We start from the raw sequence: 114,313 nt of genomic DNA on the forward strand, positions 1-114,313 counted from the left end.
AGGTGCCGCCGGACTCCGGCACCACGCCGCGCTTGACGAAGGCCGCCGCGAGCTTTGCCGACTCCGCCATGATGCGGATGTCGCAGCCGAGCGCGGTGTCCATGCCGTAGCCGGCCGCGCCGCCATTGACTGCGCAGATCGTCGGCTTGTCCATCGCTTGCAGCACCGTCGGTGGGGTGTTGCGCAGATCGAGCGACGTCGACGAGGACGCCGCGCTGATCCCGTCCCCGCTGCGCTCCTTGCGCAGATCGAGGCCGGCGCAGAAGGCGCGGCCGTTGCCGGTCAGGATGACGCACCGCACCGCTCTATCCTCGTTGGCCCTGATCAGGAGCCGCGTGAGGTCGTTCAGCATCGGCCCGGAGATCGTATTCATGCGCTCGGGCGCATTGAGCGTGATGACCGCAATGCCGTCATCGACGTCGTACAGGACTTCGCTGGATTCGGTCTGCTCGGCGCGTGCGGGTTGATTCATCGTAAGCGTCTCTTTCAATCGCGAAGGTGGGCGGTGATCGCATTCCGGCGCATGCTGCCTTGCCATCCTGCCTCTTTCAAGCTGTAGTCCACCGGACGCCTATCGTAAACGAAGCCGCACAGCCGGCCTGAGAACAAGACAAAACGGGAAACGCATGAGACCTGCCGGCAAAGGGCCGCTCGATTCGCTCTATTTTCACTATCCGACCTTCCCGGCCCGGCATGTCCCCGAGCTCGACGGCCTCGCGGCGCGTCATCCGGTCGTGATCGTCGGCGCCGGCCCGATCGGCATGACCGCGGCGCTGGTGCTGGTGCGACACGGAATCCGCAGCGTGCTTCTCGACCGCAAGGACACGTTCAACGACGGCAGCCGCGCCATCTGCATCGCGCGGCCGAGCATGCATATCCTGGAGCGCATCGGGGCGGTCAAACCCTTCGTCGAAAAGGCACTGGGCTGGCGCTTCGGCCGCAGCTACTACCGCGGCGAGCAGATCTTCCGGCTGGAGATGCCGTGTCCGCCCGGCGAGAAATACCTGCCGATGTACAATCTGCAGCAGCAATATATCGAAAAGTTCCTGCACGACGCGGTCGCAGCCTGCGACCTCGTCGACATGCGCTGGCAGAGCGAGGTCGCTGGCATCGAATGCCGCAACGACGGCGTGTCGCTCAGTGTTTCGTCCCCCGCCGGCGACTACCGCCTTGATGCAGATTACGTGCTCGCCGCCGACGGCGCGCGCTCGCCGGTTCGCTCACAGCTGGGCCTGCGCCTGAAGGGCGAGAACTACGAAGGCAAATATGTCATCGCGGATATCCGCATGGATCACGACTTTCCGACCGAGCGCCGCGCCTTTTTCGAGCCGAGCGGCAATCCCGGCGGCACCGTGCTGATCCACAAGCAGCCCGATGATATCTGGCGGGTGGACTACCAGCTCCGCGAAGGCGAGAGCGAGGAAGAGGCCTTGCGCGAGGAGAACATCCGCGCCCGCGTCGGCGCCATCCTCAGGGATATCGACCACGACAAGCCGTGGGAACTGGAGTGGTGGAGCATCTATTCCGCCAACACACTGTGTCTCGACGACTACCGCCACGGCCGGGTGTTCTTCATCGGCGACGCCGCCCATATCGTGCCGATCTTCGGAGTGCGCGGTCTCAACAACGGCCTGGCCGACGCCGACAATCTCGGCTGGAAGCTCGCAGCCGTGCTCAAGGGCGAGGCGGACGAAACACTGCTCGACAGCTACTCGCCGGAGCGGCGCGGCGCCACGCTGGATGTGTTCGCCAACGCCACTAAGAGCACCCGTTTCATGACCCCGCCGACCCGCGGCTGGCGGCTGGCGCGGGAAGCGGTGCTCTCGCTCAGCCTGAAGCACGAATTTCCTCGCGGCCTCGCCAATCCCAGGCAGATGCAGCCCTACACCTATTCGGAAAGCCCGCTGACACCCTATACCCGCCGCGATGCGGAGTTTGTGGCCGGACCGGTCAGCGGCAGCGTCTCGCCCAACGCCAGGCTGGCCGACGGCAACTATCTTCTGGATCGCGCCGGCGATGGCCTGACCGCGATCCTGTTCGGCGACGGCGCGGCGAATGCCGAACAGGCCGAACTTCTCAACCAACTTGGCAAGCTCGACCGGCGCTTCGTTGCATTACGGATTCAACGCCAGGGCTCCGCGGCCACGGCGGGAGCGATTGCCGATGCGGATGGCGAAATCGCCCGGCTGTTCGATGCGCAGCCGGGAACGCTCTATCTGCTGCGTCCGGACTTGCACATTGCCGGGCGCTGGAAGACCATCGCTGCCGACGAAGTCCTGCACACTGCGAGCCTTTGTCTGGGGAGAACAGCGCCATGAGCACGATGCCCTCCGAAGACTTCGAAGCCGCCTATGAGACGCTGGCGACGGCGATCGATTCGGCCGGCCCCGGGCGCGAGGCGCTGTTTCTAACGCGGCTGGCGCTGGTGCTCGGCCATGAACTCGGCGACATCGCCGCGTTCAGGAACGCGATCAGGATGGCGCTCGACGGCCTTGAATAAGCGGGCCAATCCGGCGGCCTGAGGGCGCCGATCCCCCTCGCCAGCCACTTCACGGTAATTTATCCCGCACCGCCGTTGCAAATCCCGCGGCGCATCATATGATGACCATAATTCAAATGGCATTGCCTTCGCGCACAAAGAATTTGAGGAGTCCCGCCATGGCCGCAGCTTCCGATCCCGTCGTTATCGTTTCCGCCGCCCGCACTCCGCTCGGCCGGTTCATGGGCGAGTTGTCGCCGTTCAGCGCTCACCAGCTCGGCTCCCACGTGATCGGCGCCGCACTGGAGCGCGCGAAATTGTCGCCGGAGCGGATCGACGAAGTGCTCATGGGCTGCGTGCTGCCGGCCGGTCAGGGCCAGGCCCCGGCGCGGCAGGCCGCGCGCGGCGCCAAGCTGCCGGATGCGACCGGTGCGACCACCATCAACAAGGTCTGCGGTTCCGGCATGAAGGCCACGATGTTGGCGCATGACATCATCCATGCCGGCTCCGCCGACATCGTATTGTCCGGCGGCATGGAAAGTATGACCAACGCGCCCTACCTGCTGGCAAAGGCGCGCGGCGGTTACCGCGCCGGCCATGACCGCATCATCGATCACATGATGATGGACGGGCTGGAGGACGCCTATGAGACCGGCCGCTCGATGGGCGATTTCGGCGAGGCCACGGCGGAAGCCTATCAATTCACCCGCGGAGATCAGGACGCCTACGCCATGGAAACGCTGACCCGCGCCCGCAAGGCGGTCGAAGGCGGCGCGTTCAGGGCCGAGATCGCGCCGATCACGGTCACCGAAAAGACCGGCCCGCGCGTTATCGCCAATGACGAACATCCGCTCAAGGTCGATCCCGCCAAGATTCCCGGGTTGAAGCCGGCATTCCGCGCGGGTGGCACCATTACCCCGGCCGCCTCGTCGGCCAATGCCGACGGCGCTGCCGCGCTGATCCTCGCGAAGCGCTCGCTCGCCGACCGCAACGGCCTCCCGGCACTGGCCGAGATCAAGGGCCACGCCACCCACAGCCAGGAACCGCAATGGTTCACCACTGCGCCGATCCCGGCGATCCGGAAATTGCTCGACAAGCTCGGCTGGAGCGCCGGCGATGTCGATCTGTTCGAGATCAACGAGGCCTTTGCCGTGGTGGCGATGGCCGCGCAGCGCGATCTCGGCATCCCCCGCGACAGACTCAACATCAACGGCGGCGCCTGCGCGCTCGGCCATCCGATCGGCGCCACCGGCGCCCGCCTGATCGTCACGCTGCTGCATGCGCTGGAAGCGCAGAACCTGAAACGCGGCGTCGCCGCGCTCTGCATCGGCGGCGGCGAAGCCACCGCCATCGCCGTGGAGCGCATCGTCCACTGACGCCAGAGCCCTCCGCCCTCTGCGCCGGAGATCATGTGAAAACATTTTTCGCCCGAATAGCTCTGTCGCAGACTGGATAGGGACAGCGCACGGCCTGGCCTAGTCTCCAATTCATCAGTGCCCGACACATATTGGAAATTCCATGATCTCGAACTGGCTATCCGCCGCCCTCGCCCGCCGCAACATTCATTACGGCTGGATGATGGTCGGCGTGACCTTCCTCACTGCGCTGATCAGCGCCGGCACGGTCGGCGCGCCCGGCGTCTTCATCGTGCCGCTGCAACAGGAATTCGGCTGGAGCACCGCGGAGATCTCCTCGGCGCTGTCGATCCGCTTCATCCTGTTCGGACTGATGGCGCCGTTCGCCGCCGCATTGCTCAACCGCTACGGTTTGCGCAACATCACCCTGTCGTCCTTGCTGATCGTGGCATCCGCGCTGGTGATGTCGCTCGCGATGACGGACGTCTGGCAATTGATGCTGCTGTGGGGCGTCGTCATCGGCCTCGGCACCGGCATGACCGCGCTGGTATTGGGCGCCACCATCGCCACGCGCTGGTTCGCCGCGCGGCGCGGCCTTGTCGTTGGCATCCTCACCGCCAGCGTCGCCACCGGACAACTGGTGTTTCTGCCGCTGCTCGCTGCCATCACCGAGCGGCTGGGCTGGCGGATCGCGCTGCTGCTGATCTGCGTCATGCTCGGCGTCGCCGCCTTGGCGGTGTTGCTGCTGATGCGCGACCGCCCGAGCGACCTGGGCTTGCGGCCGTTCGGCGATGTAGGCACCGAGCCGCTGCCGCCGCCGCCGCCCAACACCGCGCCGATCATGGCGGCGGCGCTCGGCACCCTGCGCGATGCGGCGAAGACGAGAGTGTTCTGGATCCTGTTCGCCACCTTCTTCATCTGCGGCGCCAGCACCAACGGCCTGGTCCAGGTCCACCTGATTCCGATGTGCCTCGATTTCGGCATCCCGCAGGTCCAGGCCGCGGGCCTGCTCGCCGCCATGGGGATATTTGATTTCGTCGGCACCATCGCGTCGGGTTGGCTGTCGGACCGCTACGACAATCGCTGGCTGCTGTTCTGGTATTACGGCCTGCGCGGGCTGTCGCTGCTGCTGCTGCCGTTTTCCGATTTCTCGTTCTACGGGCTGTCGCTGTTTGCGATGTTCTACGGCCTCGACTGGATCGCGACGGTGCCGCCGACGGTGCGGCTGACCGCGCAACGCTTCGGGGCGGAGCGCGCCAATCTGGTGTTCGGCTGGATCTTCGCCGGCCATCAATTGGGCGCCGGCGCCGCCGCCTTCGGCGCGGGACTGTCGCGGACGGTGCTGGCGAGCTACCTGCCGGCCTTCTTCGTCGCCGGCGCGCTGTGCATCACAGCGGCGCTGATTATTCTGTCGATCTCGCGGACGGTGAAGCCGGTGGCGGCGTAAGTGGCGAATGGTGAGTGGCGAATAGCGAATAGGGAAAATTCCATTCGCTACTCGCCATTCGCCTCACATCACGGCCTGATCGTGAAATTCTTCGGCGGGCCCGGCGTGCGCAGCGGCTCGGCAAGGCGGGCGAATTCGCACAACAGCGAACGGGTCTTGCGCGGGTCGATGATCTCCTCGACCCAGAATTTCTCCGCCGAACGGAACGGCGAGCGCAGCTTGTTGAGACGGTCCTCGATCTCCTGCAGCTTGGCCTTGGGATCGTCCGATGCGTCGATGTCGGCCCGATAGGCCGCCTCGATGCCGCCTTCCAGCGGCAGCGAACCCCAATAGGCCGACGGCCAAGCATAGCGCATCGAGAACCGGTTGGCCGGCTGATGCACCACGGCGGCGACGCCGAAGGCGTTGCGTACGATGATGGTGCACCAGGGCACCGTGGTCTGGTTGACCGCGGCCATGGCGCGCACGCCGTGGCGGATGGTCGCCGCCTTCTCGGCCTCGAGCCCGATCATGAAGCCCGGACAATCCATCAGATAGACCACTGGCAGATGGAAGGTTTCGGCGAGATCGACGAAGCGCACCACCTTCTGGCACGCCTCTGACGTCCATGACCCGCCGTAGTGGAACGGATCGCTGGCGAGCAGCAACACGGCGCGGCCGTCCAGCCGGGCGAATCCGGTGATGACCGGGCGGCCGAAATTCGCCGCCATCTCGAAGAACGAGCCCTTGTCGACGACGGCGTCGATGATCGGCCGCATCTTGTAGACCTGGCGGCGATTGCGCGGCACCGCCTTCATCAGGGATTCTTCCGCGCGCTCCGGATCGTCGTCGCAGGCAACCGTCGGCGGCAGGTCGTAAACCGACGACGGCAGATAAGAGAGAAAGCGCTTGGCGCAGGCGAAGGCTTCCTCCTCGGTATCGACGGCATGATCGACGCCGCCGGCGCGGGTCTGGATGTCGGCGCCGCCGAGTTCCCACTTGGTGAGATCCTGGCCGAGGCGCTTCACGACAGGCGGACCGGCGACGAACATCGCCGAGGTCTTGGTCATGACCGAATAATGGCTGGCAGCGAGCCGCGCCGCGCCGAGGCCTGCGACCGAGCCGAGCCCGAGGCCGACCACCGGCACCCGGGCCATGTTCGCGATCGTGTACCAGTACCAGCGGGTGCCGCCGACGCCGCCGGGCAGATTGGCCGCGCCCTTGGTCTCGATGGTCTTCACCGAGCCGCCGCCGCCGGAGCCTTCGATCACGCGGATGATCGGCAGGCGGAAATCGTGCGCCATCTCCTCGGCCATCAGGGGCTTGGCGGAAATGGAAGCATCCGCGGAGCCGCCGCGCACGGTGAAATCGTCGCCGACCACCACCACCGGCCGGCCATCGATCTTGCCGCGGCCGAACACGCAGTTCGCCGGCGTCAGGCCGGTGAGTTCGCCGCGCTCGTTATATTCGGCGGTACCGGAGATCGCGCCGATTTCGTGGAAGCTGTTCTGATCGACCAATCCGTCGATGCGATCGCGAACGGTGAGCCGGCCCTGGTCGCGCTGCCGCTTGACCTTGTCAACGCCTCCCATCTCGCGCGCGAACGCTTCGCGCCGGGCGAGGTCGTCGAGTTCCGGCTTCCAGGTCATTCATATCCTCCGTCTTTGTGATTTTATTGTTATGGGTCGTCACTGGAAGCGGTTTTCTGTCCAGCCGATTGCTGAAGATATCTCCCTCGGCGCCCTCGAGCATGCTGCCGACCGCAAAGCCGAGATCGAGCATCTGCGGCGCAACCTCCTTGTGCAGGCGCTTCTCGTCATACATCGCGGACAAAAGGCCGATCGTCACCACGACGAAGGTCTGGTACTGCGGCGACCACATCGGCACCGCGAGACCGTTGATATGCGGGCTCCACAGCCCGCAGGCGACGACATAGCCGTGCTCCCCCAGGAAGCGACGGTTGGGTTCGAGCCGCGGCCGCAGCACCTTGGCGCCTTCGGGGTTCTCACGTTCCATTTCCACGAGCAGCGCGTCGCCGACATCGGCATCGAGCGCCGCCGCGTAGGCGTGCCCCGCCGCGGTCGAGGCGATCGCGATGCGGCTGCCGGTGCTCTCGTGCAGGCCGAGCGCGTTGGCGGCGCGGGCATATTCGAGATAGACGAGATGAAAGCGATCGGGAATCACGAAGCCGACGGTGCCCGGCAATTGTTCGGCGACATCCTGCAGCCGCAGCCTGATCAGGTTGCGAAGCTGCAGTCCCCGCATCATCGAGGTGCTCATCGCCACCGCGCTCGGGCCGATGCGGTATTTCTGGTCGCGCGGCAGATAGACCAGCTGGCCCATCCGGGTCAGCGTGTGGGTCAACCGCGACACCGTCGATCGCGGCAGTCCGCAGCGATTGGAAATTTCCAGGTTGCCGAGCCGCGCCTCGTGGCCCTCGAAACAACGCAATACGTCGAACGCACGCGACACCACCTGAATGACATCGCCCTCGCCCGCCAGATCGCTGGCGAGCATTCCCTGCTTACTGAGCCGTTCCGAGCGTCTTCCCATGTGATTTTTTCCATTCCGTCAGGCGGAATAAAATTCCACTTGCAGATCAAGCTACCTCAGGCAATCTGCGGCCACAACAAAAAGCCGTTCGCGAGGGCATATGTCCGACAGACGGTCGTCCCTGGGAGAACGGAATGCCAGAAATCAAGATTGTGACCGAAGTGGCCGGACGCGTTTGCGCGCTGCCCGTTGAAATCGGCGGCAGCGTCGGCGATGGCGACGATATCGCCTTCGTCGAAGCCATGAAGATGGAAATCCCCGTCGCCTCGCCTGCAGCGGGCAAGCTCAAGCTCATTCTCGTCAGCGTTGACGACGTCGTCGCCGAAGGTCAGGTGCTCGCCGTCATCGAGACGTGAGCACTGCCGGCCGCTTCATCGACTTCGGTCCGATCGAGCTCCGCGACAATCCGTCCGGCTCGACGGATCGTGGACTCAGCGATAACCGCTACGACGTTGCCATCGCCATCGGGCGATGACATGATCCGGCCAACAAACAGTCATTTTTCGCGCAGCGAAAATATTGGAGGGAAGATGATCCGTCGCCTGATGGCACTTACGCCTGTCGTTGTCACGAGTGTTTCGCTGCTGACCTTGCCCGCGGCTCGCGCCCAGGACGTCAAGCTGCCGCCGACCATGACGTTCACGGCCTACGACACCGGCACCGCCGGTTTCAATATTGCTGTCGCCGTCGGCAAGATGATGAAGGACAAATACGGCACCGATCTGCGGGTGCTGCCCGCGGGCAATGACGTTGCGCGCCTCGCGCCGCTGCGTGCCGGCCGGGCGATGTCGTCGGCGATGGGCTCCGGCACCTATTTCGCGCAGGAAGGCGTGTTCGAATTCGGCGCCAAAGAATGGGGACCGCAGGCCCTGCAACTGGTGCTGTCCACGGTCGACTGCAACGGCGCCTCGCTCGGCGTGGCGAAGGACACAGGCGTTAAGGAGGTCAAGGACCTCAAGGGCAAGCGCGTCGGATTCGTCGTCGGCTCGCCGGCCTTGAACCAGAACTCGCTGGCGATCCTGGCGTTCGGCGGTCTCAAGCAAAGCGACGTCAAGTCCGTCGAGTTCTCGAGCTACGGCGCGATGTGGAAAGGCCTGCTCAACAACGACGTCGACGCCGCCTTCGCAACCACGATCACGGGCCCGGCGAAGGAAGCCGAGACCTCGCCGCGCGGCCTGGTCTGGCCGCCGCTGCCGCACAACGACAGCGCCGGCTGGGAGCGGGTGCAGAAGGTAGGATCGTTCTTCTTCCGGCATAACGCGACTTGCGGCGCGGGCATTTCCAAGGAAAAGCCGATCGAAATGGGAACCTATCCGTATCCAATCTTCGTGGTTTACGGATCGCAAGCCCCCGACCAGGTCTACGCCGTCACCAAGGCGATGATCACGGGCTACGACGTCTACAAGGACGCCGCCGCCGGTGCGAGCGGGCTCGCAGCCGACAGGCAGACCAAGAAGTGGGTGGTGCCGGTTCATCCCGGCGCGGTGAAGGCGCTCAAGGAAGCCGGCCAGTGGAGCGACGACCAGGAGGCGCACAATAACGCGCTGTTCAAGCGGCAGGCGGTTCTGGCGGCGGCGTGGGCGGATTTCGGCAAATCCAGCCCGCCTTCCGACGACAAGGAATTCCTGGCGAGCTGGATGAAGGCGCGCGCCGCGGCGCTGAAGAAGGCCAACATGCCGAACGGGTTCGAGGAATAGCGCTGCTTCGAAGACAGCCTCAGCTGCCACGCCCGCGCCGGATCGGCCGGGCCATTTGACGGGATTACTTATGTCGACTGCATCACCGACCGCCGACTCCGAAAAGCCGGCGGCCAAGCGTATCGAGTTCGACGATCCCCACGGCAGCCTCGGCAATTTGCAGGAGGCCGAAGTCACGCGGGTGCGGACCTTGAGCGGCGGCTGGCGCTGGGCGCTGATCGTGGCCACCGCGGCGACGATCCTGCTCTGCATCAACCAGCAATTCTCGCTGCGGTTCTTCATCGGCTACACCCAGCTCAACACCGAATATTTCTATCTGCTGATCGCGCTGATGCTGCCGTTCACCTTCCTGATCTTTCCGGGCTCGGAAAGCTCGCCGCTCGATCGCATCCCCTGGTATGATGTCCTGTTCTTTGTCGTGACTTCCGGCGCCGCCGTCGTGCTGATGCGCAGCGTGCGCAAGGCCGCGGAAGCCGGCTGGGAATTCGGCGGCGCGCCGATGCCGGTGATCGTCGCGGGTCTGGTGATGTGGTTCGTGCTGATGGAGGCGCTGCGTCGCACCGGCGGCTGGAGCTTGCTGCTCAGCGTGCTTCCCTTCACCGTCTATCCGCTGTTTGCCGACGCCAAATGGCTTGGCCCGTTCCGCGGCACCCAGTCGAGCCTCGAACAGGCGACCTCGTATCACGTGCTGTCGGGCGAGAGCCTGCTCGGCATCCCGATCCAGGCGTTCGCCGACACCGTGATCGGCTTTCTGGTGTTCGGCACCGCGCTGATGATGACCGGCGCCGGCAAATTCTTCATCAACCTGGCATTCGCGCTGTGCGGCACGTTCCGTGGCGGCGCCGCCAAGGTCTGCATCTTCGCCAGCGGCCTGCTCGGCATGATGTCCGGCTCGATCATTTCCAACGTGCTGACCGCCGGCACAATGACCATTCCCGTCATGAAGAAGAGCGGCTTCCGCGCCTCCTATGCCGGCGCCATCGAGGCTTGCGCCTCGACCGGCGCCGTACTGGCGCCGCCGGTGATGGGCGCGACCGCCTTCGTGATAGCGCAGTTCCTCAACGTCAGTTACGCCGATGTCGCGATTGCGGCGATCATTCCGGCAGCGCTGTATTATATCGGCCTGTTCATGCAGGTGGATTCCTACGCCGCCCGGCACGGTCTTGCGGGTATTCCGCGATCCGAGCTGCCGCGGGTGTGGGATACCATCAAGGATGGCTGGTACTATATCTTCGTGATCGCGCTGCTGGTCGTCATGCTGCTGTACTTCAAGCGCGAGAGCCATGCGCCGTTCTACGCCACTGCGCTGCTGCTGGTCCTGAATCAGCTGTTTTCCAGGGAAAGCCGCTGGAGGTTTTCGACGATCAACAAGTTCCTCGAGGTCAATGGCCGCACCTTCGTCGAGTTGGTCGGCATTCTCGCCGGCTGCGGCCTTTTGATCGGCGCGTTCTCGATGACCGGCGTGGTCTCCAGCCTCGCCAACGACCTCCTGCGGATCGCCGGCGACAACGCCTTCCTGCTGCTCGTGATGTGCGCCTTCACCAGCCTCGTGCTCGGTCTCGGACTGACGACGACGGCCTGCTACATCTTCCTTGCCATCCTGGTGGCGCCCGCGCTGGAAAAACTCGGCCTCAACAAGATGGCCGTCCACATGTTCATCTTCTACTGGGGCATGCTGTCGTCGATCACCCCACCGGTGGCCATTGCCTCATTCGCCGCGGCCGGCATAGCCGGTTCGCCGGCGATGAAGACCGGATGGGAATCGATGTGGGTCGGCAGCATCATCTACTTCATTCCCTTCTTCTTCGTGCTGAACCCGGCGCTGGTGCTGCAAGGCAACAGCCCCTATTTCGAGGGCCTCGGCCTGATGGCGCTGGCCGCGTTCGGCACCTTGTTCATCTGCGGCGGCATTCAGGGCTATCAGGCGTTCGTCGGCGATCTCCGTCGCGCCGGCGCGATGGAATGGCCGATACGGGTGCTGCTGGTGATCGGCGGCTTCGTGATCGCCACGCCCGGCGGCGGCATCATGCCGATCTCGCAATTCCAGGTCACCAGTCTGGGGCTGGCCATCCTGGTCCCGACGGTCGTGATCGCGCGGCTCCTGATGCGGGGGCAGCCGCTTGTCGCGGGCCAGTTGCGCGTCCCTTGATTGCGCGGCAAGACTAGAGGCGATGAACCCGCGGCGAACTAGGCGTTGGCGGGTCGCTGCCATTCCATCACGACGAACCACGGCGCCCGCCGAAAATTGGCCTGGCGCGACGGCTCACCGGACACCGGTCCAGGCTCGGCGAAGAATGTCAGGTTGAGCCCGTTCGCAAGGAAGGCTGCCATATAGGCGGTCAGCGGCCGGTGCCAATTCTCGATGCGGATATCCGCCCACTCGAACCAGAATGGAAATTCGTCGAGATAGCGGTCAACCGGATAATGCAGGCGCCGTCCCTCGTCGTCCGTCACCCAGCCCTGCTCCGCGCCGGCCGAGGTAAAGCCGGAGAGGTTTGCGATCAGCAGTGTGCCGCCCGGCTTCAATACCCTGGACATTTCGCCGACGGCCGTCCTGAAATCGGCGATGTCGACCAGTGTCAGATAGCTGACCACGAGGTCGAAGCTTGCCGCATCGAATTCAAGCTGCTCGGCGCGGCCGGGCCGATAGTCGCCGGATGGATCGCGTCGTTTCGCCGTCTCCAGCAATTGCAGCGTCGGATCGATCCCCGTCGCGTTGACGCCGGCCGCCTTCAGCATTCGGCAAAAGCGGCCCTCACCGCAACCAACATCAAGCGCGCGCTCAAACCGACCCTTCCCGACGCGGCCGAGCATGACCGGATCGAGCACATGCTCGCGCGCCCAGTCGCCCCGCTCCCCCATGGAGTCGATCCAGGCTTGGGCTGAACGATCCCATCCATTGCCCATCGGAGCGCGGTCCTGATCAGCTCACCACTTCCGTCACCGGCTGCATGTCGATGCCAAAGGTTTCCAGGAACTTCGACGTCATGATGTAGAAACCGACCGAGAGCTGCAACTCGACCAATGCTGCCGGCGTCAGTTTTGACGCGATGGCATTGAAGGTCGCATCGGTCGGCTTCTTCAGCTTGACGATCTCGTCGGCGAAGGCCAGCGCGGCGCGCTGCACGTCGCTGAAACAGGTCGCGGCCTGCCAGCTCTCCAGCGCCTCGTTCTGCTCGTCGGTGACGCCGACATTCTTGCCGATGCGCTTGTGCGCGACGATCTCGTAGGGCGCCTCGCACAGGATTCCGGTGCGCGTGATCGCGAGTTCCCGCACCACCGGATCGAGTTCGCCCTTGTGCCGGATCGCGCCGCCGAGCCGGCAGTACTGTTCGAAATAGCTCGGCGAATGCGCCATCATCCGGAAGATATTGGCGTTGCGGTTCTTGCCGAGAATTTCCTTGGTGCGCTCGTTCGATTTCGATGTGTCGCAATAGTCGATGCGGGCCATGATTCACCTTGGGTTTTTCAGTTCTTGATTGCTTTTTCGGATCGCGGGTTCCATTCCACAGTATCGGGCGGCTGATCACGGAGCAACATAACCGAGTCAAATTGCCGCCGCATTGCTGTTCGATCTTGAGATCGACGTTCGCTGAGTGGGGACTCAATTCAAGCGAATGCTCGTCGCGGGGTGTTCCGAGTAAAAAATATCTGAGCCGTCGAGCCTTCGCGGGCAACGATGACTCATGCCCAAGTCTAGGGTGCCCAAGTCCAGGGAGATCGGCATGAAGGAAGCCAGCAAAAGGGCGGCCTCGGAAGCGTTCGCGCAAATGCTGGCGGTGACGGCCATGCTCGTCATCGCCAGCTTCATCTTTTACGGGTGGTGACGGATTCACCCTTTTGGGTGAAGGCAAGCAACTCACTTCGCCTTCTCGAAATACGGAACCAGGCGCCCGGCAAACGGCGCGAACCGCGCGGTGACCTTGTCGCCGATGGCGAGATCATTGTCGCCGTGGGCCATCATGCGAAAGCCCTCCGCGGTATCGACCAGCACGATGTTGTAAGGCACATGCGCGCGGGTCTCCGGCGTGGCGGCGCGACACACCAGCGAGGTTGCGTAGACCGTCCCCTCGCCGCTCGCGGCTTTCTCCGCCGGGTCCGGCGCGCCGCAGGCGCAGCAGAAGCTGCGGCGAAAGTATTGCAGATTCCCGCAGGCCGCACAGGCCTGATAGACGATCGCTTCGGCGCCCGTGGTCCAGTCGGCGAGTTTGTCGCTCATCGCACCCGCTCCAGGAACATGCTGACATGCGACGACAGCACGCCGCCGTCGCCGTGCAGCAGCGCCATCGAGGCATCGCGCACCTGGCGATTGCCGGCTCGCCCCGTCATCTGCAGGTGGGTTTCGACCAGATGCGCCATCGCGCCGCCGACGCCGCAATGGCCGTAGCTGAGCAGACCGCCATGGGTATTGAGCGGCACCGCGCCGTCTTGGCTGAAATGCCCGGAGCGCACCCGCGCCGCCGCCTCACCGCGCTTGGCCAGGCCGAGGTCCTCCAGCAGCATCGCCAGCGTGATCGTAAAACTGTCGTAGACCGCGGCGTAGCGCACATCCGATATCGCGACGCCGGCGGCCTGTTTTGCCTTTGCAATCGCAATCTCGGCGCCGAGTTCGCTCAAGGCGGGCGCTGCCGTGACATGCTGATGGGTATGCGCCTGCGCGCAGCCCCTCACCCGCACGCCGATCCCGCTGGTCGGTTCACGGCTGACCACGAAGGCCGCGCCGCCATCCGACACCGGGCAGCAATCCAGCAGTTTCAGCGGCATCGCCACCGGCTTCGAGGCCATCACGTCCGCGACCGTGATCGGATCATGAAATTGCGCGCCGGGATGGGTCAGCGCATGCTTGCGCATCAGCACCGCGAATTCGGCAAGGTCGCCCTCGGTCACGCCGTATTCGTGCATGTAGCGCGAGGCGACGAGGCCGTAATAGGCCGGGATGGTCGGCCCCAGCGGCACCTCGTATTCGGGATGCCCGACCTGCGCCAGCGCCAGAATCGACGCGTCGCGGCTCTGCCCGGTCAGCCGGTTCTCGCCCGACACGACCAGCACGTGCCTGACTACGCCGGCCTCGACCAGCTGATGCGCCAGCATCGTCATGGCGAGCCCGGTGGCGCCGCCAACTTGCACGGCGTGAGCGTAAGACGGCTTGATGCCGAAATGCTCTGCGAACACGGTTGCAAGCATGATGTGCGGGGCGACCGTGGAGTAGCCGCAGAGAATGCCGTCGATCTCGCTGCGCCGCAGCCCCGCATCGGTAATCGCCAGCTGCGCCGCCTTGCTCATGAGGTCGAGCGAGGATGAGCCCTCATGCCTGCCGTACGCGGTCAGTCCGACGCCGGTGATGAAGCTCATGGACTTACGACTTCGTGCTCTATCCTCGTCATTCCGGGATGCGCTACTTAGCGCAGACCCGGAATCTCGAGATTCTCCGATGTGCAATTGCACATCGTAGTTCGCATCTTCGATGCGCCCCGGAATGACGGTGGAAAATTCCGAGTCATCTCCATCATCTCAATACGACTTCATCTCAATACGATTTGGGCAGGCCCAGCACCTTCTCGGCGATGAAGCTGAGAATGAGCTGCGGGCTGATCGGGGCGATGCGCGGGATCAGGGATTCGCGCAAATAACGCTCGACATGGAATTCCTTGGCATAGCCGAAGCCGCCGTGGGTCATGACCGCCTGCTCGCAGGCGTGGAAGCCGGCTTCGGCGGCGAGGTATTTGGCGGCATTGGCCGCCGGGCCGCACGGCAGGCCCTGGTCGTATTGCCAGCCAGCCGACATCACCATCAGCCACGCCGCTTCCAGCTCCATCCAGTTCCTGGCGAGCGGATGCTGGATCCCCTGGTTCATGCCGATCGGGCGGTTGAACACGATCCGGCTCTTGCCGTAGGCGGCGGCGCGCGCCAGCGCCACCTTGCCCAGGCCCACCGCTTCGGCGGCGATCAGGATGCGCTCCGGATTCATGCCGTGCAGGATATATTCGAAGCCGCGGCCTTCCTCGCCGAGACGGTCCTCGACCGGGATCTCGAAATTCTCGAAGAACAGTTCGTTGGAGTCGACGGGCTTGCGGCCCATCTTCTCGATCTCGTGCACGGCGACGCGCTTCTTGTCGAAATCGGTGTAGAACAGGCTCAGACCGTGGGTCGGGTTCTTCACCTCTTCCAGCGGCGTGGTGCGAGCCAGCAACAATATCTTGTTGGCAACCTGCGCGGTGGAGATCCAGACCTTCTGGCCGTTGACGACGTACTTGTCGCCCTGCCGCACCGCGCGCGTCTTCAACTGCGTGGTGTTCAGCCCGGTATTCGGCTCGGTGACGGCGAAGCAGGATTTGTCACGGCCGTCGACGATCGGCGGCAGCATGCGCTGGCACTGCTCCTTGGCGCCGAACACCACCACCGGATTGAGCCCGAACACGTTCATATGCACGGCGGAGGCGCCGGACATGCCGGCGCCGGATTCCGAAATCGTCCGCATCATGATCGCAGCGTCGGTGATGCCGAGACCCGAGCCGCCATATTCCTCGGGGATGCAGATGCCGAGCCAGCCGGCATCGGCCAGCGCCTTGTGGAAGTCGGCGGGGTAGCCGCCCTCCTTGTCCTTCTTCAGCCAGTAGGCGTCGTCGAAGCGTGCGCATATCTTGCCGACGGCGTCGCGGATCGATTCCTGGTTGGCGGACAGTGCGAAATCCATGGTCTCAATCCTTCTTGGCGCCGGGCGTCGTTCTGGTGACGCCGTCGCGCACCAATGTAGCGATCTCGCCGGCGAAGAAGCCCGCCTCGCGAAGAATTTCCTCGCCGTGTTCGTTGAGACGCGGCGCCAGCCGCGCCGGCTCCGCCGCGGTGTCCGACCAGGTCGCCGACACCTTCATGTTGCGGATCCGGCCTTCGGTCGGATGATCGACGACGGGAAAGAAATTGGTCGCGACCAGATGCGGGTCCTGCAAAATGCTCTCGAGATTGTGCATCGGCATCACGGGCACATCGGCTTTGACCAGGAGCTCCGTCCATTCGGCGGTGGTTCGCGTCTCGAAAATCCGCGCCAGCTCGGCATAAACAGTGTCGATATTGGCGGCACGGCCGGCGAAGGTGGCGAATTTCGGATTCTGGCGCAGATCGTCGCGGCCGGTCGCGTCGAAGAAGGCGTTCCACTGCTTGTCGTTGTAGACGATCACGCAGATATAGCCGTCGGAAGTCTTGTACGGCCTCCGGTCGCGCGACAGGTGCCGCGCATAGCCGCCTCTGTCGAGCGGCGGCTCGTAGGTGAGCCCGCCCATGTGATCGCCCATGACGAAACCCGCCATGGTCTCGAACATCGGAATATCGACGCGCTGGCCGCGCCCGGTGCGGTCGCGATGCACCAGGCTGGCGCAGATCGCGCCGACGGCGGTCAAGCCCACAATGCGGTCGACCAGAGCATTCGGAACATAACGCGGCGTGTCGTCGCCGCCGACCGCCATCAGATGCGCCAGCGCCGAGCCGCCCTGGATCAGGTCGTCATAAGCGGGCTTGGCGGCATAGGGACCGTCCTGGCCGAAGCCGAACACGCCGGCATAGATCAGCCGCGGGTTGAGTTCTGAGACCACGTCGTAGCCGAGTTGCAGTCGCGCCATCGCCTGCGGGCGGACGTTGTAGACCAGCACGTCGGCGGTCTTGATCAGCCGCAGCACCGCGTCGCGTCCCGCCGGCTGCTTGAGGTCGAGGCAGAGGCTGCGCTTGCTGCGATTGGTGTTGAGGAACACCGGCCCCATGCCGGGATGCCGGGTCGGCCCGATCTGCCGCGTCACGTCGCCCTCGAGCGCCTCGATCTTGATGACGTCGGCGCCGTAGTCGCCGAGCATCTGGGTGGCATAGGGCCCCATCAGCACGGTCGTCATGTCGATGACCTTGATGCCCTCGAGCGGTCCCATGGCGTTATTTGCTCCCGATGCGGCGGTTTTCGCCGCGGTTTTTGTTGCTCGGGCCTAGTAACGGCAGCGCGCAGGCAAGATCAAGGGCGTGGCGGGTATGGGCGTATGCGTGGAGGCACCCATCTACGTCGTCCCGGCCAAGCGAAGCGCGAGCCGGGACCCATACTCCGTGAAGTCGCTAATTTGCGCTGGGGTTAGTTGCCTCACACCAACTAAAGCCGGTGGTTGATGGGTCCCCGCGTCCGCGGGGACGACGACAACCTACTTCTTCATCATCGCCCGCAGCTCGGTCTTCAGCACCTTGCCGTAATTGTTCTTCGGCAGGGCATCGAGATAGACGTAGCGCTTCGGCCGCTTGAAGCGCGCGATCGAGGCAAGGCAATGAGCGTCGAGCTTGGCGTCGTCGGGCCTGGCGCCGTCTTCCAGCACCACGCAGGCGACGACGATTTCGCCCCAGTCGGGATCGGGCACGCCGATCGCCGAGACCTCGCGCACATCGGGATGTGTCAGCAGCGCCTCCTCGACCTCGCGCGGATAGATGTTGGTGCCGCCGGAGATGATCACGTCCTTGGAGCGATCCGACAGCGTCAGGAAGCCGCCTTCGTCCAGCCGTCCGACGTCGCCGGTGCGCAGCCAGCCGTCCTTCAGCGTCTCCGCATTGGCTTTCGGGTTGTTCCAGTAACCGAGCATCACCGCGGTGCCCTTGGCCTCGACCTCGCCGGTTTCGCCCGATGGCAGCGGCTGGCCGTCGGCGCCGGTGATGCGGACCTGCATCACGCTCTGCGCGTGCCCGACGGAAGCGAGGCGCTCGAGATAGCGCGGATGGTCGGTACGCTCGTGCCATTCGCGGCTGAGCGCGGTGATCGTCATCGGCGACTCGCCCTGGCCGTAAATCTGCACGAAGCGCTGACCCATGGTGGCGATGGCGTCGCGGATATCGGCGAGATACATCGGCCCGCCGCCATAGATGATGGTTCGGATGCCCTCGCCGTTCTCGCCGCGGCGCTTGGCGGCATCGACCAGCCGCCGCACCATGGTGGGGGCGGCGAACATCACGACGTTGTCGAGCTGCCGGCCGAGATTGAGCACTTCATCCGGATCGAAGCCTTTCGATTCCGGGACGACATGCCGGCCGCCGATGCGAACATGGGGGAAATGATACATCCCCGCGCCGTGCGAAATCGGCGCGGCGTAGAGCGAGGCGTCATCAGGGGTCGCATGATCGACATCGGCGAGATAGCACAGCGACATCGCCACCAGATTGCCATGGCTGATCATCACGCCCTTGGGCCGGCCGGTCGTGCCCGAGGTATAGAACAGCCAGGCGAGATCGTTGACCTCGCGCGGAACCGGCGCCGGCGTCCCCTCGCCATCACGCAGTTTGCGGTAGGCCTCGCTGTCCATCGACAGCGTCATCATTGCGGCGGGCAGATCGCTCCCGGCTTCGGCCAAAGCCTCGATCGTATCGTCGGAGACGAAGGTCAGCTTGGCGCCGCCATCGCTGCAGATCCATGCCGCCTCGCGGCCGTGCAGCTTGGCGTTGATCGGGATCGCGACCGCGCCGATCCAGAAGATGCCATACAAGCACTCCAGATATTGCGTGCAGTTGGTCGCGAACAGGCCGACGCGATCGCCGGGCGCGATGCCGTAATCGCGCGACAGCGCAGCGCCGACGGCCGCCGCACGCCGCGCGAAGGTGGCATAGTCCGCATCGAGATCGAAGCCGGTCAACAGCGCCGGCGAATGCGGGCGGAGACGCGCGGTCGCCGCCAGCCATTCGGCAATGTTCATCGCTTAGGCCTACTTCGCGGGCTCCAGCAGCGAGACGTAGTTCGCGACTGCGGCGCCGCCCATGTTGAAGATGCCCGCGAGCTTTGCATTCTTGATCTGCATGCCCTCGGGCGCCTGGCCAACGAGCTGCATCGCGGTCATCACATGCATGGAAACGCCGGTGGCGCCGATCGGATGGCCCTTGGCCTTCAACCCGCCGGACGGATTGACCGGCAGCTTGCCGTCCTTCTGGGTCCAGCCTTCCTTGATGGCGCGGGCGCCCTGCCCGCGCGGCGTCAGGCCCATCGCCTCATACTCGATCAGCTCGGCGACGGTGAAGCAGTCGTGGGTTTCGACAAAGGACAGATCGGACAGCTGCACGCCGGCCGATTGCAGCGCGCGCTGCCAGGCCACGGTGCAGCCTTCGAACTGCAGAATGTCGCGCTTGGACATCGGCAGGAAATCCTGGGCATGCGCGGTAGCGCGGATGTTGACCGCCTTGCCCATGGTCTTGGCGGTCTCCGCGTCCGTCAGCACCAGCGCGGCCGCGCCGTCCGACACCAGCGAGCAGTCGGTGCGCTTCAAGGGGCCCGCGACGAACGGGTTCTTCTCGCTCTCGGAGCGGCAGAATTCGTAGCCGAAATCCTTGCGCATCTGCGCATAGGGATTGGCGACGCCGTTCTTGTGGTTTTTGGCGGCGATCATCGCCAGCGCATCGGACTGGTCGCCATATTTCTGGAAATAGGCCTGCGCGATCTTGCCGAACACGCCGGCGAAGCCGCCGGGGGTATCGCCGTCTTCGGGCAGATAGGAGGCGCGCAACAGGTTACGGCCGATTTCGGTCGGCGGCGTCCGCGTCATCTGCTCGACGCCGACCACCAGCACGATCTTGGCCGCGCCCGCGGCGATCGCCCGGATGCCCTGATGCACCGCAGCCGAACCGGTGGCGCAGGCGTTCTCGACGCGCGTCGCCGGCTTGAACCGCAAGGCGGGGTCGGCCTGCAGCACCAGGGATGCGGTAAAGTCCTGCGGCGAGAAGCCGGCGTTGAAATGGCCGAGCACGATTTCGTCGACGTCGGCGGCCGTAATCCCGGCATCCGCCATCGCCTCGGTCGCGACCTTCACCACGAGGCTTTCGACGGTCTCGGTATCGAATTTGCCGAACGGCGTGTGCGCCCATCCGACGATGCTGGCTGTCATGGTCGTTCTCCCTGAATTGCTCGGGAGGCGTTGTAGCCTATCGGCAGGAAGACTTCACGCCGGTTTCAATAATTTCATCGCCCGATTGCACATGGCGGTTATGCCGGCCCAGTTGCCGGACCTGACATCTGCAGCCGGACATAGCCAGGAACCGCCCACCGCGACCACATTGGGCTCGGCCAGCCAGGCCGCGGCGTTGGCCTCGCCGATGCCGCCGGTCGGGCAAAACCTCACCTCCGGAAAAGGCCCGGCCAGGGCGCGAAGCGCCTTGATGCCGCCCGACTGTTCGGCCGGGAAGAATTTTACGAGATTGAAGCCATGGGCCAGCGCCAGCATCAGTTCGGAGGCGGTGGCGATCCCCGGCGCCAGCGGCAAGGTGCTCACCGAAGCAGCCTTCAGGAGATCCGGCGTGACGCCGGGGCTGATGCCGAAGCTGGCGCCGAGCGATTCGGCGCGCGAAAGGTCATCGGCGTTGAGGATGGTGCCGATCCCGACCACGGCCTCCGGCACGTTGGCCATGATCGCCTTGGCGGCTTCGATCGCCACCGGCGTGCGCAAGGTGACTTCCAGTACCCGCACGCCGCCCGCGACCAGCGCCTTGGCGAGCGGCACCGCGTCCCCGAGCCGCTCGATGGTCAGGACGGGGATCACCACGGCCGACTTCAACAGAGCGGCGAATTTTTCCCGACGAACGCTCATGCAGATCCCTTGTGTGCTCGTGTCGAACTCATCGTCGCCGGCATCGCCGAACCTGGAATGATCGCGCCGGGATGACAGACGACGATACCGGCCAGAAGGTGCCCGGCGCGTGCGGCTTCGATCGGATCAGCTCCTCGCAGCCGCGCCGCGAGATAAGCCGCCGCAAAACTGTCTCCCGCCGCCGTGGTGTCGACGACCGGCGCGGCGACGGGTTCGGCCGTCACCTCATGCGACGCGCCCTCGAAACGCACGATGCTTGCGGGTTTGGACAACTTCAATACCACCTCGGGACTTAAGATGCGCGCCATCAGGCCCTCATTGCTTTCGCCTGCAAATAGCGGCAGCAAATCCTCGGTCGAGGCCAGCGCAATATCGGCAACCGCAAAGGCGTCGCGATAGACGGCGCGCGCGATCTCCAGATCCGGCCAGCCGCGCACGCGAAAATTGGTATCGAACGCCACGCGCGTGCCGCGCTCGCGTGCGGCTCGAAGCGCCGCGAACAACCGCCCTCGCCCGTCCGCGCTGTAAAGTGACAGCGTGATCGCCGAGAGATAGACGAGATCATAGCTTGCGAGCGAATTCAGGATGTCGCCGGTCTCGGGCAAGTCCAGCAGGCGGCGCGCCGCCGCGTTTTCGCGCCAGTGGAAGAACCGGCGTTCGCCCAATTCGTCGGTTTCGATCAGATAAATTCCCGGCAGCTTGCCGGGCAACCGCATCACCCGCTTCGTTCCAACGCCCTCCGCGGCCCAGCCCGCGATCATCTCGTCGCTGAGGGAATCGTCACCGAGCGCGGTGATGTAATCGACGTCGACGCCGAGGCGGGCGAGATAGACTGAGGTGTTCAGGGTATCGCCGCCATAGCCGCGCGAATACAGGCCGTACTGGGCCTGCTTCAGCTCGATCATGCACTCGCCGATGCTGGCCACCCCCGTCATGACCGCATCCTCAGATTCAGGCCACGAACTTGCCGCCGAGTTCGTCCTCGATGTGAATTTTGATGATGTCGTCGAAGGTCTTTTCGGCGGTCGTGAAGCCGAGCTCGCGGGCGCGCTTGGCCTCGAAATTGCGCGGCCAGCCGTCGACGATACCCATGATGAACGGGTCGGGTTCGCGCTTGATCCGGGCAGCGACCTTGTCGCCCGCCACCCGCTTCAGCGCCGCGATCTGTTCGCCGACGGTGGCCGTAAGGCCGGGCATGGTGAGGTTGCGGCGCGCACCGGCCGCCGCGCTATCCATGGTCGCCGCGTGAATCAAAAAGCCCACGGCCGAGCGCGGCGAAGCGTGCCAGTGACGGACCTCCTCCGACACCGGCAACACCGCTTCCTTGCCGGCCAGCGGTTCGCGCAGGATGTTGGAGAAGAAACCGGAAGCCGCCTTGTTGGGCAGGCCGGGACGGATGCAGATGGTCGGCAGCCGGATGCCGATGCCGTCCATGAAGCCGCGGCGCGAATAATCCGCCAGCAAGAGCTCGTCGATCGCCTTCTGGGTGCCGTAGCTCAACAGCGGCGTATGGAAGAACTCGTCGCCGATCGCATCGGGGAACGGCGCGCCGAACACCGCGATCGACGAGGTGAAGACGACGCGCGGCTTGTAGCCGCCGCCGACCAGCCTGATGGCGTCGAACAGCATCCGGGTGCCGTCGAGGTTGATGCGATAGCCCTTGTCGAAATCGAGCTCGGCCTCGCCGGAGACGATCGCCGCGAGATGGAAGATCACGTCGGGGCGATGCGCCACCAGCGGCGCGGCGGTGCCGGGATCGGCGAAGTCGCTGGTGACGACGGTGATGGGGATTGCCGCGTCAGCGGGCTTGGTCGGAGCCACGACATCGTGCAGCGTCATCCGCGAGATTTCGCGGTTGCCGAGCCGGCCGTCGCGCAACAGCCGCTCGGTCAGCTTGCGGCCGACCATGCCGGCGGCGCCCAGAACCAGAATGTGCAAAGCCCAACTCCTTTTTCTTGAAAACTTATCTGATGCGGGCCTGCAGGCTCACTCTTTGACGGCTCCGGTCATCGCCGACACGTAGTGCTCGACGAAGAACGCGTAGAGGATGACCAGCGGCAGCGACCCCACCAGCGCGCCCGCCATCAGCGATCCCCAGCGATAGACGTCGCCATCGACGAACTCGTTGACGATGGCGACCGGCACCGTCTTGTTCTGAACCGAGGTGAGGAAAGTCAGCGCGTAAATGAACTCGTTCCAGCACAGCGTGAAGCAGAAGATGAACGCCGAAATCAGCCCCGGAATCGCCAGCGGCAGCACGATCTTGGTCAGTATCTGCCAGCGGCTGGCGCCATCGATCAGCGCGCATTCCTCCAGCTCGAACGGGATGGTCTTGAAATAGCCCATCAATAGCCAGGTCGAGAACGGAATCAGGATGGTGGGATAGGTCAGGATCAGCGCGAACGGCGTGTCGAACAGGCCGTACTGATACACAACGGTCGCGAGCGGAATGAACAGGATCGACGGCGGCACCAGATAGGACAGGAAGATCAGCCCGCCGACCCATTGCGCGCCGCGATAGCGCAACCGCACGATGGCATAGGCCGCGAGCACGGAGGCCAGGATCGACAGGATCGTCGAGCAGATCGCCACATACATCGTGTTCCATAGCCACAGCGGGTAGTAGCTCTCGAACAGCAGCTTGTAGATGTGCTTGAACGTCGGATTCCAGGTCCAGAACGGATTGAAGGTGTTTAGATCGAGCAACTGGTCGTCGGGTTTGATGGCAGTAAGCGCCATCCAGTAAAACGGGAACAGCAGGACGATCACGATGAGCGACAACGGCAGATAAAGCGTAACCATCCGGCGCGGCAGCGACTCCAGATAGCTCATGCCCTCGCTGTGATCGTCTCTCGCGACCGTCGGCGAGGTAGCGGTGAGTACAGCCTTGACGTCGACCGGCAGGGTGGGAATCTCAGTCATTGCTCTCTCCCTGCTGCCACTTACGCCGCTGCAGTCCGAACCATGAGATCATGATCGCCGCGAGCAGGAACGGAATCATCGCATTCGATATCGCAGCGCCCTCGCCGAGCACGCCGCCGATGATCGCACGCTGATAGGACAGCGTCGCCATCAGATGGGTCGCGTTGACCGGCCCACCGCGCGTCATCGCCCAGATCAGCTGGAAGTCGGTGAAGGTAAACAGAACCGAGAACGTCATGACGACCGCGATGATCGGCGTCAGCAGCGGATAGGTGATGAACCGGAATCGCTGCCAGCTGGTCGCACCATCGAGCGTCGCGGCTTCGTAGAGCGATGGCGACACCGTCTGCAGGCCCGCCAGCAGCGTGATCGCAACGAAGGGGACGCCGCGCCAGATGTTGGCGAAAATCACGCATGCCCGCGCCCAGGCAACATCGCCGAGGAAATTGATGTTGTCGGTGATCAATCCCATCTGCTTCAGCGACCAGGAAATGATCGAGAATTGCGAATCGAAGATCCACCAGAAAGCCAGCGCCGACAACACGGTGGGTACGATGAAGGGGATCAGCACCAAAGCGCGGAGCATCGCCTTGAACGGCATGTTCTCATTCAACAGCAGCGCCAGATAGAGACCGATCGCAAATTTTATGGCGCTGGCGACCGTCGTGTAGAGCAGCGTGTTGAACACCGACAACCAGAAGATCGAATCGCCCCACAGCCATTCGTAGTTTTCCATGCCGATGAACACGCCGGGCCGCCCGATGCGCGCATCCGTAAACGAAATCCAGACCCCCAAACCCAGCGGATAAGCCAGGAACAGGATCAGGAATGCCATCGCCGGCAGCATGAACCAGAAGCCGAGCCAGTTGCGATTGGCCCTGATCTGGTCCCACGTGGTGGCCTCACGAATCGGCCGCCTGCCGGTCCTGGGTTCGAGTGCGATGTCAGCCATTGCCGAAATCCCTTGGTATTAGCGATGCCGTCTTCACCGATGCGGGCGGTCGAATTTCGCGCAACGTCGTTGATCGGCGGGCTGCAGGCTGCCTGCAGCCCGCCGATTTTGTTCAACGATAAATGCGCTTCAACTGCCGTTCGGCAATTGCGATCGCGCCCTTGGCGGTCTCGCGGCCGGTGCAGTAGTTGGCGAACATGTCGACCACCAGGAAGTCGGCGATCGCGGTTGCCGCCTTCTCGCCGGGCGTACCGATGCCGGAAGCGGGAAGCGAGCGCTTGCTGGCCTGGCTGAATACCTGGTTCTTCGGGTCGGCGGTCCAGACCGGCGAGTTGTCGTAGGCGTTGAGCGTGTGGGTCAGATAGCCGCGCGCGCCGGACAGCCACTTGTCGTAGCTTTCCTTCTCCAGCATGAAGGCGACGAAGGCTTTCGCCGCGTTCGGATACTTGGTGAAGTTGAACGCCAGGATCGGAACCGTGAGTTGCAGTTCGGTCGGCTTGCCGATCGGCCCGACCGGATACAGCGCGTGATAGGTATCCTCAGTAAGTTCCTTCTTGGTCGGATCGTCCTTCGCCGCAACGTAGATCGAGATGCCGTTGGCGGTGCAATAGAGCTCACCCGACAGGAATGCCTTGTTGTTGGAACCGTCGTTCCACGACGCGGTGCCGGGAATGAAAGTGTCGGACAGCGCCTTGGTGTATTCCAGCGCCTTCACGGTCTCCGGCGAATTGATGATGACCTTGTCGTTCTTGTCGACCGTGTAGGCGCCGTGGCCCCACAGCATCCAGTGCAGCCAGCCGTTGGCATCGCCCGAGGCGTGACCGAGCGCCATGCCGGCCGGCGTGTTGTTCTTCTTGAGCGCCTTGCACAATTCGAGGAAGCCCGGGAAGTCCTTCGGGAATTCCTTGAAGCCGGCCTTTTCCATGGCCGATTTGCGGTAGGTCATGTAGCCGCCGATGGTGGCGACGGGAATGCCGAGCCAGTCGTTGCCCTGCTTGCAGGTAACGGCGGCCGCATCGGTCCATCCGCCATACTTCTTGCCGAGATAGTCGGCGACGTCGTTCATCTTCAGCACTTTGGTCGGAAATAACTGCGGCAGCGTGTGCAGGCCCCAGGCGAGATCCAGACCCTGCCCGGTGTTGGCGGCAACGGAAGCCTTCGGCTGCACGTCCTCGAAGGACTCGCTGAAGACGTTCATCTCGGTGCCGGTGGCGGCCTTGAAGGCTGCGACCATGGCGTTGAAGGCGTCGTCCTCGGCCGGCACGAAGCGCTTCCAGCGCATCACGGTGAGCTTGGCGCCCTTCTCCGGCTTCCATGGCGACGCCTGCGCCCAGGCCTTGGCAAAATCAAGAAGAGCCGGCCCGGTCAGTGCGCCGGCCGCGGCAAGCGCGGTGCCGCCCTGAAGTAAAGTGCGGCGGGTAAATTCTTGCATAGTCGATCCTCCCTTTTGAGTTTGATTATGTTTTTTAGGCGTTCAGTCGCTTCCCGGTAGTCTCGTCGAACAGATGCACGAGCGTTGGATCCGGCTTCAACCGGATCTTGTCGCCCGGATTGAATTGATGCCGCTCGCGGAACACGGCGACGACCTGTTCGCCGCCGAGTTTGGCGAAGACCTGGGTTTCCGAGCCGGTCGGCTCGACCACCACGATCTCGGCCTCCGCACCATCGTCCGCGATGGTGAAGTGCTCAGGCCGGATGCCGTATACCGCGGGCCGGCCTTCGGAATTGGCGGGCGCCGAGGCGAGCGGAAGCTTGACCCCGTTTGGCCCCTCGAACCCGGCGGTGCCGTTCGACTTCACTTTGCCTTTGAGGAAATTCATCGCCGGCGAGCCGATGAAGCCCGCGACGAACTGGTTGTCCGGCTTGTCATAGAGCTCAAGCGGTGTGCCCATCTGCTCCACGATGCCGTCGTGCATCACCACGATCTTGTCGGCCATGGTCATGGCCTCGATCTGGTCGTGGGTGACGTAGACCGTCGTGGTCTTCAGCCGCTGATGCAGTTCCTTGATTTCGGTGCGCATCGCGACGCGCAGCTTGGCGTCGAGGTTGGACAAGGGCTCGTCGAACAAGAAGACCTGGGGGTCGCGCACGATGGCGCGGCCCATCGCCACGCGCTGGCGCTGCCCGCCGGACAATTGCCGCGGAAAGCGATCGAGCAGCGGCGTCAGGTCAAGGATTTCCGCGGCGCGCTTGACGCCGGTGGAAATTTCGTTCGCATTCGCACCGCGCAGCTTCAGCGAGAAGCCCATATTGTCGGCGACCGTCATATGCGGATAGAGCGCATAGTTCTGGAACACCATCGCAATGTCCCGCTCCTTGGGTTGGACATTGTTGACGACCTTGTCGCCGATCGAAATCGTACCGGAGGTGATGTTTTCGAGGCCCGCGAGCATCCGCAGCAAGGTCGACTTGCCGCAACCGGAGGGGCCGACCAGAACCACGAAGGCGCCGTCCTCGATCGGGATCGTCACACCGTGCAGGACCTCAAAGCCGCCAAATGACTTCCGCACGTCGCGAATCTGCACCGACGACATGTAATTCCCTCCATGTTTCCCGGCATCGTACGGCGCGAGCCGTCGCTGCTCTGTTCTCAACTTCGACGCGGAAGTCGAACCTGATTGGGCATTGTCTGCAATTCAAATATCATTAGCAATCCGGTGGTAGCGCTGTCAATCTTTGTTCAATTGCCGGAATTGTTGTGATATGAGCGCATCATGGAACGCAAACGGGCGAAGTCTGGCGAAATCCGGCTCACAGAAGTTGCCAAGCTTGCGGGGGTGAGCCCGATCACAGCATCGCGGTTTTTCAGGAACCCGGAAGCGCTGTCGGTCAGCAAGCGGGAACGGGTGGCGAGCGCGGCGAAGGAACTGGGATACGTGCCGAACCTCGCGGCGCGTGCGCTTGCTTCGCAGCGCACCGAAGTCATCGGTGTCCTGATCCCGTCCCTCACCAACAACGTGTTCTCCGACGTGCTGCGCGGCATCTACGACGCCTCGGAGGGCAGCCGCTACAGCATCCAGCTTGCCAATACCCGCTACAGTATCCTGCAGGAGGAAAAGCTGCTGCGGCTGTTCCAGGCGCAGAAGCCGGCCGGATTGATCGTGACCGGCATTGACCAGACCCCGGAGTCCCGCTCGGTCATGGAAGCCATGAACTGCCCGATCGCGCAGATCATGGAAATCGGACCGGACCCGGTCGACATGATGGTTGGATTTTCGCACTATGATGCAGCCTTTGCAGCGGTTGCCCACCTTATTTCGCAAGGCTTTCGGCGCATCGGGTTTCTCGGCGCGCAAATGGATCCGCGTATGCAACGCCGGCTGCAAGGCTATCGCGATGCCATGAAGGCGGCCTCGCTGTTCGACCCGCGCAACATCGTTACCACTCCCGTACCAACCACCGTCACGCTGGGCGGCACGCTGATCGCCGACCTGCTCTTGAGGACGCCCGACATCGAAGGGATTGTCTGCGTCAATGACGACATCGCGCTCGGCGCGCTGTTCGAATGCCAGCGCCGGCATATATCCGTCCCCGAAGACATGGCGATCGTCGGCTTCAACGACCTGGAGTTCATGGCCTCGGCCGTCCCCTCGCTCACCAGCGTCAGAACCAATCGCTACGAGATGGGCCGGCGCGCCGTCACCATGGTGACGGCCGCGATCGACGGTAATCGCCCACCGGAGCCGGTCGTCGACCTCGGCTTCGAACTCATGGTCCGCGAAAGCTCGTCGGCACGGGGCGTTTGAGGGCCGAATAGCACCGTCCTCGATCAAATCAACGTGGCAGTAAGAAAATGGTAGCGCTATCTTTTCAGCGCCGTTAGAGTTGAATCTTCGAAACATCGGTCCGGGAAATGGCCGGCTTTGCAAAAGATGCATCTCGACGCGTGGTGCGAGCCGCTGCCGCGCGTTAGGCTGCATAACAAGAATGCTACTCGCGGAGGAAACAACAATGAACAAGCCGCTCACCGGCGTCGCCAGGCGCAAGCTCCGCTCCAGCGAGTGGTTCAACAACCCGCACAATCCCGGCATGACCGCGCTCTACCTCGAGCGCTATCTCAATTACGGCCTGACCCGGCACGAGCTGCAATCCGGCAAGCCGATCATCGGCATCGCGCAGACCGGCAACGACCTTTCGCCGTGCAACCGCCATCACCTCGAACTGGCGCATCGGGTCCGCGAAGGCATCCGCGCCGCCGGCGGCATCGCCATGGAATTCCCGATGCATCCGATCCAGGAGACCGGCAAGCGCCCGACCGCGGCGCTCGACCGCAACCTCGCTTATCTCGGCCTGGTGGAAGTGCTGTTCGGCTATCCCCTCGACGGCGTGGTGCTGACCACCGGCTGCGACAAGACCACCCCCGCCTGCCTGATGGCGGCGGCAACTGTGAATATCCCGGCGATCGTGCTGTCGGGCGGGCCGATGCTCAACGGCTGGCATAAAGGCCAGCGCACCGGTTCCGGCACCGTGGTCTGGAAAGCGCGCGAGGAGCTTGCCGCGGGGGATATCGACTACGAGGAATTCATGAACATCGTGGCCTCCTCGGCGCCGTCGGTCGGCCACTGCAACACCATGGGCACCGCCTCCACCATGAATTCGCTGGCGGAAGCGCTCGGCATGTCGCTGCCGGGCTGCGCCGCGATCCCCGCCCCCTACCGCGAGCGCGGCCAGATCGCCTACGAGACCGGCATGCGCATCGTCGGGATGGTATGGGAGGATCTGAAGCCGTCCGACATCCTGACCCGCAAGGCGTTCGAGAACTGCATCGTCGTCAATTCGGCGATCGGCGGCTCGACCAACGCGCCGATCCACATCAACGCGCTGGCCCGCCATATCGGCGTCGAGCTTTCGATCGACGACTGGCAGAAACACGGCCACGACGTTCCGCTGCTCGTAAACATGCAGCCGGCCGGCTTCTATCTCGGCGAGGAATATCACCGCGCCGGCGGCGTGCCCTCGGTGGTGCGCGAATTGATGGCGCACAAGCGCATCCATGAAGACGCCATGACCGTCAACGGCCACACCATGGGCGACAATTGCCGCGAGGCGCCGAAGCCCGATGGCGACGTGATCTGGGCTTACGACAAGCCGCTGGTGAAGGACGCCGGCTTCCTGGTGCTGCGCGGCAATCTGTTCGATTCCGCGATCATGAAGACCAGCGTGATATCCAAGGAATTTCGCGACCGCTATCTGGTCAACCCGAAGGACCCGAATGCCTTCGAGGGCCGCGCCATCGTGTTCGAGGGCCCGGAGGACTATCACCACCGCATCGACGACGCTTCGCTCAATATCGACGAGCACTGCATCCTGTTCGTGCGCGGCACCGGTCCGATCGGCTATCCCGGCGGCGCCGAGGTCGTGAACATGCAGCCGCCCGCGGCGCTGATCAAGCGCGGCATCCTGTCCCTGCCCTGCATCGGCGACGGCCGCCAGTCCGGCACCTCCGGCTCGCCCTCGATCCTCAACGCCACGCCCGAAGCCGCCGCCAATGGCGGGCTCGCGATCCTCAGGACCGGCGACAAGGTCCGCATCGATCTGAACAAGGGCAGCGCCAACATCCTGATTTCGGATGAAGAGGTGAAGCAGCGGCATGCCAAGCTCAAGGCCGACGGCGGGTTCAAATATCCGGCCAACCAGACGCCGTGGCAGGAAATCTACCGCTCGACCGTCGGCCAGCAGTCGACCGGCGCCTGCATGGAGCTGGCGACGCGCTACCACGACATCGCCGGCAAGGTCGGAGTGGCGCGGGATAATCATTAGTAACCGCCGTCATTGCGAGGAGCGAAGCGACGAAGCAATCCACGCCTTCTTGCTACGGCAGCCATGGATTGCTTCGCTGCGCTCGCAATGACGGATAGCAACTCAGGCTGAATTCCAGGGAGATTTGAATGTCAGACCGCCTCAAGGGCAAGCGTGCCTTCGTGACCGCCGCCGCGGCCGGCATCGGCCGCGCCAGCGCAATCGCCTTCGCGCGCGAAGGCGCCACGGTGTTCGCTACCGACATCGACGAAAGGGGCCTCGCCGCGCTCAAGGCTGACGGCATTGCGGAGGTCGCAAGACTCGACGCGCGCGACACCGCCGCCGTTACCGCGATGGCAAAACGCGCAGGCCAGGTCGACATCCTGCTCAACGCCGCCGGCTTCGTCCATCACGGCACCGTGCTCGACTGCTCCGACGAGGACTGGGATTTTTCCTTCGACCTCAACGTCAAGTCGATGCACCGCACCATCCGGGCGTTGCTGCCGGGCATGCTGGAACGCGGCCGCGGCTCGATCGTCAACATCTCCTCGGCCGCCGGCGTGTTCAAGGCCGCGCCCAACCGCTACGTCTATGGCGCAACCAAGGCTGCGGTTGCGGCCTTGACCCGTGCGGTCGCGGTCGACTTCATCACCAAGGGCATCCGCTGCAATTGCATTTGCCCCGGCACCATCGAGACACCGTCGATGTTGAACCGCGCCGCCGCCGCAGGTCCGCAAGGCCGCGAAATGTTCATCAGCCGGCAGCCGATGGGCCGGCTCGGCACCGCGGAGGAAATCGCATCGCTCGCCGTCTATCTCGCCAGCGACGAAAGCGCGTTCACCACCGGCGTCGCCCACATCATCGACGGCGGCTGGACGCTATAGAAAACGACAACGTCATTCCGGGGCGCGTCGAAGACGCGAACCCGGAATCTCGAGATTCCGGGTCTGGTCCTTCGGACCATCCCGGAATGACGGGAGGCGGACTAATCCAATCCATACCGGGTCTAGCTAAAGGGAATCCGTCCATGAACAAGATCGATCTCAACGGCCGCTGTGCCGTCGTCACCGGCGGCGCACAGGGTTTCGGACGCGCGATCACAGAGCGCTTCGTCGCCTCCGGCGCCAAAGTGGCAATCTGGGATCATGACCAGCCGTTCGCCGAGAATACCGCGAAGGAGATCGGCCCGGCCGTCACCGCGTTCAAGGTCGACGTGTCCGATCTCGCTGCGGTCGAGAAGGCGCGCGACGCCACGCTGGCCGCATTCGGCAAGATCGACATTCTCGTCAACAATGCCGGGATCGCCGGCATCAACAAGACGGTGTGGGAAACCGACCTCGAGGAATGGCGCAAGGTGCTGCGCATCAATCTCGACGGGCCCTTCATCTGCTGCAAGGCGATCGCACCCGCCATGATCAAGCAAGGCTACGGCCGCATCGTCAACATCGCTTCCATCGCCGGCAAGGAAGGCAACCCCAACGCCGCGCATTACTCGGCCTCGAAGGCCGGTCTGATCGCACTGACAAAGTCGCTCGGCAAGGAACTCGCGGCGCACGACATCCTCGTCAACGCGGTGACGCCTGCCGCCGCCAGGACCGCGATCTTCGACCAGATGACGCAGCAGCACATCGACTTCATGCTGTCGAAGATTCCGAAGGGACGTTTTGTTCTCGTGGAGGAACTCGCGGCGATGGTGGCGTGGCTGGCATCGGAGGATTGCGCCTTCTCCACCGGCGCGGTGTTCGACATTTCCGGCGGCCGCGCGACGTATTAGTCTCACCACCGTCATTGCGAGCCAACGGGTCGCGCGAACGCGCGCCCGATGACAGGCTCCGCGAAGCAATCCATCGGGCAACACACGAAGCCGGATTGCTTCGTCGCTTCGCTCCTCGCAATGACGGTAAGCAGCGGAGCCAACATGACACACCAAGGCGGATGTCTGTGCGGTGCGGTCAGGTTCAGGGCCGAGGGCGAGCCGCTCAACGTCCGCGTCTGCCATTGCCGCAATTGCCAGAAGGCAATGGGCTCGCCATTCTTTGCCCGCGCGCTGTTTCCGCTAGCCGCGCTGTCGGTCAAAGGCGAAACCGCGCGCTACGCCTCGTCGGAAGCGATCGATCGGGTGTTCTGCAGGGTGTGCGGCACGCGGCTGTTTTCCTGGCGCAGCAACGGCACCGGTGCCGGCGTGGCGCTGGCGGCCTTCGACGACCGCAACGCCTTTGCGCCGACCGAACACATCTGGGTGTCCGAAAAAATGGACTGGGTGAAGCTCGACGACGGGTTGCCGCAGTATAAGGGGACGGTTCTCCCGTAGCTCGCCGTGGCAAGACCACCTCACACGGAATTCGTGATAGCCTGATTTCACGAAGCAACACGAGTCGAGGCAAACTGGATTGAACATCTCCCTTTACGACATCTCGGTCTGGGTGCTGCCGCTCCTCATCGCCATCACCTTTCACGAGGCCGCCCATGGCTTTGTCGCGCACCGTCTCGGCGACGACACCGCCTTTCGGCTCGGCCGGGTCAGCTTCAATCCGCTGAAACACATCGATCCCTTCGGCACGGTGGTGTTGCCTGGTATCCTGCTGTTGTCCCACTCCCCGTTCCTGTTCGGCTACGCCAAGCCGGTGCCGGTGAATTTCCGGGCCCTGAAACATCCCCGGCTCGACATGGTCTGGGTGGCGCTGGCAGGCCCCGCGACCAACATCCTCCTCGCTTTGGCCGCGGCGGCGGCATTCCACGCCTTGCCCCTCGCGCCGGCGAATTCGGCGCAGTGGATCGCCGACAACCTCAAGAACTCGCTCGTCATCAATGTCGTGCTGGCGGTGTTCAACATGTTGCCGATCCCGCCGCTGGACGGCGGACGGGTCGCGGTCGGGCTGTTGCCGAACGTACTGGCCTACCCGCTTTCCCGGCTGGAGCCGTACGGAATGCTGATTTTGATCGGGATTCTGATCGTTCTGCCGCTGGCTGGTTCGCAGTTCGGTCTAAATCTTGATGTTATTTCAACGATACTGCGAACATCGACCGACACGATCATACGTTTACTTCTCGTATTAACCGGCAATGTGTAGTCCAATCCGCCAGGGAAAATGCCGACAAGGGCTGAGGCCATTTTGATTAAAGCTGCCGACATGCTGATCGCGCGACGCGCCGATACCAGGGCGCGTGCGGATTTTGCCACCTGGAAGATGCTGGCCAAGTTGAACGGCACCTCCTCCTTGCCCGAGGAAGCCCAGAACTTCCTCGCCGGCTACCGGACCCTGCTGGAGAAGATGGCGGAAGCGGAGGCGACGGAAGTCACCATCCAGCTCATCTACCGCAGCTATTACGCCGAGATGGGCGGGGCCGGCGCGCCGCCCGATGTCAGGCCCCACAAGGACGGTCCGGTGACCGACAACGTGACGGCGTTCAGGCGGCCGGCGCCGAAGCTGGCCAGAGCCGCCGGCGGTCCGCAAGCAAAGCCGCGGCTTCCCGTTGCGCTGATCTTCGCCTGCCTCGTCGTCGTCTATGTCGGCCTGCGATATTTCTGGCGCTGAGACGGACGACGCGCTCGGCTCAGGTCCGGCGATTGCGCGAAGACGATCCCGGGCTGTGCTGCTCGCGCAACGCGTCGGCGGAGAGACGAACCACCTCGGAAATCTGCAGGAGCTGTTTGGTCAGAGGACTTGTCTTGCGCCAGACCATGCCAATGGTTCGCGAGGGTTGCGGGTTCTTGAAGCGCGCGACGGACACCGGCGCCGAGCGTGTCTCCACCGCCACGGCCATTTCCGGGATCAAGGTGACCCCGATCCCGGCGCCGACCATTTGAACAAGTGTAGACAGCGAGCTCGCGTCCAGCACCTCCCGCGACGGCGACGATTGCATGCCGCAGAACGACAGCGCCTGATCGCGAAAACAGTGCCCCTCTTCCAGCAGAAGCAGCCTCAATTCGCGCAGCTTTTCACTGCTGGGCACCGGCGTTCCCTCATCCCCGCCGGGCCGGACCAGCAGAAAATTTTCCGAAAACAAGGCGACCTCGGTCAACGAAGGTTCGGACACCGGCAGAGCAACAATTGCGGTGTCGAGCCGGCCTTCCGCGAGCTCTCGTATCAACTTCTGCGTCAGCGCCTCACGGACGTGAATGTCGAGTTCGGGGTGCGTTCGAGTGAGGTTCCCGATCACCGTCGGCAGCAGGTAGGGTGCAATCGTCGGGATCATGCCGATGCGCAGCCGGCCCACAAGCCGGTCCCGCGACGCACGCGCGAAGTCTCCCAGTTCATCGACGGAGCGCAGGATGTCGCGGACGCGCTGGGCGACGTCTTCTCCGAACTTGGTAAGCCCGACTTGTCGTGCGCCCCGCTCGAGCAGCACGCCGCCCAGATCTTCCTCCAGTTCCTTGATCTGCATCGACAAAGCCGGCTGCGAGATCGCACATGCCTCTGCCGCGCGTCCGAAGTGGCAATGACGTGCCAGCGCATCGAAATAGCGAAGCTGCCTGAGCGTAGCATTATTCATCAGATAATCTTATCGTGGCAATCAATAAAGTCAACTTTACCTGATGGCTTGCGTTGCCTAGAAACACGGAACAGGGTGGACACCATGCAAACCACCACGGGAGAGAATTATGGATGACAAAACCAAGTGCCCGTTCACGGGGACCCGCGCACACACCAATCGTGACTGGTGGCCGAGCCAGCTGAACCTTCAGGTTCTCCACCAGCACTCCCCTTTGTCCGATCCGATGGGCGAAGCGTTCGACTATGCCAAGGAGTTCAAGAGCCTCGACCTGAATGCCGTGATCAAGGACCTTCATGCCCTGATGACGGACTCGCAGGAGTGGTGGCCGGCCGACTTTGGCCACTACGGGCCGTTCTTCATCCGGATGGCATGGCATAGCGCTGGCACCTACCGCGTCGGCGATGGTCGCGGCGGCGCCGGAGCCGGCCAGCAGCGCTTTGCGCCCCTCAACAGTTGGCCGGACAACGTCAACCTCGACAAGGCGCGCCGGCTGCTCTGGCCGATCAAGCAGAAGTACGGCCGGAAACTCTCCTGGGCCGACCTGATGATTCTCGCGGGCAACGTCGCCCTCGAGTCGATGGGATTCAAGACGTTCGGTTTCGGCGGCGGCCGCGCCGACGTCTGGGAGCCCGAGGAGGACATCTACTGGGGCGCCGAAGGCAAGTGGCTGGCGGACGAGCGCTACTCCGGCGACCGTGACCTTCAGAATCCTCTCGCCGCCGTGCAGATGGGTCTGATCTACGTGAATCCGGAAGGGCCGAATGGCAATCCGGATCCGCTCGCTGCGGCGCGCGATATCCGCGAGACGTTTGCGCGCATGGCGATGAACGACGAGGAGACCGTCGCGCTCATCGCCGGCGGACACACGTTCGGCAAAACTCACGGCGCTGCCGATCCGGGGAAGTATGTCGGCCCCGAGCCCGAAGCCGCCTCCATCGAGGACCAGGGTCTTGGCTGGAATAACAGCTTTGGAAGCGGCAAAGGCGGTGACACCATCGGCAGCGGCCTCGAAGTCATCTGGACCACGACGCCAACGAAGTGGGGCAGCAACTTCTTCTGGAACCTGTTCGGCTACGAATGGGAACTGACCAAGAGCCCGGCCGGTGCGCATCAGTGGAAACCGAAACATGGCGCAGGCGCCGGCACCGTCCCGGATGCGCACGACCCGTCGAAGCGTCACGCGCCATCGATGCTGACCACCGACCTCGCCTTGCGGTTCGACCCTGCCTACGAAAAGATCTCGAGGCGCTTCTACGAGAATCCGGATCAGTTCGCGGACGCGTTTGCACGGGCGTGGTTCAAGCTGACCCACCGCGACATGGGCCCGGTCGTGCGTTATCTCGGCCCGCTCGTTCCGAAGGAACAGCTGGCGTGGCAAGACCCGATCCCCGCTGCGGATCATCCCCTGATCGGGGAGCAGGACATTGCGGCTCTGAAGGCGAAGATCCTCGCGTCCGGGCTGTCGGTGTCCCAGCTGGTCTCGACGGCCTGGGCGTCGGCGTCGACGTTCCGCGGCTCTGACAAGCGCGGCGGCGCGAACGGAGCGCGCATCCGTCTCGCACCGCAGAAGGACTGGGGCGTCAACCAGCCGGCTCAGCTGGCGAAGGCGCTCTCGAGCCTCGAAGCGATCCAGAAGGAGTTCAACGCCGGCGGGAAGAAGGTCTCGCTTGCCGACCTGATCGTTCTCGGCGGCTGCGCGGCGATCGAGAAAGCCGCGAAGGGCGCCGGGCACGACGTCAAGGTTCCCTTCACACCGGGACGCATGGACGCGTCGCAGGAGCAGACCGACGCCGATTCCTTCGCGCCGCTCGAACCGACCGCTGACGGGTTCCGCAACTATCTCCACGGCAAGCAACGCTCGTCCGCCGAGGAGCTGTTGGTAGATCGGGCGCAATTGCTGACGCTGACGGCGCCCGAGATGACGGTTCTGGTCGGCGGCCTGCGCGTCCTGGGCGCAAATGCCGGCAAGTCCCCGCACGGCGTCTTCACCAAGCGGCCGGAGACGCTGACCAACGACTTCTTCGTCAACCTGCTCGACATGAGCGCGCAATGGCAGCCGGCCGCCGGCTCCGAAGGCGTGTACGAGGGGCGCGACCGGAAGACCAACGAGGTCAAGTGGACCGCCACCCGGGTCGACCTGATCTTCGGTTCGCACTCGCAGCTGCGCGCACTTGCGGAAGTCTATGCGTGCGCGGACTCGAAGGAGAAGTTTGTGAAAGACTTCGTGGCGGCCTGGAACAAGGTGATGAACCTCGATCGCTTCGATCTTGCCTGATCCCGGCGGGAAGCTCTTCGGGGGCGCAGCCGCGCCCGCTACTGAAGAAAAGCTGAGCTGACGTCACCACGTCACGCGATCAAAATGCCCGGCGAGCGATCGCCGGGCATTCTTGTTTGAAGATGACGGCGACCGCGTTTCGCGCCGGATGCATCGCTTCAACCGAAACGTCCGGACCGGAAACGTGTTATGATTGCAGGTAGCGCAGAAAGGACAGCTGACCTGTCCCACACCGACACCTCCGCCTAGGTGCAGATGCCGCGGCCTTTGAACCTTTGCGCGGTTCCATTGACCACACCTTCAGGGCTGGGGGGAACGGAGGTTCCCATGACGAAGCATCGGACGATCACGGGGTTCGTGGCTATCGCTCTGCCCACTGCCGCCGCCACCATGCGGTCGCGATCGCCTTCGACTGCGCGCTCTGGCGAGCCAACCGGCAGGATGTCGTCTCAAGAACTCACGGCCGCCGCAAATAAGCTCCCGACCGAGGTTCAAGACCATTCGCCGGTCTAATCGACGAACGTCAAGCGAGAGGCCGCCAATCAGTGGCAGCCTCGTTATTCGAGCAACGTGAAGCGTTTGAGTGGAGAATGCCAAAATGGCCCACACTGCAGAATGGTTGCCTGTTTCGATCGAGCCATCCGACGAAGATCTCGAGGTCTGCGTCGTAGACTATGACGGAATCGTTCGCACGCTGATCTACCCCTGTCATAAGGATGGGGACGAATGGTTCGATGCTTCAAACAGGAAGCACCTCCACATTCAGCCGACGCATTGGCGTAAGTGGACCGAGAGCCATTAGATGGAGCGGCTCGAGATGGAGCAGCCTGGCTTCTGCTCTCCCGCGGGAACGCCGGTGGCGAAAGCCAGGCCCAGGTAGACCAGCCCAAGTCGAATTGATTGGTCGCGGTTGACCGTCCTTGGATCCGAAGAAGTCGGCCGCTCGCAACCGAAACTGGACGAACCGGATTGGCTCCTGCGGCTTCATGCCGCCGAGCCCGCTGCTGCACATTCACGCAAACAGGGAGGCAGTACGATGACGATACGACCCGACCCGACGTTTCATGCATCGCCGAAGCTTGCCATGGAAGCTCCGCCAGAGAGCTTCGCCTACACCCTGCTGCTCAGTCCGGACTTCTCAAAGCCCGACGCGCTCGCTGTGATCGACGTCAAGCGCGGCTCCCCGACATTCAGCCGGGTCGTCCATACGGTGGTGATGCCCAACAAGGGCGACGAGTTTCACCATTTCGGCTGGAATGCCTGCTCGTCGGCTCTGTCGCCGCTCGCCGGGCACACTTTTCTCGAGCGGCGTTACCTCATCATCCCCGGCATGCGGTCCTCTCGAATTTACATCGTGGACACGAAACCGGATCCCACCAAAGCGAGGATCCACAAAATCATCGAGCCCGAGGAAATCTTCAAGAAGACCGGTTACTCGCGACCCCACACGGTCCACTGCGGGCCGGAGGGCATTTACGTCAGCACGCTCGGCGGGGGTGGCAAGGACGGCACCGACGGGCCGCCCGGCATCTTCATCATGGACTGCGAGACATTCGACATCCTCGGACGGTGGGAGATCGATCGTGGCCCGCAAAAGCTGCACTACGACTTCTGGTGGAATCTGCCACGCGATTACATGGTGACGAGTGAGTGGGCATTGCCACCGCAGTTCGAGAATGGAATCGTGCCGGAGGACCTCCTCTCGAACAAATACGGCCACCGGATCCACTTCTGGGATCTCCGGGCCCGGCGAAATGTCCAGACCATCGATCTCGGCGCCAATCATCAAATGGCGCTGGAAGTGCGTCCTGCTCATGATCCCGTTCGCGAGTACGGTTTCCTGGGCGTCGTGGTCGACACCACGAATCTCGAGGGCTCGATCTGGACCTGGTGGCGCGAGGGCGGCAAATTCCACATTGAAAAGACGGCGACGATCCCGGCCGAGCCGGCACCGAAGGACCAGCTGCCGCTGCTTCTGCAGGGCTTCGGCGCAGTGCCGCCGCTGGTATCCGACATCGACCTGTCGATGGACGACAAGTTTCTCTACGTCGCCTGCTGGGGCACCGGCGAGATGCGTCAATACGATGTCACCGATCCCCGAAAGCCGAAGCTTGCCGGATCGATCCACATCGGCGGCATCGTGCGCCGTACCCCTCACCCGAACGGCAAGGCATTTGCGGGCGGTCCACAGATGGTTGAGATCAGCCGTGACGGCAGACGAGTATACTGGTCCAACTCGCTCTATTCGACCTGGGACGACCAGTTCTATCCGCAGGGAATTCCGGGCGCCGAGGTGATGGCCAACGCGAATCCGGGCGGCGGTCTCGAACTGGCAAAGGACTATTGGATAAGCTTCCCCGACGGATATCGGGCGCATCAGATACGGCTTGATGGCGGCGACTGTTCGACGGATTCGTTCTGCTATCCGTCGGTCTGAATTTGAGCGGAGCGGATTGGACACCAGCCTGGCTCTGGCTGGCTGTCATCGCGAGCGGCCTCTACCACGGAGTAAATCCAGGAATGGGATGGCCGCTCGCCGTTTCGGCCGGATTGATGGAAAGGAGTTCGCGTGCGCTGGTGGCAGCGCTTTGGCCGCTGACGGCCGGCCATCTGCTCGCGATGCTCCTGGTGCTCTTTCCCTTCGCGCTGCTGGTCGCTCTCGTCGAATGGCAACGCCAGATACAGATCGGCGCCAGCCTCCTGGTCATCGGGTTCGGTATCTTCCGGCTTGCCAGCCGGCGCCATCCCCGCGCATTGGCACGGATACCGCCGACGCAATTGGGGCTTTGGTCCTTCGCCGTGGCCATCGCTCATGGCGCCGGACTGATGCTGGTGCCGATCTATCTCGGGCTCTGCCGGGAAGCCGACCTCGACCAGGCTCACGCGGCCGCCGGGACCCTCATCAACGCCAATCTCGGCATGGCCGTGCTGGTCTCCATCGTCCACGCCACCGCGATGATCGCGGCCGGAGGCTGTACGGCGTGGCTGGTTTACCGCTATCTCGGCCTGAAATTCATATCGCGAAGCTGGTTCAATCTGGATACGTCCTGGGCCGTCAGTCTCATTCTGGTGGGCGCTATCGCACTGGCGCTCGTCCTCGCGAGCTAACGCCGAACCCACGCGCAGCATCACCGCCTCTCGTCGCCGGTTGCATGCGCGGACTCGAAGGAAAAGCTCGTGAAAGACTTCGTGCGGCGTAGGAAAAAGGTGATGAATCTCGATCGCTTCGATCTTGTCTGATCTCGGCGGGAAGGTCTTCGAGGACGCAGCCGCGTCCGCTGCGTAAGAAGAGCTGAGCTGACGTCACCACGTCACGATCAAGATGCCCGGCGAGCGATCGCCGGGCATCCTGTTCTTGCAGACCGCGCGGTCAGCGGTGGGTTGGCTCCCTTATCAGTATCGGCCGGCAGTTCGGCGGCGTTCCCGTCGTACCGCTTGGGCATTGGCGCTCGATCCGCCGGCAGTTCGGCGGTGTGCCGACCATGCCGGGCGGACAGCGGCGCTCAATCGCGCGGCAATTCGGCGGCGTGCCGACCATTCCGGACGGACACCGGCGCTCGATCGCGCGGCAGTTCGGCGGCGTGCCGACCATTCCGGTCGGACACCGGCGCTCGATCGCGCGGCAGTTCGGCGGCGTGCCGATCATTCCCTGCGGGCAGACGCGCGGCGGAGGCTCGTCGCGACCGCAACGCTTGCCGGTCCAGGGCTGTCCGGGCGGGCAGCACATCCCGGCGATCGGCGTCGGAGTCCAGCCGGGCTGGCATCGCCCGGAGGGAGGAGGCTCGTCGCGACCGCAGCGCTTGCCAGTCCAGGGTTGTCCAGGCGGGCAGCACATCCCGGCGATCGGAGTCGGAGTCCACCCCTCCCTGCACAGGGTCGGCGGCGGCGGCAGCGGCCGCTGACCGCATTGCCGACCGGTCCAGGGTTGACCGGGCGGGCAGCAGACACCGGGCACCGGGGCGATCGTCCAGCCGGCCGGACAGGTCGGTTGCCGCGGCTCGCACGTCGAGCCCTTGGCGACGAAACCTGGCGGACACGTCGTCGGCGAAGGCGGCGGCGGTGGTGGTGGCGGCGGCGGCGCCGGGGCGATGATCAGTAGCGGGCAGATGTCCGGCGGCAGGTTCAGCGTCGCCGAAGCCTGGTCATCGCCAGCGTTGCTGTTCTGTACGCTCCCGCCGGCCGCGACGGTAATCCGGGACTCGTTCGTCACCTGGCAGCCCGGGACGTGGGCGGCCGCCGGCAGCGGCATCCGAACATGCACCTGCATGTGCACGACACCGCCCGGCGGTATGTTCACGCCGGGCAGCGTGCAGGTATAGGTCGGCGGCCCGCCGCCGCAAATCCACGGCGGTGAGAAGGTCGCCATCGTTCCAGCCGGCACCGTATCGGTCACGGTGATGTTCCCGGCGTAGGCGCCCGGGCCCTCGTTGTGAACGATCACGACGAAGCTGCAGTCGGCCATGCCGCCGACGGCGGTGCAGACCGATCCCGTCTTCTCCATGCGCAGGTTGGTTCCTCCGCAGTTCGGGCCGGGCACGGCCATGCTGTCGTTGTCGGCATCGTCTCCCGGGTTGATGTCGCCGCCGCCGGGCGGCCACACCAGATTTGCGTTGTTGTTGATCGAACACCCCGGGAAGTTGGCCGGCAGGTGCACCGAGATCAGCAGGTCGATGCTGTCGCCTGGATGCAGCAGCACCGGGGGATGCGTACAGGTTACCCCCCCGGGGCCGGCCGGCACGCAGGCCCATGGCGGCAGGCCATGCACGGCGCCGGGCGGCACCCCCGCCACGGCATCATGAACCGTGACGGGACCGAAATAGTCGCCCGGGCCGGTGTTGGTGACGCGGACCGTGAACAGGCACCAGAAGCCGCCCCCGAAGTGCACGCACGAGTCCGAGTGCGCGCTCTTGTTCAGTCTCAGATTGGTAGGCGGTGGCGGCGGCGGCGGAATCCAATCCGGCGGCAGCACCGGCCAATAGGCCGCGCCGCCCCAGAAGCCGAACATGCCGAGGTCGCCTACGCCTTCGGGGAGACCGGCCGCGCGCTCGCAGGGCTGCCAGATCTCGACATCGCCGATATGGCCGGCGCGCTCGGGATCGCCGAACACACCATCATAATCGGCGAAATAGCTGGCGGCGGGCGGCGCGTTCTGCGGCCGCACCAGCGTGACGGAATTGCCCTGCAATCCGTGCACCTCGAGCGGAGCACCGAGCGTCGGATTGTTGCGTAGATTGTCGCCGGTCGACCACACGAACGACGAACAACTTGCCCGGCGCACGGCGCCGGATGGATCGTGACCATAGCCGAGCGCGACGCCACCGGTCGCGTTGCGAAACGGTTCGGGGAAGCCAATCGCATATTCTTCCGGTACCGGCACCCAGTAGCCCGGCGTCGCCGGATTATCCGGCACTTCGCGGCGAAAACGCTTGACGTCGGTCTGCTGGGTCCGTTCGGCGAATACCGAATAATTGTAGCTGCCGCGCGGCGCGCCGCGCAGCGCGACGAGAAGCCGGCCCTCACCGTCGAAAGCGAGATCTGTGATCAGCGCGCCAGGCGGCACGCCGGGCACGCTGAACTCCCATCGCGCGTCGTTGGCGAACCCGCCCTCGAGGCGGATACCGATCGACCAGATTTCGGAGCCTTCGGCGACCGCGTAGTACAACCGGCCAGCGAACACCGCCATGCCGTAGACCATGCGCTGGCGCTGCGTGAATCCCCAAGTCGCGGTGTCCTCGCTGTTGAACGCGGGGCTCTGGATCATCATCCGCTTGCCATCGTCCGGCACCGGCGCGAGGCCGCGCCCGGGCCGCCCGGCCAGGCCGTGATCGAAGCTGTCGATCAGCGTGCCATCGACGTCAATCCGGTGGATAAGGCCGCTGTCGAGATCCGATGCGAAGAACTGGTGTGTGGCCGGGTCGTAGACGACGTCGCCGAGCCCCGGTCCGGAATTGTCGAGGTTGGCGAACAGCGACGCGGCGCCGGTCTGGCCGTCTATGCGATAGATGCTTCCCGGCCCGCCGCCGAGCGCGGTGCCGAACTGGCCGACCATCCACTGCGCGGCGGGACCGCCGGTGCGAATACGCTGCGGCTGTCCATCCGGTCCTGTTCTCACGATCTGGATGCCGAAGGCGGAGGTGGCGCCGAGATAGATGTCGGGTACGGCTTGCGGCGTGCCGGGTGCGACACTCAAGGGCGGCGCCAGCGTAATCGCGAACACCTGGCCGATCTGACCGGCCTTGATCTGCATGACCGGTGGGGCGGGTATCAATTGACCTTGCGGCGGCCCACCCGGCTGCAGTCTCAGCACCTGCATCGCATTGCCGTCGGTATCGATGAAGAAGCGGGCGAGCGGATCGGGCGGAGCGGCTGGCAGATCCAGCGCCTTAAATCCGGAAAATCCGGTGACGACGGCATCGCCCGGCATCATCGGACCGCCCTGGGCCACCGCCGGAGCGGACGATAGAGATAGAGACGTCGCGAGCAGAGCAACGCCGATCAGTCCGGAGACGACCCCGCCGACGTCGCGAATGGCGCTATGGCTGCGAGATTCGAAACGGCGGGCATGTCCGCGAGACAGGCCGTCGCGACCGATCGGCATCCAAATTTGCCACCTTGATGGAGAGCCTTGCGCCGCCCACTTCGTAGGAGCGCTGAACGTTGTGATGTGTGGCAACATGGGTTGGCTCCTCCACGGCACGCAACATTTGTTTAATACTTTCCTCCCGGATTTCCCGTTGCGCGTTGATCTAGCGCAACCCGATCACGCGTCTTCCCAGAAATGAGTGGAGTTCATTGCCAATTTCGGACATCGAAAGGACAGGCGAATGTCCGCGCTGGAGGCAACTGCGAAAATATTAGTTCAAATAACGCCGCTTCCGCCCATGACTGATACCCGACATCAGCCTGGAGAGCCGCAGTGCGTCGACTGTCCGGCGCATGCGGTGTGGCCGTCGATGTGCCCTGCCCGTCTTCGCCTCAGCTCTTTCCCTTGACGCGAAAGATCACCGGCAGCGTAAAATTCAAACCCTCGTCGGCGACCAGCGGCGGGGGCTGCGGGACGGGATCGGAACGCTTCACCATCGCGAGCGCGGCCTCGTCGAACGCCGCATCGCCCGATCCCTTGACGATGCTGGCCGAGAGCACGTGGCCCATGCGATCGAGCGCGAAGCTGACCAGTATCTCGGCACTCTTCTGCGGACGCTCCGCCGGATAACGCTTGTGCTTGTCGAGATGCGCCACCAGCTCTTTCTGCCAGGTCGCGCGCACCCGGCGGGCAGTCTCGCCGCTGCCGATCGCGGGCGCGACCGAGCGCGGTCCTTCCGGGATCGCTTCGGAGCTGGGCGTCGCAGTCGCCTCGGCGGCCACCGACTCGGTCGAGGCCGAGGTCTGCACCGCGGCGATCTTCGGATCTTCTTCCTTGGGCCTGTTCGACTCGTTCGGCGCCACCACGCGATCGGGATCGTCGGTCTCGGTCGGCGTGTCCTTCGGCAGCTCGCTCTCCTTGAGCTCGGCCTTCTGGTCGGCCAGCGCCGGCGAAGCGACCGACGCGTCGGTATCCGGCCCTGGCGGCAGGTCGGTGGCCTCCCGGCGCAACGACGCGAATTCGAGGCCGACCTCGATCGCATTGGCGCCGAGTTCATTTTCGGCTTCCGCTTCCTGCAGGTGCGCGATCGCCAGCGCGCCGCAGCCGAGATGAAGCACGAGCGCGCCGATCGCGGCCAGGATCCAGAGCCGGCGGGATGGTCTTGGTTCGATTTCGAGGCCGGACATCGCGACGTCGTCCCCGGCTCAGGGTTTCGGGTTGTCGGAAGCTGAAGGCGGAATGGCGTTGGCGGGAACGCCTTCCAGCGCCACCAGCTTGATCTTCGAGTATCCGCCGGCGCGCAGGATTTCCAGCACGTCCATCAGCTCGCCATAGGGCACCGCACGGTCGGCGCGCAGGAAGATGAAGCGCTCCTTGCTGGCATCCGCCATCGCATCGAGCGAATGCACCAGATCGACCCGCCTGACCAGGGTTTCGCCGATCGCCACCGCGAGATCGGGCTTGATGCTGACATAGGTCGGCTTGTCCGGCTTCTTCTGCGGGGTTGCGGTCGACGACGGCAAATCGATCGGCAGGTCGACGGTCGACAGCGGCGCTGCCACCATGAAGATGATCAGGAGAACCAGGATGACGTCGATGAACGGCGTGACGTTGATCTCGTGCGATTCCGCGAAATCGCTGTCGTCGTCGACGTCATGTTCTGCGACCGAGGCGCCCATCGCCTACTCCGCCGCGCGCGCATGCGCGCCACCGACATGGGTGCGGTCGAGATCGCGCGACAGCAACCGGCCGGCAGCGCCAGACGCCCGGCCGACCAGTTCGAGGTAGCCTTTGGTCACGCGCGCGAAATGATTGTAGATGATCACGGCGGGAATCGCGGCGACCAGGCCGAGCGCAGTGGCCAGCAGCGCTTCGGCGATACCGGGCGCGACCACGGCGAGATTGGTGGTCTGCGATTTCGAGATGCCGATGAAGCTGTTCATGATGCCCCACACCGTGCCGAACAGCCCGACAAAGGGCGAGGTCGCGCCGATGGTCGCGAGCAGTCCCATGCCGAGCCTGATCCGGCGCGCTTCGGCGCGCACGATCTCGGCGAAGCTCGAGGCGGCCCGCTCCTTGATGCCGGCGTCGCTGGAAATTCCCGCCGACAACCGCGCCTCGCGCATCGCGGCCGCGAGCAGCGACGACAACACGCTGTCCTTGGCGCCGAGCGCAAACTGCGCTTCCGCCAGCGACCGCGCCTCTCCGATCTTGCCCAGTGCCGCGCGCAAGCGCCGCTGCACGACGGAGAGCTCCACCATTTTCGCGATAAAGATGGTCCAGGTCACCAGCGAGGCAAAGGCGAGCCCGATCATCACGGCCTTGACCAGCACATCCGCCGACTGGAACATCGACCACGGCGACAGCTCGCGCGGCACCGCGGGCGTCGATCTCAGCGATCTGCCCTCGGCGGAAGTCGCGGTGGCGTCGGCCGCCGCTGGCGCCTGCACCGGCGCCGCCGGCGCTTGCGAAAGCGCGGGAGCCGGCTGAGCGGAAGGCGCCGCCTTCTGCTGCGCCAACAATGGCGACGGCAGCGACAACGCAAGTATCACGGCAAATGCGGTTCGGAACGGTGACATCTTCATACTTCGGCCCAGCGGCGGATCAGGTTGTGATAAATACCGGTCAATTTGACCGTTTCGGGGTCATCTCGCCCAAGCCGCTCCACCAGGGCCTGAATCGCCGTGTCGAGATCGAAGATCAGGCTGCGGGCGTGGGCATCTCGTATCATGCTCTGCAGCCAGAAAAAAGACGCAACCCGCCTGCCCCGCGTCACCGGGGTGACCATGTGCAGGCTGGAGGCGGGATAAAGCACGAGATCGCCGGCCGGCAGCTTGACCTCGTGGGAACCGTAGAGGTCCTCTACCACCAGTTCGCCGCCGTCATATTCCTCCGGTTCGGACAGAAACAGCGTCACCGACAGATCGGTCCGGATCCGCACCCCTGTCAGATGATCGCCGCGCACCGCATTGTCGACATGGATGCCGAAATGATGCCCCTCGGCGGCGCCGTAACGATTGAACAGTGGCGGAAAGATCTGCAACGGGATCGCCGCCGAGATGAACCGCGGGTTGGCCGTCAGCGCGGAAACGATCTGGTTGCCGAGTCTGCGCGCTACCTCGCTGTCCGGCGGCAGCTGCTCGTTGCGTTTGACCATCGCCGATTGCGCGCCCGCGGTGGAACGGCCGTCTTCCCAGGCGGACGCGTCCATGATGCGGCGGAACTCCGCCACGTCGTCCTTGCTCAAGACCTCGGGGACACAGATCAGCACGTTCAGAACTTCGCCGAGGTGACGAGGTAGAACGCCCGCCCCGGCGCGACCGCGACGAACGGCGTCGCACTGCGGTAGAGCGTGTCGTAGTAGAGCTTGTTGGTCAGGTTCTGCGCGTAGAGCTTCACGGTCCAGTTCTTGTCGATCTTCTTCTCGACGAAAGCATCGAAGCGCCAGTAGCTCGGCAGCTCGGTGCCGGTATTGGCGCCGAAGGTGCCGCCATAGATCTTCGAGCGGTAGACCGCCTGCCCGCCGAGTTCCCAGTCGCCGTCGAACTTGTATTTGGTCAAGAGGCTGAAGGACTCATGGGCGATGTTGGCCATCTGCAGCCCGATGTTGGAAGCGAGCGCACTTTGCGTGACCTTCGACCTCATCAGTACAAAGCCGCCGAAGACGCTCCAGCGGTCGGTGATGCTGCCGCTGACCTCGAGATCGATACCCTCGACCCGGTAGGCTGCTCCCGACTGCAGAACACCATTGACGGTTTCACGCGCATTGGCCTTGTCGGTCTGGAATAGGGCGCCCGTCACCAGCAGGTGACGATCGAACAGCTCCCACTTGGTGCCGACCTCGGCGGCCTTGTTGCGCTCAGGCCCAAGGACGACGCCTCCCGGGACAGCTCCGCCGTAATCCCCCGCGGTGCCGTCGAGTTCGGAACCGAATGGATTGGTCGAGGTCGCGTAGGCGGCATAGAGGCTTCCGATCGGCACCGGCTTAAAGACGATGCCGCCGTTGTAATTGATGAAATCCGAGTTGACCGTGCTCGATTTCGCGCTGGTCGACGATCGCAGGTCGTAGCCGTCATAACGCACGCCGCCGTTCAGGATGATCCTGTCTTCCCAATTCGCGGTATCGAGTACGTAGAAGGCCTTGCTGTCGACATTGTAGCGGGTCGGATCGCTGCCCAGCGTCGGGACGGTGGTGAACGGAATGAACGTGTAGCTTGGCGCATAGATCGACTGACCCGGCAAGGCGCCGTTGCTGGTGAATGCGCCGGCACCGAACACCTCCGACGAAAGCCCGGTGTAGCGGCCGATCCCAACACGTTCGTTGGAGACCTCGAGCCCGACCACGGCCGTGTGCTTGACGGCCCCCGTGTTGAACTTGAACGTGGCGTCTTCCTGGTTCGCCAGGACGTCGACCCACTGGTTGCGGCTCTGCGCGCTCGCGGTGAACGTCCACTTCGTCGGATCGGGATTTGTCGTCACGGGCGACTGCGGCAGCGTCCCGATATAGGCCAGGAGCGAGTGCTCTGCACGGGTCCGGCTGGTCAGCGTGATGCTATCGGTAACCTTGTACTCACCCGTCAGCGTACCGAAGTCCTGCCGCGCGGTCTGGAAGTCGCGATTGACAAAGCCGTACCAATTCTGTCGCGGGATGCCGGCCTCGGTGACCGGCACATTGCCCTGCTTGTAGTAAGGGACGCCGAAGTCCGGCAGGCCGCTGAGGTCGGTGTGGACGTAGTTCGCTGTGATCTTGATATCGTTGGTCGGCGTATACTTGGTCGAGATGAAACCGCCCCAGCGATCGTCGGTCACATAGTTGCGACCGGCGACGTTGGCATCCTGGAACATGCCGCCGGTGCGCACCGAGAACGTCGGGCTGATCACCTGGTTGACGTCGAGCGTGACGCGCTTGGTCCGGTCGGTGCCGAACGTGCTATCGGCGTTGTAGAAGTTGCGATCACCCGCCTGCTTGGTGACGATATTGATGGCGCCGCCGGCGGTGCCGCGGCCGGCATAGGCCGAGGCCGGTCCGCGCAGAATCTCGATCTGCTCGGTGAAGAAATTCTCGCGGATGCTGACCGCCGGATCGCGGATACCGTCGATGAAGACGTCGTTGCGCACGTCGAAGCCGCGGATGAAGAAGCGGTCACCGAACGCGTTGCCGCCCTCCCCGGACCCCAGCGTCACGCCGGCGGTGGAGCGACCAACCTCGCGCAGCGAAGTGATGTTCTTGTCCTGGAGTACTTCCTTGCTGAGCACGGTGATGGTCTTTGGCGTGTTGAGCAGAGGCTCCGGAAACTTGCCGGACGCCTGTACGCGATCCACCTTGTAGGGCGCCGCCGCATCCGCGTAGGGATTGCGATCGGGCGCGAGGCCGCCGGCATTGGGGAACGGCACCGCCGCGACCTGTGCCGGCTGCGACCGGCGCGCGGCGCGCCGCAGCGCCGTGCGGGCGCGCAGCGCATCCGGCGACGGCTTCGACGCTGCGGGCCGCGGGCGGGCGACGGGGGCATCGACCGTCACCGGCGGGAGATTCGATTGCTGCGCTTCGGCGCCCGAGAACGAGGCAACCGCGATCAGGCCGGCGACGGCGGAGACTTTCTTGCCCGAATTGCCGTCGAACGTATCGTTGACCGAATGAACCGTTGCCATCGAACGCAACGACCTCGGTGCTCTTGCCTGTCCCATTCCAACTTGTCCCTTTGCCCCGAATTTCAATTCGCTCATGCGGTTCATTTGCAACGAGCGATGAAGCGTTGGTATCGAGCGATAAATTTCGGGTCAACGCGATTACGGCGCTTGGATGTTTGAATACATCCAGATCAAAATGATTCTAAACGCGAGTTTGAAGCCGTTCTAAAATCATATTTGAAGCGTTCTAAACTGTAGATGAGAAGTGCCCATGAATCCGACCTTTCCTTTTCTTTCCTTTTCTTTTCTTTCCTTTCCTTCCCTTCGCCCTCAGCACCGTTCAATCGCTGCTGGGTGGCTTCATCAGCGAGAACAGCTCGTCGACGGTCTGCTGCGCGATCAGCCGCACGCGATCGGTGTTGTCCATGCCCGCAATGTTGACGCCCTTCACGACAGCTCTGATTTCATCGCGAAAATCGGTGAGAAACCGCAACGGGTCGGGCGAGTTGTTGGCGACGCGCGCGATCAGCCCCGTGATCAGGATCTGGCAGGCGATCATGCGTCCGTTCAATTCGTCCATCATACACTCCGGGTGGCTACGTCTTCGCGAGATAGCGATCACGACGATGGTGCATATGAACGACATGCCGCGTGGTGACAACGGAGTGCCAGATGATTCAATTTAGAACGTTCCCAGCTGGCGCCGTCGAGAATGGTCGATGCGGGGCCTCGCCGCCGGGATTCCGGCCGCGGTATCTGCCAGGAAGTCCGCCGGGCGACTTGACTTTGCGCGCCCACCGGCACATCCGGTGGGTATTGCTCACGGAGCCAGTTCAGTGAAGATCTTCACAACGTTTGTTATCCTTCTCGCCATGCTGGCTTTCGGGTCAACCGGCCACGCCCAAGCCTCCAAATCAAAAGCCGCGGCGCAAGCTGCAACACCGGCCGCGCCTCAGACTGAACCCGCGGCAAGTCCCACAGCCGGCTGGGCCGCTCGATGCACCAGCGCCAGCCGCACTGCGCCGCTCGAATGCGCGATGGAGCAGACCGCAGTTCTCAGCAAGACCGGGCAATTGATCGTGCTCGTCAACATCCGCGTGCCCGCCAACACCAAGGCGCCGGTCGCACTGGTACAACTGCCGCTCGGGCTCAACCTGCCCGGCGGCGCCAAAGTCCAGGTCGATGACGGCAAGGTGACCGACCTGCAGATCCAGACTTGCGAGAACAGGGGCTGCTTCGCCGGCTCCTCCATCGCGCCCGAACTGCTGGCCGCGCTCAAATCGGGCAAGCAGCTAAAAGTGTCGTTTCAAAATCTCGCCAAGGAAACCATTACCATTCCGATGCCGCTTGCCGATTTCGCGGCGGCTTACGACAAGATCAAATAGACAGTCCGCCCTCCCGCGTCAGCCGCCGGCGCGCTCAACCGCCGTGCTGGCCTGTCAGGCGGGCGGATCGGCCTTGACCCCGACATAAACGGTGTTGCTGGCGTCGTGATCGCCGAACGAGTTGTCGAAGGTCACGACATGCGCATCGGACGTGGCAAAGACGCTGGCGAGCACCGCGCTGAATGCGGCCTCCGGCGGATCGTTCGACCACAGCGCGAACACGCCGCCGGGATTGAGATGCTCGGCGAGCTTCGCGAGCCCCTCCCGCTCGTACAGCGCGGCGTGGCGCGGATGCAGCAGGTTGCGCGGCGAGTGATCGATGTCCACCAGCACCGCATCGAAGCGGCGGCCCGGCGCACCCGGGTCGAAGCCCTCGGCCGAATGCGACATCGCGAAGAAATCGCCGTTGACGAGACGGCAGCGCGGATCGCCGGTCAGTTGCCTGCCGAGCGGCAGCAGCCCCTGCTCGTGCCACTCGATCACCTCGGCGAGCGCGTCGACCACCAGCAGCGATCGCACGCCCTGGTTCTCGAGCACCGCCTGCGCGGTGTAGCCGAGCCCGAGGCCGCCGACGACGACGTCGAGGCCGGTTCGATCGAGCGCGGCCAATCCCAGCCGCGCGAGTTCAATCTCGGCCACGGTGAACCGGCTCGACATCAGGTACTCGTCGCCGAGCTTGATTTCGTAGATGTCGACAACGGAGGAAGGCAGCCTGCGGCGGCGCAGGCTGAGCACGCCCATCGGGGTCGGGCGGAAATCCAGCTCTTCGAAATAGAGGCTCATGCACCGACTGTCCTGGCTGCGGCGGCCTGCCGCCACGCCGAATGGCCGCGGCGCCGCCCACATCAGCAACAAGCGCATCGCCGCGCGCTTGCCAAGGCCGGGACCTAGCGGGTAGAAGGACGCAACTCTTCGGCCGGTTCTGCCTGATCCGTCGCTGGAACTGTAAGATCGTCTCATAAGTATTTGAAAATATTGGGGAATGGTGTAACGGTAGCACAACAGACTCTGACTCTGTTTGTCTAGGTTCGAATCCTAGTTCCCCAGCCACCGTTCTCAATACCGACCCACATATCCCCTCTCCGGCTCCGATCCGTTCAGATCGCGTTTCTTTGCCCCTTGAGCCTGCTCGCAATATATCCGCCCGCCAGGGCCGTCACGGCCAATGCGGCGAGTCCCCAGGCGCCGTAACCGGGCATGCGCAGATTGAACAGCCACGCGGCCAATCCGACCACGACCAGCAACGGCGTCGCAAACGCCAGCAGTGCATAGACTGACCGGGTGCCGAGCGGCTCGCCGGGGCCCTGATAGACACTCTCGTAATCGTAGGGCCCGCCGGGATCGGGCTGCGTCAGGGTGCGGAAAGAGCCGTCGCGGCGATAGATGATGCGAAACAACGCGTCGATGACGGTTCGATTGTTGAAATAGCCGCCGTGCGAAGCGCCGGGATCCGGAAATCCGAAGTTGGCGACGTGAACATTGTCGACGCGCTGATTGAAATCGACCGCGCCGGCCGGCGAATGCAACGCGCCGCTGATCGCATCGCCCTGATCCCAGAAGTTGATCCAGTGGATGTAGGGATGCCGGTTGCGCGTGAAGGGCGGCGCGCCGATATCGCCGCGAAGCGCCTCGACCACCCGCTTGTATCGATGCGAGGGCGACGAATAGCTCTCGAAGAAATACTCGATCTTGTCGATCGGGCTGCCCATGGTCACGAAGTGCTCGATCTTGTTCATCGGCACCGGACCGGCGATCGGGTCTTCGGGCTTGAAGGCGCGGTTGCGCCGGGTCAGCGCCAGCAGCGCGTCGTGGGCGACGCTGGTTCCGAGGCTGTGGGCGACGACGGTGACCCGCTCGCAGGCGGGATCGCCGAGCACGTGGGCCAGGAGCTCGAGGCTCTGGTCCAGCACCTTGTTGCGGGCCATGTGCTTGATATCGGTTTCCTCATAGGTGGCCCAGGCCTCGACGTCGCCGAGGTAATCGGTAAGGAACCTGCCGATCCCGACCAGCCCCGCCAGTGAAGCGGCGATGGCAACCACGGTCTTCCAGTCGGCCTTCAGCGGCGCACCCAGCTGTGTCAGAACGTCGGCGAGCGGTCGGAACGCCAGCATCGACTGCAGCACGATCAGGACCCCGAACAACGTCGCCCCGGCCAGCAGTACCAGCGCCAGGGCCATGATCGCGAGGATGGCGGCATTGCGCAGCTCCTCGGAGCGGTAGGCCGCGTACCAGGCCCGCGCCAGCGCCTCGAGCCGCCTGGCGGTGTCCGGCTTCGACTTCGCCTCCTCGGCGATGAAGGAAAGAAACTCGTCGAAGCTGCCCTCGGGGAAATGGCGCTGCGCCTCGAGGCCTTCGAAATCGTCATAGAGGCTGATCAGGCGCGCGTAGTCGCGCTCTTCGATCTCCACGGGGGGCTGCGCGTGCTTGCGCTCGAACAGGGCGGCAAGGCTGGCCCGCCGCAGGCGTTGCCGCTCCCGCCACGGCGACCGCAGCGTGCGCCACGGCCGCAACGGCTGCTTGAACAGCCACTTCGTCACGCCCCACGGCGACTTGTTGCCGGCCATGATCGGGGCCCAATAGACTTCGTAGAACCGTACCGAAATCGCCTCTCGAACCTGCGGCCCCGTTGCGAAGACCGTGCGGATATAGCCGACGATGTCGCTGGATGCCTGGGCGGACCGAAGCGGCTCGACGCGCACCCTGATGTTTCGCAGCATCCCGAGCGAATTGCCGGCGCGATGCTGGCCGACCAGGTATCGATCGAGACAATCGATCAGCCGACTGGTCTCCTCATAGCGGCGCTGGCTGCCCATGCCATGAAAGTAGACCACGCTGGAATAGCTGGCGCGATCGGCGCCGCCGGCTTCGTCCTTTGGCCGCTCCGCGTTATCGAGATCGCTTGCCATCTCCTCCCCCTCTATCAGAGGGTGTATGATAGCTCATCCGCACCATAACCCGCCAGCCCGGTGAGGTCATCAAAGAGATCATCAAACGCAGCTTCGCGTCCCCGCGGCGCGATGCGCCCGAAGCTTTGCAGATCGTTCGGCCCCCATAGAATTCAGAGGGCGCAGGGAAGACCGGGTGCGCGCTGCACCCGCGGTCTCGCGTGCAAAAATGCAAAAATATGCGCACACGAGCATACAGGTTCAGCGGAGACACTCCGGCCTTCCCTGCGCAATGGCTTTACGGCTTATAACGTGCCCGCCCCGGCGATCAGGATTTGCTTGTCACCGTCGCCCCGCGGATTGACGGCTGGCCCGACGCCCGGTTGGGCCGGCTTCGCCTCCGCGGGACTTGACGCCAACCCAGAGGCTGTCAGGCCCACACGACTTCACCGTACGAAGCAGCGCCGTCGTCAGCGCGCCGTCCGGTCGCTCACAGGCCCCTGAGAGCCCACCCTGCAACCACCTGCCCGCCTGAAGCTGCCGCGTCCACCGCATCCCGCCCCAACGTTGGTAACGATGGCCGACGCCCCTCTGAGTGGGACGGGATGACGGAATCAATAAGGGTGTTTCTACCAAATCGCGAAGCGGAATATTTTTGCAACGTGGGCTGGACAGCCGGGTGAACAGCCAACGAACTGATTTGCCCGTCGGGTAGTCAGCCCATGGCCCGGAGCGTCCGCGTCAGATCGTCGAACAACTCGTCCACCGCAAAGGCGCGGGGAATCAACCGCTGCTGCGCGGCGTAGCGAATAATCATCTCCAGCGAGCGGCGCATCTCGTCATCGCTGAACCGCGGCACCGAGGCTGCCGGTGCGCGCGCGGCGCTTTCGCGCAGCAGGCGGAACACTTCCCGCACCACGTCGGGATGATGGTCGACGAGGTCTTGGCTGACCACCACCATGTGGTTGATCGGCAGCACGCCGTACTTGGCGAACCAGGATTTTTCTTCCGCGGCGACGTCCGGAAACAGCGGTTTCAGCCCGGGCCCATCCACCTTCTCGCCGAGCACGGCGTCGAGCTCGCCGTCGAGCAGCATCTGGATGATCTGCTTGCCCGCGGGCGCGCGCTCGGTGGTGTCGACGTATTCGGCAACATGCGCGCCCTCGAACGTCACCCAGTTGATAGCATCGAGGTTGACGCCGTATTCATTGGCGAGGATGCCGCGCAGCCACGCCCCTGTCGTGGTGGTGAAGGAGCGGATGCCGACGCGCCTGCCCTCGAGATCGCGCGGCTTCAGGTTGCCGAGACCGGCCCGGTACACCGCATGCGCATATTGAAACCGCGCCACCACCACGTGCGGCAGCAGCACCATCGGCTTGCCGAAGCTCTTCGCCATCAGCCAGGTGACGATGGCCATCTCCGAGACATCGAAGGCCTGCTCGCGCACCATCGGCTTGAAGCCTTTGTTGACGGGCGAATACTCCGCGAAATCGAATGCAATGAGATCGGACCTGAGCGATCCATCCTTCAGCGCCAAGGTGCCGGGATGATCGCCGAGCAGGGCACGCAGGCGTAGGGTCATTTCAGTCGGGCTCCGGTTTGGCGCTCACTTCGCATTCGCCGGCGCGTGCAGGTGCCACAGATCGGCGCGCCAGTGCAGCACGATCGCCAGCATCAGCGCGATGCCGGCGGCGGCGTAGAGCGAGGCGGTCGCGGCAAATCCGATATCGCCGATCAGGCTGCCGGCGGCCAGAAGGCCCAGCGGCAGGCTGTAGATCGCCAGCATGCGCACGCCCATCACCCGGCCGCGGAAGTGCTCGCTCGCGGTGCGCATCAGGATCACGGCGACCGAGATCATGGCAAGGCTCTGCATGAAGCCGGCCAGCGCCAGACACGCAATCGCGGCATGGATGGTCTGCATTTGCGCAAAAACCAGCAGGGTCGCGTACCACGCCATGGTGGCGCCGATCATCAGCCGCGCCACCCGGATGCCGCCGATCAGGCTCAATGCAATGGACCCGACCAGCGAGCCGAGCGCGAAGCTCGCCGCCATATAGCCAAGCCCGGTCTGGTCGGTGCCGTAGATATCTCGCGCGACATAGGGCAGCAGTCCGTTCGACAGCGGATAGGCGGTGAGATTGGCGAGGAACGCGACCCAGATCACCGCGCGCATCCGCGGCGTGGTCCAGACATAGGCGACGCCCTCCTTGAGGTCGCGCAGGGGCGAGCGCGGCAGCGCGCCATCAGCCGCTTCACCGACCGGATGCGGCTTCGAAGGCGCCACCACGCAGAGGGTCAGCAGGGTCGAGGCGATATAAAGAGTCACGATCGCGACATAGGCGGGCCCCATGCCGAGGGCCGCGAACAATCCGGCGCCGCTCAGCGCGCCCGCGAACTTCGCGGTGTCCATCGTGGTCCTGGAAATGCTGATCGCGCCGATCAACTGATCGTGCGGCATGATGGTGGCGACCAGCGCGCCGCGCACGCCGAGGTCCGACGGCCGGACCAGGCCCATGACCGCGACGATGATGAGGACATAGAGCGGACTGAGATGGCCTGATAGCGCCAGCGCCATCAGCGTGGCCGCCAGCACCGCATAGGTCGCGCGCATCATGGCGAGCAGGTCGCGGTGGCCGATGCGGTCGCCGACCACGCCGAACATCGGCGCAATCAGCGTGCCGACGAAATTGAGCGAAGCAAACACCGTCAAGAGCAGCACCGATCCGGTCTCGACCAGCACGTACCAGCCGAGAATCAGCGTCTCCATCTCGAACGCCCACGAGGTGAGCAGATCGGCGGGCCATTGAAAACGGTAGTTCCTGATGCGGAAGGGTGCGAGCGCGGAAGGCCGCGCGAGCCCGCTCAAATCCCGATGCCGCGGTTCATCGCGTTCCACCCTGCCCTGTTTCTTGTTAGCCCAGCCAACCGATTTCCCTGCGGTGAAAATTGCTGCCTGGAGGTTGGACACAGCGTAGCGTTGATCTTGTTCGTGTCAATCACGCCCGGCGGCATGGCGCCATTCCGCAGTTGCGATGGGCGTCCGGCGCAGCGCCTCGGCAACCGCCCGGGCGACGAGATTTTCGATTCCCGAAACGTTGCCGATCACGCCGGCATAGACCACGTCATTGCGGTTCAGTTCCGCGATCAGCCTCGGCGCGTCGCTGGCGCCGTGCATGCCCTCGCCGGAAAACATGCCGACCACGACGGCAGGTCCCTGCACCCGCGCCATCGCCTGCTCCAGGAACGGCCGTTCCTCCAGCAAGGCGATGCCGACGCTGCGGAACGCTGCACGACCTTCGATCGCGCGCACCACCTGTTCGGTGGCTTCGCGCGAGGCCGAATTACGCCGCGAGCCATGGGCGAGCAGGATGACGCTGGTGGTTTCCGGCGCAAAGCTGTTCTCGCGCGCGACTTCGCTGGCGCGACCCAGCACCAGATCCGGCAGGCCGGAATCGAGGCCGAGCGGCGGCAGCACCTCGACATTGCGGCTCTCGCTGTTGGCCTCGTCGAGCAATTGCACCAGCCGGTCGCGGGTAAAGTAGCCGCTCGAGGCGAACAACGGATAGACGATCACCCTGGGCGCGGTCAGCGCGGCGAACGCCTCGCCGATATCAGGCGTGCCGTTGATGAAGCCGACGCCGACTTCCGCAACGAGCCCTTGGGCGGAAACGGCCTGCGCGATGTCCTTGACGCCGTCGTTGGTCGCTCCCTCGCTTCGTTCGCCATGGGCCGCGATCAGCAATGCAACGCGAGCGGTTTCGTCATCCGCGCTCAATGACTGGTCCCGTCGGAGAAATTGATCTTGTTCCATACATTATACTTACCTGACGGCCGCGACATCGGAATGCGCTTGATCTCGGCGAAGCTAGCGGCGTCGTAGATCACCAAGGCGCCGTCGTTCTCCCAGATCGATACCAGCGCGTGACGCCCGTACCTGTCGAACTCGACATGGGCGGCGGTTTTGTTCGGCGCGGGAGTCACGGTGCGGATGATCTCGAGGCTGCGCTTGTCGATGATCGACATCGTATCCTTCTTCGGCCCCATCATGGCATCGGTCCAGGCATAGGGCGAATTTTCGTGGCTACGCATGAAAAAGCCCGGCCCCGGTGTTTCGATCGCCTTGATCAGCGACCAGTCCTGCATGTCCAGCACGCTGATCTTGCCTTCCTTCAGATGCGGGGTCGCCATCACAGGCCGCCCGTTCCAGGTCCAGGAAATTCCGGAGCCGAGGTGCGGCAGGCCGGGCAAGGTAAGCTGCTTGATGTCGCGGCCGACGGTGAGATTGACGACGATCGCCTTGCCCTCCCGGGCCGAGCCGACCAGATTGCGGTAGGGCGGATCGAAGAAGAAGTCGTCGAGCGGTTCGGGGATTTCAATCCGGCGCAGCGCGAACAGCCCCTGCGACGACTGCAAGGCCTCGACCATGCCCTTCTCGTGCGAATGCACCAGCCCCGGATAGACCGGCGGGGCATTCGGATCGGTGGCGATCTCCCAGATTTCGGGCACGTCCTTCAGCGCCGCGATGAAGCTGTCGCGCGGCGGCGCCTGGTACACCGCCGATACCCGCGACGAATTTCCCTTCTTGTCCCTGGCTTCGAAAATCTTCTCGACCGACAGGTCCGCGGTGGACAGCATCACGAGCGTATACGGCAGGTAATTGGCGACGGCGATATGCTTGCCGTCGCGCGAAATCGCGATGTTGCGCGAATTGATGCCGGCGCGCACCTCGGACAGCATGGTCAGGGTCCAGAGATCGTATTTGCTGACCCAGCCGTCGCGCGACATGAAGAAGACATAGCGGCCATCGGGCGTGAACTTCGGGCCGCCATGCAACGCAAAGCGGGTCGGAAACCGCGCCAGCGGCTCGAAGCGATCGCCGTCTAGGATGGTGGCGTGGTGGTCGCCGGTTTCGACCACGACGAACAGGTTCAGCGGATCGGCAGCAAAGCGCGGGCGGTCGAGCGCGGGTGCGGTGGCGTGGATGACGCGGCTCGCGGCAATCTCCACAGCTCCCCACGCAGGCATCTTCGGCAGCGGCGTCGCAATGAAGGCCGCCAGTGCCGCGATCGCGTCCTTGTCGAGTGTCGCGCTGAAGCCCGGCATTTGCGTCGCGGTCCGGCCATCGGCGATGACAGCAGCCGCCCGCGGTCCCATCAGGCGCCCGAGATTTTCCGGCAGCAGCGCGGGCCCCTGCCCGCCGAGCCGGTCCGCGCCATGACACGCCGCGCAGTGGCCGGCGAACAGTTTTGCGGCGTCCGGCTCCGCCACGGCCGGGACGGTCAGGCCGATGACAGCCAGCAGCACGCCGGCGAGCTCAGAGCGAAAGCGGCGCTTCATGGCGTGCTCCGCGGTAGGCGCTGACCGTGACGCGCTCGACCGGCGCAGCGAGGCCGATCTCGGTATCGGTCAGGTAGCAGCCGGGATCTTCGGCCCAGGGATCGCCGGTGATGCGCATCGCCCGCACCCTGGTGTTGCCGTTGCAGACGTCGAAGAACGCGCACTGGCCGCAGCGTCCGCCGATCACGCGCGGCTTCCGCTTCAATCCGGCCATGATCGGATCGGACAGGTCGGTCCAGATCGCCGAGAACGGCCGCGCCTTGACGTTGCCGAGGGTGTAGTGCCACCACATCGTATCCGGATGCACATTGCCGAGATTATCGATATTGGCGACGTTGACGCCGGACGAGTTGCCGCCCCACTGCCTGAGCCGCGTGCGCAAGCCCTCCACGGCGTGCGGCATGGTGCGCTCCGCCCAACGCAAGAGATAGACCGCATCGGCGTCGTTGTTGCCGGTAACGATTTCCATGTCGCTGCCGCTTTGCGCCCAGCGCCAGGCGCGGTCGATCACCATGTCCATGGTGTCGCGCGTGGTCTGCCACACCGCGTCATCGCCGCGGTTCTTGTTGCCGCGTCCGGCATACACCAGATGCGACAGATAGAATTTGTGAAATCCCTCGCGCTCGACCAGATCGAGCATGTCAGGCAGTTCGGCGGCGTTGTCTTCCGTCATGGTGAAGCGCACGCCGACCTTGATGCCGCGGTCGCGCAAGAGCCGCAACCCGCCCAGCGCTTCGTCATAGGCGCCGATCTTGCGGCGGAAGCGGTCATGGGTGTCGCCGATGCCGTCGAGCGAAATCCCGACATAGTCGTAGCCGACATCGCGGATGCGGTCGGCGAGCGCAGCATCGACCAGCGTGCCGTTGCTGGAAAGCCCGACATAGAACTTCATGGCCTTGGCGCGCTCGGAGATCTCGAAGATGTCGCGCCGCATCAGGGGTTCGCCGCCGGACAGGATCAGCACCGGCACGCGAAACGCCCTGAGGTCGTCCATCACGGAGAACACCTCCGGCGTCGACAGTTCGCCGGGGAAATCGACATCGCCCGAAATCGAGTAGCAGTGCTTGCAGGTCAGGTTGCAGCGCCGGATCAGATTCCAGATCACCACCGGTCCCGGCGGCTGCCGCGCCGGGCCGAGCGGCGTCGGCTCGCGCAATTCGTGCAGATAATGGCTGAGGCGAAACATTTGCGCCGCTCCCTGGGGCTTCACGCAGCGATGCGCAAGCCGGTCTTCTTCAAAATCCGGGTGGAAAACAGGACGTCATGTGCGCGGGCGGCGGGACCGATCAATCGCGCAATGCGCTCGACCTTGGCCCTGACCTCGTCGCGGGTATGGCCGTGCACCATGGCGAAGAGATTGTAGGGCCACAGCGGCAGATGCCGCGGCCGCTCATAGCAATGCGTGACCTCGTCGAGCGCGCCGATCTTGGCGCCGATCCCGGCAACGGCATCGTCGGCGACGTCCCACACCGACATGCCGTTGGCGGTGAAGCCGAGCGCGTAGTGGTTAGGGATCGCGCCGATCCGGCGGATGGCGCCCTCGCCGAGCAGCCGCTTCAGGCGGGCGATGATGTCGGCCTCCTCGAGGCCGAGTTTTTCGGCGATCGCCCGATAGGGCTCGCATACCAGTGGAAGCCCGGCCTGGGTAGCGGCAACGATCCTGCGATCGACGGCGTCGAGCATCTTCATACCTCCACCCGGAAACCGACGAAGAACTCGTGCATCTTCGGCATGGCGTGCACGCCAAGCCCGGTTTCCGCTTCAATTTCCGCGATCACCTCTGCGATGCGGCGCGGGTCTTCCGCCGAGACGACGAACCACATGTTGAGCGCATGGGTACGCTCGTAATTGTGCGCAATTTCGGGATGGGCATTGACCTGCTCCGCCACCTCGTCGAACCGCTCCGGCGGCACCGCGATGGCCGCAAGACAAACATCGCCGCCGAGCAGTTCCGCGTTCCACAGCGGGCCGAAGCGGCTCAACCGCCCCGCCCCGACGAGATCGCGGACGCCTTCGATGAGTTCGCCCTCGCTCAGTCCGAGCTCTAAGCCGGCGTCGCGAAACGGCCGCGGCGTCAGCGGAAACCCGCCCTGCAGGCCGTTGATGATGGCTCTTGATGTGGGATCGATGACCGGCATCAGTTCAACCCTCTGGCTTCCGAGAACACCGCACCGCGCTGCTTGAAGCAGCGCGTCGAGAACAGCACCGCCTGCCTGTTCAAGCCGGTATCGGCCAGCAGATTGATCTCGTCGATGACGGCGTAAGCGTCCTGGCGCGCCCGCGCGTGGATCATGCAGAAGATGTTGTAGGGCCACAGCGGCAGATGGCGCGGCCGGCGGTAGCACAGCGTGACGTTCGGATTTCGGGTGAAACTCTCCGCGACCGAATCGACCATGTCGTCCGGCACGTCCCACACCGCCATGGCGTTGGAGTTGTAGCCGAACTTGTCATGCCGCACGACGCAGCCGAAACGGGTCACGATGCCGGCGCTGGTGAGATGATCGAGCCGGTCGATGATTTCGTCCTGGTCGAGATCGAGTTGCTCGGCCACCGCCCGGTAAGGCTGCTCGACCAGCGGCAGGCCGTCCTCGATCGCCGCCAGGATGCTGCGGTCGCGCGGATCGGGACGATAGTCGCCGCGCGGACCGGCCGGCTCGCGCTTTGCGGCGCGCGCGGCGCGAAGCGGAAAGCCGAGACCGAGATGGTAGGCGCTGAGCATCGGCAGGTCGATCGCCTTAAGCCCGGTCTGCCGTTTGATGCTCTCGATGGTCGCGGCGATCGCCCTGGCATCGGCGCCGGCAATCACGAACCACAGATTGAGCGCGTGAGTGCGCTCATAATTATGGGTGACCAGCGGCTCGCGGCTGACGATCGCCGCCACCTCCTCCAGCCGCTCGGGCGGAACCTGCAGCGCCGCCAGCGTGCTGGCGCCGACGGTGTTCGGCCGCACCACCGCGCCGATGCGCGAGATCACCCCGATCTCGTGCAGGCGGCGAAAGACGCGAATGGTTTCGCGTCCATTGAGCGCCGCGGAGCGGCCGACGACCTCGAAGGGTTTGTCGACCAGCGGGAAATTGTGCTGCCAGCGGTCGACCAGTGTCAGTTCGGCTGGGTTCGGGCTCATTGTCCAATCCTCGTTGCACGTGCGGTGAAGAAAATGCCGGATGGTTTCTGCGCGGAGATCTGTCCCTTCCTGGCGAAGGTCGCGGCGTCGTAGACGTCGACGCGGTCGGCGTCGCGCAGCGAGACCCATACCTCGTTGCCGCGCGGGGTGAATTCCATGTGCAGCACCGCCGGTCCCGGCGCGAAGCGGTGGATCACCTTCAGCGTCAGGGTATCGACGATGTCGATGGTGTCGTTGAGCGGATGGGCGAAATTGACCCAGACATGGCGGCCATCGGGACGCGCCACCGCAAACACCGGCTGGCCATGCGTGGCGACACGGCCGGCCTCGGCGAAGCTGCGGGTGTCCACCGCGATCAGTTCATGGCGGCCGACCGCGGGCAGCAACAGCCGGTCGCCGATCGCCGCCCAGCCTTCGAGATGCGGCATCTTGTAGACCGGCAACGGCTCCTCGCCATGGCCGTAGCGGTCGAGGATGCGCTCGGCCCTCAGCGGCGATTGCCACATGTCGACATGCACGACGCCGTCCTCGCCGAACAGGCCGGCCAGATAATGCCGGCCGTCCGGCGTGACGTTGCCGTCATAGGGCAGCTTGCCGACCCCGGTCAGCCGGGTGATCGCCGGCGTCTCAACCTTTGAAAGGTCAGCAATCCAGATTTCGCCGGCGTTGTAGAGCGCAAAGGCGAAACGACGCCCCGGCAGATCGACGAGGCCGACCGTCTTCGAGGCCTTGCCGTCGGCGCCGGTGGCGGGAATATCCGCAACCTGCGCCAGCGTCCTGGCGTCGAACACCCGCACCCCGCCCGGCTCGTAGTTGGAGACCGCAATCAACTCGCCGTCGTCGGAAATGGCGCCGCCGATCGAATTGCCGGCCTGGACCACGCGCCCGGCGATCTTCGCCGTCAGCAGGTCGATCCTGGTCAGCCCGCCGTCGCGTCCGAACACATAGCCGTAACGCTGATCCGGCGAGAACACGACCGAGGCATGCGAGAGATCGCCGACGCCCTGGACGCGGCCGAGCGTCTCGCGCGCGCTGGTATCGACGATCAGCACCGAACCTGTCGCGCGCTCGATCACGAGGCCGAGGTTGCCGGTGCCGCGCAGTGCTTCGGCAAGCCCGGTAGCCGGGACCGCCAGCAACAACAGCGCAGCAAATATGCGCGCAGCGAACATCATGGCAGATTTCCCTGCTTGAGCCGGTCGGCGATCCAGCGGGCGTCGAGCTCGGAGAGCAGCGGCCGCCATGGCGGCATCGGCGTGCCCGGAATGCCATCGAGAATGATGTGGACGAGCTGGTCGCGGTCCCAGGGCCCGAGCTGCTCGACGGTCAGGGGCTTGCCTAGGCCGCCCTTCAAGGTCAGCCCATGGCATGAACCGCAGTCCTGCCGCACCAGGTTCGCCAGTCTGGCCGGATCGGGCGCCGTCTCTGCGGCCGAGGCCGCCGCCATCGTCGCGATCAGCGCCAACGCCGCGTTAGGCCACAACCGAGATCGCGCCGGAGTCCGTTGCATCGTCGTGCTCATTGCGCTGCATGGCGATCGCTGCGACCCGACCGATGATGAACAGGACGGGGCCCGCAAAGCCAGCCTCCTTGGCCGCCGCGGGAAGTGCTGCGAGCCAAGTGCATACTCGCTGCTCCCCGGGGGTCGTACCTTGACACACCGCAAGGACCGGGGTGTCCGGCGGCAAGCCGTTGGCGATCAGGTTCCCTGCGATTTCCTCGATGTTGGCGAGCCCCATGTAAACGACGAGCGTGGTTTCGGGATCCGCCAGCGTCGTCCAGTCCAGATCCAGGGGCTCGTTCGCCTTGCGATGTCCGGTGACGTAGTGGACGCCGGTCGCAAGTCCGCGATGGGTCAGCGGAACTCGCAGCGATGCGGCGCAGCCCTGCGCCGCGGTGATGCCGGGGATGACCTCATAGGGAATGCCGGCGCGCTCGAGTTCGGTTGCTTCCTCGGAGCCGCGACCGAAAATGAAGGGGTCGCCGCCCTTCAGCCGCACCACGGTCCGGCCGGCCCGGCCGAGCCGCACCAGCATTTCGTTGATTTCTTCCTGCGGCACCGGATGGAAGCTGGCCTGCTTGCCGACATTGATCCGGGCCGCGCCGTCCCCGATGGTGGCGAGAATGCTGTCGGGCACCAGCCGATCGTAGACGACAACCTCCGCCTCCTTGATGATCCGCGCCGCCTTCAAGGTCAGCAGTTCCGGATCGCCGGGACCCGCCCCGACCAGGTAGACTTTTCCAACGCTCATAGCGCGCTCCGCCCGGTTGGCCTCTGCAATTCGGATCTTTGCATCGAGTCGGCGCGGCAGGCTCGTTGCCGCGCCGACTCGGTGTCGTCAGATCCTCAATAGACGTCGTTACGCGTATTATGGACGTTGAACTTGCCGGTCGGCGTCACCAGCCGCTTGTCGCGGATGACCGTCTTCAGGGTCAGCGTCTTGTCGTCGACCACGACGATCGCCGATTCCTGGGCCTTGTTGTTCCAGACCGAGAACCAGACTTCGTTGCCGTCCTTGTTGTACTCGCCCTGCACGACGCGGCGCGCGCCTTCGGAAATCCCGGACCACTGGCCGATCGGAAGCACCTTGTATTCGGGCTTCTCCTTGGCGAGATCCTTGATCTTGAATACCGCAACCGACGAGGAGATTTCGGCGTCGGTGTTCAGCGGCGTATCGACGTAGAGGTTTTCCGACTTCGGATGGGTCTTGATGAACAGCGACCCGCCGCCCTGGCCGTCGACCTTCTGCACGACCTTCCAGGCATGCTGCTTGTTCTTCTCCGGATCGGTGCCGATGAAGGAGATCGTCTCGTTGCCGAGATGGCTGGTCGCCCAGACCGGACCGTATTTCGGATGCAGCAGGTTGGCGCCGCGTCCGGGATGCGGGGTCTGGCCGCCGGATTCGATCACGCTGACCAGCTTGTCTTCCTTGGTATCGACGATCGCGATCTTGTGGCGGGCGTTCGCCGCCACCAGGAAGTAGCGCCCGGTCTTGTCGAAGCCGCCGTCATGCAGGAAGCGCTCGGCCTCGATCGCCGTCACCTTCAGGTTCTTGATGTCCTTGAAGTTGACGAGCAGGATCTGTCCGGTCTCCTTGATGTTGACGACGAATTCCGGGTTGTAGTGCGAGGCCACGATCGAGGCGACGCGCGGTTCCGGGTGGAACTCCTGGGTGTCGTAGGTCATGCCGCGGGTGGAGACGACCTTGAACGGCTCGAGCGTCACGCCGTCCATGATCACGTATTGCGGCGGCCAGTAGGCACCGGCGATCGCGTACTTGTCCTCATACCCCTTGAACTTTGAGGTCTCGATCGAGCGCGCTTCGGAGCCGACCTTGAGTTCGGCCACGGTCTGCGGCGGATCCATCCAGAGATCGACCAGGTTGATCTTGGAGTCGCGACCCACCGTGAACAGGTAGCGGCCGGAGGCCGACATCCGCGAGATATGCACCGCATAGCCCGTCTTCAGGATCAGCTCGATCTTCTTGGTCGTGCCGTCGATCAGGGCGACTTCGCCCGCATCGCGCAGCGTCACCGCGAACAGGTTGTCGATATCGAGCTTGTTCATTTTCTTGGTCGGCCGTTGCGCGACCGGGATCAGGACCTTCCAGCTCTCCTTGATCTCCTTGAGACCGAATTCCGGCGGCTGCGCCGCGTCGTTGAGCAGATAGCGCGCCATCAGCTCGATGTCGGCCGTCTGAAGGTCGCCGGAGGTGCCCCAGTTCGGCATGCCGCCGGGAGACCCGTAGGTGATGAAGTCGCGCAGATAGTCGAAGCCGAGCTTCTTGGTAAGATCAGGCGTCAGTGGCTTTCCGGTCGCGCCCTTGCGCAGCACGCCGTGACAGCCCGCGCAGCGTTCGAAATAAATTTGATTCGCCTTGTCGAACTCCGCCTTGCTCAGCACGGGATCGCCGGGCTTGGTGCCGGGCTGTTCGGTGCCCTTGCCGCTCAGCGTATCCAGGCTCGGCTGGTACTGGCCGCCGGGCGTGGTTTTGTGTTTCTCGATATCGGCCGGTGCCGGCTTGGCCGGCTGCTGTTGCGCATATCCAGGCGCCGTCGAGCCGAGATAGAACATACCCGCGGCGGCGATGCCGCCCGTGAGCATTGCAAGCACATAAGCGTGACGTCGCATCGCATTCCTCCGCATGAATCTGGTGCTTTGTTTATGCCCATGCTGCGGGTGCGTTGCCTTGACCGCGGTTAAGGACGCGGTTTGCCGCAGTTTGACATAGCTCAATGCGCACCTGTCCAAAGACTGCCTCATCCGAAACCATGCGAAGCAGCGTCATCGTGAGCAAGCTCCCTAAGGCGCGCTGGATGTTGCGCATTTTCGCGGCTCTGGTGCTGGCGGCGAGTGGCGGCGCGCAAGCCGCCGACCTCGGAATCGCCAAACAATTTTTTCCTTCGGAAAGTTCCGCGACGATCGAGCAGCCGCAGGGGACCCCACCTGCCGCGATCGTCCGCGGCTCCGACGGCCGTATCCTCGGCCATGCGTTCTCGACCTATGAAGTTTCCGGTTCGGTCGGCTATGCCGGCCGCCCGCTCGATATCGTCGCCGCGGTCACGCCCGAGGGCATCATTGCCGGCGCCCGGATCGTGGCGCATGAAGAGCCGATTCTCGTGATCGGCATCCCGCGCGAGGCGCTCGCCGCCTATGTGGCGGCCTTCAAGGACTTCGATATCCGCGCCGGCGCCGGGCTCAAGCAGACCAGAGATCTCGCGAGCGGCCCCCACGCCGTGGCGGGTGCGACCATCACCAGCACTGTCATTCGCGATGCCATCGTGCGCTCGGCGCGGGCGATCTGGCGCAGCCGAAGCGGCGCTGCGGAAAATGTTGCGCGGCTCGACCGCGAAACCCTGCGCCGGTCGTCCTGGCCATCCCTGCTCGCCGAGGGCGCGGTGCAGCGGCTCTTGGTGTCGCGCGGCGAAGCGGCGAAACTGCTCGGCACCAGGGACAATGAACCGGAGAAGGCTTTCATCGATCTCTGGCTGGCGCTCGCCACTCCGCCGCCGATCGGTGAAAGCCTGCTGGGACAGCGAATCTACGAAAGCGAACTGGCCAGGATCGGTCCCGAGGACGATCTCGTCCTGATCGGTGCGACCGGCCTCTATTCCTTCAAGGGCACCGAATGGCGCCGGTCCGATTCGTTCAACCGCATCGAGATCATTCAAGGCGGCCGCACCATCCGGCTGAAACCCGCCGACCATACCGTGATCGAAGCGCTGCGGGCGGCAGGCGCGCCCGAACTGCGCGAGATTGCGGTGTTTCGTATTGCCCGCTCGAGCGGCTTCGATTCGACCAAGTCGTTCCGGCTCGATCTCGATCTCGGTCCTGCGGTATCCGCGGCCGGACCCGCGGTGGTATCGCTGGAGTACCGGATACCCGACCGCTATTTGATCACACCGGCGGTTGCGCCGGCGACGGCACTGCCCGGCAAGGCGGCACAATCCGCGGCGTCCGCGCCAAGCCAGGCGCCGTTATGGCAGGATATCTGGTGGGCCCGCAGTTACGAAATCGCAGCGCTCGGCGCGATGCTCGTCGTGCTCGGCGGCATCCTGATCTTCCAGGATACGGTGACCGCGCATGGCCGCTTCTACTACCGCCTGCGCACCGGTTATCTGCTGCTGACCTTCGTCTTCCTCGGCCTGATCGCCAACGCGCAATTGTCGGTGGTCCATGTCCTGACCTTCATTCATGCCCTGCTGTCGGGGTTTCGCTGGGAGCTGTTCCTGCTCGACCCGATGGTGTTCCTGCTCTGGAGCTTCGTCGCGATCAGCATGCTGTTCTGGGGACGCGGCGTATTCTGCGGCTGGCTATGTCCGTTCGGGACCCTGCAGGAACTGACCAACCAGCTGGCGCGACGGCTCGGCATCAAGCAGATCGAAATTCCGTTCGGGCTGCACGAGCGGCTCTGGATGATCAAATATGTCGCCTTTGTCGGCATCCTGGCGATCTCGCTGCGCTCGATCATCACCGCCTTCCAGTTGGCCGAGGTCGAACCGTTCAAGACCGCCATCACGATGAAATTTCTGCGCGAGTGGCCGTTCGTGCTTTATGCGGGGAGCCTCTTGGTCGCCGGGCTGTTCATCGAGCGGTTCTACTGCCGCTACCTCTGTCCGCTCGGCGCTGCGCTGGCGATCCCGGCGCGCATGCGGATGTTCGAATGGCTCAAGCGCTACCGCGAATGCGGCTCCGAATGCCATGTCTGCGCGCGGCGCTGCACCGTTCAGGCGATTCATCCGCTCGGCCAGATCAATCCAAACGAATGCATCTACTGCCTGAAATGCCAGGCCAACTATTTCGACCACGACGTCTGCCTGCATCTGAAGAAGCGCGCGGCGCGGCGCCAGCCGTTTGCAGCCACGCCTGTTCCGGGCAGCGCCGGCGCACGACCGAAAGGAGCCGGCGATGCGACCTGACGCCCCGACGCGACGCCGCGTCATCACGATTTTCGCTGCCGCCGCCGCCGTCGCCGGCAGCCCTGCCCGGCCGCGAGAGGCCGACTACGCCTGGCGCGGCGTCGCGATGGGTGCGGACGCCACCATCCTGTTCAACGGGGTCGAACCCGCAACCGCCCGCAGCGCCATTGCCGCCGCGGCCGCGGAAATCGATCGTCTCGAAGACGCGCTGAGCCTGTTCCGCGAAAACTCGGAATTGCGGCGCCTGAACCGTGACAAGCTGCTGCCTTCGCCGAGCGGCGACGTGCGCCGCGCGCTGGCACTGGCGCTCGATATCGCCGGCCGCAGCGGCGGCCTGTTCGATCCGAGCGTCCAGGCGCTTTGGGAAGCGCATGTGGACTGGTTTGCCGCATCGCCCGACGCCGGCCTGCCGCCCGATAAACTGATCGCCAAGGCGCGGGCAGCGGTCGACTGGCGCCGGATTGCGATCGAACCTGACGGCATCCGCACCGGCGCGGATCAGCGCCTCACGCTCAACGGCCTCGGCCAGGGGTATGTCACCGACCGGGTCGCGGACCTGCTGTATTTACGTGGCTTGCGACATATCTTGGTCGATCTCGGCGAGCAGCGCGCGCTCGGGCCGCGCCAGGACGGTGCGCCATGGCTGGTCGCCCGCGCCAATGCCGCGCCGTTCGCACTGAGCGGCGGCGCGCTGGCGACCTCGGAAGGTTCAGGCTGCGTGCTCGGCGCGTCCGGCGCTGCGCATCATCTGTTCGACCCGCGCAACGGCCGCAGTGCCACACATTGGAAGACAATCACGGTGCATCATCGCTCCGCCGCGGTCGCCGATGCGCTGTCGACGGCGCTTTACGCCGCTTCGCCGGACGAAATCGAGGCCCTGCTGCCGCGCTTTGCGGGAACGGCGATATGGGCGACCGGCCACGACGGACGCGAACGGCGATGGATTTCGCCGCCGGTCGATGGGACCGTCGGCTGAAATCCACCCGCCGCCAACGCTATCGCAAGAGCCCTTCGGTTACTTGGTCTTGCCTTCCGCGTCGTACTGCTTGAGGAAGGCCCAGAGACTCTTCGCCTCGCCCTCGTTCTTGATGCCGGCGAACACCATCTTGGTGCCCGGGATCTTGGCCTTGGGATCCTTGATGTATTCGAGGAAGACTTCCTCGCTCCAGGTGATGCCGGAACCCTTGTTGGCATCGGAATAATTGTAAGCGGCCACCGTTCCGGATTTGCGGCCATCGAGGCCGTTCAGCACCGGACCGACCTTGTTCTTCGCCGTCGGTCCCACATCGTGACAGGCGGCGCACTTCTTGTACGAGGTTGCGCCGGCTGCCACGTCCTGTGCGAACGCGCCGCTCGCCGATACCATCGAGATCGCAACCACCGTAATCATTCTCTTCATAATCGCCGTCTCCTTCTGCTGGATGCCGTGTACCGGCCTGACTTGACCGGAATTCGTAAAGATCCGATTTCACCCCGGATGGGTGCCGAGCGCGTTGTGCAGCCTTGCGTCATGGGTCTCGAAGTGCCGGGAAAACCACGCATCGAGCCGCTGCGCCAGCAAACCTTCGTCGAAGCGGTCGCTGGCCTCGAAATCCTCCATGATGTCGCGGATCTCGTCCAGCAGGCGTTCGTGGTCGTTCTTGTGCTGGACCAGCTGGTCGTAGCTGCGTTCGCGCATGAAGCGCTCCTCGAGCGCAAAATGCGCCGAGATCGCCTTGAACAGGTCACCGAAGAAATCGAGCACCGCATCCTTCGATCCCCGCGAGGTGGCCTCTTCGTAAAGACGGTTGACGAGGTCGACGAGTTCCCTGTGCTCGTGATCGACGGCGGCTATCCCGACGCTGTAGCGGCTCTCCCAATGCAAAAGGCCCATGGCGTACCCCTCAGCGAAAGATGAACTCGCCGCTCTCCGGCCGGTAGTCGATGACGAACATCTGGCTCGGCGCGAAGTCCACGGTACCACGGCGCTCGTGATCGAAGCCATCGGCGCGCGCGGTGTCCCGCATGCGCACCGCAACATCGTATTTTCCGGCCGGCATCACGAAGCGCTGATAGACCCGCGACGGGCCGTCGCCGGCGATCCCGGTCGGCGGCAGGTCAGCAGCATAGATCCTGCGGCCGTCGATATCGAGCTCGACATAGAGGGACCGGCGTACCCGCGGGCAATCCTGCACCCGGCGCATGTTCGGCGGCAGCTTGGCGATCTCTTCCGGGGTCAGCCTGCGGCATTCCCCCTTGCGGTCCGCGCCGTGCACGAAGGTCAGCATCATGATGCCGGAATTTTCCGGAATTTGCCGATAGACCGGCCGGTCGGACAGCCACGCCACGCCGGCGAACAGCGCGGCGATGATGGCGAACTGGCCCGCCAGCCGCAGCAGCCTCATCATGAATCCCCCTTCGCTTCGGCGGGTTCACGATTCCTGCCGGGCCGGGATACGAGACTGGCCGCCAGCGGAGACCGCAGACGCAGCGGCGGCAGGCCGGCGATGGTGGCGGCGAACGATGCAATGGCGGATTCGGCTTTCGTCACCTCGATCGCCGAGGCCCAGATCGTGGCAATGCGGTTGCGCGGCACCCGGGCGCGCAAATAGGGATCGCGCTGTCCGGCAAAGCGCTGCTCGGTCCAGTCGACGCCGAGGCGGTTGTAGCAAGCGCTTTCCGCGCAGCCCGCGACCACCACACCGTCGGCGAGATCGCGGCTGAGCACGAAGTCGATCAGCGACGGCGGCATCATCGCGACGCAGGGCATCACGACCGTTCCATCGAGGCGCCCGCCGGCGGCGCCGTGTTCGCAGGCGAGCACCAGCACCCGCCCCGGCTTCGCCAATGTGCCGGCGGCGGCGACGACCCGCTCGCGCAATTCCTTCAGCGAGTAGTCGGGCAGATCGATCCCGGTCTTGAGCTCCTCCGAGCGGCGGAACGGCGTCGAGGAAGGACATGCGCCGACGCAGATGCCGCAGGATACGCAGAGCGACGGATTGACCGCGGCCTCGGTCGGAAACGGCATGCCATCGGTGCGCGGGACCATCCGGATCGCCTCGTAGGGGCAATCCTCGGCGCAGCGCGCGCAGCCGTTGCAATGCGCCAGATCGATTTCCGCAGGCTTCGCCCGCCGCATCGGCGGCAGCCAGGGCATCAGCGCGATCATCAGCGAGAACGCGCCCAAAAAGGCCCAGACCGCGCCGTTGCCCCAGATATTGGTCAGGGGATAGAGCGGCAGATAGAGCCAGTCGATACCGACCTCGGCGGGGACCTTGGCCAGATCGGCGTGGCCCTGCGACAGCGCGGGCTTCCAGATCGACACCGCGAGCAATGCCGCCAGCGACAGCAGCGCAAGCGTCCGCGGCGGGTTCATCTTCGGCCGGGAGATGCGGATGATATGAATCCACATGATGAAGAGCAGGAACAGCGGCACCGCCACATGCATGAACACCATCAGTGAAAAGAAGCGGCTGGTGAGCGTGCCGGTGGAGATGAAATTGCGAGCAATCGGCTCGCCGAAAATCGGCAGCCAGTCCAGGAGTTCCGACGAGACGATCGCGACATATTGCGCGAGCTTGTCCCACACCAGCCAGTAGCCGGTGATCCCCGAGGCGTAGAGCAGCCAGATGATTGGCAGGCCGGTGATCCAGGAGAACCAGCGAACGCCGCGATAACGATCCAGCGAAAACTCCCGCAGCAGATGGACTACCACCATCACCACCATCAGGTCGGAGGCATAACGGTGAAAGCTGCGCATGACGCCGGCGTGAAACCAGTAGGCCTGCGTCATATGCTCGACCGATTGATAGGCCCGCTCGATGCCGGTATCGAAGAAGATGAACAGATAGATCCCGCTCACCGCCACGATCCAGAAAAAGAAGAAGCCGAGCGCGCCGAGCTGCGCGATCGGATTGAGCTGCGGCGAGAACAGCCGGTCGAACGGCCGCTCTATCAGCGAAAATCCTGCCCGAAGCACGCTGCGGATGGCGCCGATCACATTGCTCTCCGTGTCAACCGGTCCTCGCCGCTCATGCGTGCGCCGAGCGAAACCACTCCCGCAGGATGAGGCCGCCCATGACGAGGAGAGAGAACGCCGCGATCACGCTGCCGAACACCAGCCCGTAATCGATGCGGTAGCGGCCGGCGCCCGGATCGTAGGCGGTGCAGATGAACTTGATACGGTCCACGATGCCGCTGAAGGTGAACGAGGTCGTGGTGCCGTAGACGACGTCCTTCAGCGGCTCCATGAACATCTGCAGCGGGAACTCCTCGCCGTAGACGTGGCGGTAGATCCTGCCCTCGCGGTCGACGATCGTGGTTTGCGTCAGATGATCGAAGCCGCCGGCCACCGCGCGGTAGCTGAAGCCGAGGTCGCCGAGCAGCGCCTCGATGGTCGCGGGATCGGCGCTGGCCACCCGCCAGTTCGGCAGTTTGATGCCTTGCATCGATGCGAACTGGGTCAGCCGTACCGGCGTGTCGTTGCGCGCGTCGAAGCCGACCGTGAGCACGTTGAAGCGGTCCAGGCCGATCATCCGCCCGGCCTCGTTCACGGCGTCGATGACATGCTGGGTGGTCGGCGGGCAGACCGAACTGCAGGCGGTGTAGACCAGGCTGATCACCAGCGGCTTGCCGCGGTAGTCGCGCAACGCCAGTGGCGCGCCCTTCATGTCGACAAGGGTGTAGTTGCCGATGGCTCGTCCAAGCGCCTGCGTTCCCTTGGCGACCGTTGCCGCGGGATCGAGTTGTGGCGACGCGGCCCCTGCGGAAACCGGCGCAATGAGCAAATAAGCGAGCACGGTCGCCGCGCATGCCGCAATGCGGCCCCAGGTCATAACCAATGCCTGACGGCGCTCGCGAGCAGCGCGCCGGCGATCAACAGCGCCAGTTGCACCAGCGACGCGAAAAAGTTGACCATCGCATTCTCCTTGGAAGGAACGCGATAGAGCTTCACGCTCTTCCAGACGAAATAGCCGCCGCCAAGTCCGGCGCCGAGCCCATAGAGCAGCCCTTCGCCGAACCAGAGCGGCACCAGCGAAACGGCGGCCAGCGCCACCGAGTGGACGAGGATCGCCAGTGTCCAGGCATAGGCCGGAACCACCACCGGCAGCATCGGGATGCCGGCCTTGGCATAGTCCTGGCCCTTGGCGGCCGCGAGGCTCCAGAAGTGCGGCGGCGTCCACAGAAACAGCGCAACCGCCAGCACGGTCGGGATCACCTGCGGCGACGGATCGACCGCCGCGGCACCGGCGAGCACCGCAAAACTCCCGGCCAAGCCTCCAACCACGATGTTCCAGGTGCTGCGGCGCTTCAGCCACACCGTGTAGACGATGCCGTAGGTGAAGGCGCCGAGGAAGACATAGGCCGCCGCCACGTTGCCGGCGCTGACCGAGGCGAGCCCGAGCGAGGCCGCCAGCAGCCCGAGAAACCCGACCAGCCACCACGGGCTCGGCTTGAACGTCCCGCTCGCAAACGGGCGCGTGCAGGTGCGCCGCATCAGCCGGTCGACGTCACGCTCGTAGTAATGGTTGAAGGCGCCTGCCGCCCCGGAGGCGCCCAGGATTGCCAGTGCGAGGCCGGTGATCTGCCACCACGCCAGTCCCGGTCCGCTCGCGACCGCAATTCCGGCCAGCGCGCTCGCCGCAATCGCGACGCCGATCCTGAGTTTCAGGAGCGAAATCGTCAATCCGATTGCGGCGCGCATGGGATGTCCTCCTTGTGGGATCAACGGTAATCAGCGGAACAGCCAGAGTTCCGACAGATATTTCCAGTTGATGAAGTAATAGAGGACGAAACAGACGAAGAAGAGCGCGACCAGGATGATGGTGCCCGGCAATTTCGGCGCCTTCTCGTTGCCGTAGTGCGAGGCCGCGGCACCGCCGCCCGCGTGCAGCGGGAAGGTCAGCTTGTGACCGCCCGTGATCTTCTCGCCGAAGAACGCCGTGGCCACGACGACGAGCACGAAGATGATGCCGCCGATCGCAGCGATGATCGCGAAGATGCCGTTGAGTCCCATCATCAGGAATGCGCCCGCGGAGTGAGCGAAGCCGAGATTGGCATCACTGAAGGTCATGTCCCAATGCCGGCGCGCGACGCCGAGCGTGCCCGCGCCCATCATGAACAGCGAGATGCCGGCGGCGCCGATCCCGAACAGGTAGGGCTGGATCTTGGCGAGCTTGGGCCAGACGATTTCGCGCTGGAACACCAGCGGCAGCACGAGATAGGTCGCTCCCATGAAGGCCAGCGTCGTTCCCGCCACCACGGTGCCGTGGAAGTGGCCCGGCACGTAGATCGTATTGTGCATCAGCACGTTGAGCTGTTCGGTGCCGAGCACGACGCCGGAGATGCCGCCGATGAAGCCGAAGAACACCAGCGACAGGAACATTCCGGCGAAGGCCGGATGGCCCCACGGCGCCTTGCGCAGCCATTCGAACACGCCGCGATTGTAGCCGTTCTTGCGCTGCGCCGCCTCGATCGCGCCCGGCACGGTCAGGCCGTGGACCATCGAGCCGAGCACGGCGAGATACATCATGTAACTGGTGTTGACGATCTTCCAGCTCGCATCCATGCCCGGTTCGGCCAACAGATGGTGCGCCGAGGCGAGCTGCAGGAACAGGATGTACATGAAGAAGGCGGTGCGGCTGACCTTCTCGCTCAAGGGCTTGGCGCCGACCAGGAGCGCCGCGGTCAGGTACCAGAGCGATACATGCGCCGAGACGTTGATCTGCTGCGAGGAATGGCCCATCGCCCACCACACCACCTTGTACATCAAAGGATCGATGTCGGAGATCAGGCCGAGCGACCACAGCCAGGTCGGGATCAGGATGATGGCGCCCGAGGCGATCGTGAACACCGCGATGATCGCGGCGGTCAGCGCGCCGAAGGTCACCAGCGGGATCGATCCCTCGTAGGTTCTTTCCTCCTTCGCGATCACCAGCGTTGCGAAGAAGAGCGCGCAGCCGATCAGGGCGCCGACCGCGAACAGGATCAGGCCGAGATAGAAGTGCGGCTGGGCCTTCATCGGCGGATAGGAGGTGAACATCACGCTGGAATCGCCCTGCAGCACGGCGACATTGGTCGCGATCGCGCCGACCACCATCATCACGAAACCGACCCAGCCGAGCTTGGGCGCCGCCAGCCGCGAGTTGAGCAGGATCGCGGAGGCGAAATACAGCACTGCGATTTCGAAGAAGATGATCCAGAACAACAGCACATTGGCGCCGTGTCCGGTCAGGATCAGATAGAACCAGTCGGCCGGAAGCAGATGCACCGCCGGCCAGCGCGTCAGCGCCACCAACAGCCCCATCAGCCCGCCGACGGCGAGAAACACCACCGCGGCCACGGCATTCGCCTTGATCAGCGCCTGCGCCGCGGTATCGACCTTGAGGCCGGTGTACTGGCAGGTGCGAAATTCTGCCTGCGCCGGAACGGCGCCGATGACGGTTTCTGCGGTCATGAGCCTACCTCCCCTCGGCGAGGCGCGGTTCGGCCTCCGCGCGCTTCTGTTCCGTGACGTAAATCTTCCCGGTCATGGTGTGATGACCGATCCCGCAAAATTCGTTGCAGATGATGCCGAACTCGCCGCTCTCGGTCGGCGTCAGCGAGATGACGTGCTCGTAGCCCGGGTGAACCTGGATATTGATGTTGGTGGGCTGCAGCGAGAAGCCGTGCTGCCAGTCGAGCGACGAGAGATGGATCCGGTAGCTGACGCCCTTCTCCAGTTCGAGAATCGGCCACCATTGCCACAGCCGTCCGAGCAGATAGACGTCGGCTCCCGGCTTGGGCTTGACCACCGGTATGCCCTTCTCCTCACGCACCTGGAATTTCTTGGCGAACTCGTCGACCTTCGCCTCATAGGCCGACGGCGTGGTGCGGTAGGCCTCCTTGCTGAGATTTTGCTGACCGATGAAGTGCCACGCGATCATGAAGCCGAACATGAACAGGCCCCAGAGGAAGGCGATCACGATCCAGACCAGCTCGACCCTTTCGATAGGCTCGTTCCACCAAATTCGTTGTTCGGGCGGTGTGACGGCCATGTCGATCTCCCCTTCTCAAAAGATTCGCGCCTCAGCGCGGGTGGGTGCAGCCCGCAATCTTCATTTCGCCAGCGGGATCGATGCGACTTCCATGATGCCCCAGATCAGATAGAGCACCGTCGGAAGCGTCACGCCGAGGAACAGCAGCAGGAATGGATTGTCGAGAATTCGCTGCATCATCGGCACGCGCTCGGAACTTGCAGACTGTTCGATGGGCGGCATGGCGGAACCCCTTGGACCTTCCAGTGAAGGACTCAAATCTATCTGGCGCGAACGCTTCGCATCCTTGACCGCGGTCAAGGATGACGAGACCGGCAACAGAAATAATTCGCCATGTCTGGAATCCGGCTCGTCGCTCAACCGGCTCGCCGTTCTGCGAGCTTTCGCCGAACGCGCTTTGGCGCAGGTATCGCCATCGCCATCGCGGCGATTGCAGTGACGGTGTGGGCGGGCGGCCACGCCGAAGAGCCCGCGCGCGACGTCATGCTGCTGTATGTCGGCGCCGAGGATTGCGCGCCCTGTCGCGCCTGGCAGAGCGGCGACGGCGCCGCCTTCCTGGCGTCAGCGGATTTTCCGCGCATCAGCTATCGGGAAGTCAAGTCGCCGCATCTCCATGACGTCCTGAAGGACGAACACTGGCCGGATGACCTGCGCAACTACCGCAACGGGCTGCGGCGCAGCGACGGCGTGCCGCTTTGGCTGGTCGTCTCGGGCGATCAAATCGTGGAGCAGCGATTCGGCGCCGAAGCGTGGCGCGCCAGCGTGCTACCAAGGATCAAATCATTGCTGCGCTAGGAAGAACCGCTGCCGCCTTCGCGACCATTAATGCTGAGCCCGGCCCTCGCCGAGCTGATGCCTTCCGCCATTCATCCCGCCGCGGGCCTTGATTCGATCGCTGGCGATCAGGCTCCTGAGCTGGGCGACTTCGCTGACCACGACATCGGAGGCACGAACGTCGACGCCGACCAGACGAAGCTTCGCGAACACCCGCGACAGTGATTCCGGCTTGAGCCCGAGCCGCCCGGCAATCAGGGATTTGTCGTAAGGCAGTGAGATCCGGCAGGAACCGTTGATGTTCGGGCACAAGGCAGCGAGGAATTCCGCCACGCGCTGCAAACCGCTTTGCGCGGAGAGCTGCTCGACGCGCTGAACCAGTTGATGGAGATGCTGCGACGTCGATGCAATCATCGCAATCGCGATATCCGGTATCTCGCGAATGCAGCACATCACATGGTGCGCCGGTATCAGGACAACCCGGGAATCGGTGGCGGCGGAAGCCGTGGCGGGATAACGGCCCCCTGCGAAGGCGACCGCCTCGGCGAAACTCTCGCCCTTGGTGAGAACGTGAAGAACCGCCTCGTCGCCGGCGGGCGTGATCCGGTACAGCTTGATCCATCCCTCGATGACGATGAAGAACGCCGCGGCCGGCTCGCCTTGCCGGAACAGGGCGTCGCCGGGTTCGAGATCGACGACAGTTGCGGGCGCAAGAAGGGTCTGGACCGTCCGCGGGTTGAGACCGCAAAGCACGGCGGTCTGTGAAGCGGTTTTCAAGTCTTCCGGCGTCGGAGCGGTCATGGATCAATTCCTCGGTGGTGATGCCTCCGCCTGCTTCGTTGCCTGCGGTTTGAGACTACTGCCTATGCAGAAAGCAAATTGACCTAGATCAATTTGCACCGGCGAAAGGCCGGATTTTTCGAAGCACAGCCTTTCAATGTGATGCGACAACTTCGCGCAGCGCCTTCAGGAAGGCGTCGCGATCGACGTGATGCTCTCCGCATGCGTCGTCCACGGTATGGAAGCACGCGATAGGACAGCCCACGCACCCCATCCTGAAGTCGAGAAAGACCCGGATTGTCGCCGGCCAGTCGTTCATGACGTCGTGCACCAGATCGTCGAAGCCAATCGGCATGAGCACCTCCAGGGTGCATTACGCCCAAGAGGGCCCGTCCGGTCTTTGTGGAAGCACAACCTTCGGGGCGAATCCGGTCCGCGCATGGGCGCGCGCGCCGGAAAAATCCGGCATCCCCCGTCATTTTTTGCGCTGCAAAAGGAACCGCCGCGCAATGTGCGGCGATCGGTCATTCACGAAACCGGCCGGGCCGCAGCGCCGAGCGTAATGCGGCATTTCGGGATCCGGATTATTCCGCGGCGAGAACCTGATCGGCTCGCACGAGCCCGAGCCGATCCCAGACATCGACCAGGGCTTCGGCAAGACGATCGATCAGCGCGTCGTCGTGATAGGGCGACGGCGTGATCCGCAGCCGCTCCATGCCCCGCGGCACCGTCGGGTAGTTGATGGGCTGGATATAGATGCCGTATTCCGACAGCAGCAGGTCGCACGCCGTCTTGCATTTCTCGGGATCGCCGACATGCAGCGGCACGATGTGGGTGTCGCTTTGCATCACCGGAAGCCGCGCGGCGTTGAGCACGAGCTTGAGGCGGGCGGCGCGGTCCTGGTGACGATCACGCTCGGACTGCGACGTCTTGAGATGCCGGATGGCGGCGGTTGCCGCCGCGCAGATCGCCGGCGGCAGTGCCGTCGTGAAGATGAAGCCCGGCGCATAGGAGCGCACGGCGTCGATCAGATTGGCGTTGGCCGCGATATAGCCGCCGAGACAGCCGAACGCCTTGGCCAGCGTGCCTTCGATGACGTCGATGCGGCCCATCGCCCCGTCGCGCTCGGCGATGCCGCCGCCATGCGGCCCGTACATGCCGACGGCGTGAACCTCGTCGACATAGGTCAAGGCGCCGTAGCGCTCGGCGAGATCGCATATCCGATGCAGCGGCGCGACGTCGCCGTCCATCGAGTAGAGGCTTTCGCACAGGATCAGTTTCGGCCGCTCCGGGGCCGCCGCCCGCAGCAGTTGCTCGAGATGCTCGATGTCGTTGTGGCGCCACACCTGTTTTTCGGAGCCGGACTTGCGCACGCCCTCGATCATCGAGTTGTGGTTGAGCGCATCCGACAGCAGCAGGCAGTTCGGCAACAGCCTGGCGAGCGTTGAAATACCGGTCTCGTTCGAGACGTAGCCCGAGGTAAAGACCAGGGCGGCTTGCTTGCCGTGCAGCTCGGCGAGCTCGCGCTCCAGCTCGATCAGCGGGTGATTGGTGCCGGCGATATTGCGGGTGCCGCCGGCCCCGGTCCCCATGCGCATGGCGGTCTCGACCATGGCGCCGACCACCTTCGGATGCTGGGCCATGCCGAGGTAATCGTTGGAGCACCAGATCACGACGTCGCGCGGACCGTCCGGCGAATGCCAGATGGCATGGGGAAATCTGCCCGCCAGCCGTTCCAGATCGGCAAAGACCCGGTAGCGGCGCTCGTCCCGAAGCCGGCCCAGGGCCCGATCGAAAAAGACATTATAGTCCATGATGCTCCGTCCCCTCGGTTCCTTTGGCGACACTAGAGCCGGGATCCCGGCCGCTCGCCTTGATCAAGATCAGGCGCCAAATCGAAATCCACGGGGCCCCGCTCGCGAACCGTCACCTCCGGCCTTGGTAAACAAAGGGTAAAGCGAAAAGCGCCCCCTGGCGCCCATCGGCGAGCCCCGAAAACCGCGATTTCCCAGCAAAATCCGCCAATGCGGGCCAGTTTGCCGCAGGGCAGCAAATGGCGGCCCTAACCAAGATAGGGTGGATTTGAAGGACCGGGCATTCCTCCCGTTTAACCGTTTCTCCAGCCCCGGGGCTGCATATTGGGGTCCGATCCAATTTCATGACATGCCAGGTCCAACCACTGTGACATCCTTCGGACGAGTGATTTCGGTGCGCGGATCCCTCGCCCGGGTCGGACTGCTCGCGACCAGCCAGATGGCCGTCTCCGAAGCCCGGGCGACCGTCGGCAAGTTCGTCAGCATCCGCTGCGCCAATTCCACCATCGTGGCCATGATCACGGAAGTGACCTGCGAGGGCCTGCCGGCCAGCGACAAATTCATCGCCATCGCCGGCGTCGACCTGCTCGGCGAAATCCTCGGCGGCCCGGAACGCCCCAAATTCCAGCGCGGCGTCACCAATTATCCGACCATCGGCGATCCCGTCGAACTCATTACCAATCAGGAGCTCCGCACCGTCTACGCGCCGACCGGGTCGGATCAGATCAATATCGGCACCCTGCAGCAGGACCGCTCCGTCATCGCCTATGTCGACGTCGAGGAAATGCTCAGCAAGCACTTCGCGGTGCTGGGCTCGACCGGCGTCGGCAAATCGAGCGGTGTGTCGCTGCTGCTGAACGAAATCCTCAAGTCGCGGCCCAACCTGCGCATCTTCCTGCTCGACGTTCACAACGAATACGGCCGCTGCTTCGGCGACCGCGCACTGGTTCTCAATCCGCGCAATCTGAAGCTGCCGTTCTGGCTGTTCAATTTCGAAGAGATCGTCGACGTGCTGTTCGCCGGCCGGCCCGGCGTGCCTGAGGAACTCGACATCCTCGCCGAAGTCATCCCGATGGCGAAAGGCATCTACACCCAGTACCAGAACGCCGACCGGCTCGGGCTGAAGCGCGCCGATCCCAAGGCGATCGGCTACACCGTCGACACCCCGGTCCCCTATCGCCTGGTCGACCTGATTTCGCTGATCGACGAACGCATGGGCAAGCTCGAGAACCGCTCGTCGCGCATCATCTATCACAAGCTGATCTCGCGCATCGAGACCGTGCGCAACGATCCGCGCTACACCTTCATGTTCGACAACGCCAATGTCGGCGGCGACACCATGGCCGAAGTCATCAGCCACCTGTTCCGGCTGCCCGCCAACGGCCGGCCGATGACCATCATGCAGCTCGCTGGCTTCCCCGCCGAAGTCGTCGATTCCGTGGTGTCGGTGCTGTGCCGGATGGCGTTCGATTTCGGGCTGTGGAGCGACGGCGTCTCGCCGCTGTTGTTCGTCTGCGAAGAAGCGCATCGCTACGCCTCCGCCGACCGCAACATCGGCTTCGGCCCGACCCGCAAGGCGGTCTCGCGGATCGCCAAGGAAGGCCGCAAATACGGCGTCTATCTCGGCCTCGTCACCCAGCGCCCCGCCGAACTCGACGCCACCATCATTTCCCAGTGCAACACGCTGTTCACGATGCGGCTTGCCAACGACCGCGACCAGGCGCTGCTGCGCTCGGCGGTGTCGGACGCCGCGGCCAACCTGCTGTCGTTCGTGCCCTCGCTCGGCACCCGCGAAGTGCTGGCGTTCGGCGAAGGCGTGGCGCTGCCGACGCGCCTGCGCTTCAAGGAGGTGCCGATGCATCAGTTGCCGCGCAGCGAGGCCACGATATCGACGGTGCCGTCGGTCGCCGCCGGCCACGACATGCATTTCGTCGGCGCCGTGCTGGAGCGCTGGCGCGGAGCCACCTCGCATCGCGACGTCCCCAACGATCCCGCCATCACCGAACGCCCGGGCGCCCGCTCGATGGAACCGCGCATGGTGGAAGCGCCGATGCTGCAGCCGTCGATGGGGCTCGATCCCGACCGGTTCTCGCTCTTGAAGAAGCCGCTGCGCTGACGGCGGCGCCTTCGCGGCCTGCCCGACCCAGCCCCTCCAAACCAAAATATCGAAAACAACCCCATGCAAAGTAAGAGCTGGGCGCCGGAGGCTTCAAACGTCCCGCGAAAACATTTTGACACGTCGGGCAAATCAACAGCACTATTGCAGCATCACGCGATTTGAAAATGCTCATGGCCCTGCCCGACGCCGGGATCTTTGGCGCGACTGCAGGCTAAAGTCCGTTTGACAATTGAAGTTGGGTATTACGGTGACAGTATTACGGTGACGGTGCACTCGATTGCCTAGTCGAAGCCGGTCGTAGGGAAGGCCGGTGTCGAGCGCTATCGCTGAACAGGATTAAGTGCACTGTCACCGTAATTCGAAGCACCGGAGCATCTGGCCGGTGGCATGGCTATGCGAAGCGATGGGCGTGGGCCATGGTGCACTGACTTGTCGCTATCGCGGCGCTCTTATTCGGGCTCTTCTTCCTGTCTTGCTATCGATAAGATGGCAGATCGTCACCTCGCCGAGCTTCTCACGCCGCACCGCGCGCTGGCTGTGGCAGCGTGGTGGTAGATTCCGCGCCATGCCGATTCGCCGCGACGTCACCATCCACCGCACCGCCACCGGCTCCACCATCACGCGCCGCGACGGTACCATGATCGCCGCCGACATCACCACCGTCGAGGAGGCGCGGCGCATTGCCGAGGCCGCACAGCGGGGTGTTGCAGAAGAGGCAACTAACCGATTAGGTTGGCTGCCTTATTGGGGCAAACGGGGGCCGCACATGAAGTGGCTGAGGCTCGGAGGACACCTCTACCTCACCATTGGGGTGATTTACGGCCTGTGGGCGTTCGTCGTTCTTTCATTTCGAAACTGCCCTTCTCTTAGCGGTGGTGCGTGCCTCCAGCCATCGCTTTGGACCGGTGTTCGGCAATTGGCCATCGCTATTGTCGCTGCCTTCCGCGGTCTTCTGTGGTTGCCCGAAATGGCCATCGCGGCGAGCCGAGGCCAGTTCCTAGACTGGCTTTTCTTACGCAACTTCTATAACTTGGATGTTGAGCAGTTTTTGAAGGTCTTTTTCGGATAGACGACGCCAGCGAGACGTCCGCAAGAAGGTGCTGGCATGCCCGCCGCTCACGCCGCCATCCTTAGCCCGACGTCCGCAGCGCCGACGATCCGCTTTAGCTCAGCTGCAATGCCGTCGAGTGAGCTGCTGCCGGTTTGATGGACACCAAGATTGGGTGTTTCATACAGCCGGAGGTGGGTCATGCAGAGACGAAGTGAGCTGCTGCCGGTTTGATGGACACCAAGATTGGGTGTTTCATACAGCCGGAGGTGGGTCATGCAGAGACGAAGATTCAGTCGAGAGTTCAAGGTCGAGGCGGTCAAGCTTGTCAGGGAGCGCGGAGTATCGGTAGCGCAAGCCGGCCGAGACCTGGGCATTCATGAGAACGTGCTGCGCAAATGGGTCAAGGAGTTCGGCTCCGATCCCGTGCAGGCCTTCCCCGGCCACGGCCAGATGAAACCCGAGCAGCTGGAGATCGAGCGGCTGCGGCGCGAGGTCAACAAGCTGAAGGCGGAGCGGGATATCCTAAAAAAGGCCGCTGCCTACTTCGCGAAGGAAGCGACATGAAGTTCGGCTTCATCGTGAAGCACCGGAACATCTGGCCGGTGGCATGGCTATGCGAAGCAATGGGCGTGTCGCGGTCGGGCTTCCATGCCTGGCTGAATCGATCTCCCAGCGCCAGATCCCGAAGCGACGAAGCGGTCGGCCAGCAGGTGAAGGCCAGCTTCCTTGCCAGCGACCGGACCTACGGTGCACGGCGCGTCTGGCGAGACCTGCTGGCAGACGGCGTCGAATGCGGTCTTCACCGGATCGAGCGGCTGATGCGCCTGCAGGCCTTGCGGGCGCGGCCACGGCGCCGGCGTCTGCCGAAGGACGAAGGCGATCGCCAGGTTGCGAACGTGCCGGCGAACCTTCTCGATCGTCAGTTTGCGGCCGAGCGGCCGAACCAGAAGTGGATCGCCGACTTCACCTACATCTGGACCGCCGAGGGCTGGCTCTACGTGTCGGCTGTGATCGACCTGTTCTCGCGACGGGTGGTCGGCTGGTCGATGAGCGCCGGCATGACAGCCCAGCTGGTTGCGGACGCCCTGTTGATGGCCGTCTGGCGCCGGGGCAAGCCGGATGCCCTGATGCATCACTCGGATCGGGGCAGCCAATACGCCAGCGAACAGTTCCAGCGCCTGATGGCTGACAGCGGCATCGTCTGCAGCATGAGCCGATCCGGCAACGTCTGGGACAACGCGGCGATGGAGAGCTTCTTCTCGTCGCTAAAGACCGAACGCATCGAGCGCAAAACCTACCGTACCAGGAACGAGGCCAGAGCAGATGTGTTCGACTACATCGAGCGGTTCTACAATGCGACCCGACGTCATTCGACGATCGGATACCTCAGCCCTGTTGAGTTCGAGCGCAAGGTGGGATTAGCTTAACCGGGTGTCCATCAAACCGGCAGCAGCTCAATCTTGCCAAGTTCGAACGCCACTCGCTGCAAGTCAGCAGTGAGTTCCTCGTCCGTGATTCCGCGATGATATTCTTCGAGTTCAAATTTCATGTGGTGAGTCTAACCCAACAGCGCAGCTCTTGGGAATTGCAGCCCTTACCTCCAGCGTTGTCATAGTCTGCTATCCTACCAAAGCTCTTAAACCAGAACGCGAGTCGGGCCGCGTGCGACTGGAAAGCGGGCCGTGGCCCGCCTCTCATTACGCTGCAACAGGTTTGAAGGTGATACGGCCCGGCTCACCGGCCTTGCGGTGAGGCCGCATCACGATCTCGATATCCTGCTCGAACACAGTGAGCATTTTCATCAGGCGCTCGGCTGAATAGTCATCGAAGTCACCACGCAGCAGGTGAGACAGATCAGGCTGCGAAACCCCGATCAGCTTGGCCGCTTTGACCTGAGTCAGGTCGCGTTCCTTGATCAGGCGATGCAACTCGGTGACGATACTGGATTTCAGCAGCCGTTCTTCTGGATTGGGCAAGCCAAGATCGGCGAACACATTGCCGCTGCCCTCGTAGGCTTCGATTTTGCGTTTGGTCATGGCTTGCGCCCTCCTTTGTCTGTGCGCGCACGGTAATGCTCCTCAGCATCACGCAGGCGCGATTTGATAAGTTCAATGTCCTGCTGGGGGGTGGCGATGCCCTTCTTCGCTTTCTTCTGGAAAGCGTGCAGCACGTACACCATTCCGGCAAAACGCACGGTATAAACGGCCCGGTAGGTGTTGCTGTCGAAATCATCGACCAACTCCAGGATAGCACGCCCGCCGAATCCCTTCAGCGCCTTTGCGGCTATCGGCTCCTCACCTTCCTGCACCTGGTGCAAGGCGTGCCCCATGCGGTTCTGCACCTTGGCCGGGAATCGCTTCAAGTCCTTACGGCTTGAGCCAATAAAGACACAGGGATTAGGTTCGGGCCGCTCTATGGTCACTTCCTTCAATATGGGGGTACCCCCATATTTGTCAAGGCGGTCTTCACACGGCCGCAACACTGCCAGCGAACCCGGCCGGCTACGATTCCCATCACGTGGGGGTAAGCCAAAGCCCCGGCCTGCGGCCGCCCGACGGTGAACTCCGCAGCGTCCATCGCGCCATCGCATCACCATGAGATCATGCCGACATGACCGGCTATCGTCGAAATTACATTGCCGGGGGCAGCTCCGCGCAAACCTCCCGCAAGCCGCCTTGCACGGCTGGCGCCATCTACTATGGTTCCGGCCGACCGCATCTCGCGCTGTGAGCCGGAACCTGCTTATGACCCAGCCCGTTGCCAAACGCTTCCCGACGCCCGCCATCGACAAGCTGCCCGACGATATCCGTAGCCGCATCCTCGGGGTCCAGGAAAAATCCGGCTTCGTGCCGAACGTTTTCCTGACGCTGGCCTATCGCCCCGACGAGTTCAGGGCGTTCTTCGCCTATCACGATGCGCTGATGGAGAAGGACAGCGGTCTCACCAAGGCCGAACGCGAGATGATCGTGGTGGCGACCTCGAGCGCCAACCAGTGCCATTATTGCGTGATCGCGCATGGCGCCATCCTGCGCATCCGCGCCAAGAACCCGCAGATTGCGGATCAGATCGCCGTCAACTACCGCAAGGCGGATATCACGCCACGCCAGCGCGCCATGCTCGACTTCGCGATGAAGGTGAGCAGCGAGGCCAACAGGGTTTCGGAAGCGGATTTTGCCGCGGTCGCCAGCCATGGCTTTTCCGACGACGACATCTGGGACATCGCCGCGATCGCGGCGTTCTTTGCGCTGTCGAACCGGATGGCGAACGTCACCGCCATGCGCCCGAACGACGAATTCTATATGATGGGACGGCTGCCGAAATAGGCCGGCCCTTTTGCACGGGAGAATACCGTCTTGCTCGATTGGCCTGAGATCATCCTGCGTCTTGGCGTCGCCACGCTCGCCGGCGGCCTGATCGGCCTCAACCGCGATCTGCAGGGCAAGCCGATCGGCCTGAAGACGCTCGGCCTGGTGGGGCTTGCCACCGCCATGGTCGTGATGCTGGCCGATCCCTCCGGCGACAGCAGCAGAATTTCCGATGCGTCCAGCAGGATCATCCAGGGCATCCTGACCGGCATCGGTTTTCTCGGCGCCGGCGTCATCGTCCGCGCCGAGCATCATTTCCGGGTTCGCGGGCTGACCAGCGCCGCCTGCACCTGGCTTGCGGCGTGCGTCGGCATTGCCTGCGGCGTCGGGCAATGGCGGATTGTCGCCATCGCCCTCGTGATCGCGCTGGCGTTGCTCACCTTCGGCCGCCGGCTCGAGCGCTGGCTGCATCGCACGCTCGGCGGCAAGGACGAGCCGTCGCATAAATCTCCCGCCCCGCCGCCAGATGCGCCGCCGGCCTGACGGCGGTCCGGCATGAGCCGCGCCCGATCCACCGCAAGTTCCGCGCAGGCGTCGATTGCCGCATCCATGCCATGCCAACATTTCCTGTGAGACGCGCGGCGGGCCGTGCTAAATGAGATCGGCGTCTCCCGGAGCTGGCAGCCGTGAACACCCAGCAGCCCATCACCTCGGATGAAGAGCATCGCGTGCTCAAATTCCGGCCGCGCACCCTGGCCCATCCGCCGGGTCAGCGGGGAGAGCCTGGCCAGCAGGCCCACAACGACGCCGGCCGGCCGCAATCCGGGCATCCGTCGCGTTCCGAGCGGGGCCGGGAGGAACCGGACGATTTCCGCCTCCGCATGCTGGCCAACCTCGCGGCCTTCGCCTTCACCGTGGCGCTGACGGCGATCGGAATTTGGCTCGCGATGAGCATCGCCGATCTGCGCAAGACCCAAGATTGCGTGCTGATGGGGCGGCGCGATTGCGCCCATATTTCGACGCCGCGCATCTAGCATTTTGGCGCTTTCGAGCTGTTTCGCCCGCAAATCCGAACCCGACGGCAGCCCGCCTCCATTGAACTCAGGGCCTCGCTCCGATATACGGGCACTCGACTCCGGCTGGGGGATCGGGCATTCCGGGGCGCCGCACCCACATCCCATGCCGTTCCGGAATTTATCTCCAATATATCAAAGGCTTAATGATGTCTTCTACATTCGATCAGATCGCTACGATCATCGCTGAGACCTGCGACATCCCGCGCGACACGATCACGCCGGAGAGCCACGCCATCGATGATCTGGGGATCGACAGCCTGGATTTTCTCGACATCGCGTTTGCCATCGACAAGGCGTTCGGGATCAAGATGCCGCTGGAGAAGTGGACCCAAGAGGTCAACGACGGCAAGGCCACCACAGAGCAGTATTTCGTGCTGAAGAATCTCGCCGCGCGCATCGACGAACTGGTTGCGGCCAAGAGCACGGGCGCTTAGTCGCCCGCCATGCAACTTGATTATTTTCAGCTGATTGACCGCGTCGTCGACCTCAACCTCGACGAGAAGAGGATCACGGTCGAGGCCCAGGTCCCTCAAACGCACACCATCTTCGAGGGGCACTTTCCGGGCTTTCCGATCATGCCGGGTGTCCTGCTCACCGAAGCGATGGCGCAGAGTTCCGGCTGGCTGCTGCTCGGCGTGATGAAGTTCGAGCGCATGCCATTCCTGGCGATGGTGAAGGAAGCCAAGATGCGGGGGTTCGTGAGTCCCGGTCAGCTGTTGACGATCGAAGCCAGGATCGAGCACGAAGGCTCGGGTTTTGCCGTCACGTCCGCCAAGGCGCGCGTCGGCACCGAGCTGAAGTGCAGCGCCGACCTCACCTTCCGTCACATCCCCTTCCCCGATCCCGCCTTGCGCGTCCACATGGACGCGATGGCCCACAAGATCGGATTTCCCCTGCAGGCGATTACGCAATGACTGAGCCGAAGGAAGCCTGGATCACCGGTATCGGTATCGTGTCGTCGCTCGGCGAAGGCCTCGACGCGCATTGGGATGCCCTCAACAACAAGCGCATCAATGTCGACGACAAGCGCTTTGCGCCCTACATCGTCCACCCGCTGGCGCCGGTCAGCTTCGATGCGCAGATTCCGAAAAAAGGCGACCAGCGGCAGATGGAGGCATGGCAGCGCATCGGCACCTATGCCGCCGGGCTTGCGCTGGATTCCGCCGGGGTCAAAGGCAATCAGGAAATCCTCGGGCGAATGGACATGATCGTCGCGGCCGGCGGCGGCGAACGCGATGTCGCGGTCGACATGGCGATTCTGAACGCCGATGCAAAGGGCAATTCGGCCCCCGGCTTTCTCAACGAACGGCTGATGAACGATTTGCGGCCGACGCTTTTCCTGGCGCAACTTTCAAACCTGCTCGCCGGCAATATCGCCATCGTTCATGGCGTCTCCGGCACGTCGCGCACCTTCATGGGCGAGGAAGCCGCAAGTATCGACGCGGCGCGGATCGCGCTGGCGCGGATCGCCTCGGGTCAGAGCGACATCGCGCTTGTCGGCGCAGCCCATAATGGCGAACGGCCGGACCTCTTGATCCTCTACGAATTCGGCGACTTCAATCTCAAGGACCAATTCGCCCCGGTATGGGCGCGCGACAAGGAGCATGGCGGTTTTGCCCTCGGCTCGGCCGGTTGTTTTCTGGTGATCGAATCCAGGGAACACGCCGAGGCTCGCGGCGCCAAGCCCTACGCAAAGCTGACCAAGGTGGTCGCCGACCTGGCGCAACGCAAGCAACCGGGCGCGGTGACGAAATCGCTGGAAACGCTGTGGTCGAAGCTCGGCATCGGCGGCGACAATGGGGCGTTGATCACCGGCGCGACGGGGATCGAACCCGTCACGTCGGAGGAAAGGGCGTTCCTGAGCCAGCACAAGGGCTGCGCGGTGCGGGCAACCGGAACGTCGTTCGGCCACACCCTGGAGACCCAGTTTCCTCTCGGTGTTGCGCTGGCGGCGCTGGCGCTGTCGCGCGGCACGCTGTTTCCACCCAACGATCCGACCGGCCTGGAGGTTGAAATGTCCAAGCCCCCGACCCAGATTGTAGTGGTTGGGGCCGGTCACTGGCAGGGCGAGGGCATGGCCCTGGTCGAGGCCATCAAGTAGCGGCGGCGCGGGATCGACGGGGAAATCATGGCAGCACCACGCGACAAATTCGGCAGACCGATCGTCGTCGTTACCGGAATGGGCATCGTCACTTCGCTCGGCGCCGGCAAGACCGACAACTGGAAGAAGCTCACCGCGGGCGAATCCGGCATCCGGACCGTCACGCGCTTTCCGATCGATGGCCTGAAATCGACGATGGCCGGAACGGTCGATTTTCTCACCGTCGAGCCGTTTTCGTCGACCGGTCTCACCGAGCGGCTCGCCGATGTCGCTACCGAAGAAGCCCTCGAACAGTCCGGCATCGGCCGCAGGGGCGATTTTCCGGGACCGCTGTTTCTGGCCGTGGCCCCGGTCGAGGTCGAGTGGCCGCAGCGGCTGGAAGTCGGGCGCGCGGTCGGGACAACCGACTTCGACTACAACGACATCCTGCGCGTCAGCGGCGGTGGAAAGTTCGCGCCGTATCATCATCGCTTCATGTTCGGCTCGGTGGCTAGCCATCTGGCCGAGAAGTTCGGCACCAAGGGTTCGCCGATTTCGCTTTCGACCGCATGCGCCTCCGGCGCCACCGCCATCCAGCTCGGCGTCGAGGCCATCCGCCGCGGCGAAACTGACGCCGCGCTGTGCGTGGCGACCGATGGTTCGGTGAATCCGGAAGCCATGGTGCGCTTTTCGCTGCTGTCGGCGCTGTCCACCCAGAACGACCCGCCGCAGGCCGCCTCCAAGCCGTTCTCGAAGAACCGTGACGGTTTCATCATGGCGGAAGGCGCCGGTACGCTGGTGCTCGAGAGCTACGAAGCGGCCGTCGCACGCGGCGCGCCGATTCTCGGTGTTCTCGTCGGCTGTAGTGAATTGACCGACTCGTTCCATCGCACCCGATCGAGCCCGGACGGCAAGCCGATCATCGGCTGTGTCCGCAAGGCGTTGGCGGATGCCGGCATGACGACCGAGCAGATCGACCACATCAACGCGCACGGCACCGCGACGCCGGAAAACGACAAGATGGAATATGTCGGCATCTCCGCCGTGTTCGGCGAGCGTGCCAAGCAAATTCCGGTATCGTCGAACAAATCGATGATCGGCCACACCATCTCGGCCGCCGGCGCGGTCGAAGCGATCATTTCGCTGCTGACGCTCGAGCATCAGCGGATTCCGCCGACCATCAATTACGAAATTCCGGACCCGGCGATTCCCTTCGACGTCGTGCCCAATCATGCCCGCGATGCGCGCGTCACCGCCGTGATGTCGAATTCGTTCGGCTTCGGCGGCCAGAACGCCTCGCTGATCCTGACGCGTGAACCGATCTAACCGGCGATAGCCCGATGCCGAATCGCCTGGAAAACCGGCAGATGTCCGGTCAAATCGTCGTTGGTCGGTGATGCACCCTCTCCTGCTTCGCACCAGGGCCCGTATTCGCGACGCCACCAAGCCGCTTGCCGAAGCGGCGGTGGGTGCGCTGACGATCGCGATGCTGCGCACCACCCGCTATTTCGACCCGACCAAGACCGCCAACCTGTTCGGCCGCATCACGCGATTTATCGGCCCGCGGCTCCGTGAAGACAGGATCGGACGGGAAAATCTCAAGGCCGCCTTCCCCGAAAAATCCCCCGAGGAGATCGAGACGATCCTGGCGGGCGTGTGGGACAATCTCGGCCGCATCGGCGCCGAGTTCGCCCATCTCGACCACATCTGGGATTACGACCCCGATCATCCCGAGAAAAGCCGCGTCGAAATCCCGCCCCGCACCCATGAATTGTTTGCCCAGCTCAAGGACGACGGCAAGCCGGCGCTGATTTTCGCCAGCCATCTCGGAAACTGGGAACTGCCGGCACTGGCCGCGGTTGCGCACGGGCTGGATGCCGCAATCCTGTTCCGGCGGCCGAACAGCGAGTCCGCCGACCGCGCCATCGAACAAATCCGTGCGGTGAAAATGGGCACCCTGATCGCGGCCGGCCGCGACGCGCCGTTGAAGCTCGCCGAAGCCCTGCAAAAGGGCCAGCACGTCGCCATGCTGGTCGACCAGTACCTGACCAACGGCGTCGAGGTCACCTTCTTCGGGCGCAAGACCAGGGCCAATCCGATGCTGGCGCGGCTGTTGCGGCAGGTCGATTGCCCGATCCACGGCACGCGCATCATCCGCCTGCCCAACAACCGCTTCCGCGCCGAACTGTCCGAGGAGGTGAAGCCGGTGCGCGATGCCTCGGGGCAGATCGATATCCAGGGAACGATGCAGGCGATCACCTCGGTGGTCGAGGGCTGGATTCGCGAATATCCGGACCAGTGGCTGTGGCTGCATCGCCGCTGGCGATAGCATTATTCCGAGTCATTCCGGGGCGATGCGAAGCATCGAACCCGGAATCTCGAGATTCCGGGTCTGGTGCTGCGCACCATCCCGGAATGACAGATGCGAGAACTACCTCCCTGTCTTCACCCGGGTCCACAGCCGGTTGATCACGCGCTGCGTCGCCGGATCGCGCGCGGTGATCACGAACAATTTGCCGATCGTCGCCTCGTCCGGATAGATGTTCCTGTCATTGAGAATTTTCGGGTCGATCAGCTTCTGGCTCGCCAGATTGCCGTTGGCATAGGACAGAAAATCTGAATTCTTCGCAGCCACTTCAGGCCGGTAGAGATAGTCGATCAGCTGATAGGCCTCCGCGACATTCTTCGCATCGGCGGGAATCGCAAGATTGTCGAAGAACATCTGCGCGCCCTCTTTCGGGATGGCATAGCCGATCTCGATGCCGTTCTGCGACTCCGCCGCCCGGCTGCGCGCCTGCATGATGTCGCCCGACCAGCCGACCACGAAGCAAATCTCGCCGGTGGCCATGGCGCTGAGATATTCGGAGGAATGAAATTTGCGGACCGAGGGCCTGATCTTGCTGACGAGATCGGCGGCTTTTTCGAGATCCGCCTGCCTGGTCGAATTGGGGTCGAGCCCGAGATAGCTCAGGGCTGCAGGGAGAATGTCGTCGGCGGAATCCAGCATGTGAATGCCGCAGTCTTTGAACTTCGCCAGAATCTCCGGCTTGAAGACGATGTCCCAGCTGTCGATCCTGGCGTCGGGCCCGAGAATCTTCTGCGCCATCTTGACGTTGTAACCGATGCCGGTGGTGCCCCACATGTAATTGGCGCCGTAGCTATTGTCGGGATCGTAGCTGGCGAGCCGTTTGGTCACCACCGGCCAGGCATTGGCGAGGTTCGGCAGCTTCGACTTGTCGAGCTTGAGGAAAACCTTCGCGGTGATCTGGCGCTGCAGGAAATAGCCGGTGGGAACCACGACGTCGTAACCGGACTTTCCGGCGAGCAGCCGCGTCTCCAGGGTCTCGTTGGCGTCGAAGGTGTCGTAGACCACCTTGATGCCGGTCTCCCTGGTGAAATCCTCAAGCACCCCCGGCGCCATGTAGTTCGACCAATTGTAGAAATTGACCGTGCGCTGCTGCGCCGTTGCCGGCGAACACAGCGCCAGCGCCGCAGCCGTCGCGACACCGAGTTGGATGTGGGAGCGGCTGCGCATCGCTGTCGACCTCTTAGCGGCGGTGCACCGCGTCCGACAGGCGTTCGAGCGCGGTGTCGAGAGTTGCATCCTTCTTGGCGAAACAAAACCGCACGACCGAGGTCACGGCGTTCTCTTCATAGAACGCCGACACCGGTATGGCGGCGACCTTGTAGTCGGTGACGATGCGCTTGCAGAACGCCTCGTCGGTCTCGTTGAGCCCGAGCGGCGACAAGTCGACCGTGAGGAAGTAGGTGCCCTGCGACTTCAGGACCGGAAAGCCGATGCTCTCCAATCCCTTGGTGAGACGGTCGCGGCTGCGCGCCAGTTCCTTGCGCATGTCGAAAAAATAATCCGCCGGCTTGCCGAGCCCGTAGGCGACCGCGACCTGCAGATTGGGCGCGGTGGTGAAGGTGAGAAACTGGTGCACCTTCGCAGCCACCCGCAGCAGCGGCGGGGCCGCGCAGACGAAGCCGATCTTCCAGCCCGTCAGCGAAAAGATCTTCCCGGCGGAGCCCACCTTGATGGTGCGGTCGCGCATTCCCGGAATGGCAATCAGCGGGATATGCTCGCGGCCATCGAAGATCACATGCTCCCAGACCTCGTCGCAGATCGCGACCGTGTCGAACTGCTGGCAGTACCGCGCCAGCAATTCGAGATCCTCGCGGGGATAGACCACCGCGGCGGGATTGAGCGGATTGTTGAACAGCACGGCCTTGGTCTTGTGGTTGAAGACGCCTTGCAGCGCCTCCTCGGTCAGCCGCCAATGCGGCGGCTCGAGACGCACCAGCCGCGGTATGCCGCCGGCCTGGCGAATGATCGGCAGGTAGGAATCGTATACCGGCTGGAACACCACCACCTCGTCGCCGGGCTCGACCACGGCCAAGATCGCCGATGTCAGCGCCTCGGTGCCGCCCGAGGTCACCATCACCTCCGTCATCGGATCGAGGTTGAGCCCGTGCCAGCGCCCGTAATGGGCCGCGATCGCCTGCCGCAGTTCCGGAATACCCATCATCGACGGGTACTGGTTGTAGCCGTCCATGACTGCGTCGGCCGCGGCGCGCCGGATGTCCTCAGGTCCCGGATCGTCGGGAAAACCCTGGCCGAGATTGATCGCGTTGTTGTCGCGGGCGGCTTGCGACATCGCCTCGAAGATCGTGACGGGAAGATCCGCGAAAACCTTGTTCATGGACGCCATGGCAGCGGTCAGCCGCCGCTCTTGGTCGGCAGTCCCGCGGCCTTCCAGCCCAGCATCCCTCCCGCAAGATGCTGGTTGTATGGGAGGCCCGCAGCCTGCGCCGCCAGCGAGGCCGTTACCGAGCGCTTGCCGGAGCGGCAGGCAAAAACCACCTCTTTGCCCTGCGGATCCGGAATATTCTTCGGATCGAAGGTCGAAAGCGGAACGACTATGCCACCGGGATAGGCTTCCACGGCGACCTCGTTCGGCTCGCGGACATCGACGAGAAGATAGCGTCCCTCCGCCATCCCCTTCGACACCTCATCCGGCAGCAAATCGTGAACCTGGTTCGCCACTCAAAACCTCCCAACAATGCCTGACGTCGCACGTATCCTGTTCGCAAAACCGGTCCCCCACTTCTGCAGAATACGCGCTATTACCAGCGAATTCGGCGAAGATCGATCGGTCGCCCTTCCGCGCCAAAGTCGCCTCTGGCGCGGCGAAAATCAAGCGCCGCAGGGCCATTTGAGGGGGCCTGAGCGAGGCCCTAGACGGTCACCTGGGTTCCAACCTCGACCACCCGGCCGCTCGGAATCTGGAAATAGTCGGTGGCGTCATTGGCGGTACGGCTCAGCGCGATGAAGAGGTGATCCTGCCAGCGCGGCATCCCGGAACGCGCGGCCGGCTTCAGCGCGCGCCGCGACAGGAAGAATGACGTCGACATGATGTCGAACTGCCAGCCCAGTTTGCGCGCGATCGCCAGCGCTTTCGGCACGTTGGGCGATTCCATGAATCCGAACCGCAGCGTGACCTTGGAGAAGGTTTCGCTGATCTGCTCCAGCCTGACCCGCTCGGCCGGGTCGATCCGCGGCGTCGGCGCGGTCTCGATGGTGAGAATGACGTTCTTTTCGTGCAGCACCTTGTAGTGCTTGAGACTGTGCATCAACGCGGTCGGCGCGCTCTGGGGATCGCTGGTCAGGAACACCGCGGTGCCGGGAACCCGCTGCGGCGGCTTCTTCTCAAGCATCGCCACCAGTTCGTCCAGCGGGAACTCCAGCTTGCGCGATTTCTCGAACAACAGCCGGCTGCCTCGCCGCCAAGTGTACATCAGGATCATTACCACGGCGCCGAGCGCCAGCGGCACCCAACCGCCCTCGAATACTTTCAACAGGTTCGCCGCCAGAAAGGTGAGGTCGAGGAACAGGAACGGAGCGATCAACGCCGCGGCCGCCAACGGCGACCATTTCCAGACCTTCCAGATCACGACGAAGCCCATCATCGCCGTGACCACCATGGTGCCGGTAACGGAGATGCCGTAGGCGGACGCCAGCGCGCTCGACGAGCGGAACAGCAATACCAGCAGCATCACGCTGACGAGCAGCAGCATGTTGATGCGCGGGATATAGATCTGGCCGGAATGGGCTTCAGAGGTATGGCGGATTTCAAACCGCGGCAGCAGGCCGAGCTGAATGGCCTGACGCGTCAGCGAATAGGCGCCGGTAATCACCGCCTGGCTCGCAATCACGGTCGCCGCGGTAGCGAGACCGACCATCGGGATCAGCGCCCAGTCCGGAAACATCAGGAAGAACGGGTTCTCGATCGCCTTCGGATCGGCAATCAGCAGCGCGCCCTGCCCCAGATAGTTCAGCGCCAGCGACGGCAGCACGATGACGAGCCAGGCGGTCTGGATCGGCTTCTTGCCGAAATGGCCGAGATCGGCATAGAGCGCCTCGGCGCCGGTGACGGCGAGAAACACCGCGCCGAGCGTGATGAATCCGATCATGCCGTGATGGATCATGAAGGAGGCGGCAAGCAGCGGATTGAACGCCAGCAGCACTTCGGGGTGCTGCATGATCTGCGGCACGGCCGCGATCGCGAGGACGGCGAACCAGATGCACATGATCGGTCCGAACAAGGCCGCGACCCGCGCGGTGCCGCGCGACTGAACCGCAAACAGCGCCACGAGAATGATCGCGGTCAGCGGCACCACATAGTGTTCGAAGGTCGCGGTCACCAGCTTGATGCCTTCGATCGCCGAAAGCACCGAGAGTGCCGGCGTGAGCACCGCGTCGCCGTAAAACAGCGCGCCGCTGATGATCCCGAGCAGCACGATGGCGCCGGCGCCGTAGCCTACCGCGCGCTGCGCCAGCGCCATCAGCGCCAGCGTTCCACCCTCGCCGTTGTTGTCGGCGCGCAACAGGATCAGCACATATTTCAGCGTCACCACGACGATCAGCGCCCACAGGATCAGCGAGAGGATGCCGAGCACCGCGTCCGGATTGGCTGATGTCGCAGCCGGGCCGCCGGCGGCGACGACCGCTTCGCGCAAGGCGTAGAGCGGGCTGGTGCCGATATCGCCGTAGACCACCCCGATGCTGCCGAGCATCAGCGCGCCGAAGCCGGCGGTGGAATGGGCTTCGCCATGCCCATTGGCCGCCGGCGTTTCCGCGGCGGGAGCTGCAACGTCACTGGTCATGGGAGTGGAGGCCTCAAATGCTTCACTGCACAAATAGCAAAGCCTGGCGGCTTATAGCCCTGCGTTTGGAGCATAGCCTACCCTGATTTTGGGGCCGCACCATGCAAAATATGCATGGACGGCTAGATGATCACCTGGGTTCCAACTTCGACCACGCGCCCGGTCGGGATCTGGAAATAGTCGGTGGCGTCGTTCGCCGACCGGCTCAACGCGATGAACAGGTGATCCTGCCACTGCGGCATCCCCGACTGCGGAGACGGCTTCAGCGAGCGCCGCGACACGAAAAACGACGTCGACATGATATCGAACTGCCAGCCGAGCTTGCGGGCGATTACCAGTGCCTTCGGTACGTTCGGCGACTCCATGAAACCGAAGCGCAGCCGGACGGTGGAGAACTTATCGCTGATCTTTTCCATCCGGACGCGTTCGGCGACGTCGACGCGCGGCGTCTGCGCGGTCTCGATGGTCAGGATCACATTGTGCTCGTGCAGGACCTTGTTGTGCTTGAGATTGTGCAGCAGCGCCGTCGGCACGAAACTGGGGTCGCTGGTGAGGAACACCGCGGTGCCCTTGACGATGTGGGGCGGACGCTTTTCCAGGCTCTTGATCAGGTCATCCAGCGGCACCTCGATGCGCCGGGTCTTCAGGACCAGGATCGCCGCGCCTCGGCGCCAGGTCCAGATCATCACCGCCATGGCAAAACCGAACAATAGCGGCACCCAGGCGCCTTCGAGCAGTTTCAGGAGGTTGGCGGCGAAGAACGTCGAGTCGACGACGACGAACGGCACAATCAGCGCCGCGGCCGTGGCCGCACGCCAGTTCCACAATTTCCAGATCACGACGAAACCCATGATCCCGTCGACGACCATGGTCGTGGAGACGGCGATGCCATAGGCCGAAGCCAGGTTGCTCGAGGTGCGGAACAGCAGCACCAGCAGCAACACGCCGATCAGGAGCAGCCGGTTCACGCGCGGCAAATAGATCTGCCCGGCATGTGTCTCCGAAGTGTAGCGGACCTCGAAGCGCGGCAACAGACCGAGTTGCACCGCCTGGCGAACCAGCGAATAGGCACCGGTGATCACCGCCTGGCTCGCAATGACGGTGGCTGCGGTCGCCAGCACCACCATCGGTATCAACAGCATCTCCGGAACCATCCGGTAGAAGGAGTTTTCGATCGCGACGGGATGGGCAAGCACCAATGCGCCCTGGCCGAAATAGTTGATCAAGAGCGCCGGCAACACGAAGTAGAACCATCCGGCCTGGATCGGCTTGCGTCCGAAGTGACCGAGATCCGCATAGAGCGCCTCGCCGCCGGTCACCGCGAGAAACACCGCGCCCAGCGTCACCAGCCCGATGGTTCCGTGGGAGAGCATGAATTCGACGGCATACCAGGGATTGATCGCCGCCAGCACCGACGGGTCGTCGCTGATATGCACCAGTCCCAACACCGCCAGGGTGGCGAACCAGACCATCATGACCGGTCCGAAGGCGGTAGCGACGCGGGCGGTACCGCTGCTCTGGACCGAGAACAGCACCACGAGAATGAAGACCGTCAGCGGCACCACGTAATGTTCGAGCGCCGGTGCTGCGAGCTTGAGACCTTCGACCGCGGACAACACCGAGATCGCCGGCGTGATCATGGAGTCGCCGATGAACATCGATGCGCCGACGACGCCAAGCGCGAGCAATGGCCAGCTGCGGCGACCGAGCGCGCGCTGGCCGAGCGCCATCAGCGAAAGTGTGCCACCCTCGCCGTTATTGTCGGCACGCAGCAGCAGCAGCACGTATTTTGCCGTGACGACGATGAACAGCGACCACAGGATCAGCGACAATACGCCGAGCACGATGACGCGGCTGACCGGCTGGCCGTGCGCCGCAGCGCCGACAGCCTCGCGAAACGCATACAGCGGCGAGGTGCCGATGTCGCCGAACACCACGCCGATGCTGCCCAGCGTCAGCGCCCAGAAGCCAGTGGTGGCCGGCGCCTCATGGGCTTCGGTCGATGGAACGCTGAGAGCCATGATGACTGAGGACGCTCTGTCGGTTGATTGATCCGGGCCGGCTATCGACGCTTTCCTGGAAAGCTTGTCAACCGATCCACCCTAGCACCGCCGGCCCCGCGGTGCCCACAAGGCGACAACGTCACAGAAGTATGCGGTATTGAGGTAGTGGCCGCAACTACGGCTTCAAGCCCGGAGGCAGCGGCGGATCCTCGCGCATCAGCGTGATGGTGACGCGGCGGTTGGCCGACAGCGTCGGGTCGTCCGGAAACAGCGGCTGGCTGTCGGCTTTTCCCGAAACGGCGAAGATGTGGGCGGGCTGCAGGCCTTCCCGCTCCAGGATCTGGCGCACAACGTTGGCGCGGTCAGCCGAAAGGTCGAAAGCCCCATAGTCGCTGCGAGACGGCAGGAAGCCTGCCGCAGTGTGGCCGATGATGGAGATGCGAAGCGGCGTCGCCTTCAGCGGGCCTGCCAGTTTCTGGATCAGCCGGCGGGTGCGGTCGTAGGGCACCTTGGAACCATCGGCGAACATCGAGCGGCCATCCTGGTCGACGATTTCCAGATTGAGGCCCGCATTGGTCTCCTCGAACATGATGTGTTTCGAGATTTCGGTCAGTTCCGGCATGTCCTGCAACGCCTGCCGCAGCGACGCCGAGGCCAGCGCGAATTCGCGGTCGGTCTTCAGCCTGGCGCCGGCTATCCGGCTGCGTTCCTGTTCGTCCAGGGTCGGGCTATTGGATGCCTCGTCCGGGGGAACGAGCGGCGCGTTCTTGAGCTTCGGCCGCGCCGGCAGGTTGTCGGATTCGATAATTCCGGAATAGCGGGCCTCGGTCTGCACGCCGAAGGCATCGCGCATCGAGCCGGCGACGATCTTCAGCTTGTTGTTGTCCATGGTGGAGAAGGCGACGAGCATCACGAAGAAGCTCATCATCAGGCCCATGAGGTCGGCAAAGGTCACGAACCAGCCGTGTCCTCCGCCATGCGCGTCGCCTCGTTTCTTCTTGGCCATTGCTTGGTTTCCGGAACCGGAATCTGGCGTTTACGCCGGGACCGGCTCGCCTTCCTCATGGCGGTGTTTCTCCGGCAGGTAGGCCAGCAACATCTCGCGCACCAGCGTCGGGCTCTTGGAATCGCGGATCATCAGGATGCCGTCGATAATCAGCGTGCGATTGGTCTCCTCGTCGAGCAACTTGCCATGCAGCTTGTCGGCGATCGGCAGGCAGAACAGGTTCGCGACCAGCGCGCCGTACAGCGTCGCCAGCAAGGCGGTCGCCATGAACGGACCGAGCTTCGAAGGATCGGTCATGTTGGCGAACATCTGCACCATGCCGATCAGGGTTCCGATCATGCCGAACGCCGGTGCGCAGTCGCCGATGGCGCGGTAGATCTTGCCGCCTTCGTCGAGATGCATCAGGAAGTTGTCGCGGTCGCGCTCGAGATTGTCGCGGATGAATTCGAGATCGTAGCCGTCGGCGACGTAGCGAATTCCCTTGGCGAGGAACGGCTCGTTGGTATCGACCTTTTCGAGTCCGACGGGACCCTGCTTGCGCGCGATTTCCGCGATCCGGGCCAGTTCGTCGACGAGGTCCCGCGCCGACAGGCGGCTCATGGTGAAGGCGAATTTGGCGCCGAGCGGCAGGCCGTGCAGGATGGCGCTGAGCGGAAACCGGATCATGGTGGCGGCGATCGATCCGCCGAAAATAATAATCATCGCATGTTCGGAAATGAACATGTGAAGATCGCCTCCCATGAGCACCATCGCTGAAATGACAATGATGCCGAATACGAGCCCAACGCTCGTCATAATATCCATGGGAAACTCCAACGCGCACGCGAACTACCGGCCGTCCTGGACGGTGGCGCAGCTCATCCTGAGCCGCGCTACAGGAACCCTACGTCGCCGCAATTAAAGACGCGTAAAGGTTAAGCCGGCGCGGGAAATTGCTCGGCCGAACCGCCGTGGTGTTGATGCGCGGGGCCGGAGCCGGCGCGCGATCTCAACCTTCTGCTAACCATACCGCGTCAGGCTGCGGCCAAACCCGTCAATTCGAGGCTGAGCGCGCGCAGCCGCCGGCGGGCGGCCTCGTCATAGGCCTGCGGATTGGCCTTCATCTCGCTCATGCCGTTGAAGAACAGGCCGGTCTTGCCGGCGACATCGTCGCCCGAGACCAGATGCAGGATCGCCTCGCCGCCCTGCTCCACCGTCGAGATCGGCGTGATGCCTCCGGCACGCACCATCGTGGTATTCATGTAGGTCGCCGGGTGCAGCGCATTGACGTTGACGCCGCTATCCTTGAGTTGTTCGGCAAGATCGATCGTGAACATGATTTGCGACAGCTTGCTTTGCGCATAGGCGCGACTGCCGCTGTAGCCCTTGGTGTTCATGACGTCGTCGAAATCGATCGGGTGCTGGCCGAGGGAAGCGACATTGACGATGCGCGACGGCGCAGCTGCTTTCAGAGCCGGCAGCAGCAGATGCGCCAGCAGGAAGCCCGCGAGAATTGCGCGATGAGGGGCCGCCGGATTTCAAATTTACAGGCGGCCCAGCCACGGTCTCTTGCTGCTTGACGAGATCCCGCGGGTCTCGCGCTGCTTCTGGTCGATGACCTCTGCCGGACGAGAGCGGAACCACGTATCGCTGTTCCCGAGAAATCCCCGTCTGCCCGGCGTTCAACTCTTGATCCACATCAATGAGCTTCACTGCGCTGGTGGTAAATTGCGCAACTTGATTTTGCTCGGGATCAACCTAGCTCGATGCCTGCCCGACTGCGGGCAATCCTAGTAACAGGAGGATTTTCCCCATGGCCGAAGCTGTAACAAAATTACCCGTGAAGACCGAGGGCAAGAAAACCGAAGCTGCGATGCAGACATGGCGCCCGTTCGACAGCCTGCGCCGCGAGGTCGATCGACTTTTCGAGAATTTCGACCGGGACTTGTGGCGGTCTCCGTTCAGCCGCTCGGTTTTCGACATCGCGCCGTACTGGCGAGGTGAATTGAAATTGGCGACTACTCCCGCCGTCGATATCGTCGAGAAAGACAACGCCTACGAAGTCACCGCCGAGCTGCCAGGAATGGACGAGAAGAATATCGAGGTGAAGCTCGACAACGGCGGGCTGACGATCAAGGGCGAGAAACAGGAAGAGAAGGAAGAGAAGCGAAAGGGCTATCATCTCCAGGAACGCCGCTTCGGCTCGTTCGAGCGCTACTTCACCGTTCCGGAGGGCGTTGACACCAGCAAGATCGAGGCAAACTTCAAGAAGGGTGTGCTGACGGTAACGCTGCCGAAGAAGCCCGAGGCGCAGAAGCCCGCGAAGAAGATCGAGGTCAAGGCAGGCTGAGGCCGGCGTCCGACGCTTCCGGGCCTTTGGCATCAGCCAGCCCGGAAGCGAACTTTCCAGCTTGGAACAGCACCATGCGGTTTCCGACCGTGGCATGCGCCTTGATGCTCGCATTGACAGCGGCGAGTTCGTCGCAGGCGCAGCAGGCCGTCCCCCTCCCCGGCAACCAGGGCGCGGCCATTCCGACCCTCGCTCCTTTGGTGAAGAAAGTTACCCCCAGCGTCGTCAACATCGCCGTCAAGGGACGCATTGCCCAGGAGCAGAACCCGCTTCTCAACGATCCGTTCTTTCGAAAATTCTTCAATGTTCCCGAGACCCCCGCGGAGCGGGAAATCAGAGCTGCCGGATCGGGCGTCATCATCGACGCGCGCGAAGGCCTCATAGTCACGAATAATCATGTCGTCGAGCATGCCGACGAAATTTCGGTCACGCTCACCGACGGCCGGCATTTTCAGGCCAAGCGCGTCGGCGCCGATCCCGACACCGATGTCGCGATCATCAAGGTGCCCGCCGCGGATCTGGTTGCGATACCGCTGGGGGATTCGGACAAGCTCGAGGTCGGAGATTATGTCGTCGCCATCGGCAATCCGTTCGGAATTGGCCAGACAGTCACGCAGGGGATCGTAAGCGCGCTGCGCCGCACCGGTCTCGGTATCAAGGGCTACGAAGATTTCATCCAGACCGACGCGCCCATCAACCCAGGCAACTCGGGTGGTGCACTGGTCAGCCTGCGCGGCGAACTCGTGGGCATCAACACCGCCATCGTCGGCCCAAGCGGAGGCAATGTCGGCATCGGCTTCGCCATCCCGGCCAATATGATCCGCGAGGTCATGGATCAATTGGTCAGGTACGGCGAAGTGCGGCGCGGCCGGCTTGGCATCGCTGTTCAGGATTTGACCGCCGAACTCTCCGACGCGATGGGACTGCCTTCGCATCAATCGGGCGCGGTGGTTGCCAATGTCGAAGCCGGGTCGGCAGCGGAGCGTGCCGGCCTCAAGTCCGGCGATGTAATCACCTCGGTCGACAACACCCCGGTGCGTAGCGCATCCGCTCTGCGCAACAAGATCGGGCTGTTGCGGGTCGGCGATACGGCCGAGCTGGCCGTGACGCGCGGCGGAAAATCGATGGTCATCCGCGCAACCGTGGCGACGCCGGTACAGAAGCTGTTCCAGGGTGGCCAGGTCAATCCGCTGCTTGACGGCGCAACGTTCGGCCCAGTCACGGTGGACACCTCAATCAGGGGCGTCGAAGTCATTTCCGTTCAGGCCGGCCGCAAGGCGGCGCGTGCCGGTTTGCGCAAGGGTGACATTATCACATCGGTGAACCAGAAAGCGGTAGCCGGACCCGATGAATTCGCAGAGCAAGCCAAGGCCAGCCCAAAGCGATTATTGCTCGCTCTGATCCGCGACGGCCAAGCGCTTTTCCTCGTCGTGCAGTGACTTTGCCTCCGTCGTGCGGCCTTTGCCGAGCCTCGCCCAACCCGGGCGCGTTCGCTGGCTCGGCCACAATCAACCGATAGGTTGATGTGCCCGGCAAGATAAGGGCCATAGGCTGCTTCCAGATACACATTGGCCGGTCATGACGAAAGCTCCACATCCCCGAATTCTGCTGATCGGAACCGGCGACACCAAGGCCGACGAAATTCTTTTCATGAGCAACTGCATCCGGAAGGCCGGCGGCGAGCCGGTCCTGATGGATGTCAGCGTGCTGGGCGATCCGCCCTACCAACCCCATCATGACAAACACGCCGTCGCGCGGGCGGCACAAGCCACGATCGACATAATCATGGCAAGCGGCGACGAAAATTCGGCGATGTCGCTGATGGCGCTCGGCGCAACCCGCCTGACGCGCGCGCTTTGCGACGCCGACGAGATCGACGGTATGATCGCGATTGGCGGCACCATGGGAACCGACCTTGCCCTCGACGTCGCACGCGCGCTTCCGATCGGCGTTCCCAAATTCGTGGTGTCGACGATCGCCTTCTCGCATCTGATACCGCCGGAGCGTATCGCCGCGGACTTGATGATGATCCTGTGGGCGGGTGGCCTCTACGGCCTCAACAGCACCTGCACGGCAGTGCTTTCCCAGGCCTGCGGCGCGGTGGTGGGCGCGGCAAAGAGCGCCATCAAGCCCAGGAACGACCGGCCGGTCGTCGCCATGACGTCGCTCGGCAAGAGCTGTCTCAGCTACATGGTCGAGCTCAAGCCGGAATTGGAAAGGCGGGGCTACGAGGTCGTCGTGTTCCACACCACGGGAATGGGCGGCCGCGCCATGGAGTCGATCGCCGCCCAGGGCGGCTTTGCCGCGATCCTCGATCTCAGCCTGCAGGAGGTCGCCAATCACCTGGCGGGCTCGGTCGTGAGTTCCGGCGCGGACCGGCTGGAGAACGCCGGAAAGGCGGGAATTCCGCAGATCGTGGCCCCCGGCGCCGTCGACATGGTCGACTTTCCCGCCTGGCAGCCGATACCGAGGGACCTCGTCGACCGTCCGTTCCACGCGCACAACCGGCTGCTCGCCTCGGCAACGTCTCGGCCGGACGATCGGCGAAAAATCGCGCGGGCCATCGCCGGCAAGCTCGCAACGGCGCAGGCGCCCGTGGCGTACGTGCTGCCGGCCGGCGGCATCCAGCAATGGGATCGCGAAGGCGAAGCCCTGCACGATCCCGAAGGCCTGTCCGCCTTCGTCGACGAAATGCGCGCGGCCATCGCGAAGCCTGTCGAGCTTCATGAAATTCACGGACATATCAACAGCCCCGCATTCGCAGAGGCGGTGTTGGCTATCTTCGACCGCTGGGTCGAAGCGGGCATCGTGCCCGCCGGCAAGACGGCGGTCGCTTCGTGAAGGCGCCGACCGCCAGGGCGCTGGTGCTGGATTTCGGCGGCGTCATTTCGAAGACGCTGTTCGAAACCCACCACTTGACGGAAATGGCGCTTGGTCTGGCCCCGTTCACCCTGAACTGGCTCGGCCCGTTCGCACCGGAGACCGATCCGTTGTGGTCATCGATGCAGCATGGAGAGATTTCAGAGCGCGACTACTGGCTGATCCGCAGCCGCGAGGTCGGACGGCTGGTCGGCGAAGACTGGCGCGACATGGAAACCTTCGCGAGACGCGCGCGTGGCGCCGACCCCGGGTCCGTGATCCGGCCGGAGGCTGAACGCGCGATCCGGATTGCCGGTGACGCCGGAGTCAAGCTCGCCATCCTGTCGAACGAACTCGATCTGTTCTACGGCGCCGGCTTTCGCACAAAACTGCCGCTGCTCGACCGCTTCCAGGCCATCGTCGATGCGACCCATACCGGAATCCTGAAACCGGACCCTCGCGCTTACCGGCTGGTGCTCGAGCAGCTTTCGATCGATGCTGGACGCTGCGTGTTCGTGGACGATCAGGAGCGCAATATCGCGGGCGCGCAAGCCTGCGGCTTCCAGACCGTCCATTTCGATGTCCGGGAGCCCCGGGAATCCTACATCAGGGCCCTGCGTCACCTTGATCTTGAATTCGTCTGAACCGGAAGGCGGCACCACATGCGCGACATCAACTTCCTGCTCGAGAACAATGCCAAGCCGATCTGGCACCCGATGGCGCATCCGGCCGAAATGCGCGCGCAACCGCCGAAAATCATCATGAAGGGCGAAGGCGTCCACGTCACGGACATCCACGGCAACATGGTTCTCGACGCGGTCGGGGGGCTATGGAACGTCAATCTCGGCTACAGTTGCGATCCCATCAAGAAGGCGATCGCCGACCAGCTCGACGCCCTGCCCTATTATTCCGGATTTCGCGGAACTTCGACCGGCCCATCCATCGAACTCGCGCACGAGCTCACCGAATGGTTCAGGCCGGAAGGCATGACACGGGTGTTCTTCACCTCGGGCGGATCGGACTCTGTCGAATCCGCGCTCCGGCTGGCGCGGCAATACTGGAAGATCAAGGGACAAGGCGACCGCACCAAATTCCTGGCGCTCAAGAAGGGGTATCACGGCACCCACTTCGGAGGCGCCTCGGTCAACGGCAACGCCAACTTCCGCCGCAACTACGAGCCGCTGCTGCCCGGCGTCTTTCATATCCCTGCACCTTCGACCTACCGCAATCCATTCAACGAGAGCGATCCCGCGCGGCTGGCGCAACTGTGCGCGGCGGCGATGGAGGACGAGATCGCGTTCCAGAACGCGGATACGATCGCGGCGTTCATCATGGAGCCGGTGCTCGGCGCAGGCGGCGTGATCGTGCCTCCCGTCAATTTCATGAAGCTCGCACGCGAGATCTGTGACCGCCATGGCATCCTGATGATCTCCGACGAGGTGGTCACGGGATTCGGCCGCACCGGCGCGTGGTCAGGCGCGAGGCTCTGGGGCGTGCAGCCGGACATGATGACCATCGCCAAGGCGATCACGTCAGGATATTTCCCGCTCGGCGCTACGCTGATCAACGACAGGATCGCCGAGGCATTCGAGAGCGATCAATCGACGTTCGGATCGATCGGTCACGGCTACACCTATTCGGGCCACCCCGTCGGATGCGCCGCCGGCATTGCGGCGTTAGCCGAGACCAGGCGGCTCAAGCTCGACGAGAACGCCGCCGCGCGCGGCAAGGAACTCGCAAGGGCGCTTGAGCAACTCAAGTCGAAGCATGAGATCGTCGGCGATGTCAGGTGCCAGGGATTGATGGCCGCGATCGAACTGGTTTCCGATCGCGACGGCAAGAAGGCCGCGGACAAGAAGACGACGGCCGCGATCGCGGACCGCACCTATGACGCCGGCGTGATGATCCGGGTTTCCGGCAACAACATCATTCTGTCGCCGCCGCTGATTCTCGAACCGGCCGACGTCGCAAGGATCGCCGCTGGAATCGACGCCGGGCTTTCGGCGGTGAAGTGATTCAAAAGCCGAGCGCCAGCCCATCCTTGCGGTGATCGGAGGCGCCGAGCAGGATGCCTCGTTCATGATCGATGCGGATCGCCTGGCATCCGCCGATCGGCTCCCCGGACCACCGAACGTCATGCCCACGCGCGGCCAGATCGTCCTTGATGCCAGGGAAGATCGTCGTCTCCAGCGACAGGACGCCGTCGAAGGCGAAAGTGCGCGGCGCTTCGGCTGCCGACTGGATGTCGAGGCCGAGGTCGAGGACGTTGGAGATCAGGTTCGCATGTCCCGCAGCCTGATAGTGCCCTCCCATGACGCCGAACGGCATCACGGCCCGGCCGTTCTGCATCATCATGCCGGGAATGATAGTGTGCATCGGCCGCTTGCGCGGTCCGAGCGAGTTCGGATGTCCTGACCTGGCGCGGAAGCTCCAGCCCCTGTTGTGCAGGAGCACGCCGGACTTCGGCGCATAGATGCCGCTGCCGAACGGGTAGAACAGCGAGTTGATCAGCGAGATCGCGTTGAGGTCGCGGTCGACCACGGTCACATAGACCGTGTCGCGGTGTTCGATATCGTCCCACGCCTCGGCGGCGGAAGCGCGCTTCATGTCGATCCTGGCCCGGATCGCGTCGATGTAGCCGTCCGACAGGAACCAGGCAGCATCGACAGGATTGACCGCAGGATCGCAGAAGAACGCGTCGCGGGCCCGGTAGGCCGCCTTGGTGGCCTCGGCGAGCAGATGAATCCGGTCCGCCTCAGAGAAATTCTTCACATCGAAGCCCGCCAGCGTCCGCATGATCATCAGCGCCGCCAGTCCCTGCCCGTTCGGCGGGCACTCCGCGATCTCGTAGTCACGATAGCTTGCGGAGATCGGATTCGCGTAGTCCGATTCGTGCGCGGCAAAATCCTCGGCGCTATGGGCACCGCCCATTCCGCGCAGGATGCCGATGATTTCATCCGCAACGGCGCCGCCGTAGAATGCCTTGCGTCCGTCGCGCGCGATCTGGCGGAGCGTGCGTCCGAGCGCCGGTTGCGACCTGATATCGCCCACGACGGGTAGCCGGCCGCCGGGAAGATACTGGGTCACCGCGTCTGCATTGCTTTCGATGCGCGAGCGGAAATGTTCCCAGTCGGCGGCGACGCGCGGCGTGATGCAGAAACCCTGCTCGGCAGCCGTAATCGCGGGGCGGAAAATCTCGTCGAGCGGCTTACTGCCGTGATCGGCGATCAGCCTGCACCAGGCATCAATGGCGCCGGGCACCGTCACCGCTTCCGGAGACGTCGGAGGAATATCCCGCTCGGCGGCGTCGGCATATTTGCCGGCATCGGTTTTTGCCGGCGTGCGGCCCGAGCCGTTCAATGCGATCGGAGCGCCCGCCTTCGGCGAATACAGCGCAAAGCAATCGCCGCCGATCCCGGTCATCTGCGGTTCGACCACGCCCTGGACGGCAACCGCGGCAATCGCGGCATCGACGGCATTGCCGCCCGCCTTCAGAATCTCGACTGCGGCGAGCGTCGCCTGCGGATGCGACGTGGCCGCCATTCCGCGTTCCGCGACGGCTACCGATCGGCCGATAGCCATGAAATTGCGCATGAAGTTTCCTTGTGTTTATGGCCACCGTGATCCGGCGCAAATGCCGAGACAATCAACCGAAAGGTGGATGGCCTGGACGGCTCTCCGGCCGGCGACAGACGGACTCGCGCGGCGGCTTCCGGGTCGGGTCGTGGCAGACTCAGTGCGGTCGCGACATCAGCGCAACGGCGGCGGAACGCGTTTCCACACCGAGCTTTTCGAAGATGTGGATCAGGTGGGTCTTGACGGTCGCCAAGCCGATTTGCAGGCACTCGCTGATTTCGCGGTTGGTCCGCCCACAGCATAGCAGCTCGACCACGTCCAGTTCGCGGGAGGTCAGGCCATACCGGGCTGGTTCTTCGGCCGGCGAAGCGGCGCGGCCGACCAGATTGAACTCGAGATAGTCATGGATCTTTCCGGCGATATTCATGGCCCCGTCCGGAATCCTGCAGCCCGCCCCCCAGGCAACGCTCATCCCTGCGACGATCCTGTCATCTCGCCGGAAGAAGAATTCGACCATATCGACGATGCCGCATTGACCGGCGAATGAGCGGTAGGCCGCAGATTCAGCGGTGGGGCATCGCTCCGTCGCGACACTCAGCAAGGCAAACGGCTTGCTGGCGGCGCGCTTCGGATGCAGCGGATCGAATTGATTCATCCGCTCGACATACTGACGATGAAAATCGACCGGAATTCCACTGAGCAGGAAGCGATTAAGGTTGAGGCCTTCGTCGACTTCATAGAATGCCGTCGCCGAGGCATCGAGAATGCCCCTGGCGAACCGAATGGCCTGGCTGGCCGCTGGATCTGCACGGCCCATCAGCGCGAACATGGCCTACCCTCCCAAATTGCTTCTTTCTTCCCCGTCAGTGGATCTCCGCCGCCCGCTTCAGCGCCGCCTTCAGTTTTTCCAGCGTAAAATCCTTGCTGCGGGCGATCTCCAGGATCGGCGTCTCGCGCCGTCCGCAGAGTTCGGCGGCATCGGGGATTTTCGCGGCGATGTCGATCGGGATCACGATCGCGCCGTGCTGGTCGGCGTGGATCAGGTCGTCGGAGCGCACCGTCATGCCGGCGACGCGGACTTCGCCGCCAAAACTTTCGGCGTGAACCCAGGCGTGCGACGGGCCGATCGAGCCTGCCAGCGCCTGGAAGCCCGGTGCCCATTGCGGGATGTCGCGGATCGATCCGTCGGTGATGACGCCGAGGCAGCCGAGCGCCTTGTGCACGTTGCTTTGCACCTCGCCCCAGAACGCACCGTAGCCGACGTCGGCGCCGTCAATGTCCTGGATCACGGTGATGCGCGGACCATGGCCGGTGCCGACATATTCGTAATAGTCGATGCGCCGTTTCGCCTGCTCGTCGGCCGGCAGGCCCGACTTCAGCACCGAGCGGATCGTCACCGTGCGCGCATAACCGACCATCGGCGGCAGATCGGGGAACGGACAGACCAGCGGCTTGGTGGTGTAGCCGATCAGGCGGCGTTCGGGGGCGACGATCTCCATCGCATTACAGATGGTAGGGGTGTCATAGCGCGCCAACGCTTCGAGGACGGATGCGGGCAGCGGAGCGGATTTCGTCACGGCGTGTCTCTCCAGATTTGCAGGATGGCATTGGGGCCACCCATTGATCTGCCTATAGCCGAGATTGGGATCGAACCCAACTCGGCGGCCGCTCATGGCAGACATCCAAAGCGTTTTCGAGCGAAGTGGGTACCGGTTCGCGTGAAGAAAACGCGTCAAACAAGGAGGGGTGAGGTTGCGCGGCCGCTGGCAGCGCGGGCCGCTCAGTTCAGCCGGGCCGGCCGAATGCCCTGGTCCGGCTCGGCGACGGGCGCAACGAACGGCGGCGCCGCCGGACTTGACGGAGTTGCCTCCGCCGGCGCTGCGGCCTGCGCGGCCGCATTGCGCTTGTGATCGCGATACGACTTCCAGCCCAACGGCAGGCTCAAGAGATAAAGCGCCGACCCCGCCGACAGAATGTGCCAGGGATAGCCGATCAAGAGCGCCACGAAGAAGATCACCGAGACGAACACCGGCAGCACCATCTCCGGCGGCACCCGCAAGCGCACCGTCTTGCCCGAGAAAACCGGCAGCCGCGACACCATCAGGAATGCGATCAAGAGCGTATAGAACGCGGTCAGCATCACCGGCGGCGACGGCATGCCGAGGAAGGCGAGATAGATCGGAAGCAGCACCAGGATCGCGCCGGCGGGAGCCGGAACGCCGGTGAAGAAATTCGCGGCAAAAGCCGGCTTGTTCGGATCGTCCATGGTGGCGTTGAAGCGCGCCAGCCGCAGGCCGCCCGAGATCGCGAACACCATGGCGGCGATCCAGCCGACATTGTGCAGATCGTGCAGCGTCCAGAAATACAAGATCAGCCCCGGCGCCACGCCGAAATTGACGAAGTCGGCGAGACTGTCGAGTTCGGCCCCGAACTTCGACTGGCCCTTGATCATGCGCGCGACACGGCCGTCGATGCCGTCGAGCACGGCGGCAAACACGATCGCGGCGACCGCCAGTTCCATCCGCCCTTCCGTGGACAGCCGGATCGCGGTCAGCCCGGCGCAGATCGCCAGCAGCGTGATGACGTTGGGCACCAGCATCCGCACCGGGATCGGGCGAAACCGCCGGCGGCGCATTTCAGGACTTTTGGGATCTACAGGCGTCAACATAGTACACATATAGCAAGCGGAGGGCCGTTCCGCCATTGCGGCATCCGGCCAGGGCGACCGCCGGCTCGAATGGTTAATCGGCCCGGTAGGTCCGGCCGCCGTCGCCTTGCCTGAAATCGGCCAAAACGGTCTCCCCGGCCACCGCGGTCTGGCCTACGGAAACCAGCGCCTTGCCGCCTTCGGGCAGGTAGACGTCGAGCCGGGAGCCGAAGCGGATCAACCCGAACCGCTCGCCGGCACCGATCGACTGCCCTTCGCGGACGAATGAGACAATACGCCGCGCCACCAGCCCCGCGATCTGGACCACGCCGATGCGGCCGTTCGGCGTCGAGATCACAAGCGAATTGCGCTCATTATCTTCGCTCGCCTTGTCGAGTTCGGCATTGATGAAGGCGCCCGGCCGATACGCGATGCGGTCGATCCGCCCGGTCACCGGGCTGCGGTTCACGTGGCAGTTGAACACGCTCATGAAGACCGAAATCCGCAGCAGCGGCCGGTCGCCGAGACCGAGTTCGGCCGGCGGCAGCACCATCGAAATCAGCGAGACCCGACCGTCGGCCGGCGAAACCACGATGCCCTCGCGCACCGGCGTCACCCGCACCGGATCGCGGAAGAACAGCGCGCACCACACCGTCAGCACGGTTCCGATCCAGCCCAGCGGTGTCCAGATCCAGAACAGGATCAGGCTGACCAGCGCAAAGCCGCCGATGAACGGATAGCCTTCCGGGTGGATCGGCGGAATTTGCGCGCGGATGGAATTGGCGATGGACATCAGGGCTTCACTGTCATTTGTCCCCTCTCCCGTTGCGGGAGAGAGATTGGTTTTCGGTTATTCCGCCGCAGCCGGGGTAACCAGCACATCATCGACCGGCGGCGGCGCCCGGTTCGGCGCTTCGTTGTCGTCGGCAATCCGCGCCAGTCGCTCCCGCGCCTCCTGGGCTTCGCGCTGCCTGTTCCACATACTGGCATAAAGTCCGCCCGATGCCAAAAGCACGGCGTGGGTCCCGCGCTCGGCGATCTTGCCCTGATCCAGCACGATGATTTCGTCGGCGCCGACGATGGTGGACAGCCGATGCGCGATCACCAGCGAGGTGCGGTTGCGCGACACCCGCTCCAGCGCTTCCTGGATTTCATGCTCGGTGTGACTGTCGAGCGCCGAGGTCGCCTCGTCGAGCACCAGGATCGGCGGCGCCTTGAGCACGGTGCGCGCGATCGCGACGCGCTGCTTTTCGCCGCCCGACAGCTTCAGGCCGCGTTCGCCGACCTGGGTCTCGTAGCCCTTCGGCGACATCCGGATGAAGGGATCGATCTGGGCGAGCCGCGCGGCCTCCTCCACTTCGGCGTCGGTGGCGTCCCAGCGGCCGTAGCGGATGTTGTAGCGGATGGTGTCGTTGAACAGCACGGTGTCCTGCGGCACCATGCCGATCGAGGCCCGCAATGAGGCCTGCGTGACCTGCCGGATATCCTGGCCGTCGATCAGGATCCTGCCGCTGGAGACGTCATAGAGACGGAACAACAGCCGCGAGATGGTCGACTTGCCGGCGCCGGAGGGACCGACGATCGCGACCGTCTTGCCGGCCGGCACCTCGAAGCTGAGACCCTTGAGGATCGGACGCTCGGGGTCGTAGGCGAATTGCACATCGTCGAACCGCACATTGCCCGAGGTCACGACCAGCGGCATGGCGCCGGGAAGATCCTTGATCTCCGGATGGCGCGACAGCACGCTGAACATCTTCTCGATGTCGATCACCGCCTGCTTGATCTCGCGATACACCATGCCCATGAAATTCAGCGGCTGGTAAAGCTGGATCATCATGGCATTGACCATGACGAAATCGCCGACCGTATTGGTGCCGTTGCGCACGCCGATCGCGCACATCAGCATGGTCGCGGTCAGGCCCACGGTGAAGACGACCGCCTGCCCGGTATTGAGTACTGCCAGCGAGGTATAGGTCTTCACGCTGTTGCGCTCGTAGCGCTCCATCGAATGGTCGTAACGCTCGGCCTCGCGCTGCTCGGCGCTGAAATACTTCACCGTCTCGTAGTTCAACAGCGAGTCGATCGCCTTGGTGTTCGCCTCGGTATCGGAATCGTTCATCTTGCGGCGAATCTCGATCCGCCATTCGGTCGCGATGTAGGTATAATACATGTAGATCACGACCATGATCAGCGTGACCAGCACGTAGCGCCAGTCGAACTGCCACAGCAGCACGGCCATCAGCAGCGAAACCTCGACGATGGTCGGGACCAGCTGCAGGATCACCATCCGAACGATGACCTCGATGCCGGAGCGGCCGCGCTCCAGCACCCGCGTCAGCCCGCCAGTCTTGCGCTCCAGATGGAAGCGCAGCGACAGCTCGTGCATGTGGACGAAGGTGAGATAGGCGAGCTTGCGCACCGCATGCATCGCGACACGGGCGAAGATGCCGTCGCGCCATTGCGTCAGCACCGCCATCAGCACGCGCATGGCGCCATAGCTGGCGGTCATGATCAGGGGCGAGGCGATCAACCACAGCGTCCAGTTCGAGGACTGCACCGGGGCGGTATCGGCCCCCGTCAGCGCGTCGATCGCCCATTTGAAGGTGAACGGCACCGACAGCGTCGCCAGCTTCGCAGCCAGCAGCAGCACCATCGACCAGACCACGCGCATCTTGAGATCGGCGCGGTCGCCCGGCCAGATATACGGCCACAGATGCGCCAGCGTCCCGATCAGGGTCGCCTGTTCGACGGATTTGCCGGGGGGCATCGCTTCTTCGCCGGCGCCCCCGTTCGAGTGACCGTGAGCCATCAATCGAGAGCCTGGCGCAAGGCGGCGCGCCGAATAGGCGTCGCGCGGGTTTTCTGGTTAGTCTTCA

At 63.8% G+C, this 114,313-nt stretch carries 104 protein-coding genes, 1 tRNA gene and 1 pseudogene (1 of these 106 running past the window's edge); 38 read left to right on the forward strand and 68 right to left on the reverse strand.

Annotated elements, in window-relative coordinates:
• On the reverse strand, positions 1 to 472 hold the 5' portion of the coding sequence (locus tag KMZ29_RS17145; protein ID WP_215620334.1) for an enoyl-CoA hydratase/isomerase family protein. It extends 344 nt beyond the left edge of the window; the window shows 472 of its 816 coding nt (coding positions 1–472); its start codon is at positions 470 to 472; its stop codon lies beyond the left edge, outside the window.
• 154 nt (positions 473 to 626) lie between these two features.
• On the opposite strand from KMZ29_RS17145, the gene KMZ29_RS17150 reads away from it, so the two are divergent.
• The 4 genes from KMZ29_RS17150 (at position 627) to KMZ29_RS17165 (ending at position 5,281) form a co-directional block, all read left to right on the forward strand.
• Positions 627 to 2,318 carry an FAD-dependent monooxygenase gene (locus tag KMZ29_RS17150; protein ID WP_215620335.1) on the forward strand — a complete coding sequence of 564 codons (1,692 nt, stop codon included), beginning with the start codon at positions 627 to 629 and terminating at the stop codon, positions 2,316 to 2,318.
• The gene (locus KMZ29_RS17155; RefSeq protein ID WP_215620336.1) at positions 2,315 to 2,500 is read left to right on the forward strand and encodes a hypothetical protein; all 186 of its coding nucleotides are present in this window, start codon (positions 2,315 to 2,317) and stop codon (positions 2,498 to 2,500) included. The genes KMZ29_RS17150 and KMZ29_RS17155 overlap by 4 nt, the downstream gene beginning before the upstream one ends.
• Before the next feature lie 158 nt (positions 2,501 to 2,658).
• Complete coding sequence (locus KMZ29_RS17160; RefSeq protein ID WP_215620337.1) at positions 2,659 to 3,855, forward strand: acetyl-CoA C-acyltransferase; 1,197 nt, start codon at positions 2,659 to 2,661, stop codon at positions 3,853 to 3,855.
• A 142-nt stretch (positions 3,856 to 3,997) separates the two neighbouring features.
• Complete coding sequence (locus tag KMZ29_RS17165; protein ID WP_215620338.1) at positions 3,998 to 5,281, forward strand: MFS transporter; 1,284 nt, start codon at positions 3,998 to 4,000, stop codon at positions 5,279 to 5,281.
• A gap of 68 nt (positions 5,282 to 5,349) precedes the next feature.
• On the opposite strand, the gene KMZ29_RS17170 is transcribed toward KMZ29_RS17165, so the two are convergent.
• Positions 5,350 to 6,909, reverse strand: coding sequence for an acyl-CoA carboxylase subunit beta (locus KMZ29_RS17170; protein ID WP_215620339.1), 1,560 nt, complete (start codon positions 6,907 to 6,909; stop codon positions 5,350 to 5,352).
• Positions 6,839 to 7,813: an IclR family transcriptional regulator gene (locus KMZ29_RS17175; RefSeq protein WP_215620340.1), complete on the reverse strand. Its 975-nt coding sequence runs from the start codon at positions 7,811 to 7,813 to the stop codon at positions 6,839 to 6,841. Before KMZ29_RS17175 ends, KMZ29_RS17170 begins: the two co-directional genes overlap by 71 nt.
• Positions 7,814 to 7,947: 134 nt before the next feature.
• On the opposite strand from KMZ29_RS17175, the gene KMZ29_RS17180 reads away from it, so the two are divergent.
• The 3 genes from KMZ29_RS17180 to KMZ29_RS17190 all read left to right on the forward strand — a co-directional run bounded on the left by KMZ29_RS17180 (position 7,948) and on the right by KMZ29_RS17190 (position 11,659).
• Positions 7,948 to 8,169: an acyl-CoA carboxylase biotin carboxyl carrier protein subunit gene (locus KMZ29_RS17180; protein ID WP_215602371.1), complete on the forward strand. Its 222-nt coding sequence runs from the start codon at positions 7,948 to 7,950 to the stop codon at positions 8,167 to 8,169.
• 174 nt (positions 8,170 to 8,343) lie between these two features.
• Positions 8,344 to 9,510: a TAXI family TRAP transporter solute-binding subunit gene (locus KMZ29_RS17185; RefSeq protein ID WP_215620341.1), complete on the forward strand. Its 1,167-nt coding sequence runs from the start codon at positions 8,344 to 8,346 to the stop codon at positions 9,508 to 9,510.
• Between the two features lie 70 nt (positions 9,511 to 9,580).
• Positions 9,581 to 11,659: a TRAP transporter permease gene (locus KMZ29_RS17190; RefSeq protein ID WP_215620342.1), complete on the forward strand. Its 2,079-nt coding sequence runs from the start codon at positions 9,581 to 9,583 to the stop codon at positions 11,657 to 11,659.
• A 38-nt stretch (positions 11,660 to 11,697) separates the two neighbouring features.
• On the opposite strand, the gene KMZ29_RS17195 is transcribed toward KMZ29_RS17190, so the two are convergent.
• From KMZ29_RS17195 to KMZ29_RS17265, 15 genes are all read right to left on the reverse strand, one after another.
• A complete protein-coding gene (locus KMZ29_RS17195) occupies positions 11,698 to 12,372 on the reverse strand; it encodes a class I SAM-dependent methyltransferase (protein WP_249779718.1) in 675 nt (224 codons plus the stop codon).
• 61 nt (positions 12,373 to 12,433) lie between these two features.
• The gene (locus tag KMZ29_RS17200; protein ID WP_215620344.1) at positions 12,434 to 12,961 is read right to left on the reverse strand and encodes a carboxymuconolactone decarboxylase family protein; all 528 of its coding nucleotides are present in this window, start codon (positions 12,959 to 12,961) and stop codon (positions 12,434 to 12,436) included.
• 408 nt (positions 12,962 to 13,369) lie between these two features.
• The gene (locus KMZ29_RS17205) at positions 13,370 to 13,729 is read right to left on the reverse strand and encodes a Zn-ribbon domain-containing OB-fold protein (protein ID WP_215620345.1); all 360 of its coding nucleotides are present in this window, start codon (positions 13,727 to 13,729) and stop codon (positions 13,370 to 13,372) included.
• Positions 13,726 to 14,862 (reverse strand): thiolase family protein, encoded by a 1,137-nt coding sequence (locus KMZ29_RS17210; RefSeq protein WP_215620346.1) that lies wholly within the window; start codon positions 14,860 to 14,862, stop codon positions 13,726 to 13,728. The genes KMZ29_RS17205 and KMZ29_RS17210 overlap by 4 nt, the downstream gene beginning before the upstream one ends.
• A gap of 175 nt (positions 14,863 to 15,037) precedes the next feature.
• Entirely contained in the window at positions 15,038 to 16,204 is a 1,167-nt protein-coding gene (locus tag KMZ29_RS17215; RefSeq protein WP_215620347.1) for an acyl-CoA dehydrogenase family protein, read from the reverse strand.
• A gap of 4 nt (positions 16,205 to 16,208) precedes the next feature.
• Positions 16,209 to 17,420 (reverse strand): CaiB/BaiF CoA transferase family protein, encoded by a 1,212-nt coding sequence (locus tag KMZ29_RS17220; RefSeq protein ID WP_215620348.1) that lies wholly within the window; start codon positions 17,418 to 17,420, stop codon positions 16,209 to 16,211.
• 261 nt (positions 17,421 to 17,681) lie between these two features.
• Positions 17,682 to 19,211 (reverse strand): AMP-binding protein, encoded by a 1,530-nt coding sequence (locus KMZ29_RS17225; RefSeq protein WP_215620349.1) that lies wholly within the window; start codon positions 19,209 to 19,211, stop codon positions 17,682 to 17,684.
• Between the two features lie 9 nt (positions 19,212 to 19,220).
• Positions 19,221 to 20,390, reverse strand: coding sequence for an acetyl-CoA acetyltransferase (locus tag KMZ29_RS17230; protein WP_215620350.1), 1,170 nt, complete (start codon positions 20,388 to 20,390; stop codon positions 19,221 to 19,223).
• A gap of 54 nt (positions 20,391 to 20,444) precedes the next feature.
• Positions 20,445 to 21,095 carry a bifunctional 4-hydroxy-2-oxoglutarate aldolase/2-dehydro-3-deoxy-phosphogluconate aldolase gene (gene eda, locus KMZ29_RS17235; RefSeq protein ID WP_369810136.1) on the reverse strand — a complete coding sequence of 217 codons (651 nt, stop codon included), beginning with the start codon at positions 21,093 to 21,095 and terminating at the stop codon, positions 20,445 to 20,447.
• Entirely contained in the window at positions 21,086 to 22,024 is a 939-nt protein-coding gene (locus tag KMZ29_RS17240; protein WP_215620352.1) for a sugar kinase, read from the reverse strand. The genes eda and KMZ29_RS17240 overlap by 10 nt, the downstream gene beginning before the upstream one ends.
• A 16-nt stretch (positions 22,025 to 22,040) precedes the next feature.
• Positions 22,041 to 23,027: a D-erythronate dehydrogenase gene (denD, locus tag KMZ29_RS17245; protein ID WP_215620353.1), complete on the reverse strand. Its 987-nt coding sequence runs from the start codon at positions 23,025 to 23,027 to the stop codon at positions 22,041 to 22,043.
• A gap of 48 nt (positions 23,028 to 23,075) precedes the next feature.
• On the reverse strand, positions 23,076 to 24,011 hold the full coding sequence (locus tag KMZ29_RS17250; protein WP_215615831.1) for a carbohydrate ABC transporter permease: 936 nt from the start codon (positions 24,009 to 24,011) through the stop codon (positions 23,076 to 23,078).
• Positions 24,004 to 24,963 carry a carbohydrate ABC transporter permease gene (locus tag KMZ29_RS17255; RefSeq protein ID WP_215620354.1) on the reverse strand — a complete coding sequence of 320 codons (960 nt, stop codon included), beginning with the start codon at positions 24,961 to 24,963 and terminating at the stop codon, positions 24,004 to 24,006. Before KMZ29_RS17255 ends, KMZ29_RS17250 begins: the two co-directional genes overlap by 8 nt.
• 112 nt (positions 24,964 to 25,075) lie before the next feature.
• Positions 25,076 to 26,395 carry an ABC transporter substrate-binding protein gene (locus KMZ29_RS17260; protein WP_215620355.1) on the reverse strand — a complete coding sequence of 440 codons (1,320 nt, stop codon included), beginning with the start codon at positions 26,393 to 26,395 and terminating at the stop codon, positions 25,076 to 25,078.
• 34 nt (positions 26,396 to 26,429) lie between these two features.
• Positions 26,430 to 27,497, reverse strand: coding sequence for an ABC transporter ATP-binding protein (locus KMZ29_RS17265; protein WP_215615828.1), 1,068 nt, complete (start codon positions 27,495 to 27,497; stop codon positions 26,430 to 26,432).
• A gap of 180 nt (positions 27,498 to 27,677) precedes the next feature.
• Here KMZ29_RS17265 and gntR point away from each other — a divergent pair, with 180 nt between their 5' ends.
• The 7 genes from gntR to KMZ29_RS17300 all read left to right on the forward strand — a co-directional run bounded on the left by gntR (position 27,678) and on the right by KMZ29_RS17300 (position 34,238).
• Positions 27,678 to 28,709, forward strand: coding sequence for an HTH-type transcriptional regulator GntR (gene gntR, locus KMZ29_RS17270; RefSeq protein ID WP_215620356.1), 1,032 nt, complete (start codon positions 27,678 to 27,680; stop codon positions 28,707 to 28,709).
• A 205-nt stretch (positions 28,710 to 28,914) separates the two neighbouring features.
• Positions 28,915 to 30,723 carry an IlvD/Edd family dehydratase gene (locus tag KMZ29_RS17275; RefSeq protein WP_215620357.1) on the forward strand — a complete coding sequence of 603 codons (1,809 nt, stop codon included), beginning with the start codon at positions 28,915 to 28,917 and terminating at the stop codon, positions 30,721 to 30,723.
• A gap of 128 nt (positions 30,724 to 30,851) precedes the next feature.
• A complete protein-coding gene (locus tag KMZ29_RS17280; RefSeq protein ID WP_215620358.1) occupies positions 30,852 to 31,586 on the forward strand; it encodes an SDR family oxidoreductase in 735 nt (244 codons plus the stop codon).
• Positions 31,587 to 31,729: 143 nt separating this feature from the next.
• The gene (locus KMZ29_RS17285) at positions 31,730 to 32,476 is read left to right on the forward strand and encodes an SDR family NAD(P)-dependent oxidoreductase (RefSeq protein ID WP_215620359.1); all 747 of its coding nucleotides are present in this window, start codon (positions 31,730 to 31,732) and stop codon (positions 32,474 to 32,476) included.
• A 144-nt stretch (positions 32,477 to 32,620) separates the two neighbouring features.
• Complete coding sequence (locus tag KMZ29_RS17290; protein ID WP_215620360.1) at positions 32,621 to 33,013, forward strand: GFA family protein; 393 nt, start codon at positions 32,621 to 32,623, stop codon at positions 33,011 to 33,013.
• Positions 33,014 to 33,092: 79 nt separating this feature from the next.
• A complete protein-coding gene (locus KMZ29_RS17295; protein ID WP_215620361.1) occupies positions 33,093 to 33,773 on the forward strand; it encodes a site-2 protease family protein in 681 nt (226 codons plus the stop codon).
• A gap of 60 nt (positions 33,774 to 33,833) precedes the next feature.
• Positions 33,834 to 34,238: a hypothetical protein gene (locus tag KMZ29_RS17300; RefSeq protein WP_215624317.1), complete on the forward strand. Its 405-nt coding sequence runs from the start codon at positions 33,834 to 33,836 to the stop codon at positions 34,236 to 34,238.
• A gap of 19 nt (positions 34,239 to 34,257) precedes the next feature.
• Here KMZ29_RS17300 and KMZ29_RS17305 read toward each other — a convergent pair whose 3' ends face one another.
• Positions 34,258 to 35,196, reverse strand: a complete 939-nt coding sequence (locus KMZ29_RS17305) for a hydrogen peroxide-inducible genes activator (RefSeq protein WP_215620362.1) — start codon at positions 35,194 to 35,196, stop codon at positions 34,258 to 34,260.
• A 109-nt stretch (positions 35,197 to 35,305) separates the two neighbouring features.
• Between KMZ29_RS17305 and katG the strand changes: the two genes are divergently transcribed.
• The 3 genes from katG (at position 35,306) to KMZ29_RS17320 (ending at position 40,582) form a co-directional block, all read left to right on the forward strand.
• Positions 35,306 to 37,474, forward strand: coding sequence for a catalase/peroxidase HPI (gene katG / locus KMZ29_RS17310; protein WP_215620363.1), 2,169 nt, complete (start codon positions 35,306 to 35,308; stop codon positions 37,472 to 37,474).
• 1,036 nt (positions 37,475 to 38,510) lie between these two features.
• Entirely contained in the window at positions 38,511 to 39,911 is a 1,401-nt protein-coding gene (locus KMZ29_RS17315; protein WP_215620364.1) for a selenium-binding protein SBP56-related protein, read from the forward strand.
• An 83-nt stretch (positions 39,912 to 39,994) separates the two neighbouring features.
• Entirely contained in the window at positions 39,995 to 40,582 is a 588-nt protein-coding gene (locus tag KMZ29_RS17320) for a hypothetical protein (RefSeq protein WP_249779719.1), read from the forward strand.
• A gap of 262 nt (positions 40,583 to 40,844) precedes the next feature.
• On the opposite strand, the gene KMZ29_RS17325 is transcribed toward KMZ29_RS17320, so the two are convergent.
• The 7 genes from KMZ29_RS17325 to KMZ29_RS17355 all read right to left on the reverse strand — a co-directional run bounded on the left by KMZ29_RS17325 (position 40,845) and on the right by KMZ29_RS17355 (position 50,265).
• Entirely contained in the window at positions 40,845 to 44,072 is a 3,228-nt protein-coding gene (locus KMZ29_RS17325) for a hypothetical protein (RefSeq protein WP_215620366.1), read from the reverse strand.
• A 377-nt stretch (positions 44,073 to 44,449) separates the two neighbouring features.
• Positions 44,450 to 45,244: an energy transducer TonB family protein gene (locus KMZ29_RS17330; protein ID WP_215620367.1), complete on the reverse strand. Its 795-nt coding sequence runs from the start codon at positions 45,242 to 45,244 to the stop codon at positions 44,450 to 44,452.
• An 18-nt stretch (positions 45,245 to 45,262) separates the two neighbouring features.
• The gene (gene exbD, locus KMZ29_RS17335; RefSeq protein WP_215620368.1) at positions 45,263 to 45,736 is read right to left on the reverse strand and encodes a TonB system transport protein ExbD; all 474 of its coding nucleotides are present in this window, start codon (positions 45,734 to 45,736) and stop codon (positions 45,263 to 45,265) included.
• Positions 45,737 to 45,739: 3 nt separating this feature from the next.
• On the reverse strand, positions 45,740 to 46,642 hold the full coding sequence (exbB, locus tag KMZ29_RS17340; protein WP_215620369.1) for a tonB-system energizer ExbB: 903 nt from the start codon (positions 46,640 to 46,642) through the stop codon (positions 45,740 to 45,742).
• Positions 46,639 to 47,328, reverse strand: a complete 690-nt coding sequence (locus KMZ29_RS17345) for a Fe2+-dependent dioxygenase (protein WP_215620370.1) — start codon at positions 47,326 to 47,328, stop codon at positions 46,639 to 46,641. Before KMZ29_RS17345 ends, exbB begins: the two co-directional genes overlap by 4 nt.
• 2 nt (positions 47,329 to 47,330) lie before the next feature.
• Positions 47,331 to 49,742: a TonB-dependent receptor gene (locus KMZ29_RS17350; RefSeq protein WP_215620371.1), complete on the reverse strand. Its 2,412-nt coding sequence runs from the start codon at positions 49,740 to 49,742 to the stop codon at positions 47,331 to 47,333.
• A gap of 283 nt (positions 49,743 to 50,025) precedes the next feature.
• Positions 50,026 to 50,265: a hypothetical protein gene (locus tag KMZ29_RS17355; RefSeq protein ID WP_215620372.1), complete on the reverse strand. Its 240-nt coding sequence runs from the start codon at positions 50,263 to 50,265 to the stop codon at positions 50,026 to 50,028.
• A gap of 292 nt (positions 50,266 to 50,557) precedes the next feature.
• Here KMZ29_RS17355 and KMZ29_RS17360 point away from each other — a divergent pair, with 292 nt between their 5' ends.
• Positions 50,558 to 51,070, forward strand: coding sequence for an invasion associated locus B family protein (locus tag KMZ29_RS17360; RefSeq protein ID WP_215624318.1), 513 nt, complete (start codon positions 50,558 to 50,560; stop codon positions 51,068 to 51,070).
• Between the two features lie 54 nt (positions 51,071 to 51,124).
• Here KMZ29_RS17360 and KMZ29_RS17365 read toward each other — a convergent pair whose 3' ends face one another.
• The gene (locus KMZ29_RS17365; protein ID WP_215620373.1) at positions 51,125 to 51,853 is read right to left on the reverse strand and encodes a spermine/spermidine synthase domain-containing protein; all 729 of its coding nucleotides are present in this window, start codon (positions 51,851 to 51,853) and stop codon (positions 51,125 to 51,127) included.
• Positions 51,854 to 52,046: 193 nt separating this feature from the next.
• Between KMZ29_RS17365 and KMZ29_RS17370 the strand changes: the two genes are divergently transcribed.
• Positions 52,047 to 52,120 (forward strand) — tRNA-Gln (locus KMZ29_RS17370).
• A 47-nt stretch (positions 52,121 to 52,167) separates the two neighbouring features.
• Here the strand turns inward: KMZ29_RS17370 and KMZ29_RS17375 are convergent.
• The 13 genes from KMZ29_RS17375 to KMZ29_RS17435 all read right to left on the reverse strand — a co-directional run bounded on the left by KMZ29_RS17375 (position 52,168) and on the right by KMZ29_RS17435 (position 66,548).
• Positions 52,168 to 53,976, reverse strand: coding sequence for a hypothetical protein (locus KMZ29_RS17375; RefSeq protein WP_215620374.1), 1,809 nt, complete (start codon positions 53,974 to 53,976; stop codon positions 52,168 to 52,170).
• Positions 53,977 to 54,670: 694 nt separating this feature from the next.
• On the reverse strand, positions 54,671 to 55,537 hold the full coding sequence (locus KMZ29_RS17380) for a substrate-binding domain-containing protein (RefSeq protein WP_215620375.1): 867 nt from the start codon (positions 55,535 to 55,537) through the stop codon (positions 54,671 to 54,673).
• Positions 55,538 to 55,561: 24 nt separating this feature from the next.
• Positions 55,562 to 56,821 (reverse strand): MFS transporter, encoded by a 1,260-nt coding sequence (locus KMZ29_RS17385; protein WP_215624319.1) that lies wholly within the window; start codon positions 56,819 to 56,821, stop codon positions 55,562 to 55,564.
• A 126-nt stretch (positions 56,822 to 56,947) separates the two neighbouring features.
• Positions 56,948 to 57,730 carry a CbiX/SirB N-terminal domain-containing protein gene (locus tag KMZ29_RS17390; protein ID WP_215620376.1) on the reverse strand — a complete coding sequence of 261 codons (783 nt, stop codon included), beginning with the start codon at positions 57,728 to 57,730 and terminating at the stop codon, positions 56,948 to 56,950.
• Positions 57,727 to 59,292, reverse strand: a complete 1,566-nt coding sequence (locus KMZ29_RS17395) for a cytochrome D1 domain-containing protein (RefSeq protein WP_215620377.1) — start codon at positions 59,290 to 59,292, stop codon at positions 57,727 to 57,729. The genes KMZ29_RS17390 and KMZ29_RS17395 overlap by 4 nt, the downstream gene beginning before the upstream one ends.
• Positions 59,270 to 60,478, reverse strand: coding sequence for a heme d1 biosynthesis radical SAM protein NirJ (gene nirJ, locus KMZ29_RS17400; RefSeq protein ID WP_215620378.1), 1,209 nt, complete (start codon positions 60,476 to 60,478; stop codon positions 59,270 to 59,272). Before nirJ ends, KMZ29_RS17395 begins: the two co-directional genes overlap by 23 nt.
• 20 nt (positions 60,479 to 60,498) lie before the next feature.
• A complete protein-coding gene (gene ahbB, locus KMZ29_RS17405; RefSeq protein ID WP_215620379.1) occupies positions 60,499 to 60,975 on the reverse strand; it encodes a siroheme decarboxylase subunit beta in 477 nt (158 codons plus the stop codon).
• A 2-nt stretch (positions 60,976 to 60,977) separates the two neighbouring features.
• Positions 60,978 to 61,430: an Lrp/AsnC family transcriptional regulator gene (locus KMZ29_RS17410; RefSeq protein WP_215620380.1), complete on the reverse strand. Its 453-nt coding sequence runs from the start codon at positions 61,428 to 61,430 to the stop codon at positions 60,978 to 60,980.
• Positions 61,430 to 62,416, reverse strand: a complete 987-nt coding sequence (gene ahbB, locus KMZ29_RS17415) for a siroheme decarboxylase subunit beta (RefSeq protein WP_215620381.1) — start codon at positions 62,414 to 62,416, stop codon at positions 61,430 to 61,432. Before ahbB (KMZ29_RS17415) ends, KMZ29_RS17410 begins: the two co-directional genes overlap by 1 nt.
• Positions 62,413 to 63,591 (reverse strand): cytochrome D1 domain-containing protein, encoded by a 1,179-nt coding sequence (locus tag KMZ29_RS17420; RefSeq protein ID WP_215620382.1) that lies wholly within the window; start codon positions 63,589 to 63,591, stop codon positions 62,413 to 62,415. The genes ahbB (KMZ29_RS17415) and KMZ29_RS17420 overlap by 4 nt, the downstream gene beginning before the upstream one ends.
• A complete protein-coding gene (locus tag KMZ29_RS17425) occupies positions 63,588 to 63,899 on the reverse strand; it encodes a c-type cytochrome (RefSeq protein WP_249779720.1) in 312 nt (103 codons plus the stop codon). Before KMZ29_RS17425 ends, KMZ29_RS17420 begins: the two co-directional genes overlap by 4 nt.
• The gene (gene cobA / locus KMZ29_RS17430; RefSeq protein ID WP_215620384.1) at positions 63,889 to 64,668 is read right to left on the reverse strand and encodes a uroporphyrinogen-III C-methyltransferase; all 780 of its coding nucleotides are present in this window, start codon (positions 64,666 to 64,668) and stop codon (positions 63,889 to 63,891) included. Before cobA ends, KMZ29_RS17425 begins: the two co-directional genes overlap by 11 nt.
• 95 nt (positions 64,669 to 64,763) lie before the next feature.
• The gene (locus KMZ29_RS17435) at positions 64,764 to 66,548 is read right to left on the reverse strand and encodes a nitrite reductase (RefSeq protein WP_305855079.1); all 1,785 of its coding nucleotides are present in this window, start codon (positions 66,546 to 66,548) and stop codon (positions 64,764 to 64,766) included.
• 158 nt (positions 66,549 to 66,706) lie between these two features.
• Between KMZ29_RS17435 and KMZ29_RS17440 the strand changes: the two genes are divergently transcribed.
• Both KMZ29_RS17440 and KMZ29_RS17445 read left to right on the forward strand, forming a co-directional pair.
• The gene (locus tag KMZ29_RS17440; RefSeq protein WP_215620385.1) at positions 66,707 to 68,836 is read left to right on the forward strand and encodes a NosR/NirI family protein; all 2,130 of its coding nucleotides are present in this window, start codon (positions 66,707 to 66,709) and stop codon (positions 68,834 to 68,836) included.
• A complete protein-coding gene (locus tag KMZ29_RS17445) occupies positions 68,826 to 69,812 on the forward strand; it encodes an FAD:protein FMN transferase (RefSeq protein WP_215620386.1) in 987 nt (328 codons plus the stop codon). The genes KMZ29_RS17440 and KMZ29_RS17445 overlap by 11 nt, the downstream gene beginning before the upstream one ends.
• A gap of 39 nt (positions 69,813 to 69,851) precedes the next feature.
• Here the strand turns inward: KMZ29_RS17445 and KMZ29_RS17450 are convergent, their stop codons facing one another.
• From KMZ29_RS17450 to KMZ29_RS17490, 9 genes are all read right to left on the reverse strand, one after another.
• Positions 69,852 to 70,235: a c-type cytochrome gene (locus KMZ29_RS17450; RefSeq protein ID WP_215620387.1), complete on the reverse strand. Its 384-nt coding sequence runs from the start codon at positions 70,233 to 70,235 to the stop codon at positions 69,852 to 69,854.
• Positions 70,236 to 70,304: 69 nt separating this feature from the next.
• Complete coding sequence (locus KMZ29_RS17455) at positions 70,305 to 70,709, reverse strand: bacteriohemerythrin (RefSeq protein WP_215620388.1); 405 nt, start codon at positions 70,707 to 70,709, stop codon at positions 70,305 to 70,307.
• 10 nt (positions 70,710 to 70,719) lie between these two features.
• A complete protein-coding gene (locus KMZ29_RS17460) occupies positions 70,720 to 71,223 on the reverse strand; it encodes a hypothetical protein (RefSeq protein ID WP_215620389.1) in 504 nt (167 codons plus the stop codon).
• A complete protein-coding gene (locus KMZ29_RS17465; protein WP_215620390.1) occupies positions 71,220 to 72,815 on the reverse strand; it encodes a cytochrome b N-terminal domain-containing protein in 1,596 nt (531 codons plus the stop codon). The genes KMZ29_RS17460 and KMZ29_RS17465 overlap by 4 nt, the downstream gene beginning before the upstream one ends.
• 31 nt (positions 72,816 to 72,846) lie before the next feature.
• Positions 72,847 to 73,650, reverse strand: coding sequence for an SCO family protein (locus KMZ29_RS17470; RefSeq protein ID WP_215620391.1), 804 nt, complete (start codon positions 73,648 to 73,650; stop codon positions 72,847 to 72,849).
• Positions 73,647 to 74,519: a heme o synthase gene (cyoE, locus tag KMZ29_RS17475; protein WP_215620392.1), complete on the reverse strand. Its 873-nt coding sequence runs from the start codon at positions 74,517 to 74,519 to the stop codon at positions 73,647 to 73,649. The genes KMZ29_RS17470 and cyoE overlap by 4 nt, the downstream gene beginning before the upstream one ends.
• Positions 74,520 to 74,549: 30 nt before the next feature.
• On the reverse strand, positions 74,550 to 76,271 hold the full coding sequence (locus KMZ29_RS17480; protein ID WP_215620393.1) for a cbb3-type cytochrome c oxidase subunit I: 1,722 nt from the start codon (positions 76,269 to 76,271) through the stop codon (positions 74,550 to 74,552).
• 4 nt (positions 76,272 to 76,275) lie between these two features.
• Positions 76,276 to 76,851: a cupredoxin domain-containing protein gene (locus KMZ29_RS17485; RefSeq protein ID WP_215620394.1), complete on the reverse strand. Its 576-nt coding sequence runs from the start codon at positions 76,849 to 76,851 to the stop codon at positions 76,276 to 76,278.
• Between the two features lie 60 nt (positions 76,852 to 76,911).
• Positions 76,912 to 77,073, reverse strand: coding sequence for a hypothetical protein (locus KMZ29_RS17490; RefSeq protein ID WP_215620395.1), 162 nt, complete (start codon positions 77,071 to 77,073; stop codon positions 76,912 to 76,914).
• A 111-nt stretch (positions 77,074 to 77,184) separates the two neighbouring features.
• On the opposite strand from KMZ29_RS17490, the gene KMZ29_RS17495 reads away from it, so the two are divergent.
• A complete protein-coding gene (locus tag KMZ29_RS17495) occupies positions 77,185 to 77,646 on the forward strand; it encodes a hypothetical protein (protein WP_215620396.1) in 462 nt (153 codons plus the stop codon).
• 27 nt (positions 77,647 to 77,673) lie between these two features.
• Here KMZ29_RS17495 and KMZ29_RS17500 read toward each other — a convergent pair whose 3' ends face one another.
• The 3 genes from KMZ29_RS17500 to hemA form a co-directional block, all read right to left on the reverse strand.
• The gene (locus tag KMZ29_RS17500; RefSeq protein WP_215620397.1) at positions 77,674 to 78,426 is read right to left on the reverse strand and encodes a Crp/Fnr family transcriptional regulator; all 753 of its coding nucleotides are present in this window, start codon (positions 78,424 to 78,426) and stop codon (positions 77,674 to 77,676) included.
• A gap of 133 nt (positions 78,427 to 78,559) precedes the next feature.
• Positions 78,560 to 78,760, reverse strand: a complete 201-nt coding sequence (locus KMZ29_RS17505; RefSeq protein ID WP_215620398.1) for a DUF1858 domain-containing protein — start codon at positions 78,758 to 78,760, stop codon at positions 78,560 to 78,562.
• A 229-nt stretch (positions 78,761 to 78,989) separates the two neighbouring features.
• On the reverse strand, positions 78,990 to 80,219 hold the full coding sequence (gene hemA / locus KMZ29_RS17510; RefSeq protein ID WP_215620399.1) for a 5-aminolevulinate synthase: 1,230 nt from the start codon (positions 80,217 to 80,219) through the stop codon (positions 78,990 to 78,992).
• A gap of 349 nt (positions 80,220 to 80,568) precedes the next feature.
• Between hemA and KMZ29_RS17515 the strand changes: the two genes are divergently transcribed.
• The 3 genes from KMZ29_RS17515 (at position 80,569) to KMZ29_RS17525 (ending at position 84,816) form a co-directional block, all read left to right on the forward strand.
• Positions 80,569 to 82,335, forward strand: a complete 1,767-nt coding sequence (locus KMZ29_RS17515; RefSeq protein WP_215620400.1) for an ATP-binding protein — start codon at positions 80,569 to 80,571, stop codon at positions 82,333 to 82,335.
• 568 nt (positions 82,336 to 82,903) lie between these two features.
• A complete protein-coding gene (locus KMZ29_RS17520) occupies positions 82,904 to 83,407 on the forward strand; it encodes a hypothetical protein (RefSeq protein ID WP_215620401.1) in 504 nt (167 codons plus the stop codon).
• Between the two features lie 255 nt (positions 83,408 to 83,662).
• A protein-coding gene (locus KMZ29_RS17525) for an IS3 family transposase (protein ID WP_215620300.1) occupies positions 83,663 to 84,816 on the forward strand; the annotation gives its coding sequence in 2 pieces (ribosomal slippage) (positions 83,663 to 83,912 and positions 83,912 to 84,816; 1,155 coding nt in all).
• 270 nt (positions 84,817 to 85,086) lie between these two features.
• Here KMZ29_RS17525 and KMZ29_RS17530 read toward each other — a convergent pair.
• Positions 85,087 to 85,425 carry a helix-turn-helix domain-containing protein gene (locus tag KMZ29_RS17530; RefSeq protein ID WP_215620402.1) on the reverse strand — a complete coding sequence of 113 codons (339 nt, stop codon included), beginning with the start codon at positions 85,423 to 85,425 and terminating at the stop codon, positions 85,087 to 85,089.
• A complete protein-coding gene (locus KMZ29_RS17535) occupies positions 85,422 to 85,811 on the reverse strand; it encodes a type II toxin-antitoxin system RelE/ParE family toxin (protein WP_440131714.1) in 390 nt (129 codons plus the stop codon). Before KMZ29_RS17535 ends, KMZ29_RS17530 begins: the two co-directional genes overlap by 4 nt.
• Before the next feature lie 322 nt (positions 85,812 to 86,133).
• Here KMZ29_RS17535 and KMZ29_RS17540 point away from each other — a divergent pair, with 322 nt between their 5' ends.
• The 8 genes from KMZ29_RS17540 to KMZ29_RS17575 all read left to right on the forward strand — a co-directional run bounded on the left by KMZ29_RS17540 (position 86,134) and on the right by KMZ29_RS17575 (position 92,179).
• The gene (locus KMZ29_RS17540) at positions 86,134 to 86,712 is read left to right on the forward strand and encodes a peroxidase-related enzyme (protein ID WP_215620403.1); all 579 of its coding nucleotides are present in this window, start codon (positions 86,134 to 86,136) and stop codon (positions 86,710 to 86,712) included.
• 30 nt (positions 86,713 to 86,742) lie between these two features.
• The gene (locus KMZ29_RS17545) at positions 86,743 to 87,237 is read left to right on the forward strand and encodes an MgtC/SapB family protein (protein ID WP_215620404.1); all 495 of its coding nucleotides are present in this window, start codon (positions 86,743 to 86,745) and stop codon (positions 87,235 to 87,237) included.
• Positions 87,238 to 87,380: 143 nt separating this feature from the next.
• A complete protein-coding gene (locus tag KMZ29_RS17550) occupies positions 87,381 to 87,728 on the forward strand; it encodes a hypothetical protein (protein ID WP_215620405.1) in 348 nt (115 codons plus the stop codon).
• A gap of 188 nt (positions 87,729 to 87,916) precedes the next feature.
• Positions 87,917 to 88,204: an acyl carrier protein gene (locus KMZ29_RS17555; RefSeq protein ID WP_215602438.1), complete on the forward strand. Its 288-nt coding sequence runs from the start codon at positions 87,917 to 87,919 to the stop codon at positions 88,202 to 88,204.
• Between the two features lie 9 nt (positions 88,205 to 88,213).
• Positions 88,214 to 88,684: a 3-hydroxyacyl-ACP dehydratase FabZ family protein gene (locus KMZ29_RS17560; protein WP_215620406.1), complete on the forward strand. Its 471-nt coding sequence runs from the start codon at positions 88,214 to 88,216 to the stop codon at positions 88,682 to 88,684.
• Positions 88,681 to 89,871: a beta-ketoacyl-ACP synthase gene (locus KMZ29_RS17565; RefSeq protein WP_215620407.1), complete on the forward strand. Its 1,191-nt coding sequence runs from the start codon at positions 88,681 to 88,683 to the stop codon at positions 89,869 to 89,871. Before KMZ29_RS17560 ends, KMZ29_RS17565 begins: the two co-directional genes overlap by 4 nt.
• A 27-nt stretch (positions 89,872 to 89,898) precedes the next feature.
• Positions 89,899 to 91,176, forward strand: coding sequence for a beta-ketoacyl-ACP synthase (locus tag KMZ29_RS17570; protein ID WP_215620408.1), 1,278 nt, complete (start codon positions 89,899 to 89,901; stop codon positions 91,174 to 91,176).
• Positions 91,177 to 91,246: 70 nt separating this feature from the next.
• Positions 91,247 to 92,179 (forward strand): lipid A biosynthesis lauroyl acyltransferase, encoded by a 933-nt coding sequence (locus tag KMZ29_RS17575; RefSeq protein ID WP_215620409.1) that lies wholly within the window; start codon positions 91,247 to 91,249, stop codon positions 92,177 to 92,179.
• Between the two features lie 102 nt (positions 92,180 to 92,281).
• On the opposite strand, the gene KMZ29_RS17580 is transcribed toward KMZ29_RS17575, so the two are convergent.
• The 8 genes and pseudogenes from KMZ29_RS17580 to KMZ29_RS17615 form a co-directional block, all read right to left on the reverse strand.
• Positions 92,282 to 93,385 carry a polyamine ABC transporter substrate-binding protein gene (locus KMZ29_RS17580; protein ID WP_215620410.1) on the reverse strand — a complete coding sequence of 368 codons (1,104 nt, stop codon included), beginning with the start codon at positions 93,383 to 93,385 and terminating at the stop codon, positions 92,282 to 92,284.
• 13 nt (positions 93,386 to 93,398) lie between these two features.
• Entirely contained in the window at positions 93,399 to 94,562 is a 1,164-nt protein-coding gene (locus tag KMZ29_RS17585) for an aminotransferase (protein WP_215620411.1), read from the reverse strand.
• Between the two features lie 8 nt (positions 94,563 to 94,570).
• Complete coding sequence (locus KMZ29_RS17590; protein WP_215602445.1) at positions 94,571 to 94,897, reverse strand: rhodanese-like domain-containing protein; 327 nt, start codon at positions 94,895 to 94,897, stop codon at positions 94,571 to 94,573.
• Between the two features lie 191 nt (positions 94,898 to 95,088).
• Positions 95,089 to 97,017, reverse strand: coding sequence for a potassium transporter Kup (locus tag KMZ29_RS17595; RefSeq protein WP_215620412.1), 1,929 nt, complete (start codon positions 97,015 to 97,017; stop codon positions 95,089 to 95,091).
• Between the two features lie 122 nt (positions 97,018 to 97,139).
• Positions 97,140 to 99,038 (reverse strand): potassium transporter Kup, encoded by a 1,899-nt coding sequence (locus KMZ29_RS17600; protein ID WP_215620413.1) that lies wholly within the window; start codon positions 99,036 to 99,038, stop codon positions 97,140 to 97,142.
• Between the two features lie 157 nt (positions 99,039 to 99,195).
• Positions 99,196 to 100,026, reverse strand: coding sequence for an OmpA/MotB family protein (locus KMZ29_RS17605; RefSeq protein ID WP_215620414.1), 831 nt, complete (start codon positions 100,024 to 100,026; stop codon positions 99,196 to 99,198).
• A 30-nt stretch (positions 100,027 to 100,056) separates the two neighbouring features.
• Positions 100,057 to 100,830 carry a motility protein A gene (locus KMZ29_RS17610; protein WP_215602449.1) on the reverse strand — a complete coding sequence of 258 codons (774 nt, stop codon included), beginning with the start codon at positions 100,828 to 100,830 and terminating at the stop codon, positions 100,057 to 100,059.
• A gap of 209 nt (positions 100,831 to 101,039) precedes the next feature.
• A pseudogene (locus KMZ29_RS17615) lies at positions 101,040 to 101,516 on the reverse strand (SDR family NAD(P)-dependent oxidoreductase); the annotation flags it as partial.
• Positions 101,517 to 101,818: 302 nt separating this feature from the next.
• On the opposite strand from KMZ29_RS17615, the gene KMZ29_RS17620 reads away from it, so the two are divergent.
• From KMZ29_RS17620 to KMZ29_RS17640, 5 genes are all read left to right on the forward strand, one after another.
• A complete protein-coding gene (locus KMZ29_RS17620) occupies positions 101,819 to 102,355 on the forward strand; it encodes an Hsp20/alpha crystallin family protein (RefSeq protein WP_215620415.1) in 537 nt (178 codons plus the stop codon).
• Positions 102,356 to 102,429: 74 nt separating this feature from the next.
• Positions 102,430 to 103,794: a DegQ family serine endoprotease gene (locus KMZ29_RS17625; protein WP_215620416.1), complete on the forward strand. Its 1,365-nt coding sequence runs from the start codon at positions 102,430 to 102,432 to the stop codon at positions 103,792 to 103,794.
• Positions 103,795 to 103,933: 139 nt separating this feature from the next.
• Entirely contained in the window at positions 103,934 to 105,196 is a 1,263-nt protein-coding gene (locus KMZ29_RS17630; RefSeq protein ID WP_215620417.1) for a Tm-1-like ATP-binding domain-containing protein, read from the forward strand.
• Entirely contained in the window at positions 105,193 to 105,858 is a 666-nt protein-coding gene (locus KMZ29_RS17635; RefSeq protein ID WP_249779722.1) for an HAD-IA family hydrolase, read from the forward strand. Before KMZ29_RS17630 ends, KMZ29_RS17635 begins: the two co-directional genes overlap by 4 nt.
• An 18-nt stretch (positions 105,859 to 105,876) precedes the next feature.
• Positions 105,877 to 107,229 (forward strand): aspartate aminotransferase family protein, encoded by a 1,353-nt coding sequence (locus tag KMZ29_RS17640; RefSeq protein WP_215620418.1) that lies wholly within the window; start codon positions 105,877 to 105,879, stop codon positions 107,227 to 107,229.
• Between the two features lies 1 nt (position 107,230).
• On the opposite strand, the gene KMZ29_RS17645 is transcribed toward KMZ29_RS17640, so the two are convergent.
• The 6 genes from KMZ29_RS17645 to KMZ29_RS17670 all read right to left on the reverse strand — a co-directional run bounded on the left by KMZ29_RS17645 (position 107,231) and on the right by KMZ29_RS17670 (position 114,204).
• Positions 107,231 to 108,808 (reverse strand): gamma-glutamyltransferase family protein, encoded by a 1,578-nt coding sequence (locus tag KMZ29_RS17645; protein WP_215620419.1) that lies wholly within the window; start codon positions 108,806 to 108,808, stop codon positions 107,231 to 107,233.
• Positions 108,809 to 108,947: 139 nt separating this feature from the next.
• Complete coding sequence (locus KMZ29_RS17650; protein ID WP_215620420.1) at positions 108,948 to 109,619, reverse strand: helix-turn-helix transcriptional regulator; 672 nt, start codon at positions 109,617 to 109,619, stop codon at positions 108,948 to 108,950.
• Between the two features lie 34 nt (positions 109,620 to 109,653).
• Entirely contained in the window at positions 109,654 to 110,367 is a 714-nt protein-coding gene (locus tag KMZ29_RS17655; RefSeq protein WP_215620421.1) for an RraA family protein, read from the reverse strand.
• A gap of 203 nt (positions 110,368 to 110,570) precedes the next feature.
• A complete protein-coding gene (pssA, locus tag KMZ29_RS17660; RefSeq protein WP_249779723.1) occupies positions 110,571 to 111,425 on the reverse strand; it encodes a CDP-diacylglycerol--serine O-phosphatidyltransferase in 855 nt (284 codons plus the stop codon).
• 106 nt (positions 111,426 to 111,531) lie between these two features.
• On the reverse strand, positions 111,532 to 112,230 hold the full coding sequence (locus KMZ29_RS17665; protein WP_215615759.1) for a phosphatidylserine decarboxylase: 699 nt from the start codon (positions 112,228 to 112,230) through the stop codon (positions 111,532 to 111,534).
• Positions 112,231 to 112,287: 57 nt separating this feature from the next.
• A complete protein-coding gene (locus KMZ29_RS17670) occupies positions 112,288 to 114,204 on the reverse strand; it encodes an ABCB family ABC transporter ATP-binding protein/permease (protein ID WP_249779724.1) in 1,917 nt (638 codons plus the stop codon).
• Positions 114,205 to 114,313 lie beyond the last annotated feature (109 nt).

The organism is Bradyrhizobium sediminis, assembly GCF_018736085.1.
Lineage (GTDB): Bacteria > Pseudomonadota > Alphaproteobacteria > Rhizobiales > Xanthobacteraceae > Bradyrhizobium > Bradyrhizobium sediminis.

Bases quoted from the DNA above. Each gene is read 5' to 3' on its own strand.
- KMZ29_RS17375 (WP_215620374.1), bottom strand. From the start codon at position 53,976: ATGGCAAGCGATCTCGATAACGCGGAGCGGCCAAAGGACGAAGCCGGC.
- KMZ29_RS17260 (WP_215620355.1), bottom strand. From the start codon at position 26,395: ATGCAAGAATTTACCCGCCGCACTTTACTTCAGGGCGGCACCGCGCTT.
- KMZ29_RS17460 (WP_215620389.1), bottom strand. From the start codon at position 71,223: ATGATGAGGCTGCTGCGGCTGGCGGGCCAGTTCGCCATCATCGCCGCG.
- KMZ29_RS17265 (WP_215615828.1), bottom strand. From the start codon at position 27,497: ATGTCGTCGGTGCAGATTCGCGACGTGCGGAAGTCATTTGGCGGCTTT.
- cyoE (WP_215620392.1), bottom strand. From the start codon at position 74,519: ATGCGCGCCGCAATCGGATTGACGATTTCGCTCCTGAAACTCAGGATC.
- KMZ29_RS17315 (WP_215620364.1), top strand. From the start codon at position 38,511: ATGACGATACGACCCGACCCGACGTTTCATGCATCGCCGAAGCTTGCC.
- KMZ29_RS17150 (WP_215620335.1), top strand. From the start codon at position 627: ATGAGACCTGCCGGCAAAGGGCCGCTCGATTCGCTCTATTTTCACTAT.
- KMZ29_RS17495 (WP_215620396.1), top strand. From the start codon at position 77,185: ATGTCTGGAATCCGGCTCGTCGCTCAACCGGCTCGCCGTTCTGCGAGC.
- exbD (WP_215620368.1), bottom strand. From the start codon at position 45,736: ATGGGCGCCTCGGTCGCAGAACATGACGTCGACGACGACAGCGATTTC.
- KMZ29_RS17200 (WP_215620344.1), bottom strand. From the start codon at position 12,961: ATGGCCCGCATCGACTATTGCGACACATCGAAATCGAACGAGCGCACC.
- KMZ29_RS17600 (WP_215620413.1), bottom strand. From the start codon at position 99,038: ATGGCTCTCAGCGTTCCATCGACCGAAGCCCATGAGGCGCCGGCCACC.
- KMZ29_RS17275 (WP_215620357.1), top strand. From the start codon at position 28,915: ATGAACAAGCCGCTCACCGGCGTCGCCAGGCGCAAGCTCCGCTCCAGC.
- exbB (WP_215620369.1), bottom strand. From the start codon at position 46,642: ATGAAGATGTCACCGTTCCGAACCGCATTTGCCGTGATACTTGCGTTG.
- KMZ29_RS17455 (WP_215620388.1), bottom strand. From the start codon at position 70,709: ATGGGCCTTTTGCATTGGGAGAGCCGCTACAGCGTCGGGATAGCCGCC.
- KMZ29_RS17155 (WP_215620336.1), top strand. From the start codon at position 2,315: ATGAGCACGATGCCCTCCGAAGACTTCGAAGCCGCCTATGAGACGCTG.
- KMZ29_RS17530 (WP_215620402.1), bottom strand. From the start codon at position 85,425: ATGACCAAACGCAAAATCGAAGCCTACGAGGGCAGCGGCAATGTGTTC.
- KMZ29_RS17540 (WP_215620403.1), top strand. From the start codon at position 86,134: ATGACCCAGCCCGTTGCCAAACGCTTCCCGACGCCCGCCATCGACAAG.
- KMZ29_RS17435 (WP_305855079.1), bottom strand. From the start codon at position 66,548: ATGCGACGTCACGCTTATGTGCTTGCAATGCTCACGGGCGGCATCGCC.
- KMZ29_RS17285 (WP_215620359.1), top strand. From the start codon at position 31,730: ATGAACAAGATCGATCTCAACGGCCGCTGTGCCGTCGTCACCGGCGGC.
- KMZ29_RS17300 (WP_215624317.1), top strand. From the start codon at position 33,834: ATGCTGATCGCGCGACGCGCCGATACCAGGGCGCGTGCGGATTTTGCC.
- KMZ29_RS17515 (WP_215620400.1), top strand. From the start codon at position 80,569: ATGCCAGGTCCAACCACTGTGACATCCTTCGGACGAGTGATTTCGGTG.
- KMZ29_RS17205 (WP_215620345.1), bottom strand. From the start codon at position 13,729: ATGAGCGACAAACTCGCCGACTGGACCACGGGCGCCGAAGCGATCGTC.
- KMZ29_RS17575 (WP_215620409.1), top strand. From the start codon at position 91,247: ATGCACCCTCTCCTGCTTCGCACCAGGGCCCGTATTCGCGACGCCACC.
- KMZ29_RS17170 (WP_215620339.1), bottom strand. From the start codon at position 6,909: ATGACCTGGAAGCCGGAACTCGACGACCTCGCCCGGCGCGAAGCGTTC.
- KMZ29_RS17605 (WP_215620414.1), bottom strand. From the start codon at position 100,026: ATGGCCAAGAAGAAACGAGGCGACGCGCATGGCGGAGGACACGGCTGG.
- KMZ29_RS17320 (WP_249779719.1), top strand. From the start codon at position 39,995: ATGGGATGGCCGCTCGCCGTTTCGGCCGGATTGATGGAAAGGAGTTCG.
- KMZ29_RS17210 (WP_215620346.1), bottom strand. From the start codon at position 14,862: ATGAGCTTCATCACCGGCGTCGGACTGACCGCGTACGGCAGGCATGAG.
- KMZ29_RS17480 (WP_215620393.1), bottom strand. From the start codon at position 76,271: ATGACCGCAGAAACCGTCATCGGCGCCGTTCCGGCGCAGGCAGAATTT.
- KMZ29_RS17180 (WP_215602371.1), top strand. From the start codon at position 7,948: ATGCCAGAAATCAAGATTGTGACCGAAGTGGCCGGACGCGTTTGCGCG.
- KMZ29_RS17595 (WP_215620412.1), bottom strand. From the start codon at position 97,017: ATGACCAGTGACGTTGCAGCTCCCGCCGCGGAAACGCCGGCGGCCAAT.
- KMZ29_RS17620 (WP_215620415.1), top strand. From the start codon at position 101,819: ATGGCCGAAGCTGTAACAAAATTACCCGTGAAGACCGAGGGCAAGAAA.
- KMZ29_RS17240 (WP_215620352.1), bottom strand. From the start codon at position 22,024: ATGACGGGGGTGGCCAGCATCGGCGAGTGCATGATCGAGCTGAAGCAG.
- KMZ29_RS17485 (WP_215620394.1), bottom strand. From the start codon at position 76,851: ATGGCCGTCACACCGCCCGAACAACGAATTTGGTGGAACGAGCCTATC.
- KMZ29_RS17190 (WP_215620342.1), top strand. From the start codon at position 9,581: ATGTCGACTGCATCACCGACCGCCGACTCCGAAAAGCCGGCGGCCAAG.
- katG (WP_215620363.1), top strand. From the start codon at position 35,306: ATGGATGACAAAACCAAGTGCCCGTTCACGGGGACCCGCGCACACACC.
- KMZ29_RS17645 (WP_215620419.1), bottom strand. From the start codon at position 108,808: ATGCGCAATTTCATGGCTATCGGCCGATCGGTAGCCGTCGCGGAACGC.
- KMZ29_RS17350 (WP_215620371.1), bottom strand. From the start codon at position 49,742: ATGGGACAGGCAAGAGCACCGAGGTCGTTGCGTTCGATGGCAACGGTT.
- KMZ29_RS17640 (WP_215620418.1), top strand. From the start codon at position 105,877: ATGCGCGACATCAACTTCCTGCTCGAGAACAATGCCAAGCCGATCTGG.
- KMZ29_RS17665 (WP_215615759.1), bottom strand. From the start codon at position 112,230: ATGTCCATCGCCAATTCCATCCGCGCGCAAATTCCGCCGATCCACCCG.
- KMZ29_RS17505 (WP_215620398.1), bottom strand. From the start codon at position 78,760: ATGCCGATTGGCTTCGACGATCTGGTGCACGACGTCATGAACGACTGG.
- KMZ29_RS17225 (WP_215620349.1), bottom strand. From the start codon at position 19,211: ATGAACATTGCCGAATGGCTGGCGGCGACCGCGCGTCTCCGCCCGCAT.
- KMZ29_RS17670 (WP_249779724.1), bottom strand. From the start codon at position 114,204: ATGCCCCCCGGCAAATCCGTCGAACAGGCGACCCTGATCGGGACGCTG.
- pssA (WP_249779723.1), bottom strand. From the start codon at position 111,425: ATGCGCCGCCGGCGGTTTCGCCCGATCCCGGTGCGGATGCTGGTGCCC.
- KMZ29_RS17230 (WP_215620350.1), bottom strand. From the start codon at position 20,390: ATGACAGCCAGCATCGTCGGATGGGCGCACACGCCGTTCGGCAAATTC.
- KMZ29_RS17410 (WP_215620380.1), bottom strand. From the start codon at position 61,430: ATGCCGGTCATCGATCCCACATCAAGAGCCATCATCAACGGCCTGCAG.
- KMZ29_RS17380 (WP_215620375.1), bottom strand. From the start codon at position 55,537: ATGACCCTACGCCTGCGTGCCCTGCTCGGCGATCATCCCGGCACCTTG.
- hemA (WP_215620399.1), bottom strand. From the start codon at position 80,219: ATGGACTATAATGTCTTTTTCGATCGGGCCCTGGGCCGGCTTCGGGAC.
- KMZ29_RS17215 (WP_215620347.1), bottom strand. From the start codon at position 16,204: ATGGATTTCGCACTGTCCGCCAACCAGGAATCGATCCGCGACGCCGTC.
- KMZ29_RS17165 (WP_215620338.1), top strand. From the start codon at position 3,998: ATGATCTCGAACTGGCTATCCGCCGCCCTCGCCCGCCGCAACATTCAT.
- nirJ (WP_215620378.1), bottom strand. From the start codon at position 60,478: ATGTTTCGCCTCAGCCATTATCTGCACGAATTGCGCGAGCCGACGCCG.
- cobA (WP_215620384.1), bottom strand. From the start codon at position 64,668: ATGAGCGTTGGAAAAGTCTACCTGGTCGGGGCGGGTCCCGGCGATCCG.
- KMZ29_RS17630 (WP_215620417.1), top strand. From the start codon at position 103,934: ATGACGAAAGCTCCACATCCCCGAATTCTGCTGATCGGAACCGGCGAC.
- KMZ29_RS17290 (WP_215620360.1), top strand. From the start codon at position 32,621: ATGACACACCAAGGCGGATGTCTGTGCGGTGCGGTCAGGTTCAGGGCC.
- KMZ29_RS17420 (WP_215620382.1), bottom strand. From the start codon at position 63,591: ATGATGTTCGCTGCGCGCATATTTGCTGCGCTGTTGTTGCTGGCGGTC.
- KMZ29_RS17570 (WP_215620408.1), top strand. From the start codon at position 89,899: ATGGCAGCACCACGCGACAAATTCGGCAGACCGATCGTCGTCGTTACC.
- KMZ29_RS17395 (WP_215620377.1), bottom strand. From the start codon at position 59,292: ATGAAGCGCCGCTTTCGCTCTGAGCTCGCCGGCGTGCTGCTGGCTGTC.
- KMZ29_RS17160 (WP_215620337.1), top strand. From the start codon at position 2,659: ATGGCCGCAGCTTCCGATCCCGTCGTTATCGTTTCCGCCGCCCGCACT.
- KMZ29_RS17355 (WP_215620372.1), bottom strand. From the start codon at position 50,265: ATGGACGAATTGAACGGACGCATGATCGCCTGCCAGATCCTGATCACG.
- KMZ29_RS17365 (WP_215620373.1), bottom strand. From the start codon at position 51,853: ATGAGCCTCTATTTCGAAGAGCTGGATTTCCGCCCGACCCCGATGGGC.
- KMZ29_RS17555 (WP_215602438.1), top strand. From the start codon at position 87,917: ATGTCTTCTACATTCGATCAGATCGCTACGATCATCGCTGAGACCTGC.
- KMZ29_RS17470 (WP_215620391.1), bottom strand. From the start codon at position 73,650: ATGACCTGGGGCCGCATTGCGGCATGCGCGGCGACCGTGCTCGCTTAT.
- ahbB (WP_215620381.1), bottom strand. From the start codon at position 62,416: ATGAGCCCGAACCCAGCCGAACTGACACTGGTCGACCGCTGGCAGCAC.
- KMZ29_RS17175 (WP_215620340.1), bottom strand. From the start codon at position 7,813: ATGGGAAGACGCTCGGAACGGCTCAGTAAGCAGGGAATGCTCGCCAGC.
- ahbB (WP_215620379.1), bottom strand. From the start codon at position 60,975: ATGCTCGACGCCGTCGATCGCAGGATCGTTGCCGCTACCCAGGCCGGG.
- KMZ29_RS17560 (WP_215620406.1), top strand. From the start codon at position 88,214: ATGCAACTTGATTATTTTCAGCTGATTGACCGCGTCGTCGACCTCAAC.
- KMZ29_RS17280 (WP_215620358.1), top strand. From the start codon at position 30,852: ATGTCAGACCGCCTCAAGGGCAAGCGTGCCTTCGTGACCGCCGCCGCG.
- KMZ29_RS17610 (WP_215602449.1), bottom strand. From the start codon at position 100,830: ATGGATATTATGACGAGCGTTGGGCTCGTATTCGGCATCATTGTCATT.
- KMZ29_RS17220 (WP_215620348.1), bottom strand. From the start codon at position 17,420: ATGGGACCGCTCGAGGGCATCAAGGTCATCGACATGACGACCGTGCTG.
- KMZ29_RS17500 (WP_215620397.1), bottom strand. From the start codon at position 78,426: ATGACCGCTCCGACGCCGGAAGACTTGAAAACCGCTTCACAGACCGCC.
- KMZ29_RS17325 (WP_215620366.1), bottom strand. From the start codon at position 44,072: ATGCCGATCGGTCGCGACGGCCTGTCTCGCGGACATGCCCGCCGTTTC.
- KMZ29_RS17625 (WP_215620416.1), top strand. From the start codon at position 102,430: ATGCGGTTTCCGACCGTGGCATGCGCCTTGATGCTCGCATTGACAGCG.
- KMZ29_RS17185 (WP_215620341.1), top strand. From the start codon at position 8,344: ATGATCCGTCGCCTGATGGCACTTACGCCTGTCGTTGTCACGAGTGTT.
- gntR (WP_215620356.1), top strand. From the start codon at position 27,678: ATGGAACGCAAACGGGCGAAGTCTGGCGAAATCCGGCTCACAGAAGTT.
- KMZ29_RS17565 (WP_215620407.1), top strand. From the start codon at position 88,681: ATGACTGAGCCGAAGGAAGCCTGGATCACCGGTATCGGTATCGTGTCG.
- KMZ29_RS17450 (WP_215620387.1), bottom strand. From the start codon at position 70,235: ATGAAGAGAATGATTACGGTGGTTGCGATCTCGATGGTATCGGCGAGC.
- KMZ29_RS17585 (WP_215620411.1), bottom strand. From the start codon at position 94,562: ATGGCGTCCATGAACAAGGTTTTCGCGGATCTTCCCGTCACGATCTTC.
- KMZ29_RS17445 (WP_215620386.1), top strand. From the start codon at position 68,826: ATGCGACCTGACGCCCCGACGCGACGCCGCGTCATCACGATTTTCGCT.
- KMZ29_RS17195 (WP_249779718.1), bottom strand. From the start codon at position 12,372: ATGGGGGAGCGGGGCGACTGGGCGCGCGAGCATGTGCTCGATCCGGTC.
- KMZ29_RS17650 (WP_215620420.1), bottom strand. From the start codon at position 109,619: ATGTTCGCGCTGATGGGCCGTGCAGATCCAGCGGCCAGCCAGGCCATT.
- KMZ29_RS17360 (WP_215624318.1), top strand. From the start codon at position 50,558: ATGCTGGCTTTCGGGTCAACCGGCCACGCCCAAGCCTCCAAATCAAAA.
- KMZ29_RS17580 (WP_215620410.1), bottom strand. From the start codon at position 93,385: ATGCGCAGCCGCTCCCACATCCAACTCGGTGTCGCGACGGCTGCGGCG.
- KMZ29_RS17250 (WP_215615831.1), bottom strand. From the start codon at position 24,011: ATGACTGAGATTCCCACCCTGCCGGTCGACGTCAAGGCTGTACTCACC.
- KMZ29_RS17305 (WP_215620362.1), bottom strand. From the start codon at position 35,196: ATGAATAATGCTACGCTCAGGCAGCTTCGCTATTTCGATGCGCTGGCA.
- KMZ29_RS17490 (WP_215620395.1), bottom strand. From the start codon at position 77,073: ATGCCGCCCATCGAACAGTCTGCAAGTTCCGAGCGCGTGCCGATGATG.
- KMZ29_RS17330 (WP_215620367.1), bottom strand. From the start codon at position 45,244: ATGTCCGGCCTCGAAATCGAACCAAGACCATCCCGCCGGCTCTGGATC.
- KMZ29_RS17255 (WP_215620354.1), bottom strand. From the start codon at position 24,963: ATGGCTGACATCGCACTCGAACCCAGGACCGGCAGGCGGCCGATTCGT.
- KMZ29_RS17520 (WP_215620401.1), top strand. From the start codon at position 82,904: ATGCCGATTCGCCGCGACGTCACCATCCACCGCACCGCCACCGGCTCC.